Source organism: Mitsuokella jalaludinii, from assembly GCF_928722185.1.
Lineage (GTDB): Bacteria > Bacillota > Negativicutes > Selenomonadales > Selenomonadaceae > Mitsuokella > Mitsuokella jalaludinii.
On sequence record NZ_CAKMXA010000002.1, the window covers coordinates 1 to 112,545 of the forward strand.

The window sequence follows — 112,545 nt, forward strand, 5'->3', positions numbered from 1 at the left end:
CGTATTGCGGACCACGTAGAGGGAAAAGTAGAACAGGTTCAGGAAAAACAGGATCCATGCCTGTCCCGTCAGCCCCTTGAAGCTGTCCTTGAGGCTCATGTGCTCGTTGCTGACCGTCGGGGGAACGACTTCTTTCGTACTCGAGAACGTGAAGAAGAAGATAAGCATCGCAACGATGCCGTAGAGCGTCATCGTGACGAGATAGCCCTGCGCTTCATCGCCTGCACCAAAGAAGTCGACGAGCGGCGCGGTGATGGACATGACGATGGCCGTGCCGATCATCGCACAGATCATGCGGGTCGATACCAGAATATCGCGTTCATGGATATCCGAGGTCAGGCGCGGGACAATCGTGTTCAGCGGGATGTTCACGACCGTGTACGCGGTGCAGAGCAGGCAGTAGGTGACATAGGCCCAGATCAGCTTGCCCGTCGCATCGAAGTCGGGGATATAGAACGTCAGGAACGTGAAGACTGCAAAGGGGACGGCGCCAATCAGGAAGTACGGGCGCCCCTGCCCCCAGCGCGTGTGGGTGTGATCGACAATGATGCCCATCATGGTATCGGTCATCGCATCGATGAACTTGGTCACCAGCATCATCGTGCCAGCAGCTGCTGCGGCGATGCCGAATACATCCGTGTAGAATACCATCAGATACGATGCCATCGTACTGAACACCAGATTACAGCCAAGGTCGCCCATGCCGTATCCGATGCGAACACGCCATTTACTCATCAAGAATCCCTCCTCACCAATCTAACGCATCGATGGCGGCTTTTTCGACAGAGAGCCCGGCCCGATAATGACGCATGAAGACTTCGAACCCCTGCGTTTCCGCTTCGGTTGCCGACAGCGTCACACCGCCGAGATGCGCGAAGATGCGCTGATCCAGATACATGTCGAGCGTCTCGCCCGGCTGCCGGTCAATCCGATAAGCAGCCAGGAGCGCAATGCCCCAGGCGCCGCCTTCGCTCGCCGTATTCATGACCGTCACGGGAGCGCCACAGGCGGCCGAGAGGCAGCGCTGACCGACGCCTTTCGTCTTGAAGAACCCGCCATGGCCCATGATGCGGTCCATCTCGACGCCTTCATCGCGCAGGATGTCCAGGCCAATCTTGACGGCCCCCAATGACGTATAGAGATGTGCCCGCATGAGATTGGCGAGGGTGAAGCGGCTCTTCGTCGTCCGAAGGAAAATGGGGCGCCCTTCATTGATCATGGTGATATTCTCACCCGAGTAATAGCCGTAGGGGAGCAGGCCGCCGCAGTCCGGATCGCCTTGCATGGCATTCGTGTAGAGCTTTGTGAATAACGTATCCATGCTGGCAGGATGGCCCATGAGCGCGGCAAATTCGCCGAAGAGATGCACCCAGGCATTGAGGTCTGTCGTGCCGTTGTTGGCATGTGACATGGCGCAGGGGGCACCGGTCGGCGTCGCGACCATGTCGATCTCGCGGTGCAGCTTCTGCAGCGGATGCTCCAGGACAATCATGGCGAAGGTGCTCGTTCCGGCCGACACGTTTCCCGTGCGCGGCGCCACGGCATTAGTTGCCGTCATGCCGGTTCCCGCGTCGCCTTCCGGCGGGCAGAACGGGATGCCGGGCAGAAGATCGCCGTCCTCATCCAAAAGGAGGCAGCCGCGTTTCGTCAGGGAACCGGCATCCTCGCCAGCGACCAATACCTTCGGGAATACGTCCCGCATTTCCCATGAGAACCCATACGGCTGTAAGAGCGCCTGGAAGGACGATACCATCGATTCATCGTAATCATTCGTCGCCGGATCGATCGGGAACATCCCCGCCGCATCGCCGACGCCAATGACTTTCTGGCCTGTCAGCTGCCAGTGGATGAATCCGGCCAGCGTCGAGACGTAATCCAGGTGCTTTACGTGCGCTTCTCCATCCAGGATGCGCTGATAGAGGTGTGCGACCGTCCAGCGGAGTGGGATGTTGAACTGGAAGCGTTCCGTCAGCCGGTCCGCTGCTTCTTGCGTATTCGTATTGCGCCACGTCTGGAAGGGTGCAAGCAGTGTCCCCTGGCGGTCAAACGCCATGTATCCGTGCATCATCGCGCTGATGCCGATGGAGCCGATGGTCGTGAGCGTCACCCCATACTGATCCTTGACGGATTGCTTCAAGGCACGGTACGAGCTGCGCAGTCCCTTGTATATGGAATCGAGGGGGAAGGTCCAGATTCCATGCTCAAAGGAATTTTCCCAATCGTAGATGCCGACTGCCAGTACCGTTCCCGATAAATCAATCAGTACAGCCTTGACGCGCGTGGATCCGAATTCGATGCCCAAGGCTGTCTTTCCCTGAATCAGAGCCTCTTTCGCAGTCATGATTTTCCTCTCTTTCTATACAACGGGCCAGCAGTCTCTGCTGGCCCATCGCTATTTTGCTGGATTCGATCAGAAGCAGGTGAACGCGCCATCGACGATGACATCTGTGCCCGTCGTGAAGGTGCTCGTGTCACCGGCCAGGTAAACGCAGATGGATTCGAGTTCTTCCGGCTTGCCCATGCGTCCCATCGGAGCCATCGCATTCCACTTCTCGATCAGCGGGATCAGCGTCGGGGAGTTCATCGTGAGCTCCGTTGCCATGTAGCCCGGGCTGATGCAGTTGACGCGGACGCCCTTCTTGGCCCATTCAATCGCCAGAGACTTCGTGAGCTGGATGACGCCAGCTTTCGAGGCGTTGTAGGCACACTGTGGCTGCGGCACATTGACGATGTGCGCCGACATAGAAGCCGTGTTGATGATGGAGCCGCCGCCATGTGCGAGCATGTACTTGCCTGCGGCGATGTCCGTCAGGAAGATGCCGTTGAGGTTGATGTTGATGACCTTCAGCCACTGCTCATACGTCATTTCCTCTGCCGGAGCATTGATGCAGATGCCTGCGTTGTTGTGGCAGAAGTCGAGTCCGCCGAGCTTGGCGACGACTTCCTCGACCATAGCGTCGACCTGTTCCTTGTTGGTGCAGTCGGTCTGGATCGCGATGACCTTGCGGCCCGTCTTTTCGGCAAGCTCAGCAGCCGTCTTCTTGGCCGTCTCGATGTCGAGGTCGACGATCGCGACATCTGCGCCAGCCTCAGCGAATGCCGTAGCTGTGCACTTGCCGATGCCGCGAGCTGCGCCCGTGACGAAACCTTTTTTGCCAGTCAGTGCCATTTTTTCAAGGATACCCATGATAAGACTTCCTTTCTGTTTATCTATTTTGTAAAATCATTTTTCAAATCTGTTTATATAATAATCGCATGCCGTCCGATTGTCAAGAGGAAAATCGAAAAAAACATAAAAAACACGGGGCAAATCCCTGTCGATCTGGCAGGTACCCCGTGATATGGCGTTCTTTTTCGCTGTGTGCTATAATGATGACAGCATTTTTAAAAGTCATTTTGTAAAAAGAGAGGATCATGATGAAGAAGAGCATCACACCATCTGAAATCCGCCAGACGAACCGCCAGCGGATTTATCAATACATCTATCAAAAGGAAAGCGTCGCACAGCAGGATATCGCCTATGACCTGCATCTGAGCCGTCCGACCATCACGACGAATCTCAATGCCCTGAAGGAGGAAGGGCTCATCCGCGAAGCGGGGCAGATCGAGAGCGAAGTCGTCGGGCGCAAGCCTAGTGCCTACGCTATCCAGCCGCAGTATCGCGTCAGCATCGGCGTGGAGCTCCTGAGTCACCTGATCAAGATCATCGCCATCGACCTCTACGGCCGGAAGATTGACCGCACGGTCTTTGCCATCGACTTCCAGCCGACGGATGCTTACTTTAAGGCGGTCTGTGCCCGCATCCTGCAATTCAAGGACGACTGCCAGTTCTGCGACGAGCAAGTCCTCGGCGTCGGCTTTGCCATGCAAGGCCTGATTTCGTCGGACGGCCAGCGCGTCATCTACGGGAAGATCCTCGACTGCACAGGGCTGCATGTCTCTGCCGTTCAGCAATACCTGCCGTATCCCTGCCGCTTTGCCCACGATGCCGACAGCGCTGCGATTGCAGAGCTGTGGGCCGCACCCGGACTGGACGATGCCTTCTACCTCTCGCTGAGCCGCCACCTCGCTGCTGCGCTGATCCTGGACCGCAAGATCATCACAGGCCGTCACGGCCACAGCGTCACGATTGAGCACATTCAGATGGATCCAGATGGCGCGCGCTGCTACTGCGGCAAGCGAGGCTGTCTCGAGACGCTCTGCTCGCTGCGCACACTCCAATGGGACCTGGAAGATCTCGATGCATTCTTCGAGAAGGTGCGCGCTGCGGACCGGCGGGCACAGGAAATCTGGATTACGTACCTCAAGAACCTGGCGCGGGCCATCAACATGCTTCACCTCATCTACGATAAGACCTTCATCCTCGGCGGCTATCTCGCGCCCTACCTGCAGCAGGCCGACATCGACTACCTCTATCAGGAGATTGCCGAGCAGACGCCGTTCTCTGAGGCGCACGATTTCCTGGAGGTCAGCCGCATGCCGAAGCACAACATCACCATCGGCGCAGCACTGCCTTACGTGCAGGCGTTCCTCGAGAAAATCTGATATGCGCAAGGCGCAGCAAAAAAGACCGCTGCAAAAGCTTGGAGGCTTTTGCAGCGGTCTTCTGTATGAGCAGGGGCCGTCGCTCAGTAGACGATGACAGGCGTGTTCTTTTCGACATTCTCATAGATCTTGGCGGCGTTGGCTGGCGGCAGGTTGATGCAGCCGTGGGAGCCGTTCGAGCGGTAGATCTGGCCGCCGAAGCTCGAGCGCCATGGGGCGTCGTGCAGGCCGACGTTGCGGTTGAACGGCATCCAGTACTTGACTTTCGAGTCGTAGCCCTCGCCGCTCAGCGTCGCGTTGCGTGTCTTGTAGGTCAGGCCGTAGATACCTCTCGGTGTCGCATGGCCGCGGGTCGGATTGCCCGAGACGAAGTAGCTCTCGAGGATGCACTTGCCGTCCTTGTAGAGCCAGAGGTACTGATCCGTCAGGCTGACCTCGACGTAGCTCGTGCCCCAGTCGTTCTTGGCGTGCACGGCGGCTGTCTGCGCGTAGATTGGCTCGCAGGTCGCGCTCTCTTTTGCGGCGAGCAGCTGCAGGAGATGCGCTGTCTCGGCCTCCTGGTCGATGCGCCATCCGTAGTCGCCCTGCGCGATCTGGATGTCGTGGCCCGAGGTCGTGTGGAAGGTGCGCGTCGTGTAGGCCGTATCGTACTTCTCGGCAAGCGACTTGACGAAGGCCTTTGCCTGTTGCTCATCAAAGGCGACGCTGCCGTCCTCATTCTCCCTGAGCCACGAGAGGATACGGTCGCTGTCGAGGACTTCGCTTGCATCCCCAATCTGATACGTGATTGTGACGCTTGCATAGTCCTTCTGGGCCTGCTCCATCGGTGTCAGCGGCACCGGCTTGACATTCTTGGCCGCCAGCCCACCGATTGGCGAGCCGCTGACGCAGCCCAGCGCGCCCATGACGAGTATGGCAATCAGGCAAAATGCTCCGAGGAGCATGTAACATTGTTTGGCACTCCATCAGAATGTGTGGGGAACTAACTCTTCCCATCCCTTATGACCATTGAAAAAGCATACATTTTCCTGTACGATATTTTCGGCTAAAAAACACATCGTACGGGGGAAATGTATGCTCACCAAAAAGATACTCAAATCAATCCTAAATGTCAAGCATACCGCTATAGATGACATGAAAATTTTGCCAGATGGAACAATTGTCATCAAGGCACATCCTACCAAAGACGAACAATGCCGTTGCGGCATATGTGGCAGAAAATCTGTCCACTATGACAATGGCCGCGGTGGCACCCGTTCTTGGCGGGCTTGCGACTGGAATACCCACAAAGTCTATATTGTAGCAGATATACATCGTGTCATGTGCCCCAAACATGGGGTCGTTACGGCATCTGTTCCTTGGGCAAGGCATAAGTCCCGTTTTACAAAGGAATTTGAGGAGCTGGCCACTTGGCTCTCCTTGTCCTGCACGAAAACCGCTGTTGCCTCTTTGCTCAGGATTTCTTGGAATACCATCGGCTCTATCATTAGCAGGATGCGGGCTGAACTTGATGCAAATCCAGCCGCACACTTCGTGGGACTTGTCCGCATAGGCGTTGACGAAACCAGCTACAAGAAGGGACACAAGTACATAACGGTGGTCATCAATCATGACACAGGTAAGGTTATCTGGGCTCATGAAGGACATGGCAAGACCATTTTCACCAAGTTCTTCAAGCTGCTGAGCAAAGAACAACTGGCCAATATACAGCTTGTATCTGGTGATGGTGCCAAATGGATTCAGGCATGCATCAACGATTTTTGTCCGGTAGCCAAGCGATGCATTGACCCGTTCCACGTTGTACAGTGGGCTACTGAAGCCCTTGACGAGGTGCGTCGTTTAGCATGGCGTGATGCCTTGAGGAATCCAGCAGATAAGACTCCGAAGAAACGCGGTCGTCCCAAGAAAGATACCACAGCCAAAGACTTGAAAGGCTCTCGGTTTGCTCTGGGAAAGGCTCCGGAGCATCTCACCAAGAAACAGCAAGCTCAGCTTGAATTCATTGCCAAGGCTGACAAGCGGCTGTATCGTGCCTATCTGCTAAAAGAGAAACTCCGTCTTGTTTTCCAGTGCGAGAATGTCGCTATCGCCAAGAAAGAACTGGACGGATGGATTAAATGGGCTCAGCACTGTCGCATCAATGTGTTTGTCGAGCTCCAACGGAAAATACGCCGTCACTACGATGCCATACTGGCAACAATGGAGCATCATCTGTCCAACGCCGTACTGGAGGCGACCAATCGGAAAATCAAGCTATCCGTTTACATGGCCTACGGATTTCGTAATATAGACAACATGATTGATATGATTATGCTCCGCTGCTCCGACATTGATGTAAGGTTACCATGGGATTATGAAGCTACTTAGCAGGCTGGGAATTTCTCCACACAAACTGATGATGCCTCCATTGTTTTCGTTCCATATACACTCCATCCCTTTTCAGCAGGTCGCCAGGTGTGGCCCGCTTCGTTAAATCTTCATGAAAATCAGTTCTTCCAACAATGTACCACATTCTGCAGAGAAACGCAAAATCATTCCCATGTATCCCGTTTTCACCCCAATGAAATTTCAGGCAAATTATATGACAGCATTTAGATGCGTACAAGATTATGCTATAATCGTGGTAAACAGTTTGTTTTTAATACCTTTTGGGAGATTTCTCATGATTTACCATTATGAATTTGCACTGGCTTCTTTTATCGTTCTCATCCTGCTCTGCATCCTGTCCCTGCGGCGCGTTTACCTCCCCATCCGGCGGAACTTCTTCTTCCGCGCGCTCCTGGGGGCAGAGGGCCTGACGCTTGCCTTTGACATCGTGTCGAGCGAGATGGACGCTCATCACCTGCTCTTCTCGAGCGGGCTCCTGTATGCGGTCAACGCCGCCTTTTTCCTCGGCTTTATCTGGCGTTCCTTTCTCGATTTCTCGTACATCGAGGCACTCGTGCACGAGCGGGGGCGCTTTACCAGGTTCCCGCGCTGGCTTGTCGAGCTTCCCGCCATCCTGACCTCGATCCTGATCCTGAGTTCACCGCTGACGGGGCTCGTCTTCTCCATCGATGCGCAGGGCTACCACAGCGGCCTTCTCTACCGCATCATCTACGCCAACGCCTACTTCTACCTGCTGCTCATGATGCTCCTCTCGTACATCGGCCTGCGCCGCTTCTCCTGGAATCCGGTCGAGAAGGCCTCGCTCATCGGGGCCTGGGCCGTGCTTGTGATCGGCTATATCGTGCGCATGTACGCCGCGCCGTATCTCGTCATGAACTCCTTCTACATGCTGGCCATCCTCATCCAGTACTTCGCCTTCCAGAATCCCGACATCTTCATCGACCGCAAGACAGGCGCCCTGAACTATGCGACGGCCACGCCCTATCTGCGGGAGATCAACCAGAGGGGTGATTTCTTTGCTGTGGCCATCGGCCTCAACGACTATACCGAGGGCAATGCCCTCTACGGGGAGCGGCAGATGGCAAAGGGCTTGCGCGCCATCGTCCATTACCTCAAGGCGGCCTTTCCGGACTGCCAGGTCATCTACGCGGCTGCCGGGCGCTTCCTCCTGATCACGACGAAGAAGCACGACTTTTCCAGGATCCATGACGAGATTGAAGCGCGCATGCAGGCGCCTTGGATCGACACGCATGCCCACCTCTATCTGACGGCCAGCTATGCCATGTTCAGCGGCCATCTGCAGCAGGAAGAAGTCGAGCAGTTCTTCGACTACACAGCCATGGCCCTGCAGCGCGCCGAGCAGCAGCACGATGTCGTCATCATGGAGCAGTCGCTCTTCCAGCAGGCCCGCCTTAAGATAAAAATCCGTCAGGCCGTCGACCGCGCCATTGAGAACCATGCGGTACAGATTTACCTGCAGCCGCTCTACGGCACGCAGGAGCGGCGTATCATCGGCGCTGAGGTGCTCGCGCGCATCCATGACGAGGAACTCGGCCTCATAAGGCCAGACCTCTTCATCACAGCAGCAGAGCGCAGTGGCACCATCACCCAGATCGGCGAGCAGGTCTTCGAGAAAACCTGCCTGTTCCTGAACGAGCACCCGCTTCAGGAACTCGGCCTGAAGCGGCTCAATGTCAACCTCTCGCCGATCCAATGCCGCGATATTCACATGGCCGAACGCATCTGCCGCATCGCACAGCATCACCACATCCCCCTCCGCTCCTTCTGCTTCGAGATCACAGAGTCGGCCCTCTCATACGAAGCGCGCCTGCATCAGAATATCGATATGCTCATGGCGCAGGGCGCCACGATCTCGCTCGATGACTTCGGGACTGGCTACTCCAACCTCATGCGCGTCCTGAAGTTCCCCTTTGAGGATGTCAAGCTCGACATGACCTTCGTCCGCGCCTACTTCGATCACACCAACAAACTGCTGCCCGCCATCATCGACGGCTTCCAGTCCTTCGGTGTCCAGATCACCGCCGAAGGCGTCGAGAACAAGCAGATGGCCGACACCCTCACCAGCCTTGGCTGCCGTATCCTCCAGGGCTTCTACTTCGCAAAGCCCCTACCCCTCGACGACTTCCTCCACTACCTCAAGACGACCACACCCAAAGTCAGCTCCACCATCGACTGATACACAGCAGCACGACCGTCAGCAGTCCGACCGTCCGACCGTCGACATTCATCCCAGAGTCCAGCACTGGCAAAAAGTCCAGTGCTGGACTTTTTCATAGAGTGACGCATTTTAACCCCAACCGTGCCAAACACCGACGTATTTTACCCCAGCGGCCGCCTAAAGATAGAAATCCTCTGCCCATGATGTCTACATTTCCCCAAAATTGCCTCAGATAGCCCGATAACAGGAAAAGGAGACGGATTTTAACCCGATTCGATTGCCGTGGAATCAATGGTGGTTAAGATACGTCCCCTTCTGGAAATTTGTCGAACAGTATAAATTTGTCATTTTGATGAGTGTGTTTCATCTTGGCAATAGAGAGCAATAAAGCGAGCAACAGACATGCCGTGGGTTTCAAGCAAGCGTTTTGCTGTGATGTTGAGATGGCGTTCCTCGAGTGCCTTTTTCACGACGCTGACCATGGCACGTTCCATCTCATCGGACAGATCGAATGGTATTTCTTCAACGTCGAGGGAAATCGAATCCCCGAACATCTTGATGGCATCAAGCTCCCAGGCAGCGTTTTCCTGCTTAGCCTGGAATTCGTGTTCAATTGCCGCTTGCATGTCCTTATCCTGCTGTAGATAGTTCTCGGCAATAGCCTTGTAGAGAAAAGCAGGTACATTCTTGACCTTGCGTGTTTTTGTCAGTTCGATGGCATAATCCATGCGGCGCAGGAACTCTTCGTTGCTGCCGCACAACGTCGTCAGTCTGTTGACCATCTTTTCCGAAAGTCCATGACGGTCTTTCTTTGGTGGCAGTGCTTCCAGCGTGACTTGTTCCTCGGCTGTACGATTGAGCAAGAGATGGCGGCAGTCCATAGAAAAGGTGAATCCCGTCACTTTTCGTCCGGTCTTCGTCCGCACGTACGTCACATGATACTGTGTCTTTTCATTGATTTCACGAATGGGATTATCCAGCACATATTTACAGAATGGACCAATCTGTTTGTACTGCGAAGGCTTTATGTCAAAGAAGAAGCGCAGCTTATCCAATTCGATGTGGCGTGTGATGACTTTCCCCTGCATCGTGCCACGGTATTGCAACATGAGTTCCAGTAGGCGCATCGCATAGGCCGAAGATAAGTTAAAGATCTGCTTCATGTTGATTTTCGTATAGCCATCACCGCTCTCGTAGATATCGAGCAGGAAGGGTCGCATATCCTCGTTGAACTTGATGTACAAACCATCCTTCGGCGTGTATTTAATGCGAACAAAAACGGAGAACTTGACAAAACCACCATCGTGGTCGCGCACTGTGACGATTTTCTGCAGCATCTCATCACAGACATGTTCCAGCCGCTTCAGGTATTCACCGTGCCCAAAGATACTCTTAACCTCCGCAGGCGTCAGATGGAACTCTTCAAAGTCCTTGTCATAGTACTTGTCGCTACCAGAGATATGTGGATTGACATTTTCTACAGCCAGCAGGAACAGCCGCATCTCCAAAGCATTCAAGGGCTTCCTAGCCTCGATTAAGGGATTTGACTGATAGATGGCACATTTCTCATTCACTTCTGATGTCCCCATAAATGTGTCCTCGCTTTCGCTAGGTTTTAGAGTAGAGATTGTGACCTGTTTTTCCTTCCGTAGGTCACAATCCCTACTTTTTGGCTCATTATACCAAATAAGTATTAGGCGTTCAATAGGTAATTTTATCAAATCACCTCAAAATAGGTCACAATCCCTAATACTTCCGGTCACATTTCCTAATACTTTGTACTCTATTAGGTCACAATCCCTAATAGTTAGGTCACAATCCCTAATCGAAAATGCTCCAAAACCGCGCCATTACTGGGCTGAAATCGCGGAAAGCATATAAAAGCATTTATGCTGAAAGCAAGCATAGCAAGGAGAAGTTATCCACAAGCAGTTCCCAAGCAGTTCCATAGTACAATCTTTGCCTGCATGCCTTTCCCAAAATGTACAAAGCCCCTCCGACCGACTGGCGGGGACTCCATTCGGGGGAAGGGCTTGATCTTTTAGGGGATCCTTGCAAAGAGTGGGGATTACGCGCGGACGACGGAGATGCGCTGCTGGATGTGCTTGCCGCTCTCAATCTCGTCGACCATGGCGATGGCGTAGTCGGCGTAGGAGATGATCGACTCGTTCCTGCTGTTGAGCGTGAATTGTTCACCGGCGAGGAGATACTTGCCCGTGCGCTCGCCGTCGGCCTGGAAGTCGGCGGCCGGGCTGATGAACGTCCACTTGACGTCATTGCGCTCCCGGAGCTTTGCCAGTTCCTCGCCCTGTGCCCGCGCAACAGGCAGGAATTCTGCAGGGAAATCCGGGCTATCGCTTAATACCGCGGTGTGCTCCTGGTTTACGTAAAGGCTGCCTGCGCCGCCGACAACGAGGAGACGCGTATCCGTCCCAGAGAGAAGGTCGCAGAGGTACTGCGACGTCTTGACGTGCATCGGCTGCTGCTCAGCCGTCCGTGCGCCAAAGCCGTCGACGACCACATCGAATCCAGCGAGGTCCTCTTTCGTAAGCTCGAGGATATCCTTCTTGTGGTAAATCTTTGCCTGCGTGTCATTCTCGTCATGGCGGCCGAAGGCGACGACTTCATGACCGCGGCTCACTGCCTCCGCGATGACTTTTCTTGCGACACGACCATTTGCTGCTACAACTGCAATTTTCATGATAAACGCTCCTTTTCGTATACGGGCTAGTGCCCTCAATCGCTATTGTTGTAATTGCTGTAATTTCATCTTGTGATCTATACGATACCATGTTTTTAGTTTAATGTCAACGTTTTTATTACAACAAAAGGTATTTTTTGGCAACAACGGGATACGCCCGGTCGGCTCGTCCACGACAAGTCGGCGGGAGCGTCTGTTGTTGCCGGGTTGCTTATTTATTGGCCTCGTGGATCGTGAAAGTGCCGCGATGGAAGATGGATGCACGGTTACCGCGCTCGCCTTCTTTGTTCCAGGTCATGTAGGCAAAGACCTTGTGGGTCTTGAAGTTGATGACCTGGGAGATGACGATGCCCTTCTGCTCAATCCAGTTGATCTGATAGATATCCTTGCCGACTTCGGCCACTTCATATTCTTCGTTATCCGAAGGAGCGAGCGAGAGGCCGGTCGTCGGCGTCCATCTCAGCACGCCGACTTCCGGATAGTCGATGTTGAACTTGAAGCCGCTGTCATAGCTCACAGCGATGGTCTTGCCCTGGACGTGCTTGAAAAAGGCCTCTTTCTCCTTCTCAGCCGTCGCAGCCGTGGCAATCTTGCTCTTTTCTGCCGCAGCCTGTGCAGCTGCAACCTGCTCCGCTGTCGGCACGACGCTCTTGGCGTTCGTGTCCGCTGCCGAGCAAATGCTGGCAAAAGAAAGTGCGGCAAGCATGGTGACAAGTACTTTTTTCATTTTCATAATCGGTTCCTCCCTATCAAAGTCATGTATTACATACTTATATGCTAAGTTATTTGCAGGCGTTCTGCAAGTACGATTTTTTTCTTGCGTCAGTATGAAATGCTTGCGTATTGGTGTAATGGCGGAAAAATAGCAAACGCCCCGACTGACTGGTGGGGGATCCAGTCAGTCGGGGCGTTTCTGCACTTTTTAGGAAAAGGATTGATTGGGAATTGGGGATTTTTGCAACCACGGGGAATCAGCTGCGCAATGTGTCTATCTTACTTCTTCAGGACAAAGGCGCTCTTCGGCTGGCCGCAGAGCGGGCAGACATAGGAATCGTCCTCGTCGTTGATGTCACCGACATACTCGTAGCCGCAGACCGGGCAGACGTAGATTTTCTTGCCAGCCGTGTCTTCTTTCTTCGGCTGATACTTGTCGAGCATGGCCTGCAGGCGTACACCGTGGCCACCTTCCTGGCGAGCGAAGATTTCCATCTGGTCAGCAGCTTCATCGAAGCCAGCGGCGCGGACTTTGTCGGCGATCGTCTTGACCTGTGCCTCGCCGTTCTCCTCAGCTTTCTGCACGGCGCGCACGAGGCCCCAGAAGTCGGACGGGTATTTGCCGTTGAGTACGGCGTAGAAGCCGGCGTGGACGGCTTCTTCGTTGGCTGCAGCGACAAAGCCCTCTGCTACATCTTTAAGACCCTGCTCACGTGCGAGCTGTGCCAGCGCGTAGTACATCATGACGCCATTGGCCTCTGCCTGCATCAGGCGCTTCATCATGTCCTCGAATTCTGTACCTTTTGTGATTCCGTTCAAGCTCATGTTTGTCCTCCTAAAATCCTTGCACATGTCAGTTGTTCATCATATGGCTTTATTATATTGTATAAAATCAATTTTGTCAAATATAAAATAGCATCCCCTCTCCTAAAAGACAAAAATCAATCGAATAGCCTGATGAAATAATACATGCCATTACAGAAATCCAAAAATAATAATAGAAAATGCTTGACTTTGTTACACGCTTTTGCTACAATATAGTCAAGCAAAAGGAAGAAAGCCATAGAGAGATTGACAAGGCTCGAATCGATAGGATGACTTCTTACCGGATGCTTGAAACGAAGCTCGAAAGACGGGTAAGTGATTTCTCCGAAGGAGGGGAGTCCGATGGGCCACTGAAGGTGCCATGCGGTGAACAGTAACATGGACAAACAAACAGAAAGCAAATAGCCGTTCAGTCGAAACAGATTGAACGGCTTTTGCTTTGCTTTTTGTCCTGTATCTCGTATTTGTGATGGCGCAGCGAATGGTGTCATTGCAGGTTTTGTCAAAGGGAGGACTACTCATGGTGTCAATCGAGGAAACTATTTTTACCCGGAAGCGATGGGTGCTGAAGAAGATGCTCGCTTTTGGATTCCAACAAGTCGGGGATGACTATGTGCTTGAGCGGCGCTTTTTGAATGGAGACTTCGAGGCCATCCTGACGGTGACGGAGAAGGGAATGGTCACAGGCCGTGTGATTGATGCGATTTCCCATGAGGAGTACTACCAGCTGCGCCAGAAGAATGCTACGGGCGCATATGTCAACACCGTCCGCGCAGCCTATGAGGAACTTCTGGAGGCGGTTGCGGCGGCCTGCTGCCAAGATGTGCTGTTCGCGTCCGACCAGGCTAACCGACTGACGCAGAGCATCCTTGAGCGCTTTCAGGTTGCGCCGGATTTCCCATGGGAGAAAGAAACGCACTATCAGTCCTACGGAACCTTTCGTCATGCTTCCAATCGGAAATGGTTTGCCCTGATCATGCACGTCAAACGCGCCGTGCTCGATAAGGACGATAATCCCGATCCCGTCGATATCATCAACTTGAAGATACAGCCGGAGCAGGGGGAAGCCCTCCGCCAGCTGCCAAGTGTCTATCCGGCCTATCACATGAACCACAAGACCTGGATCTCCGTCGTGCTGGATGACACGCATCCCGATGCGGCCATCATGAAGTGGATCGATGAGAGCTACCGGCTCACTAAATGAATGCAGACACAAAAATCCCGGCGCATGAGCAGTACGCCGGGATTTTTGCTGTGTATTATATTGTATTCTACCACAGCGGGTCAAGTCTGGTGACTCAGTCGCTGATCAGGCGGAAGATGAGATGCTTCCGTCTGAGACGTTCACAGTCGGACTGTCGCAGGCGTCTAATGCCGTCCAATCAACGCGTCACCAGCTTGCGGAACGCCTCTTCCGACATGCCTGCCCGCTTCGCCGCCTCTTTCACCGTGAGAAGGCCGTCATGCACGAGTTCCACCAATGTAACCCAACGTCCTTCGGCTCGGCCTTCGGCGCGTCCTTCCTCACGGCCTTTCTCTTCACGGCGGCGCAATTCCATGAAAAACGTCATATACTCCACCTTCATTTTTGTTCTCTTTCGCTGCTTCTACATATGCATCAGCATCCATCAATGCATGGCCAGCTTGCGGAACGCCTCTTCCGTCATGCCTGCCCGCTTCGCCGCTTCTTTCATCGTGAGGAGGCCATCATGCACGAGTCCCATCAATGCCTCTGCCTTACCCTTTATCGCCCCTTCGGCAAGCCCTTCAGCGCGTCCCTCGGCACGTCCTTCGGCACGTCCTTCGGCACGTCCTTCAGCGCGTCCTTCCTCACGGCCTTTTTCTTCACGGCGGCGCAATTCCATGAAAAACGTCATATACTCCACCTTCATTTCTTTGTTCTCTTTCGCTGCTTCTACCGCATCAGCGATACTCTCGGTAAATTTTCCCTGCGGGGATTTGCCCTCGATGTAGTCGAGGAATGCGGCGAGGTCATGGTTGATGCCCTCGCGGCTGCCCTTGCTGTTCAAGAAGATCTTGGCTGTCTCATCGCCCATCAGGAATGCAGGCTCTTCCTGGCACGTCTCACGGAACGTGTAGAGGCTTCGCCCTCGGTCGAATGGGTCGAACGTGCAGATGAAGATGATGTACGTCCGGCGCAGCTTCGTGTAGAGCTCACCTTTGTTCAGCACGTCCATGTCCATCATCGCCTGATAGTAGCGCGTGTGCTTCGGCAGTTCGTCCGGAGTCGCGTAGTCTGTCGTCTGCATCTCGATGTCATAGAGCGTGCCCTGCTCATCTTCGACGTAGACATCGAGCCGTACACTCTTGCTGTCGCGGCGCACGTGGATATCCTTCTCTGTCTCCGGGAAGGTGATCTTGCGGATCTTGATGTTCAAGATATTCTCGATCAACCGCTTGCAGAGCCGCTTTTTGCGCATGACCTTCTGGAAGATGAAATTGTCCGCGATGGTCAGATCCTCCCAGGCCTTCAGCGCATCTGTTCGATTCGTCTTGTCCATTGGCATGCCCCCTCTTGAATCGTTTTTCTCACTTATTATTATAAGCCAATGCCCAATCCGGTGACAAGTAAAAGCCACATAGACACAAAGATACCGGCGCATGAGCAGTACGCCGGTATCTTTGCTGTGTATTATATCTTAGGAGAGCTTTGCGCCTCATATCGAGGTGCTAACGAAAGCCTATAGATAATATAGCATAACTGAGAATTGATATCAATAACATAGATGAAAATTCTTCTCAACACCAAAGGAAGCCCCGGTTCTGCTCAACCGGGGCTTCCTTTCGTTTTCATCGCTAGCAATGAAAGCTCTCCTGGATTGTATTCTACCACAGCGGGTCAAGTTTGTCTTGTGACTCAGTCGCTGTTCAGGCGGAAATGTGATGTTTTCGCCTGCAAAGTTCACCGTTGGACTGTCGCAGGCGCCGGATGCAGCCCAATCAGTGCGTCACCAGCTTGCGGAACGCCTCTTCCGACATGCCTGCCCGCTTCGCCGCCTCTTTCACCGTGAGGAGACCGTCATGCACGAGCTCCACCAATGTAGCCCAACGGCCTTCTGCTTTTCCCTCTTTAAGGCCTTCTTCACGGCCTTTTTCTTCACGGCGGCGCAATTCCATGTAGAACGTCATGTACTCCACCTTCATTTTTTATTCTCTTTCGCTGCTTTTACATATGCATCAGCATCCCTCAATGCATGGCCAGCTTGCGGAAAGCCTCTTCCGTCATGCCTGCCCGCTTCGCCGCTTCTTTCATTGTGAGGAGACCGTCATGCACGAGTCCCATCAACGCCTCTGCCTTACCCTTTATCGCCCCTTCGGCAAGCCCTTCAGCACGCCCCTCGGCTCGGCCTTCAGCTCGTCCCTCGGCTCGTCCTTCAGCTTGTCCCTCGGCGCGTCCTTCTTCACGGCCTTTTTCTTCACGGCGGCGCAATTCCATGTAGAACGTCATGTACTCCACCTTCATTTTTTATTCTCTTTCGCTGCTTTTACATATGCATCAGCATCCCTCAATGCATGGCCAGCTTGCGGAAAGCCTCTTCCGTCATGCCTGCCCGCTTCGCCGCTTCTTTCATCGTGAGGAGGCCATCATGCACGAGTCCCATCAATGCCTCTGCCTTACCTTTTATCGTGCCTTTTGCTTCCCCTTCGGCAAGCCCTTCAGCACGTCCCTCAGCTCGACCTTCGGCTCGTCCTTCCGCACGTCCTTCGGCTCGTCCTTCAGCTCGTCCCTCGGCGCGTCCTTCTTCACGGCCTTTTTCTTCACGGCGGCGCAATTCCATGAAAAACGTCATATACTCCACCTTCATTTTTGTTCTCTTTCGCTGCTTTTACATATGCATCAGCATCCCTCAATGCATGGCCAGCTTGCGGAATGCCTCTTCCGACATGCCTGCCCGCTTCGCCGCCTCTTTCACCGTGAGGAGACCGTCATGCACGAGTTCCACCAGCGTAGTCCAGCGGCCCTCTGCCTTGCCTTTTATCGTGCCTTTTGCTTCCCCTTCGGCAAGCCCTTCAGCGCGTCCTTCAGCGCGTCCCTCGGCACGTCCTTCGGCACGTCCTTCGGCACGTCCTTCGGCTCGGCCTTCAGCGCGTCCTTCCTCACGGCCTTTTTCTTCACGGCGGCGCAATTCCATGAAAAACGTCATATACTCCACCTTCATTTCTTTGTTCTCTTTCGCTGCTTCTACCGCATCAGCGATACTCTCGGTAAATTTTCCCTGCGGGGATTTGCCCTCGATGTAGTCGAGGAATGCGGCGAGGTCATGGTTGATGCCCTCGCGGCTGCCCTTGCTGTTCAAGAAGATCTTGGCTGTCTCATCGCCCATCAGGAATGCAGGCTCTTCCTGGCACGTCTCACGGAACGTGTAGAGGCTTCGTCCTCGGTCGAATGGGTCGAACGTGCAGATGAAGATGATGTACGTCCGGCGCAGCTTCGTGTAGAGCTCACCCTTGTTCAGCACGTCCATGTCCATCATCGCCTGATAGTAGCGCGTGCGCTTCGGCAGTTCGTCCGGGGTCGCGTAATCTGTCGTCTGCATTTCAATGTCGTAGAGCGTGCCCTGCTCATCTTCGACGTAGACATCGAGCCGTACACTCTTGCTGTCGCGGCGCACGTGGATATCCTTCTCTGTCTCCGGGAATGTGATCTTGCGGATCTTGATGTTCAGGATATTCTCAATCAGTCGCTTGCAGAGCCGCTTCTTGCGCATGACCTTCTGGAAGATGAAATTGTCCGCGATGGTCAGATCCTCCCAGGCCTTCAGCGCATCCGTTCGATTCGTCTTGTCCATTGGCATGCCCCCTCTTGAATTGTTTTTCTCACTTATTATTATAAGCCAATGCCCAATCCGGTGACAAGTAAAAGCCACATAGACACAAAGATACCGGCGCATGAGCAGTACGCCGGTATCTTTGCTGTGTATTATATCTTAGGAGAGCTTTGCGCCTCATATCGAGGTGCTAACGAAAGCCTATAGATAATATAGCATAACTGATAATGAATATCAAGAGCATATGCGAAAATTTTTCTCAACACCAAAAGAAGCCCCGGTTCTGCTCAACCGGGGCTTCCTTTCGTTTTCATCGCTAGCAATGAAAGCTCTCCTGGATTGTATTCTACCACAGCGGGTCAAATCTGTCTTGTGACTCAGTCGCGATTTGGGACAGTCCGACGGATCAAGATGTGTCCGACTACTACAGCTGTTCCACAAATGATGCTATAATAAATCTAAGACATTACGAATGGTTTGGTGGTGATCATATGGAAACGGACAAGTCTCTCTTGTCGGAGGAGGATATCAAGCATCGCTACATCACGCCGGCGCTGGAGCGGGTCTGGAATCCGTCGGACATCCGCATGGAGCTGCCGATCACGGCGGGGCGGGTCAATATCCGGGGGAATCTGGAGGTGCGCGAGCGGCCGAAGTTTGCCGACTATGTACTCTACACGCAGTCGGGCCATCCGCTGGCGATCGTCGAGGCGAAAGACAACAAGCACACTGTCTCTTACGGCCTGCAGCAGGCCAAGGCGTATGCCGAGATGATGGACGTCAAATTCGCCTACAGTTCGAACGGCGACGCTTTTACAGAGTTCGACTATCTGACGGGTGTCGAGCGCGAGCTGCCGCTCGACGCGTTCCCGAGTCCGGCGGAGCTCATCGCGCTCCTCAAGGAAGAGGGCCATCTGACGGATGCGCAGGTCAAGGTCCTCGAGCAGCCCTTCTATGTGTCGGAGGACACGTTTGCGCCGCGCTACTATCAGCAAGTCGCCGTCGACCGTACGCTCGATGCGATTGCCCGCGGGAAGACCCGCCTGTTGCTCGTCATGGCGACGGGCACGGGCAAGACGTACACGGCCTTCCAGATCATCTACCGGCTGCGCAAGGCGGGCCTCGGGAAGAAGATCCTCTACCTGGCTGACCGCAACATCCTCGTCGACCAGTCCATCCAGCAGGATTTCCGGCCGCTCGCCAGCGTCATCCACAAGGTCAACTACGCGGCCGACGACCGCACGACGATCACATCGTACGAGGTCTACTTCTCGCTCTACCAGCAGCTCTTCGGCGAGAACGACGAGGAGCGCTTCCGCTAACTTTTCCGGCCTGACTTCTTCGACCTCATCGTCGTCGACGAGTGTCACCGCGGCTCGGCCAAGGCCGACAGTCGGTGGCGCAAGATCCTCGACTACTTCAACGCGGCTGTCCAGATCGGCATGACGGCCACGCCGAAAGAGACGGCCTACGTCTCGAACATCGATTACTTCGGTGATCCCGTCTACACCTACAGTCTGCGGCAGGGCATCGACGACGGCTTCCTCGCGCCGTTCCGCGTCATCAACGTGCAGACGAACATCGGCAATGGCTGGTGTCCGTGCAAGGGCCAGCTCGACTTCTTCGGCAAGGAAATCGAGGACCGCATCTACAATAACACCGACTACGACTACAATATCGTCCTCGAAGACCGCATCCGCGAAGTCGCTGCGCGCATCACCTACTACCTGCGCCACACCGACCGCATGGCCAAGACCATCGTCTTCTGCGCCGACGAGGCCGCCGCCGAGCGCATGCGCCATGCCCTGGCCCAGCAGAACAACGACATGATGCAGAAGTATCCGAACTACGTCGTGCGCATCACGGGCAGCGACCCCTACGGCAAGAGCCAGCTCGACTACTTCATCTCCGTCGCCTCGCCGACGCCCGTCATCGCAACGACGTCGCAGCTGCTCTCGACCGGTGTCGACTGCAAGATGGTGCGGCTCATCGCGCTCGACGAGAACATCACCTCGATGACGATGTTCAAGCAGATCATCGGCCGCGGCACGCGCCTGCGCTACGATGAGGGCAAGCGCAGCTTCGTCATCATGGACTTCCGCGGCGTCACGCGACTCTTCGCCGACCCCGACTGGGACGGCCCCATCATCGAGGACCCGGGCTTTGAGTCGGGCGAGGGAGGAGACGGCAAGCCGACTGGCGACGGCCCCGGCGGTGGCGGTGGTGGCGGCGACCCTGCGCCCAAGCCCTTTGTGCGCGCCGACGGCTGCAAGGTCTACACCGTGCAGGAGACGATTGCCGTCTACGACGCAGGCGGCAAGCTCCTGAAGCAGGAGAACATCATCGACTACACCAAGGAGAACATCCTCGGCCAGTTCGGCGACCTCCATGCCTTCATCCACGAGTGGAACGCCGCCGAGAAGAAGCAGGCCATCGCCGATGTGCTCGCGAAGCGCGGCGTCGACCTCGACAAGCTCAAGCAGGCGATGAAGATGGACGACGTCGACGACTTCGACTTCATCTGCCACGTCGCCTACGACCAGAAGCCCCTGACGCGCCGCGAGCGCGCCGAGGGCGTCAAGCGCCGCGACTTCTTGAGCCGCTACAGCGGTGCAGCGCGCGAGGTCCTCGAGACACTGCTCGAGAGCTACAAGGACCTCGGCATCAAGAACATCGAGAAGGCGGACGTGCTGCGCATGAAAGACTTCCAGAAATTCGGCACCCCGGGGCGCATCGGCAAGCTCTTCAACGGCAAGAAAGGCTATGAAGAAGCCGTGCGCGCCCTCGAACAAGAACTATACAAGGCAGGTTAACACAACATGGCAACAAATCTAGGCGGACTCGTCAAAAGGCTTCAGGACATCATGCGCAACGACCCCGGCATCAACGGCGACGCCCAGCGCATCGAGCAGATTATCTGGGCGCTCTTCCTCAAGGTCTACGACGCCAAGGAAGAGGACTGGGAAATGGATGAAGATGACTACCAATCCATCATCCCCGAGCCCTACCGCTGGCGGAACTGGGCCCACGACGACGGCAGCGGCACGGCCCGCACGGGCGAAGAGCTCTTGGACTTCGTCACGGAGCTCTTCAGCACACTCAAGAATCTCCCGATTACCCCTGACATGCCCAAGAAGAAGCGCATTGTCAAGACGATGTTCGAGGAGACGAACCAGTACATGAAGGACGGCGTGCTGCTGCGCCAGGTCATCAACGTCATCGACGCCATCGACCTCGAGAGCTACGACGATATGCACGCCCTCGGCGACATCTACGAGACGATCCTCAAGGAACTCCAGTCGGCAGGCCGCGCCGGTGAATTCTACACGCCGCGCGCCGTCACCGACTTCATGGCCGACCGCATCGAGCCGCATCTCGGCGAGCAGATGGCCGATTTCGCCTGCGGCACCGGCGGCTTCCTCGTCAGCTGGCTGCGCGAGCTCGAGAAGCAGATCAGGACGCCGGACGACCAGGCACTCTGGAACGACTCCGTCTACGGTATCGAGAAGAAGCAGTTCCCTTACATGCTCGCCATCACGAACCTCTTGCTGCACGGCATCGACAACCCCAACATCGACCACGGCAACAGCCTGCTCCACGACGTCCTCGACTACACGGAGTGCGACAAATTCGACAAAATCCTCATGAATCCGCCGTACGGCGGCAGCGAGAAGAAAGACGTCATGAGCCACTTCCCCGACGACCTCGCAGACAGCGAGACGGCCGACCTCTTCATGAGCGTTATCCTCTACCGCCTCAAAGCGAATGGCCGCGCGGCTGTCGTCCTGCCCGACGGCTTCCTCTTCGGCACCGACAATACGAAAGTCAACATCAAGAAGAAGCTCATGGCCGAGTGCGACCTGCACACTATCATAAGACTGCCCGGCAGCGTCTTCGCGCCCTACACGAGCATCACGACGAACATCCTCTTCTTCGACCGCACCCACCCGACCGAGAAGACATGGTTCTATCGCCTCGACATGCCCGAGGGCTACAAGCACTTCAGCAAGACAAAGCCCATGCGCCTCGAGCACTTCGACCCCGTCAAAGCCTGGTGGGACGACCGTCAGGAAATCCTCGAGGGCGACTTTCCCAAGGCCAAGTGCTACACCGCCGACGAGATCGCCGCAGGCGGCTACAACCTCGACCTCTGCGGTTTCCCGCACGAAGAAGAAGAGATCCTCGAGCCCATGGAGCTCATCCAGAAGTATCAGGAACAGCGCAAATCCCTCAACGACGATATCGACAAAATCCTCGCCCGCATCACCGCCAAACTGGAGGAAAACGCATGAACGCACAAGACCTAAAAAGCAGCATCCTCCAGCGCGCCATCGAAGGCAAACTCGTGCCACAGCTCAAGGAAGAGGGCACGGCGAAAGAGCTCTTGGCCGAAATCCGCTCCGAAAAAGCACGGCTCATCAAAGAAAAGAAAATCAAGAAGAGCAAGCCACTGCCAGAGATAACGGACGCGGAAAAGCCATTTGATATCCCCGATAGCTGGGAGTGGGTGAGGCTGAAGGATTTAGGCCAATTCAGCAGTGGAAAAACACCATCGAAACAAGTTCCGTCCAATTGGGAAAATGGAATAGTCAATTGGTTCACCTCGAAAGATATCAAGTCGGACTATCTTAGCAAGTCGCAGATATTGATTTCAGAAGAAGCTGCTAAGGGGTTACAGCTATATCCAGTAGGAACACTATTGATGGTTGTACGAAGTGGCATACTGAAGCGACTATTCCCGGTATCATTGCTCAAGGCTCCGGGAACAATCAACCAGGACATAAAAGCCTTTCAGATTTATGATGAAAGACTCTCAATGTATCTTTTTTTGTGTCTGAAAGGTTTGTCGCCGTATATTTTAAAGCAGTTTCGCAAACAAGTTACGACAGTCGACAGCTTACGCTTTGAAGATTTTTCAATCATGCCGATCCCCATGCCGCCATTAGCTGAATCACAGCGCATCCTTGACAGGGTAGCGGAACTCCAGCCCGATATCGACGCCTACGACAAAGCCCAGACCAAGCTCCGCACCATCGAGCAGCGCTTCCCCGACGCCATGAAAAAGAGCCTGCTCCAGTACGCCATCGAAGGCAAACTCGTGCCGCAGCGCAAGGAAGAAGGCACGGCCAAAGACCTACTCGTCAAGATTCGCGCCGAGAAAGCGCAGCTCATCAAAGAAAAGAAAATCAAGAAAACCAAGCCACTGCCCGCCATCACCGACGACGAAAAGCCCTTCGATATCCCCGACAGCTGGGAGTGGGCTAGATTTGGTGATATCAGCATTAACATGGATAGTGAACGCATACCATTGTCTGTAACGCAACGAAGAAAATTAGATAAAATCTATGACTATTACGGAGCCTCTGGCATCATAGATAAAGTTGATCAATATCTTTTTGACAGACCATTGATGCTTATTGGTGAAGATGGAGCAAATTTGTTAGCTAGGACAAAGCCAATTGCTTTTATTGCTCGTGGTAAATATTGGGTCAATAATCATGCGCATGTGATTGACTTTCCAAATGGAATCGATATGAAATACATGACATTTTACATGAATGCAATTAATTTAGCTGCTTATGTTACAGGAACAGCTCAACCTAAAATGAATCAGGCAAGAATGAATAGTATCCTTATTGCTATCCCTCCACTTGCCGAGCAGCACCGCATCGTCGCCAAGCTCGAAGAACTCCTGCCGCTCTGCCAACATCTCACTGCTAATCCATGACTGTCTTCGTATCTGCAACAATCATAATAGTAAGTACCCAAACAAAAAGCGCTATCGGAAAGGATATAACGATAGCACTTTTCAGTGGTGAATTTTTAATTTGGTTGCCTAGGATCTATTGCACTTAGATTGTAAATCTATCGTGCAAATCAAAAACTGTGAATATGTTGATTACTTTTTATTGATGTGATGCTTATTGCAATTTGATTGGAGAAACATCACCTAAACTATCAATCGGAAGCAATACTAGATTACTGATGTCAGTATCTTTTGCGATATCGAAAGCGAAGATAACACCCTTGACGCTTGTTCCCGGACTAACCTGAGATAAATACCAAGGAGAATTAAATGATTTGTTTGCCATGCGAATTCCAAGCATTGCTTGATCATTTGGTCTATATTCTTTACCATTACTGATATCAATCACTTTAAAGAAATATTGTACTTCTCCTGCTCCTGGCTGGCGCGGTTCAGTTCCATTATTCGTTTCATCTAATGTAACAATCAAAAACTGACCGTTAGCTTGAATATTTCCAGCAGAATTTTGTGTCTTTACAGATGTCACGCGATAGGTCCAATCAGCATAATTGGCATCTTCATTCAAGCCAATGAAATCAGCTTTCATGGGGATTCCAGCTACAAAATTTCCTTCATACTCTTTTAAGTTACCGTGTTGCGATAATGTTGCTTTTCCTTGTCCATTCAACCTATCATTTTTGTATGTACCTTCGTTATAAATCTTCGTATTTGTCCAAGTAGTCTTTCCTTTTCCTTCGAAATGACCATTTTTGAATTCACCCTCATAAATCCATTCATGTCCCTGGGAGTTCTTGGTGACGAACTTTCCTTTTCCGTTTGGTTCATTTTGTTCATTTACTTCACCAGTATAACTGCCAGTGCGATCTCCGTACGATAACTGTAGGGTCATTTGTTGATTTGTGACTTTTTTGGGGCCGCCACAACCAGCGATTACAGCAATCAAGCATACAGAAAGCAAGAGTGATACAACTTTTGCTATATAGTGGTGTGAATTCATAGATAATCATTCCTTTCCCTTATTATAAAAATCATAGGAAACTTCTCTAAATCTACGAATTCGATAAAGATTTGAAAAATCCTTCTTGTTTTGTATCAATATATATAATTTTATGCACTTAATCGTATTGATTCTATCATTCCGCTACTGGAATCAATTCCTTTAAACATGTCAATGAACGCAAAGCCCCCATCCGGTCATCACTCCAGATGGGGGCTTGCTTGGTGCCATATTAGACACTCTTTTGGCATTTTCAGTATACGTCATTCTGTCAGAGGCGGCAAGAGGAAAACCTCATCCTCCTCACAGGCTCGGCAACTTCTCCAGAGGAGTAGACTCAAAGGCCGAAGGCGTAGCCGGTCAGGGCCATGGAGCCGAGGTTGCGGACGTTGTTGAAGATATAGGGCGTCTCGCCTTTGGAGGCGCCGAGGATGTAGAGGAGGGGGAGGAAGTGGTCGAGGGTCGGGACGGCGTAGTCGGCGTCGGGGTGGCGGTGGTAGTCGATGACGGCTTCGTCATCGCGCTGCTCGATGGCTGCTTTTATGGCTTCATCGAAGCGGTCGGCGGCGGGATTTCCGTGCTCGTTCTCCCATTCGACGCGGCGCAGGTTGTGGACGACGTTGCCGCTGCCCATGATGAGGTAGCCCTTCTCGCGCAGGCTGGCGAGCTTTTGGCCGAGCTTGTAGGCGGCGTGCTCGGTGATGTCGCCGTTGACGGAGAGCTGGACGACGGGGATGTCGGCCTTGGGGAAGATGTGGACGAGGATGCTCCAGGCGCCGTGGTCGATGCCCCAGCTGTCGTCGATTTCGACGTCTGCGCCGAGCAGGTCCGTGACGTCGCGCGTGAGGTCTGCGCAGCCGGTCGGCTCGTACTTGAGTTCGTAGAGCTCCGGCGGGAAGCCGTACATGTCGTAGACCTGGCGCGGCTTTGCGGCGCTCTGCACGAGGGTGCCGTGGGTGTACCAGTGCGCGGAGATCATCAAGATAGCCTTGGGCTTGCCGAATTCCTCGAGGATGCGCTTTCCGAGGCGGTTGTAGGTGTCGGTCAATTCATTGTGGTCGAGTGCGATCATCGGGCTGCCGTGTCCGACGAAAACAGCGGGCATCTTTTTCATGGGGATTCCTCTTTTCTCGTTGTATTTCCTATAAAGGTATCGTTTCTGTACTAACTCCCTTGTCTATATTATAGAAATCGTGTAGAATGTTGACAAGAAGGCCGCTGACAGTCAAAATAAAGTTGTAAAAAAGTATAAATAGCCTTGCTTAAAAAACAATTTATTGGTAAAATAGTATTGAGGTGATACCATTGAAGTACTATACAATCAATAAATTTGCTAAAATCATCGGGGTCACCCCACAAACTCTTAGAAACTGGGATAGAAGCGGCCGGCTTCATCCTCATCATACTTCGACGAATGGCTACCGCTACTATTCAGAAGAGCAATTGTGTGCTGTGACAGGGATTCAGTTCGCGCCCAGAAAAGTCATCGGATATTGCAGGGTATCAAGCCGCAAGCAAAAGGATGATCTTGAACGACAAGTAGAGAATTTGAGAACCTACCTGTACGCGCAAGGAAATCCATTTGAAATCATCACAGATATAGGCTCTGGAATCAATTATACGAAGGAGGGGCTGCAAGAGCTGATTCGCAGGATAGAAGTCAATCAAGTCGAGAAAGTTGTTGTCCTTTATAAGGACAGGCTCTTACGCTTTGGCTTTGAGCTTCTTGAAACAATTGCCACAATCCATGGATGTAAAATCGAGATTGTTGATACGACTCGGGAAAGTGAACAGCAGGAACTGGTGGAAGATTTGGTGCAAATCATCACAGTATTCAGTTGCAAACTTCAAGGAAAACGAGCGCATCAGGCAAAGAAGATGATTCAAGAGTTGGCAGGAGATGATTCAGATGATAAAGTCAATCCGAGTACAGCTGTTGCCGAATAACAAACAGAAGACTAAGCTATTTCAATTTGCTGGTGCTGCAAGATATGCTTATAATTGGGCACTGAACAAGCAGATGGATCATTTCTTTGAGGGACACAAAATCCAGACGGACAGCGCGCTTCGTAAAGAGTTCACGGTTCTGCGCCATGCAGAGGAAAACAAGTGGTTGCAGGATGTATCGAACAACGTCACGAAGCAGGCCATCAAAGACTTGTGCATTGCCTACAAGAACTTCTTCCGCAAGCAGAAGCAGCCTGGCTACATCAAGTACACTTCAAAGAAAATTGCGCATTGTAACCGCATTGGCAAGAGTTTAACCGTCTATGACATGAACGGTCATCCCAAGTTCAGGAGTAAGAAGAACGGAGACTTCCGTTTCTATCAGGACAATGTCAAGATCCAGTTCACAGAGACACATGTCAAACTAGAAAGCCTTGCAGGAAGCAGGCGGAAGAACCGTCAGCGGCTTAACTGGATTCGACTTGCCGAAAGGAATAGGATTCCTGTCCTGGCGAAATACACGAATCCACGGATTGCGTTCGATGGGGAGCGCTGGTGGCTGTCGGTAGGGATACAGACCGCTCGGAAATTGAAACCTTTGCGCGGGCTGTCTTTTGCTTATAGGAAACGTCGATATACTCGCTCAGAAGGGATTGGCATTGATTTAGGCATTAAGGACTTGGCGGTACTCTCTGACGCCACTAAGGTCAGGAATATCAACAAGACCCGTGCAATAAGAAGACTCAAGAAGAAAAGACGCAGGTTGCAGCGTCAGGTATCTCGAAAATACCAAATGAATAAGAAAGGAGATCGTTACTGCAAAACGAGCAACCTTATAAAAAGTGAAAAACAGCTTTTACGGATCAATCACAGACTGGCAAATATTCGTCAGAACCATGTGCATCAGAGTACGACGGCAATCATAAAGCGAAAACCAAGCTTTGTATGTCTCGAAGACTTGAATATCCGTGGCATGATGAAGAATCGATATTTATCCGAGAAGATCCAGGAACAGAGTCTTTATGAATTCCGCAGACAGATTGAATACAAGGCACATTGGGCCAAGATATCTGTTATCATAGCAGATAGATGGTATCCGAGTTCCAAAACTTGTGTCATCTGTGGCCATGTAAAGAAAGACTTGAACCTGTCGGAGAGGATGTACGTTTGTCCTGTATGTGGCAATGTAATCGATCGTGACTTCCAAGCAGCACTGAATCTCAAATGTTATGGGGACGTAGAGCAAATGACATCTGCAAGCTGATAGAAAGAAGTCCATGTAGATAAGTACCGATTCGTTAGTCGGGAACAGACTTACTTCCTTGCGAGAGCAAGGAGTGTCATGTCAAAGCCTCCGAAGCATTATATCAAACGTAAGTAGCTTGTCCTTCGGGAGGGCAAAAACGGATGCGATGAACGAGGAACGAAACATAAAAGTCAGTTTTTCATCAACAGGATGTGGCTTTTTATAAGTTTTCAGTAACGGTAATTTTGCTTGACTAGGTATCAAGTACTTGCGTATTGGAGGAATATCATGGCGAAAGACTTATTTGGCATCTGCCCGTTCGTGACGTCGCAGAAGATCCTGCAGGGGAAGTGGGCGATTCTCGTGCTGCATGAGCTGAGTCAGGGCACGCGTCGCTTCAACGAGCTCGAGCGCGAGCTGGGCATCACACATGCGACACTGTCGTCGCAGCTCAAGTCGCTCGAGCGCGAGGGCATCGTGAGTCGCACGGTCTATGCGGAGGTGCCGCCGCGCGTGGAGTACAGCCTGACGGAGATCGGGAGGAAGTTCGAGTCGGTGCTCGCGAGCATTGAGGCGTGGGGCTACGACTACATCGACTTCCTGCACGCCAACCGTCCGACGGCCAGCTGATGGTCTTGTGTCCGACTGCTGACCGTCGATGGCCGGAGTGGCGCCTGTCGACGGATGGGGCGCACAGCAGTCGGCCTGTCGACTGTTGGCGCAATCACAATAAATAAAAGAGAGACCCGATTCGCCGGGGGATGGCGAGTCGGGCCTCTTTGTCTCTGGGGATGGAGTCGGGCGCCGCGAGGGGGAGTCGCTGCGCCCGACCGGGAGATGTATGGGAATGTCTCTTATTAGCGATTATTAGCGATTATCCTGCGGCATCTCTTCAAGCGTCAGGCTGGCCTTGCGCTCCTGGTTGCCGCGCTGGACGGTCAATTCAATCTTGTCGCCGACGCTGTGCTCGGCAATCTTGGCGCGCAGGTCGGAGACGCCCTTGATCTCATCGCCATCGATGGCGGTGATGACATCACCCTTATGCAGGCCAGCCTTGCTGGCCGGGCCGCCGGGGACGACCTGGAAGAGGTAGACGCCTTTCTTGAGGTTCAGCTGGTAGCCGTAGCGCGCGGCGCTCTGCTGGTCAAAGATGGAGACGCCGAGGTACGGGCGCGGCACGTAGCCTTTCTCCATGATGGCGGAGATGACATTCTGCACGGCGTTCGACGGGATGGCGAGGCCGATGCCCTCGACGCCGTTGGCGACAATCTTGGCACTGTTGATGCCGATGACCTTGCCGTCCATGTTGACGAGCGCGCCGCCGGAGTTGCCCGGGTTGATGGCGGCGTCGGTCTGCACGAGCTTGATGCGCGCGTCACCGTCGCCGAGCGTGCGGTTGAGGGCGCTGACAACGCCGCTCGTCACGCTGCCCTGGAACTCAAGGCCCATCGGGTTGCCGATGGCAATGACGGACTCGCCGACGACCGTCGCGTCGGAGTCGCCGAAGTCGGCTGTCGGCAGGTTGCCGTCATCGACCTGTACGACGGCGAGGTCCGTGAGCGCATCAGCACCGACGAGCTTGCCCGGCAGGCTGCGGCCGTCAGAGAGGGAGACGATGAGCTCGCTCGCGCCGTCGACGACGTGGTTGTTCGTCACGATGTAGCTCTTGCCGCCGTCGTTCTTGAAGATGACGCCGGAGCCGACGCCCTGGCTCTCGACTGGGTTGTTGAAGAAGTCGCGCGCGACGGCCTTGTTGGTGATGCCGACGACGGACGGTCCGACGGTTGCGGCGGCGCGGACGGTCGGCGTGTTGCGCGCGTCGGAGAGGTTGTCGAGGTTGGCCTGCTGCGTCTGCTGGGCGTTGCTCGACGAGCTCTTGGCCGGAGTCGTCGAAGAGCCGAGCGAGCAGCCCGCGAATGTCGCCGCCGACAGCGCGACGGCCAGGGCGATGGCGAGTTTCTTGGATTTATTGGCATTCAGTTTCTGAAAGAACGATTTCATGATATTCCCTCCAATCAATCGGACAATCAGTCAATCGGACGAGTCGAAGGATTGGCGATGGCGATCGTTGCTAGTTGAGCCTTACGGCATCTCTTTGTTTATCTTGAGCATACGACGTCCAAAAGGAAATCAGCTGAAAAGAGGCAACTTTTTTCTCAGAATCCGATGCGTCCGACTGCCAGAAGGTCCGACATGCGCCTTTAGATGCGAGTCGCCCGTCCCAAAAGTCCAGTACTGGACTTTTCCGGATGGGCGACTGTATCACTGCTGTTCGGCGTACTCGGGGAAGGCAATGGAATTCTCTTTGAAGATGTGGATGAAGATGTCATCGAAGAGGGCTTCCATTGTTGCGTAGGTGTGGCGGAACGTCGGGCAGGCGTCCTCAGGCGGCGTGAAGTTGTTTGTGAGTTGCTGGATTTCCTTGATGACGTCGCCTGCGCCCGTGTGCTCGTCCTCGAGCTGCTGGACGAGGTCGAGCGTCTCTTTGTCCGGGTGCGGATGCTGGCGCATCAATGGGAAGACGAGCTGCTCTTCCTTGGCGAAGTGCTCTTCGAGCTCGGCCTTGAGGCCCGCGTAGAGGTGGTGGAGGCGCGTGAGCATCTCGCCGTGATGCGGGTAGTGGACGATGAGGATCTTGTTGAGAAGATCCTCCGTCTCGGCCATGAGGCGGCGGTCCGTGACATGGTGCGTCGCCTCGAGGTCATCGAGCATCTCCGTGACCTTGAGGTCCTTGAACGACTCGATGTCCGCGTGCACATCCTTCGCCGCCGTCGGACGGGCCGCGACTTCGTTGAGCTCCGCGAGGAACTTCTCGACGTCCATGCCTTTCTCGCGGATGGCAATCGAGATGGCCTCGTGACCGCCGCAGCAGTAGTCGAGATGCAGGCCGTTGAGGAACCCAATCGTGTTCGGATGCGCCTTGACAACATCCGCGAGTGTCATATCCTTCGTGATCATACTATCGCTTCCTTTGCTATTTGTGCTATTCGTGTCGTTACAGGGGTTGTCCAACCCGTTGTTCTTGGTTCTTCGTTCTTGGAACATCTTCAGTATACGAGAGGATGAGCGTTCCTTCTGTAACATCTGCTACAGAAAGAATCTCTTGAGAGAAATTTAGCGGTGTACCATCATGATAGAAAGAAAAGATGGATGCATCATAATGTATTTCGATGATTTTCAACTCAAATAAAATAATTGCTATACAATGTTTATACAATGTAGTATAATAAAGGTAAAAGAAGGTGATAAATATGGCTACGAATGCAACGATGACCATCCGTATTGATGCCGACTTGAAGCGCCAGGCGGAAGCCATCTGTGAGGAGATGGGCCTTACGATGTCGGCGGCTGTTACTATCTTTACGAAACGCTTGGTTAAAGATCGCGCCATCCCGTTCCGCGTCACTGCGGGAGATCCATTTTATAGCGAGACAAACCAGCGTCATCTTTGTGCAGCTGCAGAGCGCATGGATGCTGGGAAATTTGTTGTTCATGATCCGACTGAGGCTGAGAGTAGCAAATGATAGTATGTTGGGACGAGGAAGCATGGGATGAGTCTATCGAATCTTGGATGGCCGCATAGAAATCATCCAGTGCAGGAACCATTATCAAGACTGAAAAATAGGCACGTGCTACAGAAAAAGCTGTAGCACGTGCCTATTTTGTGTTATGGATTTTGATTTGTCAGCCCAGATAGCCCATCTCAATCTCGTCGACTCGGTTATTCTCAATCTCGAAGACGAGGCCGATGCTCTTGTCTTCGTCGCAGTAGTAGATGTACTTGTCCCCGCGGATTTTGTCGGGCTCGCCGTAGGCGGCCTTCACGGCGTCAAGGGTGGAGCCGACTTCGATGCCTGCGGCGGTCTTGATGCCATTGTGGCGGGAGATCTCGATGTGGCGTGCGTAGCCGTCTACGAACTTCAATTCAAAGGAATCGCCGTACTCGTATTCCGTGACCTCGCCGTTCCAGAGCGTATGGTGCTTTGTCTCCACCTCTGTCGGCGTGCCGTACACCTGCCGGACATAGTCCGCCGAAGCTCCGTATTCAATCCCACCGGCAACGAGTGCCGACGACGGGACAGCCGCCGCGCAGATTGAGGTGCTCATCGTCAGGACAGCACCTGCAGCCAGTGAAGGAATCCATTTTTTCATCATGATCATCTCCCTTTTTATGCATTTGGATAGAACAAATTTTTGTTTATTATACAGAATCTGTATGAAAACTGCATGGAATAGACGCTGCTCTCATGCCGGGAAGGCTGCTTCAAAGGCTGTCACGATCTCCTGCAATGGCGTGTCGAGGCGCTGCATGGCAGCTTCGCGCAAATCCTTGGGGATGCCGTAGTGGGCCTCGGCGAGGCTGCCAGCGATGGCGGCGATGGTATCGCTGTCGCCGCCGATCGAGATGGCATTGCGGATGGCGTCCTCGAAGTCCGTCGAGGAGAAGAAAGCGACGAGCGCCTGCGGGACGGAGCCCTGGCACGAGGAGCTGAACTCGTACGTCGGCCGGATCTCGTCGAGCGTGAAGTCCAGCGGGTAGTAGCGATCCTGTGCGAGCTCGTGCAGCTCCTTCATCGCCATGCCTTGGCGGGCATGGTAAATCAGGACGGCTACCACCTCGGCACCCTTGATGCCCTCCGGGTGGTTGTGCGTCACCGCCGTGACCGCGAACGAGAGAGCCTTGGCCTCATCTTCTGTGCGTGCCGCGAAGCCAGCCGGACTCACGCGCATGGCCGAGCCATTGCCAAAGCTGTTGTAGGGCGCCGGATGCTCGCTCTGCAGCCAAGCCCGGAAGCCGCGACCGTAGCCCGCCTTCGGGTACTTGCGCCCGAGCTCCTGCATCGCCGCCACCGCCTGCTCCGCGAGATTCTCATACCCCGGCCGCGCCATGAGGATCGCCTCCGCCACCGCGAGCGTCATGATGCTGTCATCCGTCGGACGGCACTTCGGATGGAATAACGTGAAATCCTTGTGGCGGTAATTGTGCCACTCAAACCGCGAACCGACAATGTCCCCGATGATTGCTCCCATCATATGAATCACCAATCCTTTCTATGTCTTGCTGTCTTGCTGTTTGGTTCATCCTATCGCGTTTCTAAAATAAAATTTCGTCATATATGTTCCATAATCCTTTTTTGATGATGTGCATTCTGATTTTGTAACAGTAGTAACAGAAATGGCAGCGGCAAATCCGTATACTGATAACTGTAATAGGCAAAACAAGCAGGAATCTCGGGAAGATGGATGAAAGATACAAGGAACAGAAGTCACCCGAGCAAAAGAAAGGAATGTGATCACCATGGCTGACAAGAATGCATTTGTCCTGCAGGATGACTGCAGCTACTGCGGCGCACAGGAGAAGGAAGAACAGAAGGAACTCTTATACGAGTGCAGCAATTGCGGTACGCTCTACTGCGACAGCTGCGGTGAGGACAAAGGTTGCCCGAACTGCGGAGCTCCGTTCAGCGATTCGCATCCGATTGAGCCATTGGGTGCCAGCAGCTGGAACCCGAATCAGGGCTGACTAGATACGCAGTTGGACGTGTGAGATACTCTTGGGGCAACCACACCTGTCGGTCACACCAAGCACGACGGTAGCTACTTTGACACTCCCCATGCCTGAAGGCAGGGGATTCCTGGTTCGACAACCACTGCGCCGCCTCCGAAGAATTGGCGTCTTACACGATTTCCCCAAGCGTGAATTCCCGTGTGCCCCACGGTACACTTTATTCCAGTTTATGCCACTGTGGATTTATCTTCCAAAGCCTTGCACAGGATGTTCTTTGCAGCATTCACATCTCTGTCGTGATGCGTTCCACACTTCGGGCAATCCCATTCGCGAACACTCAAATCCTTTGTCAGTGGGTTCTGATAGCCACAAGCAGAGCATGTCTGACTCGACGGGTAGAACGTATCGACCTTGAGCAGTTCGCCACCGTGCAGTTCCGTCTTGTATGTGAGCTGGCGGAAGAACTCGCTCCAACTTGCATCGGAAACGGATTTCGCGAGTTTGTGATTTCGCAGCATTCCCTTGACATTCAGGTGTTCCACGGCAACCGTTTGGTTTTCACGGGCAAGCTGTGTGGACAACTTATGCAGGAAGTCCCTGCGGATGTTTGCGATGCGTTCATGCACACGAGCAACACGAACACGCGCCTTGTCTCGGTTCATGGACTTCGGCAACTTGCGGGAAAAGCGGCGCTGCTCTCGGCAGAGCTTGCGTTGGAGCTTCTTCAGCGGGCGTGGGGATTGCGTCACGTTGCCGTCGCTGTCCGAGCAGAATGCCCTTAACCCTACGTCGATACCGATCTGCTTACCACCGTTCGGCCGGAGTAAGGATTCTTTTTCCGTTTCAACGCAAAGGGAAATGAAGTATTTCCCTGACGCCGCACGGCGGACCGTGGCATTCAGAATCCTGCCCACGAACTCCCGACTCTGCTTGATTTTCACAAAGCCGACCTTCGGCAGCTTGATCCGATTGCCTTCGATACGGATGCCGCCGCTCTGGTTGCGCGTCCGGTAAGACTGGCTGTGGCTGCGCTTTGATTTGAAGCGTGGGTATCTTGCCCGCTTTGCAAAGAAATTCTCATAGGCATGGTCAAGATCACGCAGGGCTTCCTGCAACGCCATACTGTCAACCTCAGAAAGCCACGCGGTTTCCTCACGTTTCTTCAGGTCGGTGAGCAGCCTACTCGTCTTGACGTAGGTCAGCGGATTGCGGTTCACCTTCCATTCGTCGCGCCTGACAGCCAGGAAGTGGTTGAACACGAAGCGGACACAACCAAGTGTACGGTGGATGAGGATTTCCTGCGTCTTACTCGGATAGATGCGGAACTTATAGCCGAGCGTGTACGTTTCCATGCACTCACTTCCTTTGCGATGTTTTCTGGCTCTCGATATACTGCCTGACAATCTCAAGCGGCGCACCGCCAACTGTCGAGCAGAAATACGAATTTGTCCAAAGTGTTGGCAGTTTTGTTGTCAGCCAATGAAATTCTTGCCGAAGTATCCTTGATGTTTTGCCCTTGATTGTCTTTACCGCTTTGTGGATACCAAATTGTGGGTCAACCTCAAGCAGCAGGTGCACATGGTCTGGCATGATTTCCATTTCGATGACGTCAAAGTTATTTTCGTCAGCAATGGAATGTATGAGCTCCTTCAATCTCACGTCCACGCCATTCACGAGCACTTTTCGACGATATTTGGGGCAGAATACGATGTGATACTTACAGGAATACACGATATTGTGGTTTGAATGATATACTCTGTCCATACTTGTATTATACTACATATATCTAACTAATACAATACTTGAAGTAACTGTCCGCCTTCAATTACTTACGTAAATTCGGCGGACGCGCCTTATATCCCCAGCCCTGAAGGGACGGGGTTTTACGGTACATTTTGATAAGGATAGTTGCATAAAACAGCAAAAAATTCGACGGGTGAATTTCCTTCATTACAGTAAAGGAAATTCACCCGTCGAATTTTTACTATCTGCTCTACCGAAAACATCAGCCTTAATCTCATGAATCAAGGCTGATGTTTTATTCGATGTGATTAAGCTTTCTCCGGTTCTTTCATGAGCTTACTTGCCAGGCAGACAAGGATTGTGAAGCCGATGATGCCGACGAGCAGGGCCGTTTCGCCAAGTGCGCCGATATTGCCGAGGATGATGCCCGGGATGAGGTAATCGGTATCCGCGAAGGTCGAGCTTGCGAGGCTCAGGTTGCCGAGGACCGGCAGGATGAACAGCGGGAGCCAGCTGATGAGCAGGCTGTTGACAGCAGCGCCGATGATTGCACCGCGACGTCCGCCTTTTGCATTGCCGTAGATGGCAGCGGCAGCGCCGCAGAAGAAGTGACCGACAACGCCTGGGATGATGACGACTGTGCCGAGGGCAACCATGCCGAACATCGAGAGTGTGCCTACGATGAAGCTGACAAAGAAGCCGAGCAGAACGGCATTCGGTGCGTACGGGAAAATGATCGGTACATCCAAAGCAGGCTTGGAGTTCGGCACGAGTTTCATGGCGATGCCCTGGAAGGCCGGGACGATTTCTGCCAAGATCATGCGGACACCCTGCAGAACAACGGCGAAACCTGCAGCGAAGGTACCGGCCTGCACGATTGCATAGATGATGTAGTTCGTTCCTTTGCTAAGGTTTTCCTCTACGAATTGCTGGCCCGTCATCAGAGCGAGGATGACGTAGACGATTGCCATGACGATCGTGATGGAGACCGTCGAATCACGCAGGAACGACATGCTCTTCGGGACGTTGATGTCTTCTGTGCTGTGCTCTTTATTGCCGAACCACTTGCCGCACCAGCCAGCCAATGCATAGCCGATGTTGCCCGTATGGCCCATGGCAACGGTATCGCCACCGGTAATCACACGCATGAACGGCTGGCAGAGAGCCGGTGTGACGGTGAGCAGCGTGCCTTCGAACAGGCCGCCGAGCAGGATCGTGAAAAGACCATTGCCGAAACCGGCAGAGACGAGAATGACAGCCGTCAGGCATGAAACATAGAGCATGGCCTGGCCAGTCAGGAAGATGTACTTGAACTTCGTAAAGCGCGCCAATGCGATGTTGACCAGCATGCCGACAAACATGATCATCGCTGTCACAGAGCCGTAGTCAACCAGGGCAATGGCAACAACTGCTTCATTGCTCGGTACAACGCCCTGTACACCGAGTGAGAACTGGAACATCTTTGCAAATGGATCCAGCGAATTGACAAGGATGCCAGCACCGCCAGTCAGAATCAGGAAACCTGCAAAGGTCTTGATGCCTCCCTGAATGACCTGGGTGGTTTTCTTATGCTGTAAGATAAGTCCCAGGACAGCCAGCAAACCGACGAGCAAAGCTGGTGTCTGGACGATACTGACGAAAAGATTCTGTATCATAACCGAAATCCCCCTTTCGATTGAGTCCCCTTAGTTATGTGCTTAGTTATGTGCTTAGTTATGTGCAATGTTATTGTCATCGAGAATCTTGTTGACGGCATCCTTGATCTCATTCTGATCAATCAAGCTGTTGAGCAGGACAACGCGATCCTGCGGCAAGCCGGATACGGCATCTCCAAGCGTCTTTTCGACGAAGAAGTAATCAGCCATGTCGGCTGTTGTGCTGCCGACATCTGCGTGCTCGACTGCGATTTCCTCTATCACGCCTTCAGAATTGAGCAGATTCTGGATGTTCATCTGGACCATAAAGCTGCTGCCGAGACCGGACTGACAAATGCATAAGAATTTCATAGTGATTCCTCCTAAAACGTAAATGATATAGAATAGATGATTTCTTTATTCAGCAAGAACACTGGCGAGCAGTTCTTCTTGCGAGGTTGCTGCCAAAATGCGTTGTACATGATCGGCATCCATCAGCAAGGTCGCTAGCTTCTGGATCAGCTCGATGTGGCTTCGATCATCTGGCGTCGCCAGGAAAATCCAGAGGCGCGCTTTGTGAGCCGGGTCATCTAGCAACGCTGCCGGCTGCTTGCTGAGCAGCAGCGCCATAACAGCTTTCTTGGTGGAAGGCAACGGCCTTGCATGCGCTAGCACGATGTTCGGCCCGATGTTCATGTATGGCCCTTTTTCCTCGCACGTTGTGATGATTTCATCGATGTACTCCTGTGCAATCAAGCCATCGTTCAAGAGCGGCTGACCCGCCATCTGAATCAAGCTCTTCCAAGATACATGCTCCTGATTGATGTACTGAACATATTGTTCATTGAATACTTCCATCATGCAGTCCCTCCTTTCACTGAGGCTTGTTCCTTATTACAATGCCTATTTTAGACATAATTACCAATCCAAACAAGTGCAATAAAGATTTGACAAAAGTGCAATAACTGAACTATCCTGATACTATCAATACACCGGAGGTCACGTCATGTTATCCTTTTGTTCATTCAAGAACGGCGATAAGCTGTTGGCACTGCTACAGCAAAATAATCACGCCATATCCATTGAAGGTCTTCAGGAGGCAATGCAGCTGTCCAGGCGCAGCATCCTCTATTTGATCAAGAAGGTCAATCGCGCCCTTTCCGAGCAGGGGTTGCCCATCATCCAGAATAAGAAGGGACAGGGATATTATCTGGAAGAGCAGGGAAAGCATGCTTTGCGCAGCTATGAGCAAGAGCCCATCGTCTACAATGTCCTGACGCGTCCGCGTAAGATGCGCATCCCATTGAAAGACCTTCATTTAGAAGACCGGAACAGACTGTTGGACTACATGCTGATCACCGAGCCGGGAATCTCGCTCCAGGACTTCATGGACATTTTCCAAGTCGCGCGGAACACCGTCCTGCAGGAGATACGTCATCTGGAATCCTACAATCAAAAAGCTCCCTTCCAAGTCCGCGTCACACCGCGCGGACGCATCATGGAAGGGAGTGAACTGGCAAAAAGGCGATGGGTTATCGAAAACTTCGCCGCCATTTTGGACTTACTTGAACGATACTATACTTTGAGCTATTCAACCGATATTCCGGCTCTGCTGCAATCCTATGAGGATCTCGTGGGCAGCCGCCTGACCGACGATGCACACCATTTCATGATGTACTTCCTCACCTGGTATGATCAACGGCTCATCAACGGAGACAGAGTATCCTTTGCGCAGATCGAATGGTCCGAAGAAGAAATCCGGATTCGTGACTGGGCCAAAGAATTTCTCGCACGCCACAACGTAAGTGACAGGAGTGAGTGCCTCTATCTATGCCGTATTATGCGCCAGCAGGCAGTGATCTCCGTTTCTCAGAAAGATGCGCTCTATGATAGCCTGCATATCTTTGCCGAGCATCTGGTCAATCGCTTTGCTTCTCTGTCCGGGTTGGACATCACGCAGGATCGAAAGGGCCTGGTGGACCGATTGACGGTCCATCTCATCTCTGCATATCATCGGTTGCAGAACGGAATCCGCTACCAAAATCCGATGCTGTCAAAAATCAAACAAGACTATCAAAGTCTGTTCTATCTGACCAAAGCAGCAGTCAAATCACAGGAGTACCTCTGGCATGCAGATTTCTCGGATGACGAGATTGCCCTGATTGCTACCTATTTTGGCGGTGCAGTGGTTTCGCAGACAGAAGCAAAAGAACAGCGCCAGATTCTGGTCGTCTGTTCCAGTGGCATCGGTACATCACAGTTCTTACTGTTGCAACTCCGCAATCACTATCCACAAGTCCATTTCACCGGACCGCTCAGCACGGCGGAATGTCTGCAGTTCCCACTCGATGACGTCAGCCTTGTGATCACGACAACATCACGACAGTACTTTCAAGATATCACTTGCCCGGTGCTGTCGATATCGCCATTGCCGACGGCACAGGAATGGGAGGAGCTCCACAATCGACTGATCGAGTTGAACTTTCCCGTCAATACGGAGCTCCGCGAGAACGTGCGTGAAATCATCGATATCATATCCGACTATGCAAAGATTGAAGACATGAACGGCCTGCTGAAAGGACTCAACGACTACTTCTACAGGAAAAGCCATCGAATGAAAGTCAGCAGTAAACAGAGTCAATCGACATCTCTGCTGAAATACGTGAACTACTGCAGCGGCGAGTTTCCTACCCCCTCGCTAAAGACAAAACCAGCCTGGCAAGAAGCCATCCAGTACGCATGCGAGCCACTCCTGCATAGCCACTTCATTGTCCAGGGCTACATTGACCGCATCATCGCGCTGCTGTCCCGCTACGGCGATTACATGGTCCTCGGCAAAGGCGTCTTGCTCGCGCATGCCAAGACAAAAGACGGCGTCCTTGCTAGCTCTGCTGCACTTACCTTATTCCAGAATCCCATCACGATGCAGAGTGGCAAGGAAATCCGCTGCATCATCTGTTTAGCTCCACAGAATCAGCACGATCATCTGGATTTCTTGGCGCTGCTGCTCCAGAAATTGAACGATGCAGAGTGGTGCAAGACCCTGTTCACACGGAGTAGCCAGAACGAATTGGAGTCCTTCATCTGGCAAAGCATGGACAATATTTGAAAGGATATGATCGCCAACGGCAGGTTCAGGGGACGCAGGTCGCCGACAATTTTTTCGATGCCTGCGAAGCCAGGCTGTGTCTGGTCTCAGAGGGCATTTCAGGTGCTGGATAACGTCTCCTTCCAGCATATATCCTGTCTTATAAAAAATTCACCGGATGAATTTCCTTTAACGAAATGAAGGATATTCACCCGGTGAATTTTTCTTTATTTTTCATAGGCTTCAGGCTTCCTCACACAGATGTGTGGGGAATTCGCCATAAGATGCAAAAATGCCAGCGACATGGCATACTATTCTCGGCGGTCGATGGTCGGTTCCCCGTTCAAGGGGAGGTGATGCCCATGACGACTTACGAGAAAGCAGCCCTTGCGCTGGCTTTTTTGCAGTTGCTCGCGGCGCTCCTAGCATTGCTGAAATAGCAATTAACTGACTTTTTGCGAAATCGGAACGTCCCAAGTTTTTAACGAACGGCGGATCCGACGGGCAAACATCGGCCGCTCTTTCTGTCTCGATTGTACCACATCTTCTTCGTTTTGACCAGTGCCGCCAAAATTTCACTTGATGAGGTAATCACCGTACTTGCGCTGCAGGGCTTTCATCTTGGCCTTTGGCACGCAGAGGACGACGACTTCGCTGTCGTCTGGCCGGTCGACTTCGGCCTGGATGGTGTAGGTACGGTCCTGCACGTCTATGGATTGGATGTGTCCCAGCTCCTTTTTCGGAGCGGTTGAGATGTCCAGCAGCTCTTCAAAGCGCGGGATGATCTTGTCATACGGGGTCTTGGCGGGAATCTTGAGGATCAGGTCATCCGTCAGGAAGTCGCGGCGTTCCCAGAGGTCTTTCTGGATGGCCGGCGGCCAGCTTGCGATGCGGCTGGCCGTCTTCAGGCGGATCCGTCCCTCATCGAAGTAGGCATAGAACTCCGGGATCAGGCTGAACACCTTGTTCCAGTAGAACACGGAGCTGCGCTGGATGTTCATCTGCTCGGCCACGCGGTCCAGGACGGCCGCAACCTTGTTCTTCTTGAGCATCTCCACTTTAGTGTGGACGGCATACGCCTTGTCGCGCGACGAAAGCTCGGCGCGCTGCACGTAGTTCGTATCCGACGCGATCTCGCGGGCCTGGTCATCCGTCAGCTCCCCGTAGCCGTAGACCTTTGCCTCGATGGACGCGTACTTCTCGTCGCCTGTGAGCTCATAGAGGACGCCGTAAATCTCGTTGCGCGTGTTGCCTGCGAGGATCTGGTACATGTTGCCGGCCTCGTCGATGCTGCGGACGACGATCGGCTGCTGCAGGCCCGTGCGGTAGATGCTGTCCGCCATCAGGACTTTTTTCTCCTGCGAGACCTGGGAGAAGGGGTTCCATGCCGCTGGCGTCGCCATGAGCTTCGTGCGCGGGATCCGCATGAAACGGCCTGTGGTGCCGGCGATTTCCGTCAGGACATCCTCCACATCACGCTTTGTGCGCAGCGTTCCTTCTGTGTCCTCTGCACGTGCTGGCGAGCCATCTGCCCCCAGCTGGGCTGCTGGCGCTTGCGGGGCACGCATCTGCTCGGCAATCGCCTCCTTGAGCTTCGGGTCCGCAAATCGGTCGCTGACGCCAATCGTCCCCTTGATATCTTCAGGGCGCGCATCGGATTTGGCAAAGTTAATCGTTCTGTTTCTCATCATTGTCAATTCGCTCCACCATTTCATCTAAAAGTTTCACATAGGCCTTCGATGCCTTGCAGGCCGGCTTGCGGTACGTGACCGGATAGCCCTCATTCTCCGCATTGACGACATCCTGGTTGCGCGGAATCTTCGTCTGGAACAGGTCCTTATCCCAGTTGCCCTTGACCATCGGCAGCAGCGTGTGGAAGGACGTCGTGCGGTCCTGGACCTTTGTGAAGAAGACACCGAGCAGTTTGAGCGCCGGATTGAGCTCACGGCTCTTGGCCATGAACTGGTAAATCGTGTTGGCGCCGACGATCGAGTCCCAGCTGGCTTCTACCGGGATGATCACGTAGTCACTGCCGATGAAGATGGAGGACACTTCATTGTTGACGGCCGGGCGCGCATCGATGAGGATGTAGTCGTACTTGTCGAGTGAGCGGATCTCCGCGAGCAGCTTGCGGAACATCGTCGCACTCGCGATGCTGTCCGTCGTCAGCAGCGTGTAGACTCCATCGAGACGAATGTCCGAGTAGATGATGTCGATGCGCGGGAACTCATCGAGATGGTTGATGAAGTAGCCGAGCGGCTGATGCTCCGTGCCGCGGAAGCGGTCCTCAATCAGCGAGCCGAGGTAATTCGGGATGGCCTGCTCCGGGCTGTCTGCACTGTAGCCAAAGCGTCCCGAGAGATTGCCCTGCGGGTCCGCATCGATGACGAGCACGTGCTTGCCGCGCTTCGACAGGAGGTCAGCAAATGCCGCCGTCGAGGTCGTCTTGCCCACGCCCCCCTTGTTGTTGGCGATGCAGATGGCAATGCCCTTGTGCTTCGCCGCTCCCTCCATGGAAGCCTCTTCCTTCTGATAGAGCGTATCGACGGCGCGGTCCAGGACACGCGTCTGCGGAATGCCCTTGCGCTTCGACAGCGTGCGCAGCTTCTCCGCATTGTCCTTTGACAAGGTCGTGTTGATGACCTTGCGATTGATCAGGTCTGCCAAGCTTCTTCATCCTTTCCGTAGTGACTTGTACTTGTAGAAGTTTCTGGATATAGTTTAGCATAAAGCCATCTACATAGCAACAAGAATGTAGAAGTTATAGAATCTGGAGAGCTGCCCCGAGCGCCTACACGGTTATCCTCGGTCCGGCCTGCGCAAACGGAGCCAAGCTCGCCCCAAGGGGCAGGTATAGATGCAATGAATGACGCAGGGGCAGCAATCCCTCCCTCTGACGTCTTGGCAGCCTTGGCCGTGCGCGCAGAGGCCACCGGTTCACTGGCAGCCATCTGCGCCGGAACGCGGTCCAGCAGTCTGTCCATCCACTCGTGGAAGTACTTGGCCGCCGTCTTGCGCGTGATGGAGAGCTTGCGCGCGAGTTCTGAGATTGTTGCCGTCGGCGTTTCTTTGAGGCAGGCCCAGACGCGCCTGCGGCTCGCCGCGGTGCGGTCTGCTGCGACCTTGGCCAGGTGTTCTTTGCGCGTGCGGCCATTGCGCTTCGTCTTGCGGTCAAACGACCAGCCCAGCCAGTCCTCAAGCGTTGCAGCGCGGACCGTCCTCGCCTTCTCGGGATCACAGACCTCGAGCGCATGTTTTGCTTCGCGCTGGGGGAGACCGAGCACAGCAGCGAGATGCATGACATCCTCAGAGATTGCCTCAAGCGCCATGCCGCACTTGTAGCCGACACAGGTGAGCGCGAAGAGCGCGGTGTAGCGGTGGCCCTCCTGCGTCCGCTCAGCAATCTTCTCGACGAGATAGGCATAGAAGCCCCGCTTTGCATGGGGTGCAACAGCCGGACGAACGGACTTTGTTACAGGATGAATCGCTTTCTGAGGACGTGCCCAGGTCACGCCTACGGACTGCGCGAGTGCTGCAATCGTCATGTGCGCCCCGACGCAGTAGGCGCGGCAAATCTGTCCGAGCTTCGTCAGGCTGCCGACGATGCGGTACGCATGCGAGATGCCCGTCGTGAGATCCGCGTCAAAGCGATGCTGGCGGAACACCTTCAAGAGTCCGTGGTGGATGCGCTTCAGCAGTTTCTTGGCCCAGTCGTATGTCTGGACCGGCTCCTGCAGCACGTAGACGAGATGCACGCCGTTGCCCGAATTGACGAGATACGTCGGGCGATGCCCAAAGAAATCCGCATCACAGAGGCGGCGCAGCTGCTTCGCCGCGACGTGATCCAGGTCGATGTAGAGACAGGAAGTCGACTGCAGCAGGGCCTCCAGGGCATACGAGTGGTAGTAGGCCGCCGGGTAGACGTAGGCATCCCGGCGAGCACCTGCATCCAGCAGCATGTCCATCACATCATCATAGCGGCGCATACGTTGCCCCTTCTTGGCCTGCGCGTGCATGGCGCAGAGCTGGAAATCCGGCTCGTCTTCAATGTGGCCGAGAATCTCGTCGTAAAAACGGCATGGCGAGACAGACGCATACCGCGCCTGCAGATATTCCGTCTTCCGCTTCGCATCCTGCCACGGGTTGCCTGCCGTTCGTCCCATCGTCCCACTCCTGTCCGGATCTTCATCTTCGCCATACAAAAAGGCCTGCCCTTATCGGACAGACCTTGATTTTTATCGATAAAATCCTGTAGGAGCCCCGCCACGTCTTGCGTCTCGATAGACCGCGCCATGGTAGGGGAGCCTGGCCCCTTCGCTCGTGCAGATGCACCGGGACCAGCGTCTCGTGACATCTTCTTTCTTGCAGCTCTTGTGTTCTGGTTCTATCTTTGCTACAATGATAGGAGACATCTACAGTTATTTTATCGGAAGTCCTGATTCCGATAAGAGAGTCACATCGCGATTGGTAGTCATGATGTGAGCTGTGATATAAAGGGGCTCTCCTGTGTTGGTAGCAGAGGGGAGCTCCTTTCTTATATCACATCGTTGTATTTGCTCCTTCCATGATAGCATAGCCCATTCGTGAACGCAACCTAGAAAAAGGAACCCGTCCCTTCAAGAAAAATTCACCCGGTGAATTTCCTTTGCCTCAGTAAAGAAAATCGTTTTTTATTGATCCATCTTGACTGAAGTTGACAAAATCTTTCCAAGATGGTATACTGCAAAAAGTAGAAAACCTTTTTGCGGGTCAAAAAGGCCGCAGGTTTTCCGATTTTTTACCGAACACCGCCAGCCCTTGTGTAGCAAGGCTTTCAGCCTCTCAACTCGGCACTATACCGAACAGAGCGCGTGGCGCGGACAGCCGAAAATCCGAAAAATCGCCGAGGTTTTCCATTTTACTCATCTGGGGCCAGTAACCCCAAGGGCTCAGGGGCACAGTATTGTAGCCCTCCAAATACCGTCATCGGTATTTTCATCATCATTTTGAGACAAATAAAACCCTTCTTGCTATGCGGCTTCATTGTGAAGCTTTATAGCAAGAAGGGTTTTCTGCCGTTGTCCGATATGTCATTGCAGGATTCATTACGGCCTGCGCGGTGAGCGCCGCGAGATGCTGTATGAGAGATACGAAAAACGCCATGAACGCATGGCGCATAGCGGACTCGAGATAGGAAAAGAAGAATTTGCTGACCTCATTTTGGCGGATTGAATGCAATAGAGCAGATTAATCATAGGTATTGATTAATCTGCTCTAATACGTTCTGGAGGTCTTTCTTGATATCACTCTCCCAGAAGCGCAGGACGAGCCAGCCCTGTTCGGTCAGCGCGTCATTGACCTCTTTGGCTTTCTCGACGTTGCGTGTCAGATGGCGGATCCAGTATTCGCGGTTGTGCTTGACCTGCTCGCCCGGATGCTCTTCATGGCCGCGTGCATGCCAGAAGTCGCCATCGACGAAGATGGCAATTTTCTGCCGTGTCAGTGCGATGTCAGGCGTCCCTGGCAGGCGACGGTAGTTCTTGCGGTAGCGGAGCCCCTTATGCCAGAGGGCTTTGCGCAGACGGACTTCCGGCTTTGTATCCTTGCCACGGATCTTTGACATGATGTGGCTGCGCTGTGCTTCTGTTAGCGGCTTCTTCGTCCGACTGACCGTGCCGGTCCTTTTATCTGTCGTCTGTGCCATACTCATCGCCTCAATCCATCTGTGAGATTCTATGGCTATGGAGCACCATGGCCAAGGGTTGATCTTCTGGTCGTTCTATGATATAATGGTAACACTATTCCGGCCGACAGGCCAGTACGTACCCATTGAAGGGGTGAACGAGCAAGGGAGATTGAAACGATGGACAAGACTGTTTGTGAACTGTTCGCCGGTGTCGGCGGATTCCGCGTCGGGCTCGAGCGAGCTTCAAAGGACTGGGACACGGTATGGGCGAACCAGTGGGAGCCTAGCCGCGCCCGACAGGATGCCTTTGACTGCTATTGTGCGCACTTCGGCAAGGAGGATACACATGTCAATGTGGATATCGGGCTGATTGACAAGGCGACCATCCCAGATCACACGCTTCTTGTCGGTGGTTTCCCCTGCCAAGACTATTCCGTCGCTGCGACGGGGGCCAAGGGCATCGAGGGCAAGAAGGGCGTTCTCTGGTGGCAGATCTACGATACGCTCAAAGCCAAGCAGCCGCCGTTCGTCCTGCTTGAGAATGTCGATCGCTTGCTGAAGTCGCCGGCCAAACAGCGTGGTCGTGACTTCGGTATCATCCTCGCTTCGTTCTGGGACCTCGGCTACAGCGTGGAGTGGCGCGTCGTCAATGCCGCCGACTATGGATTCGTGCAGCGTCGCCGCCGCACGTTCATCTTCGCGTATCGCAACGATACGGTATACGGCCAGCAGATGGCTGGTCATGATTCGCTCGCGATGCTCAACACGGATGGCTTCTTTGCTCGTACTTTCCCGCTGAAACCGAACGTGATTGCATCCAAGAAGGACCTCGAGACGCATGACCTGCTTGAGATCACGCAGAACTTTGCTTTCCCGTTCGAGACGGCAGGCTATATGTCAGACGGCCACATCGCGACGGTCAAAGCAGAGCCGGACTACCATGGTCCGTACAAGCTCCTGCGCGATATCATGGATCACGATGTCCCCGAGAAGTATTATCTTGGGGATGACATCGAGAAGTGGAAGTATCTGAAAGGGGCCAAGAAGATTGAGCGGACCTCGAAGACAGGTCATAAGTACACTTTCTCGGAAGGGCCAATCGCCTTCCCAGATCCGGTTGACCGTCCGGCCCGTACGATGCTGACCAGCGAGGGGACGACGAATCGCAGCACCCATGTCGTAAAGGACCTGGATACTGGGCGCCTACGTCTCCTGACGCCGAACGAGGCCAATAAGATCCAAGGCTTCCCGGAACATTGGACTGACACTGGCATGAGCGACCGCTTCCAGTACTTCTGCATGGGTAACGCCCTCGTCACCGGCTGCATCGAGCGCATGGGGAAGACTCTCGGCCAGATCATTGACCGTGAGGACTGACAAAGATATAGACGCATACAGTAAACCGCGGAGAACCATGATAGGGGTCATGGTTCTCCGCGGTTTTTGATAGTCAGAGGCGCATAGTGATTCGTCAGTGGATGATATCTCTGAGCTGCTGGAGGATATAGCTGTTGTTCAGCCAGAAGCACTGTTTCGTGAAAATGGTCGTATCTGGCCAAGTGCCGCGACCTGTCCCGGTATCGCGCACGGTGAGATGTGTACCCTCTGGCAGGGGATAGGTATCCTCTCGTGTCTGGCCGTGCGGCCTGACATGGGCGATGGGACTGTCAGATGCATTCGGCAGGTTATTGCTGAGCCGTCCGCGATTATCTGGTGTAAGGACGAGTCGTCCTTCTTTTATGATATCGTGTGTTTCTTGCCAGACTTTTCGCACGCCATATTCTAAGTCCTTGTACGGCATATTCCAGAACTTGCACCCAGACAGGTGATATTCGCCATCTGCATCTTCTCGGAACACGACGAAGAAGAAGCGCGTATCACGCAAGTAATTGCCGAAGGTGCTGTCATCCCATGTTTCTTCTGCAAGCTCTTGGAAGCGGAAGGCAGGGAACGACATGCACTCTTTCATCTTCCCATTCTTCTGGATGCGGATGGTCTTCACGACGATACCAGCCTTCTCGAATTCCTCGCAATGATTCCCTCTGACACCAAGGATGCGGAACACAATCTGTGCGTAGATGCTCTTCGAGGGGTGGGGTAGATTGAAGCGTTTCCGCAGTGCGCTCTCACTCATGCCGCGATAGGCATCGATGCGCGACTCAACAAAGTTCTCGAAGTCATCGACCTTGCCGTACTTGACGATTGGCTCGTATGTCTGCCTGCCAGGCATGATGTAGTGCAGCAGTACATAGGTCATATAGCTATTCTTGAACGAGAATGCACGCGGTTTGGCTGGCTCATCACTGAACGGCTGCTGACGTCGTAGCTTGGAATTTGAGCCCTTTGTGCATGCACCGAGATATAGGGTATCACCTTCTGAGAGCTCGTGAGCCTTGCCCGCCTTTATCTTGGCGACAATCTTCTGATAGTCGTTCTGTATGATTTTTAGATCCTCTGCTGAAGGTGTGAAGAGCTGTACGAAATCGACCGTGCTGTCCATATCGCTGATGCCTTTCACATGCAGGTACCAGACTAGCAGCATGAGCTGTGCCTTCTCCCATAGGTGGCTGTGCTCGAAGTCTCGTTCCTTGACGATTTTCATGTAGTTGATCATCGTGAGGACGAGGCGCTCCTTGGCGCGGAAGCCCTTCTTATTCTTGACATACGGTGTGACCTTCAGTTCAACACCAGCTTCGGGGAAGTCTGCTTCGGCATCACTGTTGGCCCTGTAGCCGAACCAGCATTCCTCGACGAGGTTGCCGATGCCGCCTTTGTAGTTCTTGTCTTCATGCTTGGTCACATAGGCAGCCGTATCTTCCTGCGCTGTGCGGATGATTCCTGATTGGATTGACTGTTCGTAGATGGAGCGGAACGTCTGGCCAATCATCTTTTTTCCATACGATTCGATGCTTAACGGATCTGTATGGTCATATGATGGTGTAGATTTCATAGCAGCCTCCACTTATTCTTTTCCGGCCTTTTGCAATAGCATAGAGTATGCGGTCTACGATGAGGATTGGCACCTATGGAACGTTTTTCTATACGACGTGCTTCAGATACCATATCATTCACTCCTCCATGTGCATGTTATCAATATCTATTATAACATGTGGGCTACCTGGAGATAAGGTATATTAAGCGGAACTGAGAAGACGCCCTTAGGTAAATAAAAAATTCACCTGGTGAATTTCCTTTATCATAGTAAAGGATTTTGGCATGGCGTGTGTTTCATACAACAAGAACAGGCCGGGGAATATCCCTGGCCTGTTCTTGTCGCGTATGGAGGAAATCATTGGTCATAAGCGGTGATACGTAGGACAGCTGTGCTTTTGAACGGATAGGTTTGCAAGACAATTCGGCGATTGGCAGCAGCACAGCAGACATCTGAAGAATGGCTGCTGACGAGGCGTTTATCGTATCGATTCCATGAAGGTATCACTATTCCTGAAGTACATGATGGACCGGGACATGTCAAAATTTTAGTCTAGCTGAGAAGGAACTTTTTTTATTTTTATAGAATTTAAAAATCAACACATTTTATAGAAGAATGCTACTGACAAAGCAACTAGATGATGATTTTGATAAGGGTTAACATTGCTGTGCTTTTCTGAATTAAGATTTTTTCATGAATCACCTAAGGAAGGGATTATGAATGGAGCCATTGCTGAAGACATATTACAAGTGCTATCTCAGTGAGGTGCGTCAGTTGAAGCCATCTACGGTAAATCACTATTGTGATGCGCTCAACAACATCACTCGTCACTTACAAGAGATGAAGATGATAACGGGCTCGATTTATGATGTCTCGGATTTGCATCGATTGAAGGAACTGCAGGAGGTACTATTTGAGGATGCCGCTTTCATCGCTCAAAATAAGAAGGGAAATCAGATGTATAGCGCGGGTCTCAATCATTATGTGAAGTTTGCGGAAGGAACGAACCTGATGGCCTTTCGTCATGATATTGGCAAACTGGATATGCCGATGCCTGTCCGTACAGAAGAGCCGAGGCACTACGAGGCCAAACATTGGGCGCGGTCTGATATCCTGAGGGAACAGACCTTGGCGGTTGCTGACTATCACTGCGAGATGGATGGCAGGCATCAGACCTTTGTGGCAGAGCGCACACATAAGCCGTACATGGAGTCACATCATACCATCCCGATTCATTTGCAGAGCCGTTTTTCCTATAGCCTGGATGTTTACGCCAATCTCATCTGCCTTTGCCCTGTATGTCACCGAAAGATTCATTACGGCTTGCGCGATGAGCGCCGTGAGATGCTGTACGAAATCTACGAGAAGCGCCGTGAACGGCTGGCGCACAGCGGACTTGTGATGGGAAAGGAAGAATTTGCGGACTTGATTTTGACGGATTGAGTGAATCGCTTTTATGAAAAGGGCCTGAGCCTATAAGCATGACTTATAGGCTCAGGCCCTTTTTATGTTTCTTCGATTTACTTGTCGGTACGGTCATCGTCATCTTCGATTTTCAGCCAGGAGGTGCCGGGAATATCCTCGCCTTCCCAGTTCTGGACATACCAGTCGTGGTTGGGGTCGTAGTATTCGATGTCGTCGCCGGGCTGGAAGTACTGGTCGGCGTGATGCATGAGGTCTTCCATGCTTTCTTCGGATTCGGGATCATCGTCGATTGGCGTGGGAGGTGTGCTGCTGATCTTAGATGGTGGGATGTAGCTCTTGCGGATCCTGCTTCCCCGGCCTTTCGGGTCCTGTCCTGATTCTCTTCACCAATGCCCGGAGACACTCAGGTTCCATCCGGTGGATGTGACCAGTAACGGTTGCGTCCTCTAAAATACCCATTCAGCTAAGCTCCTCTTGGTGCTCTGCTGCTTGTTCTTCAGGATGTGTTTCCGGTTGGTCAGGAGGACGAGATAGAGTTCGTCGGGATCATATCCGTCGATGAGGCCGGTCTTCTTCATGATCTCCTCGAACTGGGACAGGCGGTATACCTTCCGCTGCTTCTCTTCTGTCAGCTGGTGGAGTGTCTCCGAGGAATTCTTCCAGCGCCGCTTCGCGGTAAGCAGCTTTTCTTTGAGGTCGTCGATTTCCCGACGGAGTTTCTCCATCGCGTCGAGTCTCTTCTGCATCCGGTCCATTCCCTGTCCCTCCTGTCTCCTTTTTCTTCAGCGTCATTATAGCATGATCTCCTGTCCGGTGGAAGGGCCCTGAAAAGTGACTTTTTACCGGTTGCAACGGTCAGACACGGGCCGTCCGGTCTGCTATAATGGAGTCAGGAGAACTGTTTTTGAGCCGGAGCCGCGGGGCCGGCCACCCATGCGGAGCACCCCGAGGGGGCTGCTCCGGGGCTGGTGATGTGCACTTCCCCATTTCTCATCGAGAAACGGCGGGAAAACCGAGTAACGACGCCGCTTCGCGGGCGCAAAAAACTTGCCGGAGCAGCTGCTCCTGAACCTGCCGTTGGCTGAAGGGGATACGGGGGAAATGGGAGCACGTGACGTGAAGAAAGTACCTCACATACGAGAAAAGGAGATGTAACCATGAGTATACCAGAAAGAACGAAGATACAGATCAGGGAAGACACTGAGAATCCTGCTTCTGTCCCTCAGGAGATGGAACTCCTGGACAAAATATATCCGACGGGCTGCGCGTCAGTGGGAACGCCTTACCCGTCACGGCCGGCATCGCGAGGGGGATCACAAAAGATTCTTTGGTAAATTGCAAGTTGAATTTGAACACTCATAATCAAGAAACACACTCAATAGCATAAACTTCATCGAGGAATGCATCAAATAGTTCTGACGGTGTATGGTAGCCCAAAACACGACGTGGGCGCTGGTTCAGTGTATCTGCCGTGTTCAGGACATCCTCATCAGAGAACCGCTCCATGGACATGCCTTTTGGGATGAAATCCCTCAGTAGGCCATTGTGGCGTTCATTCTGAGCCCGTTCCCACGAACTGTACGGATGCGTAAAGTACACCTTGGTGCCAAGATGCTCGAACTGCGACAGAGTCTCAAACTCAGGACCGTTATCGGCCGTCATCGTCTTAAAAATCTGGCTGAAGCGTTCTGTGCCATACAGCTCCTGCAACTGTGCAAGAGCGGCTTCAACGCCGGCACAGGTACGTCCAGGAATGCGGATGGCGATGTAGTTGCGTGTAACCTTTTCAACAGCGGTAAACACTACTGCCTCACGGCCTGCGCGCTGACCAACGACTGTATCCACTTCCCAGTGGCCAATCTCCGTGCCATCATTGACGATGGCAGGACGTTCCTCAATGGAGCGCCCCTTCATACGCTTGTTTTTACGTACCCATTTGCGGTGGTCAGTTGTAAAATGAACTTGAACAGTTAATCAAAAAATAAAAATCCATAGTGAAGCTTCATGTTAAAATGGTTTTGGAGAAATCATCAACAAAGGAGCAATCACTATGGATCACATCCATTCTAACACAATTGAGGACGTACGTACACCCGGTCGCCATCTTTCTTTAGAAGAACGTGGCATGATTCAGGCTCTGCATCGTCAGGGGCATTCCCTTCGCGACATCGCTGCCGCGGTAGGATGTGCTCATACGACTGTTTTCTATGAGCTTCGGCGTGGAACGCCGGAGCGAAAAAGCAAGCACGGTCGCGCCCCTCAGTATATGGCAAAACGCGGTCAGCAGTCTTACGCAAAGAATCGCAAAAACTCCAGGAAACCTTGTAAAATCGACCATGACGACTGCGAGCCATTCATCCAATGGATGGTAGAACGAGTCCGTCTGGAACGCTGGTCACTGGATGCTTGTGTTGGCTATGCCAGGCTGAATAAGCTGTTTACGCCGGAACAGATTCCCTGTACCAAGACGCTCTACAACATGCTTTGGTCTAACAAGCTTCCACTGTCGCTCTTCGAAGTGCCGCGGGCCTTGAGACACAAGCGCCACCGCAAATGGGTGGTAAATTGCAAGTTGAATTTGAACACTCATAATCAAGAAACACACTCAATAGCATAAACTTCATCGAGGAATGCATCAAATAGTTCTGACGGTGTATGGTAGCCCAAAACACGACGTGGGCGCTGGTTCAGTGTATCTGCCGTGTTCAGGACATCCTCATCAGAGAACCGCTCCATGGACATGCCTTTTGGGATGAAATCCCTCAGTAGGCCATTGTGGCGTTCATTCTGAGCCCGTTCCCACGAACTGTACGGATGCGTAAAGTACACCTTGGTGCCAAGATGCTCGAACTGCGACAGAGTCTCAAACTCAGGACCGTTATCGGCCGTCATCGTCTTAAAAATCTGGCTGAAGCGTTCTGTGCCATACAGCTCCTGCAACTGTGCAAGAGCGGCTTCAACGCCGGCACAGGTACGTCCAGGAATGCGGATGGCGATGTAGTTGCGTGTAACCTTTTCAACAGCGGTAAACACTACTGCCTCACGGCCTGCGCGCTGACCAACGACTGTATCCACTTCCCAGTGGCCAATCTCCGTGCCATCATTGACGATGGCAGGACGTTCCTCAATGGAGCGCCCCTTCATACGCTTGTTTTTACGTACCCATTTGCGGTGGCGCTTGTGTCTCAAGGCCCGCGGCACTTCGAAGAGCGACAGTGGAAGCTTGTTAGACCAAAGCATGTTGTAGAGCGTCTTGGTACAGGGAATCTGTTCCGGCGTAAACAGCTTATTCAGCCTGGCATAGCCAACACAAGCATCCAGTGACCAGCGTTCCAGACGGACTCGTTCTACCATCCATTGGATGAATGGCTCGCAGTCGTCATGGTCGATTTTACAAGGTTTCCTGGAGTTTTTGCGATTCTTTGCGTAAGACTGCTGACCGCGTTTTGCCATATACTGAGGGGCGCGACCGTGCTTGCTTTTTCGCTCCGGCGTTCCACGCCGAAGCTCATAGAAAACAGTCGTATGAGCACATCCTACCGCGGCAGCGATGTCGCGAAGGGAATGCCCCTGACGATGCAGAGCCTGAATCATGCCACGTTCTTCTAAAGAAAGATGGCGACCGGGTGTACGTACGTCCTCAATTGTGTTAGAATGGATGTGATCCATAGTGATTGCTCCTTTGTTGATGATTTCTCCAAAACCATTTTAACATGAAGCTTCACTATGGATTTTTATTTTTTGATTAACTGTTCAAGTTCATTTTACAACTGACCCAAAAGATTCTTTTGCTGTAATTATGGGATTTACGTGTATTGACGTTTCCAGGATGAGAGTCGACAGCAAGATGCTCCAGTACCTCTGCATGGTCATGCACACGGCGAGCTGGAAGAGCACGGAGCGCAACTCGATTCCTCAGTGCGAAGGGATCATGATGGGCGCAGACGAGGCGCAGTTCTGAAAGCGGCGAAGATGATTCGGCGCACCCTCGACGAGTACGGGGAATCCATCTCATCGGTCTCGCACGTCCAGCACATCAACCGCAAGGTTGCCTTACGGAAGAAAGGCGGTCGCATTGATACGGCGCACCGGCTCTCATCCCCTCGCCATCCACGACAAGATTGAATCGATGCCCGGCGGGATGACAGTAGAGAATTTGCGCCGGAGATGCGAGAAGCGTGGGCCGAACTCGCGAACGAGATCCTCGAGAATCAGGGGGATATCGAGGACGTCACCCTCGTCCCCTGCAAGAGTATCGAGCAGGAGGATAGACCTCGATGTAGAACTATTACAATATCGTTTTGAACCTGATTGAAACTGAATTTTTGAATATGGTCGGAGGACGGAATAGGATGGAGATTCATAATACAGCAGCGTGGTATTTTGCTATCATAAACGCAGTAGCCATTATTGCCTATGGCTGGGACAAGCTATGCGCCATTCGCAAGTGGTGGCGTGTGCCGGAGCTGACGCTGCTCGGCATAGCGGCCATTGGCGGCAGCATAGGAGCGCTGGTGGCGATGAAGCTGTTCCACCACAAGACGCTGCATCTCAAATTCAAATACGGCGTGCCGCTGATACTGGCACTGCAGGTGGCAGGGCTCGTCTATCTGCATATGCCAAGATGATGATGGAGACGCGAGGGGAGGTGCGGGACGCGCATGGACAAGACATGCTTCATCGCGATTGACCTGAAGTCGTTTTACGCATCGGTGGAATGTGTGGAGCGGGGCCTGGATCCGTTGACGACCAATCTGGTGGTGGCCGATGAGAGCCGCACGGAAAAGACGATCTGCCTCGCTGCCACACCGGCGATCAAGGCGTATGGCGTGCCGGGCCGTGCACGGCTTTTTGAAGTCGTACAGAAAATCAAGGCCGCCAACAACAAGCGCCGCTTTTTGGCGCCGGGAAGAAAACTCATCGGCAAATCGCATGATGCGGCGGAATTGGCAGGAAACCCGAATCTTGCCATCGATTACATCGTGGCACCGCCGCGCATGGCGTTTTACATGGACTACAGCGCGCGCATCTACAAGGTGTATCTGCGCTACATCGCGCCGCAGGACATACACACGTATTCCATCGATGAAGTCTTCATCAACACGGCTCCGTACCTCGACACCTACAAGGCGACAGCACATGACCTGGCCATGAAGCTGGTGCGCGAGGTACTGGCAGAAACCGGCATCACGGCCACTGCTGGCATCGGCACGAATCTCTATCTGGCCAAGATTGCCATGGACATTGTCGCCAAGCACATACCGCCAGACCGGGACGGTGTGCGGATTGCGGCGCTCGACGAGATGCGCTACCGGCAGAAGCTGTGGGCGTATACCCCGATAACAGACTTCTGGCGCGTGGGCAAGGGCTATGCCGAAAAGCTTGCCAACATGGGCCTTTATTCCATGGGCGATATCGCTCGCCGTTCCTTGGATGCACAGGGAGAGAAAGAGCTCTACAAGGTCTTTGGCGTCAATGCCGAGCTCTTGATCGACCACGCCTGGGGCTATGAGCCCTGCACGATGGAAGCCATTAAAGCGTATCGTCCTGCCTCCACGAGCATCAGCAGCGGCCAGGTGCTTCACTGCCCCTACACGAATGAGCAGGCAAGGCTCATCGTCTGGGAAATGGCCGACCAGATGATACTGGACCTCGTCGCCAAGAAACTCCTGACGAACCAGATCGTGCTGGACGTGGGCTATGACATCGAAAATATCGCCAAGGGCTACACAGGCCCCGTACACGTCGACCATTATGGCAGAAGAGTGCCAAAACCAGCTCACGACACCGTCAGCCTGAAAAAACATACCTCTTCGACAAAAGAACTGCTCCATGAAACGCTTGCCCTCTACGACCGCATCGTAAGCTCCGCCTTGCTCATCCGGCGCATCACTGTTACCATGGGACGACTCGTCGATGAAAACAGCCAGTCCACGCAAACGGAAAGCGTCGTCGAATTTGACCTCTTCAGCAACATGGAAGAAGGCGTCAAGCGGGAAGAAGCAGCACGTCAGGCAGAGGCAAAGGAAAAATCCCTGCAGCACGCCATGATTGCTATCAAGAACAAGTTCGGTAAGAACGCCATCCTGAAAGCCGCCAATCTCAAAGAAGAAGCCCGCGCCATCGACCGCAACAGCGAAATTGGAGGTCATAAGGCATGAGTAAAGTAGAGCGAAAGATAGAACAGTACAGCGACATCATCAACCTGCCGCGACCAGAACCAAGATGCCACCCACGCATGCCCATAGAAAAACGAGCCGCACAGTTCGCCCCCTTCGCAGCCCTGACCGGCTACGAAGACGTGGTCAAAGAGACGATACGGAAGCATGAAGATGAGATTGAGACCTGCTAAAAACGAAAGGAGAGATTTCTATGAGCATGAAAAAATTGGCTGCCAGTGTAGCCATGGCAATGTCCCTGGCGGTAGGGATGTCCATACTTCCTTCGGATGGAGCCGGTACGGTGAACCTTGCAGAAGCGCGGTCGGACTACTATGTAGGCTATGACGACTACATGGACGCCGATATGTACATTGACACCGATTCGGTCAAGTCATGGGGCACGAACGGTTACGGTAGATCTTCTGGAGCAACTGTTCATTGGACCAATGGGAAATCAACTAAGTATTATGCTTGCTATAATCCTTCTACTGGCGATTATTATTTCTCGAACGGTGCAGGAGGACTCCATTTGGTAACCGATGGAATCTTATATCGATTTGCCGTCCTTTGTGATCAATTTACTTATTAATTTACCTTAGACTAAATCAATAAAGTCATCTATTTTCCAGATTGCAAAGGAACTGAGAAAACAACAGGCATCTAATAGATACAACGGCCCCAAGGAAGTCCGAAAGGGATTTCTTCGGGGCCGTTGTTGCATATTTAACGTTTATTTTTATGTTTGATCTGGTCCATGTCGCGGTAGAACCCGTGGATGGCATCATCGACGATCTCTTGATATTCAGGAGTGGTGAAGTTCTCGTAGTTGTGGCGTCCGACGAAGATGCGCTCGAGTTTGGCACGGTAGAGCATGACGTAGCGGTGATTTTCGCCACCGCGCTTGATGGCCGTGTCGCAGTCGGCAATGGCCTTGCGCGTGGAGCCGCGGAAGCCCTTGGCGATGGCGCGAACGTAGTAAGACGGCCAGTAGCGCTTGTCGAATCGCAGGGCCTGGTCAGCAAGGGCCTCTGCACCGTAATAATCCTCTTGGCGCAGTGCCTGCAGAGCACTGATGGTGTAGTACAGTGGGTCCTTTGGTGCGATTTCCATTGCTTTATCGATGTCGCGTTGGAAAAGGTCGGAGCCTGTGCAGAGGTCTAAGAGTGCCATGCGGCCGTAGATATCAGCGGGCACGACGCCTGCACGCTGGTCGACAAAGTCAGCGAACTCCTTACGGATGACCGCGGCGTACTGGACGTTCTGTTGGAATTTCTGAAGCTCCTGCTCAGCAATCATTGAGGCGTACGGATCATCGCCCGACTGCTGCATCTTGCGGTTCAGTGCCGCTTGGGTCTTCGCCTTCTCGGCATCAAGCTGACTTTGCAGGTCCTCAATTCTATCGCGTTCATCGAGGCGCTTCTGGAAATTCTGGAAGTCGTCATCATCGACCGTCGCCCGGATGACGGCATGGATGACAAGCGTGTTGTTGGTGTAGTCCTGCGTGAACGTGCAGTTTTTGACCTGCATCGTCTGCATGCTGATGACTTCCACCTGATCATCCGTCAGCTTGAGGTTCTTCGTCTTAGAATAGGAACGCACATATACGCCTGCCTGTTCCGCGGCTGCACGCAGAGCCGCCTTTTTGGCGTTCTCCTTCGCTGTGGCGATGGTGTCGTTCTCACCCATCTGATAGACGCCCGTCGCCTCAATCGTCTGTGTTCTGGCCTCAGCAAACGGCATGCTGCAGAGCAAGGCCGCGGCAAGTGTGGCAGTGGCTATTCGTCTTGCTATCTTCAAAAAGGTCCCTTCTTTCTTGTATTTTGGTCATTATGCTTAATTTTAGCACAGCTCCAGCAAGGGGCGTTAGGTCTGAAGCGCAACTTCACAGTTTTTCGACACGAAAGGTTGCTCTTTTCCTCTACAAGAAAGCATGTCGATACCGTTCAGGGCGATAGCTGCCTGTCCTGCTGGCGCTACGTTCTTTCTGAAAGCGAGAGTATCTATAGAAATGTGACGCCCTACATATTGTCAGATTAAAAATAAAAATTATAATAATTTGTCGGATTTGTTCGGATCACGTCGATAGTTTTGTATTATTTATACATAATTTATTTTTATTGGTACTACGGTACTGCGCAAAAGGAGTGTATGTCATGAAGATGAAAAAGAAAGCTTCTATCCTGGCGGCTTCGTTAGCCGTGATGATGCTCGGTGTCCAGTCTGTCTATGCGGCGCCAGCTAAACCGGACGTCAAGATTCTCGCAACAGGCGGTACGATTGCCGGCAGTGCTGCGTCGGACACGCAGACCACGGGCTACAAGGCCGGTGCACTCGGCATCGATGTGCTCATCAACGCTGTACCAGAAATCAAGAACTATGCAGATGTCTCTGGCGAACAGATCTGCAGCATTGACAGCAAAGACATGTCGGATGATGTCTGGCTCAAACTCTCAAAGCGCATCAACGAGCTCACTGCACAGAAAGATGTGGCTGGTGTTGTCGTGACGCATGGCACGGATACGATGGAAGAGACAGCTTACTTCCTGAATCTCACGGTAAAGAGCGATAAGCCTGTCGTACTGACAGGCGCTATGCGTCCGGCGACCGCCATCAGTGCGGACGGCCCGATGAATCTCTTGAACGCGGTCCGCATTGCGGCTGACAAGGATGCAGCAGGCCATGGTGTCATGGTCGCTCTCAACGACGAAATCGACGGCGCACGTGATGTCACGAAGACAAATACCACGTCAGTGAGCACGTTCAAATCGCCGACTGGCCCGCTCGGCTACGTCTATGATGGCACCCCGACGTTCTGCAACACGCCAATCCGCCTGCACACGATCAAGAGCGAGTTCGATGTCAGCAAACTGACCGCACTGCCGAAGGTCTATGTCATCTACAGCACGGCTGGTGCCGATGGAGCCCTTGTCGATGCGGCTGTCGCTGCAGGCGCACAGGGCATCGTCTACGCGGGCACGGGCAATGGCTCGGTCCACAAGGCAGATGAAGCAGCACTCGCCAAGGCTACCCAAAAGGGAATCGTCGTCGTCCACAGTTCTCGTGTTGGTACGGGAGCCGTCGTACCGGCTGAACAATCTTACATCGATGAGCACTTCATCGACGGTGATTCACTGAACCCGCAGAAGGCACGTGTCCTGCTTCAGCTGGCGCTGACCAAGACACATGATCCTCAGGCCATCCAGGCAATGTTCCACAAATATTGATCGACGCTTTTCTCCAGCCATGCATGACGTACATCATGCATGGCTTTTTGTATATAGAAAACCCCTGGTTAGACCAGGGGCTCGATAAAGCTTTAGCGATGAGTCTTTAAAGGATTTAATAAACCTCCCTTGAAGTATGAAGTTGCGGTCCGTCAACTGCAACCAATACGACAAAGGAGGTATATCGTAATGAAAGATCACGATGTACATAGTTTATCACATACAAAATGGGAGTGTAAATATCATATTGTATTTGCCCCTAAATACAGAAGAAAGGTCTTTTATGGTCAGAAGCGGTACGAGATTGGTCAAATCTTAAGGGAACTGTGTCGGTGGAAACAGGTGAACTTGTTAGAAGCCGAGGCCTGTCCTGACCACATCCATATTTTAGTTGAGGTACCGCCAAAGATTAGCGTGTCTAATTTTATGGGCTTTTTGAAGGGGAAGAGCAGTTTGATGATTTACGAGAAATGGGGGAATATGAAGTACAAATATAGAAATCGAAGCTTTTGGTGTCGAGGGTACTATGTAAGTACGGTAGGCAAGAACGAAAAGAAAATAACGGAATACATTCAGAACCAGCTGAAGGAAGATTACATGTCGGAACAGTTGGTACTGGATATGACAGACCCGTTTACGGGTAGCCGGAAATAGTAAGCGTATGACGGACCGACAAGCGCTTTTAAGCGCAGCTGGTAAGCAGAGGCCTTATAAGGCCGTAAATATAAAACCCCCGGCTATGCCGGGGGATATTTATTTCTATATACAACAACGCTGGCAGCTGCTGCCGCCGCAGGAGTCGATGTCATCTCGGTCGGCGCGCTCACGTATAGCGTGAAAGCACTCGATATCAGCATGGATATCGGTAGGATCAAATAAAAATAAACAAGCAGGGCCCCTCAAAACGAGAGGTCCTGCTTGTCTATGTCTTTAAGGTTTCGTAACGTAGCCAATGGAATTCCAAAGGCATAAGAGAATTCCTGCTAAGATAATATGTCAACTACCCGCGACTGAAGTCGCGAGCTTGAGGGAATCTTTCGATACCTCAATTTGCTTAGATAGGCCAGGCTTACTGCATTCGCAGTCTTGCGAGGTACAGCAGAGGTCCGGTAATTACCAAAGCCATTAGCGTCCGCAAGTTGCCAAACGGACGGATGCTGTTACATCAATGCATGGATGCGAGCTTTGCTTTGGCTCGCGCTAGGATGTTCTTGGCCGCATTCACGTCGCGAATGTGGTGTATCCCACATTTCGGGCAGATCCACTCGCGGTCCTTGAGCGTCAGTTTCTCTTTGCCGCTCATGATATGGCCACAAGCGTGGCAGGTTTGCGTCGTATTCCGCGGGTCGACGGTGACGAAGTTCTTGCCGTACAGTGTTGCCTTATAAGTCAGCATACTAAGGAACATCCGCCAGCCATTGTCTTGGATGCTCATAGCCAGGGCATGGTTCTTCAGCAAGTTCCGGCTCCGCAGTTCTTCTGCTGCGACCAGATCATGGTTCTTGATCAGTGTCGCGGAAGTGCGGTGCAGGAAATCTCTGCGGCGCTGCATGACTTGTGCCGTGAGCCTGGCGACGAGCAAGCGCTGTTTCTCGACGTTCTTTGCCTCACGGAGCGGGCGATGCTCTTTCTTGGCACGGACAATCCGACGGCTCAGCTTGCGCTGTGCGTTGGCCAGCCGTCGTTTCTGCCTGCGGTAATAACGAGGATTGGCCACAATCTCGCCATTCGAGTCGGCATAGAAGTTCTCGACGTTCAGGTCGATGCCAATCTCTGCCTTTGTTTTCGGGCTGGTTTTCACGAACGATTCATCGGAGCCGAGTTGGAATGACGCAAAGTAGCGGTGCAGGCTGTCTTTCGTGATGGTAATCGTGCCGATGCGGACTTCCTTCATGGCAAAAAGTCGATCCAGTATTTTACGCGAGCCTTGGAAGCGGATGCGTTTGAGCTTGGGCAGCATCAGATGATGCTTGTCGAGGAAGCGGGCGTTACTGGTAAACAGAGAAATCTCCGTACCCTTGCTGTAATGCGGATTCGTCTGATACGACTCGACGGACGTTTTCTTGTGGAAGTTCGGCACACCAGCATGATGGGCGGCACGGAACTGCTTCCAAGCACGCTGGTAGTTCTGCCGTGCATTAGCAATGGACTGCGCATCGATATCGGGATGCCGGAGCCATGGATAACGGTCTTTCAATGCTGTTACCGTGCGGATTCGCTCGCGCAGTGCCTCGATGCGCTTCTCGATGAAGTCGATGTAGATGCTCCGTTTGCCAAATCGTGCGATCTCCTTGTTCACAGCGACATGTTCATTGTAGACGCAGCGTGCCGCATCCGCATTGCGTCGAATCATCTCTTTCTGTTGCTGGCTGGGGTAGATGCGGACTTTCAGGCCGTAATGATAGGCATAATCCGCCATCTTCTTATGTTCCATTTTATTCGCCTCCTTCCTACTTCTATTATACAACATATGAGATTGCCTAACAAGCAATATATCGCTATAATAAATGGAAAGGAGTGTGATACACATGAAACGAAAAGAGCGCATCCCAGATGCAATCTATGAGCGTGGATATGTCTACAATTTCCACTTCCATCTGATCTGGGTGACGAAGTATCGGAACCCAGCCTTCACGACACCGGAGCTCGTGCAGGAAATGAAGGATATCTTGCTGCGCATCGCGCAGCTGAACGATGTGACCGTCGAAGAGCTGGAAGTTATGCCAGAGCATGTGCACATGCTCATCAGCTTCAAGCCAAAGTATACGCCGACAAACATCGTCAAGGCACTCAAAGGCGGCAGTGCCAGACTGTTCCTCAAAAAACATCCCGAGATCAAGCATGATAAATTCTGGGGCGGTCATATCTGGTCACGCAGCTACTATATGAGCACACTTGGCAACATGAGCAAGGAAGTAGTCGCAAAATACATCCAGAATCAGTATTCCAAGTGACTACCGTTGCGGCCATTCCTCTCCTGACTGAAGTGAGAAGATTCCTGGCCGCATTTTAATTGAAAAAGTCCAGCGCTAGGCTTTTTGCTGCTTCACTCGACAATCGTAATGTAGATTTTCGTAGCCTTTTCCCAGCTTCCGTAGTTTGGGACGACGGTGAAGACGGCTTCCCCCGGGGCGTTGGCAGTGATGAGCATCTCCGTATTGGATCCCTTGAAGCCTTTCTTGCCGACACCTTTGACGCTGACGCAGTTAGTTGGCGAGACAATGCCCATTCCATCGCGTTTGCCATTCGTCATCAGACGCAAATCGCCAGCATCGCCGCTGTCATCGCCAGCCATCAGATGGAGCTGCTGTCCGACGTGCAACTGGACATTGCTCTTGGAGAGCTGCAATACGGAAGTCTTGCCACCAGTATAGAGGACCTGAATGGTGTTATTGTTTGCCGTCTTGTCGGATTGCGCAGTCTTTGCCGGACTGTCGGGAATCCGGACACTGATGTAGGCGACGAGGTTCGTGTCGGGATTGATGGCGAAGCGCAGGATACCGGTCTTGCCATTGATGGTGGAAAAAGTATATTCATAGAGAGTTTTCCCATCATACGCCAGTGTGCTGGTGGGATTGCCATAGGCACTCACGACCTCATCGAGTGTTGAGCCTTGGTGGATACCGCGCTTTGTCTTGACTTCGTCGTTCTCGGAGACGAGCGATGTCAGCTTGTTGTCGACAGAGCCGACCTTGAGCCCCTCGTAGAAATAATACATGTGGTTCCCGTCCTGCTTTGAGGAACTCTCCTGCCCTAGGCGGTTATGCATCTCATCGAGCGTGATACCGAGGTCAAGCCCACCAAGCGAAAGATCACTGCTCATCTCCGGCTGCTTTTTCTCCGCAACGACATCAGCCGACTGTTCTGCCGCAGGTGCAGCATCTTCCTTAGTTGTGAACTGCTTGCCTACGAAGAACCCTGCTGCACCAATAAGCACGAGTGCTGCAATGCCCAGTGTGATATAGCGTTTCTTCGAGTGCTTCGGCCCATGTGGCTGACCCGCATCTCTCCCTGATGCTGCCATCTTTAACGGCATGCCATCGGTGTTTTGCTGTATCGTTGCCACATCATCCTTCTTTTCCGGCTCTAACGGCGTCCCGCAGTTCATGCAGAACTTCGATGTCTCATCTTGCTTCGCCCCACAATTCGGGCAGTATCTAGCCATTTGATCACCCCATCTTGTTTGATTCGTAGTTTTTTATTATCATTCGTCAGCCACTTTCCATAACCCTTTTTTGATGATTCGTCTAATTCCGGTATCATCCGCTTCAGTCGAAGGCTCGGTATCCTGTTTGTACATGGAAATCAGATTTCGTGACAATAGTGACAGAAATGGCCACGGCAAATCCGTATACTGATAACTGTAACGAGAAAACAAAGCCGGAGTCTCGGGATAACAGATGAAAGATACAAGGAACAGAAGTCACCCGAGCAAACGAAAGGAACGTGATCACCATGGCTGATAAGAATGCATTTGTCCTGCAGGATGACTGCAGCTACTGCGGCGCACAGGAGAAGGAAGAACAGAAGGAACTCTTATATGAGTGCAGCAATTGCGGTACGCTCTACTGCGACAGCTGCGGTGAAGACAAGGGCTGCCCGAACTGCGGCGCTCCGTTCAGTGACTCGCATCCGATTGAGCCACTGGGCGCTAGCAGCTGGAACCCGAATCAGGGCTGATTGGATGCGAGGTGGCATCTTTTCTTCTGCCACTCCAGCTCGTGGAAGACCACGCCGCTTTCCTTCAGCCACATATACACGGTAGGCCGTGAAGCATGGCAGATGCGCATGAGCTCGGAGACGGAGCGGATCTCGCGGTTCTGGTATTTCTTGACAAGTTCGTCCCAGTCGACGGGCTTTTTCTTTTTCTGCCGGCCCTTGTAGACCCCCTTGGCCTTGGCAACGGCGATACCTTCGGCCTGGCGCTGCAACATGATCTTGCGCTCAAAGGTGGCGATGGCGGCGAATACGGTCATCGCGAGTTCACCGGCAGGCGTAGAGGTATCAAAATTTTCTTTGAGCGAGATGACCTGCACGCCCTTCTCGCGGAGGTCCTGGATGATGCTCAGCAGGTCCTTCGTGCTGCGAGCCAAGCGCGAAAATTCGGACACATAGATGGTGTCACCTTCACGCGCAAAATCGATCATGGCTCTCAATTGCGGTCGCTCCGTATTTTTACCGGATAACTTATCTTTATAGATACGTTCTACATTTGCCTTCTCTTTGAGTTCGATGATCTGTCGTTCTTCATGTTGCTCGACAGTAGAGACTCTGACATAGCCTATTTTCATGAATATTCCCTCTATACTATAAAAGTATCTCTTAACATTCTCTGATATATTGTTTATTATAGCATATTTTACAATTTGATTCGCGTTGTAAACGAATTTTGTATTTATAAAAATAGAGCACGCTTTAATTTGACAGTATAATAAAAACAGAAATAATTTCTTAATATTTTAAATAATCGAATTAGATATTCTTATTATATAACTCAATCTATAGCTAAATCAATACCATGAATATTTCGTCAAATTTATTATGTGAATATTCCGTTTTTAATGCGAAAAAACATTCCTAGATGTGCTGCACTTCATCCAAAGTGACAAAATACGGATGGTTCTGGAAAGAGAGCGAAAAAGCGTCTCATGTTGCTAAGTGCAACAGAGACGCTCCTATATGATGATTCACTTGAGTCGAGAATGACGCATCGACCTGTCGGCTCTTCCCCAGCGAGCTCCGTCTATCACCTGTACGGAGCGATCTGGCAATGCCATCAGGTTCTGCACAAGGTGGTCGTACATGCTCTCTCGGACCTGGATGCAATGTGTAATGAAATCATTGACCGGCTCCCGTTTCAAGCGACATGGTGTTGCAAATGCATAATAAAGAGGTACCTCCTGGAATCTCAGTATGCGGCCAATCGATTCGCTTGAACAACGGCACCCCGGATGAAATCTTTATATTACAATAAGGGCTGATTCCGCGCAATATCGCCGCGTGAGTCCAAAATCTCTGACCAGTTTCTCCTGAGCTGGATGCCACCGCGTCCAGATTTAAGGGTGATCTCGCCCTCTTTCACAAGATCCTGGCAGATATGGCGAATCTGGCTTTCGGGGACATCCAGATTCCGCGCCAGAGAGCGTCGCCCTAAATGCTTGCCTATGCGCGCAGCGATGGCCAGTTCCTGCAAGACAGCCTTCTTCAGATTTTCTCCAGCCGTTTCTCCTCCCTGCCGATTCCGCATGGATGCGATAGTGGCAGTAAAGCTCGATGGAAGGTCATCCGGTCGCGGTCGTCCGTCGCAGACATTGGCCAGGTATTCAACAACGTTCTGCAATTCGCGGATATTGCCGGGCCAGCTGTATTGATGGAATACCGGCAGGATTTCTTTTATCCAATCGCGCATCTCAGAAGCGCCCATGTCCAGGAAGAAGGATTTGAGAAAGGCAGCTACCAGCACAGGGATGTCTTCTTTCCGTTCGGCAAGTGGTGGTAGTGTCAACGGTAGCACGTTCAGGCGATAGTAAAGGTCTTCACGGAATCTCCCTTGGCGTATGAGGACCTTGAGGTCCTGGTTCGTCGCTGCAATGATGCGTACGTCAATATGGATTGGTACAGTGCTGCCTACGCGACGGATCTCGCGTTCCTGCAGGACACGTAGCAATTTCACCTGAAAGGAAAGCGACGCATCGCCAATCTCATCGAGAAAGATTGTCCCATGATTGGCCTGCTCAAACAGGCCAATCGCCCCATGGCGCGATGCGCCAGTGAAGGCGCCTTCGACGTAGCCGAAGAGCTCTGAATCGAGCAGCGTCTCAGTTATGGCTGCGAAATTGACTGCTACGAAGGGTCCATCTGCACGCTCAGACGCGTTGTGGATGCTCTGAGCCATGAGTTCCTTGCCTGTGCCACTCTGCGCCTGGATAAGTACGGTAGAATCTGAATCAGCAAAGCGCTTAGCAATGTGGATTGCAGACTGCAACGCGGGTGCGCTTCCTATGATATCATCAAAGTGGTAGACTGCCTGCAGGTTGACATCGGACGTCTTCTGGCTTCTAGATGCTTCCAACCGGCAGAGCTCCTGCTCCAGTTGTGCAGCCCGGTTCTTATAGCGCTGGTTCTTGTCGATAAGCTGGATGATATCACGGACATATTGCGCCGATAGGAAATCGGCATAGTACGTCAGGAGCCCGATGCGCGATAACATCTCTACCAATGAAGTGATATCCAAGAGCCTTGTCTTGATGTCGACTATCTTTTCGATGCTAGGCGGTACAAAGCGAGATTCGCCTGGCGTCACCGCTACCTTCGCCATTTTCGGATCATCCATACCAGGAGCATATGCATAGTAGTTGAGATGATCGATGCCAAGCGTCTGCAACAAGGATATGGTGTCGTTGGCACTCTGGATACAGTCATTGACGAGCAGGACGTTTGTGCCGGCCGGTAGCTCGAATAGCTTATCGACCTCATGGTAGTTGATGGAACGCCGAGAAATCATATAGGGCAGGCCATCTGACAGATGCGTATGGGTCTTCTGATAGGCAAGGCGGCTCGTAAAAATGGCAAAATCCGCCTTGATCCGTTGGGGCAGATTGCCCTCTGCATAATAGTTGCTGATGTTGATACGATTGCCCAGCAATCTGTGCAGCTGGTCACGACAGAAGTAAGAGGTCTTCTCTCCGAGAGCAATCAACGCGATGTGCTTCATGCCTGACTTCCTCCTCAATAAAGGGGTTATTCCCATAAAATTTAATCCCATTTCTCTTATTATACCATTTTATAGCATAAAAATGTATACATACTGGTTCAGGATAACAGATGTGTATCTCAAAAAAAGACAAACGTTGCTTATTCAGCCTGTTTTTGCATGGCAATACATGTTTTCCCATGGAATTGTCCATCGAGCAATAAACTTGGCACGTATCTTGCATCATAAAATAGGTGTGGCCATATCTTAGGAAGTGTATCAATTGAATCATATCAACAAGGAGAGATTCTTATGGGAGACAATAAAACGCCCAAGAACGAAACGCCAAAGATCAAGGTAGGCTGGGTAGGCTATGCTGCCTTTTTCTTTGCCATCATCATCTTCTCTGGTATCTTCTCATCTTCGGATACCTGGCTCAAGGTATTTGACTTCAACGTATTGAACGGTAAATTCGGCACGATTCCGCCGGGGGCCGAAAAAGCACTGGATTTCCGCGGTGCTGGTGGCACGGGTGCCCGCGATGGCTTCCTGTTTGCCATCGAGCTCATACCAGCGGTCATCTTGGCGCTTGGCATCGTCAATGTCATAGACGGTCTTGGCGGCCTGCGTGCAGCCCAGAAGCTCATGACACCAATCCTGAAACCGTTGCTCGGCATACCGGGCATCACGGCACTTGCCAGCATCGCCAACATGCAGAGCACAGATGCCGCAGCCGGCATGGTCAAGGAGCTATATGACCAAGGCGAGATAACCGATAATGAACGATCCATCCTCATTGCCTATCAGACGAGTGCCTCGGCTTTCATCACGAATTACTTTTCATCTGGCGCAGCCGTCTTCAGTTTTATGCTTGCACCGATTATCGTTCCGATTATCGTCATGTTTGTCTTCAAGATCATCGGCGGCAATTTGATGCGCCTTTACCTGAAAATGTTCTACCGGAAAGATACGACTGGAGGGAATGCAAATGGCAACGCCTGAAACTGCGAAAAAGAATATCCTTGACCTCTTTATTGATGGCGCACGCAATGGTTTCAAGATTGGTACGACGAGCTTGCTTCCAAACGTCATCATGGCCTTCGTCATCATCCGCATCCTTGATGTCACAGGTCTCCTTCACATCATCGGTGTGGTCTGTGCCCCCATCATGGCGCTCTGGGGATTGCCTGGTGAAGCGGCAACTGTTCTCGTCACTGCAATCATGAGCATGGGCGGCGGCATCGGTGTTGCGATGAGCCTCTTCACGAGCAACATCCTGGATCCCGCACAGCTCACGATTCTCGTTCCTGCCATCTACCTGATTGGCAACCCGGTACAGAACGTCGGCCGTTGTTTGGGTATCTCCGGCGTCAATACCAAGCATTATGTTGCAATCATCAGCATCTGCTTCATCAATGCACTGCTCTCAATCTGGGCAATGCGCCTCATCCTGCTGTTCCTCTGAGATCAGCTCTTCTTCACATCGATGACATATCCAAAGTATATCCATCAAGTAATATATTAGGAAAGGATGATGACTTTATGTCGAACCAGCCATTTTTCACGATACTGCGCAATGCTCATCTCTATGCACCTGAAGATCAGGGAATCCAGGATCTTCTGATTGCCGGAGAAAAGATTGCCGGCATCGGCAAAGGTATTGAACCGCCGAAAGGCATCGAATGCCGTGAAATTGATCTCAAAGGCGCACGCGTGCTTCCAGGCTTTATCGACGGTCATGTCCACATGATTGGCGGCGGCGGTGAAGGCGGGTATCATACGCGCACACCGGAACTCCTGCTCTCTAAAGTGACGACATCTGGTGTCACGACAGTCTGCGGTCTGCTCGGAACGGATGGCACAACACGTCATGTCGAGAGCCTACTCGCCAAAGCGCGCGGACTGGAATATGAAGGTCTTTCTACCTACATCTACACGGGTGCTTATGAACTTCCCACACCGACCATTACAGGCAGCGTCCGCAAAGATATTGTCATGATTGATAAGATTATCGGAGCTGGCGAGATTGCCATGAGCGATCATCGTTCAGGCCAACCAACAGCTCAGGATTACCGTCGTCTCGCTGCTGAGACGCGTGTTGGCGGCATGATCAGCGGCAAAGCTGGTATCATCAACATGCACATGGGCGACGGACGCAATGGCTTGAAATATCTGTTCGAGATTACAGAAGACGGCGAGATTCCCAAGACACAGTTCCTGCCGACGCACGTCAATCGCAATAAGCGCCTATTTGCCGAGAGCATTGAATGGGCAAAGCAAGGCGGCTACATGGACATCACCTCAGGAATCGACCCGAGTCACCCCGGCTCCGAAAATGCTGTAAAACCGAGCAAGGCCGCCAAAGCAGCCCTCGATGCCGGCGTTCCGCTTTCTCACATCACCATGAGTTCCGACGGCAATGGCAGTATGCCAGTATTTGACGATGCCGGCAATCCGATTGGCGTCGGCGTTGGTGACCAGCATTCCATGTTTACGGAATTCCGCGATATGGTCGAAGAAGAAGACATTGCCATCGACCAGGCCATCCAGATTCTCAGCACTAACGTAGCCAAGGCGCTCCATATCCATCCGAAAAAGGGCATCCTGGCTCCACAGAGCGATGCAGACTTCATCGTCATCACCGATAACTTCGAGCTCCAGCACGTCTGGGCAAGAGGCCAGCATATGGTCGAGGACGGCCAGGCCATCGTCAAAGGAACCTTTGAAGCATAATCTCTATTCGATGCAGGCTTCTTCATACACCTGCATCATCAAAAATTCACCGGGTGAATATCCTACATCACAGCAAAGGAAATTCACCCGGTGAATTTTTTCTTTATGGAAATTTCTGGTCAATGCTTTTTTATGAGTTTTTCGTGAGGCATCTTATATTATCGGCCGTAGTTCTCTCATGTTCGCCTTTTTGCCCGATATGAATGCCGTCTTCATAGATTCCTTCACTCAAATTGCACATATTACTCAACTCCTTTGCTTCATTTATGTTGAAGCGCACCATCTACTGCAGGTTCTGCCAGGCGGCTTTCAGGCGCTCGATGATGGCTTCGCGCATCTCTGCGGGGGCGAGGACGGTAGCGGCGGCGCCGAGGGAGAGGATTTGCTGCAGGATCTCGCGGCGGTCGAAGTCGTAGTAGTAGAGCTGCATGGTGTAGGTGTCGGTATCCTCGTCGTAGCTGGCCTCTTTGTCGTAGCTCGCAAACATCATGAAGCTGCGCTCGACAGCGTTGTTCTGGCGTTCGATGCGCAGGGTCACGCTCTGGCGGCGGTCCGCGAGAAACTGATGGAAGGCTTCCTCTGTACTTGCGGGGATTGGCGCGTCAAGGCACTGGACCGACGCGAGTCTCGCAACGCGCATCTTGATGGCGCGTGCCTCGTCGGGCTGCCAGATGATGAGATAATAACAGTTGGCCGCCGCGTCGTACTCGAGGCGGCAGGGTGAGCAGATTCCCTCGTGGATCTGGCCGCTGCTGTCGCGGTTGGCATAGGCGAGCTGGTGCTTCTCGCGCAGGGCCTGCCAGATGGTGGCGAGTCGCCCCTGCAGGGCCGTGCGGTCATCGCCCTGCTCCTGCACCGTCTGCCAGATTGTTTTGCGCGGCCACTCGGGGACGGCTGCGAGCGTTTGGCGCAGCTTCTCGCGCAGATCGTCGGGCAGCAGGAAGGCGGCGCCTGGATCCTCGAGCATTGCGCGGAGCCAGACGAGCTCCGCCGTCGTCGCTCGCGCGGCAATGCCATTGTCGAGAAAGAGACAGGCAGATCCGTCGGGCTGGAAGAGAAAGAGCGTATCGATGAGCGCATTGGCCCGCTCAAGTCCTCCCCAGTCGAGATTCGGCAGCTGCTGCAGGATGTCCGCGCGCGTCATGCGCGTCCCTGCCGCAATCGCGTTGATGATGCGGCAGAGCGCCAAGAAGAGCTCCGAGTGGACTTCATGGAAGAGCGGGGCGTATGCCATAATGTTTCAATGCCTCCTCAATGTCAATCTTCATGCGTTCGGCGAGGTGTGCGGGGCCGTCTTTCTCAACGCGCACGATGGGGTAGAAAGTCCTGAGCCACGGCATGAGCTTGAGGTCGTCGACCGTCTCAAGCGCGACGTGCAGTGTGCCGAGGCCGTCGTCGTGAATGGTGGCCTTTGGCTCGTGCTCCCGGATGCGGTAGATGAGACGGTCGCGCCCGCGCTCGTCATCATAGCGAAAGGCGAGCTGCAGGGTGTGGCGCTCCGGGAGCGTGACGTCCGGCTGATTCTTGATGGTGCGAGCAGGCTGGACCTCCTGCATGAAGTCGATGCGGTACGACTGCGCAATCGTGAAGCGCTTCGAGACGGTGCAGCGCTTGCGGATGGCGAGCAGATACTGGCGGCCCGACTCGAAGTCCGTGATGAGCCGCAACGGAATGGCTAAGACGCCCTTGCCGCGGTAGCGGAAGCGCACGGCGCGGCGCTCCGCGATGCAGCAGGCGAGCGCGTAGAGCACATCATCGTCGAGGATGCGCGTGATCGTCATGTGCTTAAACTGGCACGGCACCTCGACGCAGGGTGCGGCTGGATAACGGGCACGCAGGCTCTGCTCGAGGAAGTAGCCGGGCATGCCGATCAGCGAGACATTGCGGTAAAAGGCGATGGCTGGGAGCAGGGCGCTGGCCTCGTCTTCGCGCAGGCCCCCGAGGATGTCGGGCGCGAGCCGGTAGCTGTAGCGGCCGCTCTCCTCGCGGCGCTCCAAGAGCCCCTGATCCGTCAGGTCGCAGAGGTAACGGTGCAGCGTGCTGCGGCTGATGTCCTCGACCCGCTTCGGGAAGGGCCGGTCCGTCGGGACGAGCTCATACTGCAGGAGTGTCTTCTCGTCGAGAAAGCCACGGCCATCATCAGCAGCACTACAGGCACCTGCAGAAGCATTGGCGCCATTCGTGTCGGCTGCGTCCGCCAAGCGGGCTTCCCTGCCGGAGCGGGCAGCCTTGCCCGAGAAAACCTGCAGCAGGCAAAGGAGCGCAAAGGCCGACGAGCTCTTCAGCGACTTGATGGCGTACGTGCGCGCAAGGTCGTTGAACGAACTGTGATACGAATCGCCCTTGAGGCTGTGGATCTCGCGGTGGCCCTGCCGCACCGCCTGAAGACGGTCCTCCGGCAGAAAGGATCGCACCCGCGCCCAGTTGTCCTCATAACTCCGCGCACTCTGTCCCAATTGCCGCGCGAGGTATTGTTTGTGATAGCAGCCATACGAGATGTACCGCAGGAACATCCGCAGCTTGTCGTAATCCGCGATGTACTTGTTCCAACCGCGTCGCTTCCTGCCTGCCATACCATCATCCCCTTTCAATAGCCTGCCAGTTGTAATCATTCCTTCCTATTCTAACATAGGTCAAGCAGCAACCGTTAGCCCCGCCGCGAAAGTTCACATGTTTTTTGACACGAAAGCCATCTGCATTTCTTCTACAATGAACATGTCAACGGAAAAGAAGCACGAAGAAAAGAAGGAAAGGGGACCTGCCTCATGGAACGTATGATGGAGCACAATATTTTTGACCGCGTCTTCGATAAGACATATGGTCCGGCCGTTATGCCGTACGGCCGTCTCAGCGATGCGGAAACCATCCGCGTGCGCGAGGCAGTGCAGTCGCTGCGTCAGAGCTATCAGCCGCAGTACGCGAATGAGGCCTGTGTAAGCCGCTACCATACCGAGGAAAACCGCAAGGCGTACATGCTCGCTTACTACCCGTACTACGTCGAGCCAGCCTGCCGCGTCGTCCGCGACTATGTCATCCCGGCCCTGCAGGAACGCCAGTCGTTCTACCCGGTCCTCAACCTGGCTTTCTTTGCCGGGGGACCGTGCCCCGAAATGTACGGCACACTCAAAGCCCTGCGCGGCGCACAGCTCCACGACAGGACGGCCATCACCATCCTCGACTGGGAATGCGGCTGGAAGAGCGAGCAGCGGATCAGCTGGCAGCTCTGCAAGGAAGATGGCCTGATTCACCGCGGCGATGAAGGGACACTCATCTACCGCTGCGACAACCTAGTGCCATGCGAGCAGTGCATGCACGGCAGGAGCTGCCGCAAGCGCATCCAGGAGCAGGCCGATGTCTACTTTCTGCAGAACTATCTGAGCCATGTTGGGCCGACGGAGCAGGAGACTTTCCTCAGCAAGATGCGCGCCACGGTGGAACAGGCCAAGCCCGGCGCTGTCTTTGTCATCATCGACCTGAAGTATGCGGGCAGCAAGGCCATCATGCGCGAGCTCGCAGCTCGCGTGCAGGCGGAGTGGGATGTACCTGCCGAGGTCATCGGCACGAATCTCTTTACAGGCGGCGCGCCAGCCTGGAGCCGCTGCCCCTACGAGATGCCTGCGGAGGTCCAGGCCAAGATTTTCCGCGGTGACAGCGGTTTCATGCCTAAGAAGTGGACGCGGTACTACTACCTCGTCCTGCAGAAACATTGAGAAAAGAGGAATCATCCATGATCATCAGTGCCAGCCGCCGGACCGATATTCCGGCTTTCTATACACCGTGGTTCATGAACCGCGTCCGCGCGGGCTTCGTCGACGCAATCAACCCATTTAACCGCAAACAGGTCAGCCGCATCTCGCTACGGCCGGAGGACGTCGACTGCATCGTCTTCTGGACCAAGAACGCCGCGCCGATGCTGCCGCATCTCGCAGAGCTCAGCGCGATGTACCCGTTCTACTTCCAGTTCACCATCACGCCGTACGGCCACGACGTCGAGCTGGGCCTGCCCGACAAGCGCGAAGTCATCCGCACCTTCCAGCAGATGTCAAAGCAGCTCGGCAAAACGCGCATGGTCTGGCGTTACGACCCCATCCTGCTCAACGACCACTACACCATCGAGCGTCACCTGCACGACTTTGCCGTCATGCTCAAAATGCTCGCACCGTACACCGACCGCTGCGTCATCAGCTTCCTCGACCTCTACCACAAGACCGAGCGCAACACGAAGCCACTCGCACTGCACCCGCTCGGTATCCCTGAGATGAACGCATTGGCCGAGGGCTTTGCTCGGCTCGCCAAGGGCTCCGGCGTCACCCTGCAGTCATGCTCCGAGGCGATCGACCTCGCCGCCTACGGCATCGAACACGGGGCCTGCATCGACAAGGAACGCATCGAGCGCGTCATCGGCGCGCCCATCGACGTCAAGAAAGACCCGACTCAGCGCGACGTCTGCCACTGCATGAAGAGCGTCGACATCGGCCAGTACGACACCTGCCTGCACCGCTGCCGCTACTGCTATGCCAACACCAACGGGCGCATGGCCGAAGCCAGCTTCGCCGACCACCACAGCGACGCCACCATCCTCTCCGGCACCCTGCGCGGCGACGAGACCATCACCGCGCGCAAAGTCACGCATCTGAAAATCCAGCCGACAGCCGAGAGCCAGATGGATTCCTTGTTTTGATCGACGTTAAAAATTCGACGGGTGAATTTCCTTCATCATAGTAAAGGAAATTCACCCGTCGAATTTTTCTAGTCACTCTATTGACCCCACCCCGGATCCCGTTCGTTCACAATATCGTCATGGCCAATGTCCTCTTCGCAGCTGCCTATCTGGGCATCGACTCCTGCCCCATCGAAGGCTTTACGAAGGATAAGGTTGAGTCCATTTTATCGGATACCTACCATCTCTATAACTCCGAACATTTCGGTGTTGCCTGCATGACCGCGCTCGGCTACCGCGGTGAAGCTCCGCATCGCGACAAACGCCGTCGCCCCCTCGAAGAATCTGTCCTCTGGAAATAAGTAGCTTCTAGCATCTTCTACTATAAAGGCTGCTACACACAGCAGCAAAAAATCGACGGGTGAATTTTCTCCATCATAGTGAAGGAAATTCATCCGTCAATTTTTTGCTATCTGCTCTACCGAAAAAATCAGCCTCGGTCTCGTTGACCAAGGCTGACGATTTTCCTGTCCTAGGAGTCCACCGCAGAGTTTATCTTTCATCTGAAGACTGTTTACAGCTTGTTTGTTGGGGTGGGGTCGATGATCATCCCATTTCCATCTGGAGAGGGGCCCACGTAGCCTGGAACGTTAGAATAGTAGCGTCCTGATCCGGTACCATTATAGTTTCCCTCATCAATCTTAATTGGATGAGCATTTCCCTTATCCTTCGTGTAATAATTACTTGGATTACTATTGTACATCTCTTTCAATTCACCGTAAGTCTGACCACCATTAGCATCTGCCGAATAATAAGTGAACACCGTGTGACCATGGGTAGTGACCCTGACAAACCAGGCATCTCCCGGTTTGGTCTTGATATTCAGCTTCTTGGCCAATTCTTGTCCTTTTTCGCTGTCTGAGGTAATTTCCAAAGTTTTGCTCGGTTTCCCCTGCAGCTCATCAGCCAATCCGTCATACCGCCCCTGCCTGAGCCGTTCAATGATGTCCTTTGCTGTAGTGGCCGCCGCAAGAGGCGGCTTCGACGCCTCTTCAATCAGGGTGTTGACATTGCTGAAAACAGAGCGGATGGAGTCAGCCAAGTTCCCGTTGGCAAAGAGCACACCTCCAATGCCCACAACGAAGGCCAGTATCAACGCATATTCAACAATACCCTGTCCTTTTTGTCTCCCCATCTGTTTTCATCTCCAATTCCATTTCCTTTATTTTATCATATTATGCAGTTTGCAGAGCCTTAATTTTTACCTTTACCGCATAAAGATTACGATTTTGATTTTGTGAACGGCAGGGGGCTGCCGCACTGGCCGCAAAAGCGGGCACCGGGATCGGCAGGGGCTCCGCACTGCGGGCAGAAGGATGTGGGCTGCTGGGCTGAGGCCTCTTGTTCCTGTCCTTGCGGATGGCGAAGCAGGACGATCTCATTGAGGAGGTCGCAGAACGTCGGGTCTTCATCCGACTCCCCTTTGAAGCGGGCCAGCACGGTGCCAAAGGCAGTTGCTATGAGTTCCTGATCGTCGTATTCCACAGGGCCTACTTGGTCCAGAGAGACGTGGAGGCCCATGGAGCAGATGAGCTGGCCGTCCTCGGTGATCAGGAAGCCTTCCTCGCCCTTGCCCCAGAAGAGGGAATGGGTGGAATCGCAGAGCAGCACGACCTGGGCTCTCTGGACGCCTGCCCGTGCGCCGTAGGACTTCATGGCATTGTCCAACGGATTGGACAGCTTTTCCCCCCAATAATAGTAGGCGGCGTTGGCCATCTTGTCTTTCACGACGTCCCGCAAGCAGTCCACTCGTACATCCAGGGGCACGAGTGCCTTGCGGCTGTTCCACTCGTCGCTGACGGCATCTGCATCCTCCGCATTCTGTGCGGCCTTCCGATAGAGCTGCCAAGCCTCCGTGAAGTCGAATGTCTCGCTTCGCGGGTCGACGCAGAGCCGGGCTGCTCGGAGCAGTGCATCCTGGCTGCCGAAATCCAGGGCCGCTTGATAGTAGGCCAATGCCTCTGCATCCTGCCCCTTGGCCTCCATTTCCTTGCCGAGCTGGAGGCCAAGTGCCTTGATTTTCTCCGCAGCTCCCGGATAGTCCTCCGCCAAGGCGCGTTGGTAATCGTGCCAGGCCTGCTGCCAGTCTGTCCTAGCCTGCGGTCCCGTTTCTGCCTTGGCCTTTTCTTCCAGCGCTTGGCCCCAGGCAAAGGCCAGCGCTCCGAGGGCCTGCCCTGCTTCTTCACAGCCATAGGCCTTGGCTTTCTCGTACCAGTCCATGGCCTTGGCCTCGTCTTTTTCCATGCCCTTGCCCTGCTCGGCCATCTGGCCCAGATAGAGGCAGGCCGTGCCGTCGCCTTCTGCGACCAACGTCTCGTACCAGGCCAAGGCCTCGTCGTACTTTCCCGCATCTACTAGCGCCTGCGCGTCCTTGGCGGCCAATCTCCGGTAAGCAGCACACTGTTCATTCTGTTTCTTCTTCAGATATTGGTACAGCACCCAGGCCGCTTCCTTCTTGCCCAGCACAGCGGCTTCCACGGAAGACCACTGCGCTTCTTCCTGCTGGCCGTCTTTCGCCTGCAGGATTCCTGCCTGCCAGGCCGCTTCGGCACTGCCCATCTCTGCGGCAAGCAGAAAGGCAGATAAGGCGCGCGCTTTGTCTTTGGCGCCTAGCAAAGCCTCTGCCTCTTGGAGCTTCTTCTCGCGGAGCTCTTTAGACCATGCCGCTGCGTTACCTCTAAACTGCACCAGATGGAAGTGGACGCCATGACCAATCCAGTCGGTATCTCCTGGATGGTCGAGAGTCAGCTCTACCTCGCGGTCCATCCCCCAAAAGCTCACATCGTTGGCATCTGCCGGGATCCAGTACGTGCCAGCCGTCAGGGCGATGTACATAGGAGCCGGCCCCTCCTTGCGGAACATCTGAGGCAAGTCGCGGAGCTCGATCAGCAGAGCCATCAGCATGGCTGGCCCTGCCACCACATAAAAAGGACGGGAAAGGAAGTTCGGCATCCAGTCAGGGAAATGGAAATCCTGTCCGACTTTCTTGTCAAGCTCATACGTCTGCCAGACCGACTTGGCCAGTTCGAGCTCCTCACCTTCGGACGCTGCGATATGGAACACATCCCTTGCGGCAGATGGCTCCAGCTCCAACAGCGCCTCATAGACCGACTGCGTCTCACCGGTTATCTCCAGGCAGCTGCAAAGACCTCTGAGCACCTCTTCTTTTTCAAGCTTGCCGCTGGCGTACCGTTCCAGCAGGTTCTTCCGCCGACTGTCTGCCTTGCTCGTCTCAAACGACACCTTCGGCACGCGGCCTTCTTCCGCCAACAGTTGATAGACCTCGTTGAACAGGTCGAACCGGCAGACCGAATTGATGAAATCGCGGGCCATGGCCGGATAATTCCGCTTGGCACTCCTGTCCTGGATGAAGCGCTCGAGACGGTCGGAATAGGAATTGCCTGTAATGCTGCGCCCGAGTGCGCTCAGGGCATCTTGCGCCGTGTTCATCATCGACGCCTTGATGGTGCCTGTGATGGCCCCCGTGATGCCGAAGCCGCCGCCACGCCAGCTCGCCTTGTCGGCCTGCCTCTCCACCGCCAAGTCCTTTTCATAGTCCTCAATGGCCGCCTTGTCTGCCAGCATGGCCTTGACAAGGTCCGTCGACATGGCGAAATCGTCAAGCCTGTCCCAGAGGTCCTTCTTCGTCACATAGTCGATGCCGCGGTCGATCAGGAGCTCCACGGCCTTCTCGAAAAGCGGGTCGCAGACGGTCATGCAGTACGCGAGCACCTGGGCTGAGAACTCCACGGGATTCTCCACCACATGTTCCTTCAGGTGCTTGCGTATCTCATATCGGGCGAGCAGCGCAATCCGAGTCCCCTCCCGGTTGAACGGCGCCCAGAGCTGGTTGTAGATGGCTGTGGCCCGCGGCAGCTCCACTTCGTATTTTCCGAGAAGCGTGAAATGGCTGCCGGGGATATCTGTGAGCGGTTCATCCTGCGGCCCTGCCACAGGTGCCTGTCCTTCGTCAGCATCAGCCCCATCGTCCAGCCCTTCCGGGACCTTGGCTCCACAGTTGAAACAGAATCTAGCGTGATCCGGCAGCTTCGTGCCGCAGTTCATGCAAAACATCTTCTACACCCCCAAGTGAATCAGATGGTCATTGGTCTAAGTACTAGATACTAGGTATAGATTCTGCTTCCACCGCTAGTTTTCCTGCAATGTCAATCACTGCAGGTGAGTCAGCTTGTGCAAAAGTCAGCACTGGACTTTTTGATCAGGAAGATGGCGAATCGAAAAGGAAATCTATCTGCGTGAACGGTCAGCAGGACTTTGCCGCACTTCGTCGAATTAAATTTAGATAAAGGGAAACAAGAACGGGGGAACTTTGGTGAAACACCGCTACACTTTCTATTGGATCCTATGGGGCCTCGGCGAGCTCTCAGGGCTGGGGCAGTGGCTGCTCTTGCGCTGGGCACTGCCCGTCCCGGAGCACGGGCTGCTCCTGATTTTTTTGCTGCTGCCGTTTATCTATCTCATACCGAACATCCTCGGGAATCACCTGCCGCTGCGCGTGACGCGGCTGTTGGCGAGAATTGGCGGCTACTGGTTCATCTACGGCTACTACATGACGCTCCTGTTGCTGCCTGCCTTTATCGTCTGGCTCGTCTGCCTTGCACAGCCATTCGGCTTTGGTCTTGACTGGTGGCATACCGTCTTTGCCGTCTATTACGGCCAGGCCTCCCTGCTGGGACTGGCGGCCTTGCTCGCAGTCGGCAGCTGGCGCGCACGCCATCCGGTGGTGCGCCGCATCGAGATGGAGACCGAAAAGCCCATCGAGCGGGCGTTCTCGGTGGCATTTGCCAGTGATATCCACCTCGGGGCCGTCCTGGGCCGTTCGTTTGCGGCAGAGCTGCGCCGCGACATGATGAATCTGCAGCCCGACCTCATCCTTTTCGGCGGCGATATCATCGACGGCAACCTCGGCTATGTGCTGCGCGACAAGAGCTTCAAGGGATTTGCGGGACTAAAGGCCCCCTGGGGCGTCTATGCGGTCTTCGGCAACCACGACACGTACGGGATGAACCTCGGCAAGGAGCAGAAGCGCCTGAAACAGAACGGCGTGCGCTGCCTGCGCGGCGGCACGGTGCATCTTGTCGCCGGTGTATCGCTCGTGGGCATGGAAGACTACATGATCGCCCCGCACGCCCAGTTCCCGCAGGCAGAGCCCGACGCCTTCACGATTGCGATGGAGCACGAGCCGCTGCGCATCGAGCAGGCCGCCTCGCGCGGCATGGACCTCTACTTCGCAGGTCACACGCATGCCGGACAGTTCTGGCCCAACCGGTTCGTGACCAGGCGCATCTTCGCCCTCAATTACGGCGCAAAGCGCTTCGGCCACCTGCTCGCCATCGTCTCGAGCGGCTACGGCGCCTGGGGCCAGCTCTTCCGCCTCGGCCCAGCGCCGGAGATCGTGCTGGTGAACGTCAAGCCAACCCGCAAGGTCTGACGACCTGACGCGCTTTGACACGCCTCACGGCGAAAGCCGGGAGATTCTTAGTTCAACCAATCATGTGATATCTAGGAGGAATGTTCATGAAAATCATGGCAATCAACGGAAGCCCGCGCCGTGCGGAGAATACGGCGCGACTGCTGCACAAGGCATTGGCAGGAGCCGCTTCGCTTGGAGCGGAGACGGAGTATATCGACCTCTACCCGCTGAAGTACAAAGGATGTCTGAGCTGTTTCTACTGCAAGCGCAAGGACAAGGAGCACGGTGTCTGCATCGTCAAGGACGATCTCACAGCGGTGCTGGAGCGCGCCAAGCAGGCAGATGCCCTGCTGTTCGGATCCCCGATCTACTTCATGAATCTGACATCGGGCATGCAGGCGTTCCTCGAGCGCTTCTTCTTCTCGCAGTACATCTACAGCAGGGAAATCCCTTCGGTGCTCGGGAAGACCATCCCCTCTGCGTTCCTCTACACGATGAATGCGACGGAAGAACAGGCAGACGCATTCCACCTGAAGGACAGCCTGGCCGCTTACGAATGGTCAGCAGCCGGTATCCTCGGCGCAAAGCCCTACTTGTTCTACGATTTCAACACACTGCAATTCAAGGATTACAGCAAGTACGAGTCCTCGATTTTCTCCGAAGAAGAGAAGCGCGACTACCATGAGAAGCACAGTGCTGAAGTGGCAGAAAAAGCATATGAATTGGGCAAGCAATTAATCCTGGACGCGCAGAACGATTGAGAAGATGACACGAAAAAAAGCGCTCATGCGAGCGCTTTTTTTCGTGCATTTTTCCGACGGAACCCCTTACTCTACGATATGGCGGTAGACGTAGGCCGCGATGACGGCCTGCAGCAGGACAAGTACGGCGAGCAGCGTGAAGGCAGCGTAGAGGCTCGTCTGGTGGGCGATAAAGCCAATGGCGGCAGGCCCCATGAGGATGCCGAGGTAGCCGAGCGTACTGACAGCTGGCACAGCGAGGCTGATGGGCATGACGTGCTGTTTGCCGAGCAGCGAGAAGAAGACGGGCACGACATTGGCGCAGCCGACGCCGATGAAGAAGAAGCCGAGGTAGAGCAGGACGACGGTCGGCGCAAAGATGATGAACAGGAAGCCCGCGACGGCGAGCAGGCTGCCGCCGATGACGACGCGCTCCTGGCCGAGCTTCTGCACCGTCCAGTCGCCGAGCAGGCGCATGGTCAGCATGGCTGCCGAAAAAACGGTAAAGCCCGTGCCCGCCAGAGCCATGTCAAAGTGGCGGACGGTCGTGAGGAAGACACCGCCCCAGTCCATGATGGCGCCCTCGACGAGAAAGGCGATGCAGGCGATGATGCCGACGAACGTCACGATGCCCTTCGGCAGGGCGAGTAGCTTACCGCCAGCATCGCCGCCGTACGGCAGCAGATGGCGCGAGGCCGCGAGCGTCACGAGCACCATGACGGCGGCCGCAATCCCCGTCGAGGCGAGAGGCGTCAGTGAGAACGTGCCGACCCAGATGCCGAAAAGGCCCGCGCCAGCAAAGCCACCGACACTCCAGAGCGCGTGCATGCCGCTCATGAGGCGTCGCCCCGCCGCTTTCTCAACGATGACCGCCTGGATGTTGACGACGACGTCTATGCAGCCCATCGTCGCACCGAAGATCAGCAATAGCGGTATGGCCAGCTGGAAGGAAGACACCGTGCAGAGCGCGAGCAGCAGCGCGCCATAGACGAGCCCCGCAGCGGTCAGCACCCTGCGGCAGCCGAGCCGCACCGCCGCCGCGCCCGAGAGCGGCATCGTCAACAGAGAGCCAATGCCGATGCATAAGAGCAGCATGCCGAGCACATCCTCCGCAATGCCGAGCCGTGCCTTTAAAAGCGGCACCAGAGGCGCCCACGAGGCCGCACCGAACCCCCCGACAAAAAAGATAGCCCGCGTCGCATGCTGTTCCGCCAGGCCAGGTTTTTCATATTCTTGTATCACGCAATCCTCTCCCTTTCTGTAAACACAGGAAACACGCCCATTGTAGCATAGACCGCCACATTTTGCCATTGCCTTTCGCACAGGGACAAATCGATCCATAAAAAACGAAAAAACGTCCGGCATCAGACGTTTCACGGTACCGGACGTTTTGTATGGCGATTTGGCTCGGACGAGATGTCAATCACTTGCTCAAGAGCAGCTTGCAGACGGCGCAGCCCATGAGCTTGAGGGAGTAACCGAGAGCGCGTTCATCGAAATCGAAATGGGAGTCGTGATGACCGGCAGCGAGGTCGGCGCCGACCATCATGTAGGCTGCCTGGCCGCCGTGAGACTGGACGCGCTCCATGAAGTAGGAGAAATCCTCGCTGGCGCCGAACGGGCACGCACCGACGACTTCATTGAAGATGCCAAGGCTCTTCGCCTCTTCTTCCAGGAAAGCGGCAAGCTCTGGCGAGTTGCTGCCGCCGGCTGCGCCGCCGACTTTCTCGATGTCGACCTTGACGTCGTACATCATGGCCGCGGCCTTGATGATGCGCTGGGCTTCCGTCTCCATGAAGGCATTGATCTCGCTCGTCGCGCCGCGCGTCTCAAGGCAGAGCAGTGCCTTGTCGCCGATGACATTGCGGCCACTACCCGCATCGAGACGGCCGACATTGATGCGCGAAGCCCCTGCCGAATGGCGCGAGATGGCATGCAGGTTGAGCGTGGCACAGGCAGCGGCCAGCAGTGCGTTCTTGCCCTGCTCCGGCGCAGCGCCGGCATGAGCCGGAACGCCCTGGAAGCGGGCATCGTACTTGCTCGTCGCCAGGAAGCCCGTGACGTTGCAGGCAACAGTTCCCGTCTTGCGCATCTTGAAGCCGAAGTGCGCGCCGAGCATGTAGTCGACATCATCGACAATGCCGCTCTCGACCATGGCATGCGCACCGCGCACGCCCTCTTCTGCCGGCTGGAAGCAGAGCTTGATGGTGCCGCGCAACTGGTCTTTGAGGCTGGCCAGCAGTTTGGCCAGCGCGAGGCCGACCGTCGTGTGGCCGTCGTGGCCGCAGGCATGCATGGCCCCTACATGACAGGAAGCGAAGCCCTCTTTATTGGCGCGGTGCGATTCTTCTCCCGTCTCCGTCACATCGTTGGAATCCATGTCGAAGCGAACCGCGACAACAGGACCGTTCTCCGAGAACTTCATGACCCCGAGCACGCCCGTGCGGCCACCGTCCATTTTCTTAACCCAGTCGGGATCAGCGCCTTCTGCGATGGCGCGCTGCTGCTCCTTGGCGAGTTTCTCAGCCGATGGCACGCCCATCATAGCATCCTGACGAATGGTATCAGCCCCCGTCTTGACCGTGTAGCCGAGCTCCGCAAGCGTCTTGGCTACCTTGGCCGCCGTGCGGAACTCCGTCCAGCCCGGCTCCGGATGGGCGTGCAGATCACGGCGGCAGGCTACCATGTTCTCCTGCATATCATCGGCGAATTTCAAGATTGTCTCTTTGAGATCCATCATAATTCCTCCTATACGTTATCCTTAAGATAAGAAAAAGGTGCCGCAGAGCAGCACCTCCTATTCATCAGAAGAGCAGGATCAGCATGCCGACCGTCAGTGCGCAGAGCATCGGGATGGCATTGCGTTTCGTGATCTCCATCGGGTTGACACCAGCGATACCAGCGCAGATGATGGTCGCGCCAGCGATTGGCGACATCGTGCGCCCCAGCGTGCCGCCGAGCGTCGCCATGCTGCCCATCTGGACCTGCGACATGCCGAAGTCCGGTGCATACGGCGTGATGGCTTCATTGAAGGCAAACGTAGCCGCATCGCCAGAACCAGTCAAAAGGCCGAGCAGGAACGGGCCAAAAGCCGCACAGATCTTGACGATGGCCGGATTGTTGAGCATCGCATCGATGAACCACTTGACAAGGCCAATCGACGTGAGGCCTGCGACGAAGACGCCTGCCGAAATGATGATGCCGATGATGCTGCCATACGCCTTGCCCATGCCCTCAAAGAAAGCATCGCAGAGCGCTTTCGGCTTGGTGCGCGTAACAACGAGCGTCAGGAGTGCACCGATGATCATAGCCTGTGGTACGCCCATCTTGAAGATTGGCACAATCTTCGTCGAGCCGAGCAACAGGATGACAATCGGGACAACCGGCATCAGCGCGTAGAGATAATTGACCTTGAAGTTCGCATCGACCTGCAGGTGCTCGGGGACATGCCCTTTATCTTCCTTAAGCACATGCGCGATGATCGTGATGCAGATGGTCGCTACGAGCAGAGAAGCGAGGTTTGCTTTGTAGTGAAAGCCAATGACATCCATGACATCGACTCCAGCAATCTTCGCAACAAAGGGGTTGTGCGCAAGGCCAGGGTTCAGCATGCTGCCGTACGTTCCGCATTTGACGGCGGCAGCCGCAAGAGCAGGACCGACACCAGCCGCCATGAGTAGCGGGATGAAGATGGCACCAGCCGCAGCCGCCGTGCCAGCGGCACTCGGCAGTGCGATGTTGACGAGATACGTGCAGATGACGACGCCCGGTATCAAGAAGAAACGGACGCGCGAAATCACAGAGGCCATTGCATTGATCAGATGCTTATCGCATTCCGTGAAGCGCACAGCCAGTGCAAAGCCCATGACCGAGCAGACCGCCTGAATCAAGCCGCTGTTCGTCATGCTCTTCGCAAAGGCATCGAGTGCAGCCATCGGCACACCGCCGATGGCTGCCATGAGAATGCCGGAGCCAATCAGCGTGATGCGCGCATCCGCGCCCTTGACGAGCGCGTAGACGACACCGCAGACGATGATAGCACCAACAATCAGCATGAGTGTTACCATGCAGGATTCCACCTTTCTTGCAATAAATAAAAGTAATTATATCATTTAGTACATCATTATAAAGTTGCGGTATAATAATGTCAACAAACGCGAAATGAAAATCGCTAAGTATACAATAGAAATGGATGAGACGAGAGGAAGGATTTCACATGATTTCAAGCAAACGATTGCAGCGGCAGCTTGCGGCATTGGAGAAGATTACTGCGCCGGGGCGGGGGATCAACCGGCTGGCGTTCACGGATGCGGACTGGCAGGGGCGCTCGTATTTGATGGGGCTGATGCGTGAGGCAGGCATGGAGCTGCGCGAGGATGCGTTTGGCAATGTCATCGGCCATGTGCAGGGCGCGGACGAGAGCCTGCCTGCTGTCATGTTCGGCTCGCATGGTGACAGTGTGCCGGAAGGCGGCAATTTCGACGGCATCGTCGGCATCCTGGCGGCAATCGAGACGGTCCGCTCGATGCGCGAGGACGGCTTCATGCCGAAGCGGCCGCTCGAAGTCGTCTTGTTCCTCTGCGAGGAGTCGAGCCGCTTCTCGGCGGCGACGCTCGGCAGCCGGGCCATGCGCGGGGAGCTCTCGCAGGAAGACCTCGTGCGGCTGCACGACAAGGAAGGCCACACGCTCTACGAGGTGCTCAAGGGACGCGGCCTCGCCCCCGACCATATCGAATCGGCCCGCTACACGAAGCCCTTGCGCGCCTTCCTCGAGCTCCACATCGAACAGGGCAAGGTCCTCGAACACGAAGGACTGCCCATCGGCCTTGTCACGGGCATCGCAGCGCCGACGCGCTTCTACGTCCATATCCACGGCAGTGCCGACCACAGCGGCGCGACGCCGATGAACCTGCGGCACGACGGTCTCTGCGCGGCAGCGGAAGTCGTACTGGCTGTAGAGCGCGAAGCCTCGTCGTACACGGAATCCCCTGTCGTCGGCACGGTCGGCGTCCTCGAGGTCACGCCGGGCGCGATGAACGTCATCCCAGGCGAAGTCCGGCTCGGCGTCGACCTCCGCAGCACCTCAGGCAAGGCCAAGGACGCCGTCGAGCAGGCCGTCCGGCAGGACATCGCCTACATCGCCGAAAAGCGTCAGCTGGCGTATGACATCGAGCCTGTCAGCAAAGAAGAGCCTGCGCGCATGGACGCGGCGCTCGTCGGACTGCTCGAGGACACAGCCAAAGAGCTCGCCTTTCCCTATCGCCGGATGATGAGCGGCGCCGGTCATGACAGCATGCACTGGGCCGACTACGCACCGACGGCCATGATCTTCATCCCGTGCCGCGCAGGCATCAGCCACAATCCCGCAGAACATGCTGAGCTCGCGGACATCGTGCGCGGCACGGAGCTGCTCTCCGCCACCGTGCGCAAGCTCGCCAGCGAGTAAGTCGGACCGTCCGACTCTTCGACTAGCCGACTGTCCGACCACACGAAGCAGATCATACGCAAGATACTACAACCATTCCCGACTGCCTGATGCTGCTCGTCACAAATCCAATCTCAAGGGATTGGATTTACGTCAGAAAGATAATCTGATACAATAGAATTGTACAGAGAATACATCTGAGCAGCGTTCCCCCTGCGGAGCGCTCCATCCATGCATCATAAATCCGAATCACTATTGCATCAGAAAGGACAGCCCCATGACTGAAATAAACGAAAAAGAAGACCTCCTGCTGCTCGACAAGCAGCTCTGCTTCCCGCTCTACGCCTGCGCGCGCAAGATTGTTGCGGCCTACCACCCCTTCCTCAAGAAGATTGGCCTGACCTACACCCAGTACGTCACGATGATGGTCATCTGGGAAAAGAAAGAGATCTCCGTCCACGACCTCGGCGAGCGCCTCTACCTCGACTCCGGCACCCTGACGCCCGTGCTCAAGAAGCTCGAATCCTTCGGCTACATCGAGCGCCACCGCAGCACCGAAGACGAGCGCGTCGTCATCGCCATCCTGACCGAGAAGGGACAGGCCCTCAAAGAACAGGCCCGCCAGGTCCCCGAGCAGATGAGCTGCCACCTCACCGACCAGGGCGTAACCTTCACCCCGGACGAAGTCACTGCACTGAAAGGAGAGCTCTACAAGATCCTCAACGGACTCAAATAACCGGCCGAAAAGAACCCCCGCCGAGCACGGTGCCATCCGCACCGCTCGACGGGGGTTCTTTTCTTCCAGTTGACAGTCTTGCCCGCTGGGCAGGTCTTTTTTCAATGGACAAAGTTTCGCATTTTACCAGCAGGGATATCTCATTTGAAAACGAAATGGTATAATGGATACAAGAAATCACGGCGCGTGCTCTGTCGTGTCAGGGCGCGTGAAAGGGAGTTTTTGCATGGACGAGGAGCCAATCAAGAAAAGACTGCACCGGTACTACGACCTGATTGCTGGCGGTGTCTGCCTGATCCGGCAGACGGCGGAAGAGCAGATTCTCTTTGTCAACGAGGAGATGCTGCGGATCTACCAGTGCGCAACGGAGGACGAGTTCTTCCAGCTGACAAAGGGGCGCTTTGCGGGGCTGATGGAGGCGGAGGACTACGTCCCGCTTGAAGCGCGCACGAACAGCCGACACGGCGATTTAGATGAGGGATATACCTTCCTGACATTCCGCTGTTACACAAAGACGGGCAGCTACCGTCACCTCGAAGGGACGTTCCACAAGGTGAACATCCCGGAGCTCGGCAAGGTCTGGATGATGAGCCTCGTCAACAAGGAGCGCAACCTGGCCGTCAGTAATCTCGACCCCGTCACGGGCCTCCTGAACATGCACGCCTTCTACCAGCGCGTGCAGCAGAAGGTAGACGCCCTGCGCAAGGCCATGAAGCCCGGCAACCTCGAGGTGCGCTACTGCCCGGTCTACCTGAACCTGACGAATTTCAAGGTCTACAACGAGATGCACGGCATCTACGAGGGCGACCGCATGCTGCGCAAGATCGGGCAGCTCTTAAAGGGAGCCTTCCCCGCCTCATACATCACGCGCCTCTCAGGCGACAACTTCGCGCTCTTCGTGCCGCGCGACAACCTCGAGGCCAAGCTCAAGGAAGTCTGCCAGGCCGTCAACAACGAAGTCCGCATGCCCAACATCGCGATGAAAGCTGGCATCGGGTCGATTGAAACGGCAGTCAGCGTACACCGCCGTCCCATCACGACGTACTTCGACCAGGCGAAGCTCGCCTCCGACAGCATCAAGAAGGATGCGACGCGCTCAGTTGCCTTCTACAACGAGTCCATGCGCCAGAGCATCGCCGACCGCATTTTCATCCTCGACAACCTCGACCGGGCCATCCGCGAGGGCCATATTAAGGTCTACTACCAGCCCGTCATGCGCGCCATGACCGGCAAACTATGTGGCTGTGAGGCCCTGGCACGCTGGATTGACCCCCAGAAAGGACTCCTGCCGCCAGACAGCTTCATCCCCGTGCTCGAGGAATCGCGCCTGATCTCGCGCCTCGACTGCTACGTCATCGAGGAAGTCGCCAAACTCCTGCGCTACCAGATCGACAACCACTTCCCGATGATTCCGGTCTCGGTGAATCTCTCGCGCTACGATTTCCTGCTGATGGACCCGCTCGCCTTCGTCGAGCGCATCGTCGAACAATACCACATCCCGCGCTATTACCTGCGCATCGAAGTCACAGAGTCTGCGCTCGTCAAGAACCGTCACCTGCTCATCGAGAAGCTGCACCAGTTTCACCAGTCGGGCTATCAGGTCTGGCTCGACGACTTCGGCAGTGCCTACTCCTCGCTCAACGTCCTGCAGAATTACGAGTTCGACGAGCTCAAGATCGACCAGGGACTCCTGCGCTACTTCAACGAGGACAGCCGCAAGATCATCCGCTCCATCGTGCTGATGGCCAAAGAGATGGGTATCCACGTGCTGGCAGAGGGTGCTGAGACAAAAGAACACATTGACTTCCTGCGCGCCATCGGCTGTGAGAAGATTCAGGGCTATTACTACAGCCGTCCGATGCCCTACGAGCTCCTGCGTGAGCAATTCCAGGAGGCAGGCTGGCAGGTCGAGACCCTGCCAGAGGAGCAGGCCCTCGATGCAGCAGGGCTCGTCAACCTCATCACCGATGCCCCGGTCGCCATCTTCCAGTACCGCGAGGACCGCGCTGTCATCCTCAGCGAGAATGAGGCTTACCAGAATGTCCTCACCACGACCGGCACAAGCAGCCTTCAGGAATTCAATGCGAACATGCAGCAGCAAAGCTATCCGATGCGCGAGAAGTTCATGGCGTTCCTCGCGGCCGCGGTGCACAGCAGCGGCGAGCGGCGCATGACCTTCGTCGAGAACGGCCAGTACCTGCGCCTGAGTGCCGAGAAACTCGCCGCTACACCAGATTTCACGCTCGTGCTCGCACGTCTCGCAAACATCACCTACGACCAGGACCTCACGTCATTCCAGCAGTACGAGACCGTCTTCCGCAATCTCATGCTCGTCTACGACGAGATCTACTTCCTGGATCGGAAAAAGAAAGCGCTCCACATCATCGAGAGCATGAATACCTTCTGGCAGACCGGTGATGTCATCACGGACTTCAAAGGCAAGAGAGATGCCTATGCCCGCCAATTCATCTACGCCGACGACCGCACGCGCTTCCACCAGTTCCTCGACCCGGAGGCAATCTGCCGTCAGGCCGAGCGGTCCGGCCGCTCCGAAGCCATCGAGATGTTCCGCGTGCGGAAGCCGAATGGGCGCTTCGTCTGGATGATCTTCGACGCCATCGTCATCTACAAGAGCGCCACCAAGGACATCCTGATCTGCGTGCGCGAGAATATCTGGGAACGCCAGGAGAACCTGCACGCCCTGCTGCCACAGTTCCTGTCCGACCTGAATCCGGACAGGCTCCCCTCGTCTCCCGCAGACGAAGATGCCGCACTCTGGCGCGCCGTCTGGAATTTCTCGCCCGACCCCGTATACTGGAAAGATAGCGCACTGCGCTACCGCGGCGTCACGCCTTCCTTCCTCGAGTACGTCGGCATGAAAGACGCCAGCGAAATCCTCGGCAAGACGGATGCGGAGCTCGGCTGGTGCCTGCAGGATGAGGACGAGGAGCAGGCGGAACTCGCTGTCCTGCAGGAAGGAAAGACCTGCAAGGATTACGCTACGACCATCCTCGTGCATGGCATCCCGAAGCGCATCCTGATGACCTCCTTCCCCATCTACCAGCGCGGCAAGATCACAGGCGTCTTCGGCTACTTCCGCACGGCAGATGACAAGGAGGATCAGCGCCAGCTCGAGCTGCTCGGCATCCGCGACCATGTGACGGGACTCCTCGGCTACCGCGGCATGATCATGGCGGGCATGGAGATAGAAGAGGACCGCATCCACCGCCAAGAGGATTACCTGGCCCTCATCCTGCAGGTCCCCGAGATCAAGACGCTCGCCCACCAATACAGCCTCGAGGTCCAGCAGGAGATCCTCAAGACCATCCGGGACGGCATCCTCAAGCTCGGGCCGATTTCCAGCATCGCCTCCTACATCGGTAGCGGCGTCTTTATCTGCTTCGGCAAGACACGCTTCCTCGACGGCCTGACCGAAAAAATCGAACAGCTGAAGGCGCACCTCGAGGGCCTCACCTCAATCGCCGGGGTCAGCTGCACCTTGACGCTCAACTACTCCACCATCCGCGGTTCAGAAGCCCATGGCTTCAACACGCTCCTCTATCAGCTCGCTAAGCGCCTCAACGATGTCACCAGCCAGCGCTGGCACTTCGAGCGGCCGCACGGCGAGATCATCGAGCTGAACGTCAGCCAGCTCGACAGCCTAGACGATGGCATCGCGCTTACCGACATCGCCACCTACGACTTCCTCTTTCTCAATCACGCCATGCTGCGCATGATGCACCTGCCGGATACACCCGATGCCTACAAGGGCAAGAAATGCTATGAGCTGCTGGCCGGGCGCGCAGCCCCCTGTGCCGACTGTGCCAACAGCATCCTGGCGCGGGATGCCTTCCGCACCTGCCGCCACGCCATGCGCTTCACGAGCGGGTCCGTCCTGCAGCGCGACACCCTCGTGCCGTGGAAGGGCAGGACCGCGCGCCTCTCCATCACCACCGACCTGCAGCACGGCCAGATGGGGAATGAGCAGGAGCGCAATAGCCTGCTGCGCCGCGAAGAAGTCATCAACGACATCATCTCCCTGGGCATCCAGGAGTCCGACCCCGAAGAGGGCATCCACAAGATCATGGCCAAAGTCGGCGAGATCCTGCAGGCCGAACGCGTCCTGATCTTCGAGGAGGGCGCAAACGACACCGTCAGCGCGACATACGAATGGCGCCGCGACACAACAGGGTCCGTCATGAAAGACGCACAGGACATCCCGCGCGCGCGGCTCCAGCCGCTCTACGACCACTTCGCCCACAGCCGCATGCTGATCCTCAACGACACCGACGCCTTCGTGCAGCTCCACCCGGGCTTCCAGCCCGTTCTGCGCGGCATCGCGAGCCTCGTCTCCGGCCACCTCATGCAGTCGGGCCGCTCCATCGGCTTCACTGAAGTCATCAATCCGGCCTCCGAAACCTTTGCCTCGGCCACCTTCCTGCTGAGCTCCCTGACGAGCGTCATCGCCATCATGCTGCGCAACCGTGACATGATACGCCGCCTCGAGAGCTACAGCTACCGCGACCAGCTCACCGGCGTCGGCAATCGCCGCGCCCTCCTCTCCTACATCCGCACCATTCCTGACGGCACCTCGCTCGCCTTCATCTTCGGGGACATCAACGGCCTCAAGAAAGAGAACGACACAAAGGGCCATGAAGCAGGCGACCGCCTCATCCAGCGCTCCGCTGACGTCCTCGCCGAAACCGCAGACCGCGAGCACGTCTTCCGCATGGGAGGCGACGAATTCCTGCTGATCGCCGAGAACAAGACCGCGCAGGAAGCCGACGCGCTCCTCCAACAGCTCCAGGCCATCTACGCCGAGCGCCACCTCAGCGTCGCCCTCGGCTGCGCCGTCAAGAAAAGCCCCATCACCAACATCGACGCCGTCCTCTCCGAGACAGACGCCCTCATGTACGAGAACAAGCGCCGCATGCACGAGCAGGCCGGTCAACTATAAAAACGCGTAAAAAATGCCAGCAACAAGGTAGACTCGAATCCCCATGTTGCTGGCATTTCTGCTATTATTATATCATACCTTTCACAATGATCATTTTTTCAGATACTGGTCGAAAAAATCCGTGATGATCTTGAGCACGGGTTCCTGGACCCAGTATTTGCCGCCGTGTGCGGCGCCGGTGACGAGGTAGCGCTCACTCGGGATGCCGCTTTTCTGCAGGGCCTGGTAGAGCAGGTCGGTCTGACTCGGGGAGACGACAGTGTCGGCCGTGCCGTGCATCAGGAGCATCGGGGCGCTCGTCTTGCTGATGTAGTGGATGGGGTTGGCCGCCTCGGCTGCCTGCTTGTCGGCGAGGATGCCTCCGTCACGGCCGCCGAAGACAGGCGAGCCGTTGACCCAGAGGGCTTCCGTCGCGCCAGCAGAGCGGTGCTTTGCCTGGACTTCTTCGGAGAAGTCGGCGCCAACTTGCGTGAGGTCGGAGAGCCCGTAGAGGTCTACAGCAGCCTTGACATCACTCGTGACCTGGAGGTTCTCGCCCTTGTCGAATGTCTTCGTGCCGCTCGTCGTACCTGCCATAGCCGTCAGGTAGCCGCCTGCACTGCCGCCGACAATGCCGACGCGCGCCGGATCGATGCCGAAGCGGTCGGCATTCGCCTTGAGGTAGCGAATGGCCGCCTTGACATCCTCGAGCGGCTCCGGGAATTTCGCCGTCGGCGCGACGCGGTAGTTGATGCTGCCGACGACATAGCCGTTCTCCGCCAGGTGCATGCGGAGCTGGATGCCATTGTCCTTGTTGGCGTTGATGAAGCCGCCTCCCGTAACAAAGAGGATGGCGGGCTTCTTCTCCTTCGTCTTCGGCTGCAGGATGTCCATCTGCATCGGCACATTCGCATAGCCGCGGCTCGGCACCTGCTCATAGACGACGTTCGAGATCAGTCCGACTTCCGTCTTGTCCGCCTTGACATCGAGGACCTTGCTCGCCACATGGCCCGGCATGTCCTTCGTCGCCGAATCCACATGCACCTGCGGCTGCGCTGGTGCCGCCATGGCCGACTGCCCCATCATCATGATGCCGCCAGCCATCACCGTCGTCATCGCCATCTTGACCATCTTCTTGTATGATGCTTTCATTGCAATCCTCCTGATTTAATACTACGATATAGTACTAGTATAACACACATTACACCAGTATGGCCATCATGTCTGTCGCTTATGATTGTATTGCAAAATTAAATTTGACAAAATAAAAGAGAGCATGTATAATGAAGCTATAGAGATGAGACATACCCGCAGCAGGCCGAGCGCTTCTGCGGCGTGCATAGAACCAGAATACCCGAACAGAAAGGAAGATCATCATGAGCATCTACGATTTCACCGTCAAGACGAGCCAGGGCAAGGAAAAGTCGCTGGCAGACTACAAGGGCAAAGTCCTGCTGATCGTCAACACGGCCAGCAAGTGCGGCTTCACGCCGCAGTTCGATGACCTGCAGAAACTCTACCTCGCCTACAAGGACAAGGGCTTCGAGATCCTCGGCTTCCCGTGCAACCAGTTCGCCGCACAGGATCCGGGCAGCAACGAAGAGATTCAGCAGTTCTGCCGCTACAACTACGGCGTGACGTTCCAGATCTTCGAGAAGGGCGATGTCCGCGGTGAGACGGCCCAGCCGCTCTTCCAGTACCTCACGAAGGAGAAAGGCTTCGAGGGATTCGACAAGGAGCATCCGAACGCCGCAGTGCTCGAGGATGTTCTCAAGAAGAACTTCCCGGAGTACCTCGAAGGCGACGGCATCAAGTGGAACTTCACGAAGTTCCTCATCGACCGCGACGGCACGGTCGTCAAGCGCTTCGAGCCGACGAAAGTCCCGTCGGCCATCGCCGCAGATATCGAGAAACTGCTCTGACCGCCTGCGACAGTCCGACTGTGAACGTCTCAGGCGGAAGCATCTCATCTTCCGCCTGAGTAGCGACTGAGTCACCAGACTTGACCCGCTGAGGTAGAATACAATCGATATAATACACAGCAAAGATACCGGCGTACTGCTCATACGCCGGTATCTTTGTATCTATGCGGCTTTTGCTTGTCATCGGATTGGGCAATCAGCGGAGCATTCAGCAGGCAAATCCTAGCAGTGCGTTTGTGGGGCCTGCTGCTGACTTCCGCAGCGTCTCGCTCAAGCCTGATGATGGCAGCCGTGCCCATGCCCATGACCGTGCCCTTCGCCGTGATGCTCGCAGCGGACGGCGGGGTCGTAGGCGAGGCGGTCTGCCAGGAAGTCGGCTGCTGCCTTGTCAGCCTCGCCCTGCACGCCGCCGTAGAAGCGGATGCCTGCTGCCTTCAGAGCGTTCTGTGCGCCCGCGCCGATGCCGCCGCAAATCAGGACATCGACATGCGCTTGCTGCAAGAGCGTGACGAGTGCGCCGTGGCCTTCGCCGTTGTTCTCCAGCACATGCGTCGATTCGATGGCGCCATCTGCCACTTCGTAGATCTTGAACTGCTCGCTACGGCCAAAGTGCTGGAAGACCTGACCGTTATCATAAGGGATTGCCAATCGCATAAGAATCCTTCCTTTCGTTGCGCTGAGATCTGGCGGCACATCCATCGATGCGCCCCCTGCGGTATGGGGCTGCGGCAGGTAGCGGGATTGACCACAGCCATGGCCTTGCTGCGGGCAGAGCTCGAAGTTCCCGCCTGCGATTTGCAGTGGGCGTCCTTCGACAAGAGCCCCTGCCAGGCGGCGCCGTGCCCTCGTGTAGATGCCTTGCACCGTCGTGCGGGCCACCCCCATCTGCACAGCACATTCTTCCTGCGTCATGCCCAAGTAATCCATGAGGCGGATGCACTCATAGTCTTCGATCTCCATCCGCACGGGTGCCTTGGCCTCATCCGGCTGCGGCGCAAAGCGCGCATACAAGGGCATGGCGCAGACGCGCCGCGCCTTTGTCACTCTCCCCATACGTTTCACCTCAATCCGCCTTCCATATTCTTGACATATGTCATCTACTGTCAGTATAGCGAATTTGCTGACATATGTCAACATAAAATGAGGGCACAGGGATGTGTCGGAGGACTCCGACAAACTGACAGTCGGATAGTCGGGCAGGCGGACGGTCAGTTTGATAGTCGGACCTTCCGCGCCAAAAAGTCCAGCGCTGGACTTTTTCACCACAGAAGTGACGAATTCTCATAACAGTACGTTCTTTTTCAGGGGCTTTGTGTTACAATGAGGATACGAGTTACAACTGGCAAGGGAAAGTAAGGAATACGGTATGATTACACACACGAGACGAACGCATCTGGGACGGCAGGAATTCCTGCAGGCAGCGGCTGAGCACCTGCAGCAGGAGTGGCGTGAGGGGCACCACATCAAGTCCTGCCCGGTCTTCTTCAACATCACGAATTTTCATCTCTACAATGCCGCGCATGGCTTCCGGCGGGGGGATCTCTGCCTGCAACACATCGAGAACATCCTGCAGGAGGTGTTCCCCTGTCAGCTGGTCGTGCACCTCGGATCAGATACCTTCGCCGTTCTCGCAGATACGGCAGATGTACAGGTGCGTATTGACACGGCCTGCCAGCGCGTGCTGGCCTTCATCGGGAACCCCAACATTGCGCTGAAGGCAGGCATCCGCTTCCTCACGGGACTGCCCTCAACGAAGGACCTCAATGTCGCCTTTGACAGCGAGGCCAAGATCGCCTGCGACACGATCAAGAAGGATGCTTCGCGCCACTGGGCCGTCTACACAGAAGAACTCGGCCTGCGCCACCAGATGCAGAACTACGTGCGCGAGCACCTGGACCAGGCCATGGCCAAGGGTTACATCCGCGTCTACCTGCAGCCCGTCGTCCGCACGCTGACGGGCGAGCTCGTCAGCGCGGAGGCACTCGCACGCTGGGAGTCGCCGCAGTACGGCACGATCGCGCCGGGCATCTTCATCCCCGTGCTCGAGGAGGCGCATCTCATCCACAAGCTCGACGCCTACATCCTCCACACCGTTGCCAAGATGGCGCGCGAAAAGCTCGATGCGAACCTCCCTGTTCTCCCCATCTCGGTCAATCTCTCACGCCTTGACTTCCTGCTCCAGGACCCGTTCGCCGTCGCCGAGACGATCCGCGAAGAATACCGCCTGCCGCTCGGCCTCATCCAGATCGAGGTCACGGAAAACGCGCTGGTCGACAGAATGGACTCGGTACTGAACGGGATCCAGAAGTTCCAGAAAAAAGGCTATCCCGTGCTGCTCGACGACTTCGGCAGCGGCTATTCCTCTCTCAATGTCCTGAAGGACTACGACTTCGATACGATAAAGTTTGATATGAAGTTCCTGCATCCCTTCACCGCGAAAAGCCGCAAGATCCTCAAGTACCTCGTCAGTATGGCCAAGGACCTCTCCGTCCACACGCTGGCTGAAGGCGCGGAGACAAAGGATCAGTGCGATTTCCTGCGGGAAATCGGCTGCGAGAAGATACAGGGCTACTATTATGGCAAACCGGTTCCATGCGAGGACTTCCAACAATACTGCTTGGATAACGACCTGCACCTGGAGATCCGCGACGATACCGAACTCCTCAACAAGGCCGGGCTCGTCGACATGAACCAGACGGCCCCGGTCGCCATTCTCTACGACGACAATGAGCAGATGACCATGCTGCAGGCCAATGCACTCTACCTCGACGCCCTGCACAGCATCGGCACGCCGAGCGTCGAGCGCGTCAACATCAACTTCCGCTCGAAGAACTTCCCGATGAACGAGAAGTTCCGCCGCTTCCTCGAGCGCGGCAAGGCGACGGGCCAGTGGGAGTCGATGATGTATGTCGACAACGGCCAATACATGCGCGTCAAGATCAAGGAGCTTGCCGCACGCGGCACCCATTCAGTCCACCAGCTGCACCTCTCCAACATCAGTGCCGACAAGGCCTTCGACGACACCCACTCCCACCGCTTCGACACAATCGTGCGCAATGTGCTGCAGACCTATGATGCCATCTGGTACATCAACCTCGACCAGGACGTCATTGAAATCATTGAGCCACTGACAGAGACGCGCGTCGGCATGCAGTTCCACGATACAGCGGCAACCATGCAGCGCTTCGCCAGCCGCTACGTCCATCCGGCCGACCGCGAGCGTTTCCTCGCCTTCGCGGCTCCCGCTGCCCTGTACGAGCGTGCCTCGACCAGCCCGAAGTCCTTTATCACAGCGCCCTTCCGCATCCTGATGTCGGACGGCCACTATGTCTGGATCTTCTTCACGAGCATGGCACTCTTCAAATCGACCTCGCGCGAGATGCTCATCTGCTTCAACAGGAATTTCATAGAGCAAATCCCCGACCGCACGGTCATCATCCGCCAGATGCTCGAGAGCTACGGCATCGCCAAAGACTTCTTCGCCGCCGGACAGGACCCCCTGTACCAGGGAGCCTTTGCGACCATGCTCGAGGACATGGATGTCGAATTCTTCTGGAAGGACCGCCAGCACCGTTTCTGTGGGGCCAGCCGCGCCTTCCTCAAGGCCCGCGGCGTCCGTGATATCGCCGAGATCCGCGGCCGGACCGACAAAGAGCTCGGCTGGCAGCTGCTCGCCGAGCAGGCCTACGAGACAGAAGAGACCGTCATGCGCACTGGCACCCCTCTACTGGGCGTGCGCGAGCAGATTGATATTGGACACCGCCTCCAGGAAATCCGCGCGGCAAAATTTCCCATCCGTCAGGACGGCCAGGTCATCGGCATCTTCATCAAGCTGAGCACCCTCGTGGATGCACCGGCGCGCCGGGAGCAGGACGCCGCACTCGGCCTCATCGACGAGGAAACACACCTGCTGAGCTACTGCGGCATGCTGCGCGATGCTCTGCTGTACGCCGACGAGTACCGCCTGCACGGCAACGACTACACGGCCACGCTGCTCGACGTGCCCGAGTTCGATGGCATCGGCATGAAGTACGGCAAGGATTTCCGGCGCCACCTGCTGCAGAAGATTGTCGCACTACTGCACAAGGACCTGCCTGCCGCCTGCAGCATCGCCCGCGTCGGCAGCTGCTGTTTCATCATCTTGTCCAAGAATGCACAGGACAACGGCCTGCAGGAAGCCGCACTCAGGATTACACAGGAAGTCCATGCGATCCGCGAGGTCGACGGCCATCCCTGCACGCTCTACATGCACTACGCCAAGGCGCACGGCGCCGAGGTGCGCAGCCTCGACAGCCTCATGCGCCTGCTGATCCAGCGCCTGCAGCGCGCCGAAGAAAAGCGCTACGGGCTGACCCCCTACAGCAACGACAACCTCCTATTCTCACGGGATCTCTTCGATACGCTGCCCTTCGGCGTGATTATCTCCGACCCCGCGACACACGAGCTCCTCTACCTGAACCAGGCCCAGCGCAGAGAGCTCGGCCTGACCTACGATGAGCCGCTTGCCGGGAAGACCTGCTACCGCCTCCTGATGGGAGCGAACGCCCCGTGCGATAACTGCAACGAGAGCAAGCTCCGGCACAACGTCTGCCAGGTCCACATCTACCACAACGATACCATGAACGCCAATCTCCTGCTCTGCCACACGCTCGTCCCGTGGAACGGCAAGTCCTGCCATTTCTGCATGGCCATCAACCTCGACAAATACCAGCAGCGCCATGCCGCGCACGACAAGGTCCTCTATCAGGAGCTCTCCATAAACGACATCATCCGCGCAGGCATGTACGAGATCGACCCGGAGAGCGGCATCCGCAAGATGATGAACCGCCTCGGGCACCTGCTCTCAGCCGATCATCTCCTCATCGCCGAAGAAACGGCGACGATGCTGCGCTGCTCCCACTTCTGGGATGCACAGGATGCCCTGCCACTCTCGCGCGAGATCCAGCCCTTCCCGCGCGAGGAGATTCATTCGCTCTACGAGCACTTCCTTAAAGAGCCCGTCTTCACCATCGACGACGTCGAAGCCTTCTGCCGCGACAACGGCTACGCGCCGCGCCTGCCGAACCTCCAGCGCCTGATCTTCGTGCGCCTGCGCCTCGACGACCGCGCCTACGGCTACCTCGAGGTCATCAATCCCGCGCCCGAACAGATGGAAAAAGCGCTCCCGCTCTTGCAGGCACTCGCGCGCTTCTTCTCCATCCTGCTGCGCAACCGCAACCTGATCCGGCACATCGACCGCCTGGGCAAGATTGACCCGCTGACAGCCATCATGAACCGCCGCGGCCTGCTCGACTATCTTCAAAATCTGCCCGACAACCGCCAGTATGCCTTCTTCTTCGGAGATCTCAACGGCCTCAAGGAGACGAATGACCGCCTTGGGCACGAAGCCGGTGACACGCTCATCAAGGCCGCTGCCAGCCTCCTGGAATCCGCCTGCCCCACAGACGCCGTCTTCCGCATGGGAGGCGACGAATTCCTCATGGTAGAAGAAATCCAAGACAGTGCGCAGGCCGGTGCCATCTGCGCCCAGCTCCACGACCGCTTCCGCACCGCAGGCATCAGCATCGCCCTCGGCTACGCCCTCGCCACCACCCCCATCGACAACATCGACACCATCCTGGCCACGGCCGACCGCCACATGTACCAGGAAAAGATCCAGCACCACCAGACACGCCACCAGCACATCGATATCGATAATTGAAAAAAAGTTTCTTTTACCGTATAATTTAGCATATCAAGACGCGGTCCGGACAAGGACGGGACTTTTGCATGGCAGAGGAGGAGATGAGAGCATGAGACGCAATATCATCACTACGGCTGTCTTTTTGATTGGGATTACGATATACCTGGCGCTGCTGGGGCACATCGTGCAGAATCAGTCTGTCATGCAGCGGGAGGAATGCGCACAGGCAGCCAAGATCTACGCGGATGAGCTCGAGAAGGACTTTGGCACGAGCCTTTCGGTAACGGAGACGCTGGCCTACATGATTGCCGATACAGGAGAGCGGCCGCAGCATTTTGAAGAGCTGGCCAAGGAGATGCTCGCGACGCGCCCCTATGTGGCCAGCATCCAGCTGGCGCCGCAGGGCCGCGTGACGGATATCTACCCGGAAGATGCGGCGGGCCTGGGGAAGGTCGACCTCTTCTCGCTGGAAGACCGGCTGGGAAGCCTCGTCTACAGCCGTGACACGGGGATTGCGACCATGCAGGGGCCCTTCCAGGTGACGGACGACTACACGGCCATTGCGATGCGCCAGCCGGTCTACCGAGAGAACGCAGCGGGACAGCAGGAGTTCTGGGGCTTTACGATTGCCGTCCTCAAAGTGCCGGACGTCTTTGAAGCGACGGTGAAGTCGCTCGAGGCGACACACCATGCTTACCGCATCTCCAAGACCTCTCCAGGGCAGGATACGTACCAGGTCATCCTGGCCTCGGATGACCTCCCGGAGCCGACAGAGGCGCAGGTCTTCACGTACGGCGGGTGCAAGTGGAAGCTGGAGGTCGCCCCCGCCTGGGGCTGGCGGATGCCGCCGCCTCTCGCGATCACCCTGTCAATCGGCCTGATTCTCGTATTTCTGGTGACCTTCCTGACGCATGCCCTGCTTCACTTGCAGGACGGCCGCCGTTACCTGCGCCAGCTAGCCGATACCGATGCGCTGACGGGGCTCAACAACCGCCAGGGCTTCGATACGGCTGTCGATGCGTATCTGGACAAGGTCTCCAAGATCGGGGCCGTCGGCGTCATGATCGATATCGATGATTTCAAGCGCATCAACGATCTCTACAGCCACAATACCGGAGATGAAGCACTGCGCAGTCTGGCCAATGATCTGCGCGAGGCATTCCCTGCGCCCGCCATCGTCGGGCGCAACGGCGGCGATGAGTTCTGCATCTTCCTGCCGGACTGCACGGCATCGGAAGCCAATGTCCTGCTGCAACGGTTCAGCGCGCGCGACCTGACGTTCACATTCGGCGACCAGCAGCATGCCTACACCATCTCGATCGGCTACGCCGCCTATCCGTCGCAGGGGATCTCACGCACCGACCTCTTCCGCTGCGCCGATGCGGCGCTCTACGCCGTGAAACTTCACGGAAAGCACGGGGTCCGACTGTATGCACCGAGCGTCGCCAAGGAGGACCGCAGCCAGCTGGCATTCGGCCTCAAGGACATTATCATGCACTTCCCGGGCGCAATCCTCATCTACAAGGCCACGGGCAAGGAGGAAATCCTCTTTGCCAACAACGAGCTCATCCGGCTGTTCGACTGCCGGACACTCGAGGAATTCCAGCAGTTCACCGGCGGCACCTTCCGCGGCATCGTCCATCCGGAGGAATACGAGGCCGTCGAGCAGAGCATCTGGGAGCAAGTCCAGCAGCCGAACAGCGACGGCAACGACGCCGTTCGCTACCGCATCATCACGAAGAGCGGCCAGGTCAAGTGCATCCTCGACAAGGGCCGCCTCGTCGAGACGGACGTCTACGGCAAGGTCTTTTATGTGCTCATGATCGATGAGAGCAACTGGTGACAATACAAAAAATAACCCTGTCCCATTCTCGGGGCAGGGTTATTTTGGTGCGGGCAAGTGTCAGCTCCGCTCCGTCCGGTGGCACCAGAGAGCGTCGGCGAGCAGCAGGACAGCGACGACATAGAACATATGGCGCAGTCCGAAGATGGCGACGAGATGGCCGCCAAAGAAGGCGCCGGAAAACATGCCGATGAATTGGAAGGACTGATTGAAGCCGTAGATGCGACCCATGCAGGCGGCCGGAGCGAGCTGTCGGATGAGGTTGTTGATGGAGGGCATGAGGCCTGCGACGGCGATGCCGTGCACGAAGCGCAGCAGGGCGAGCTGCCACGGTGCGGTCACGAGGCCCTGCGGGATGGCGGCAAGGCCTGCGAGCAGCAGGCAGGCTGGCAGGACGCGGTTCGACCCAATACGGTCGGAGAGGTGCCCGAGGCGCGAGGCGAACAGCATGCTCGCAAAGCCTGCACTCGAGAACACAGCACCTGAAACGACGGCAAGGTGCTCGGTCGTCGGAGCCAGTTCCTTGACATAGACCGTCAGGATCGGCTGGACGCAGGTCAGCGAGAACTGCATGATGAGCGTCGTCAGGAAGAGTCCGACGATGGCCCTGCGGTGCGGAAGCTTGGCAAACATCTCGCGCAGTCCGACTGTCGCCTTCTGGACAGCCGGACGGTGCGTCTCCCGGACGCGCGTCAGGGCGAGGCAGCCGAGCAGGCACAGCGTGCCGATGCAGAGGAAACTCGCGCGGATGCCTGTGAACTCCGCAAGGAAACCGCCGAGCAGAGGCCCCAGCAGGGCGCCTGTGACCTGTGACGAGAAGAACAGGCCCATGGCCCAGCCCGAGTGCTCCTTCGGCGTCTCCTGGGCGAGCAGCGGCACGACAGCCGCCTGGAAGCCCGACAGGCATCCCTGCAGGAGGCGCAGCGCCACGAGATGCCAGACCGACTGCGCAAACGACATTCCTATCATGATGAGGCCGAGCCAGCACGACGCGCGCAGGATCATCGGCTTGCGCCCATAGCGGTCCGCCAGGCGCCCCCATATCGGCGAGAAAATCGCGAGGCTGACGAAGTTGCAGCCGTAGACAATACCCGACCAGCGCGCGACCTCTCCCGCCCCTGTTACGCCGAGTTCCTCAATGTAGAGCGGCAGGATCGGCGCCATCTGACTCATCCCCACCGCTACGACGAATGACGCCACACAGCAGATGTAGAGATTCCGCCGCCATACCTGTAAATCCGAATCCATACCTTCACCATACCTTCCCGTTTCCTTCACGACCATTCGGTACACCTTTCGGCACCCGCATTTCTTTCATAGGTTTATTCATGCTGCTCTTACAGGCACCAGTTCCCTAGGGCACAACCACATTTTCTTCATAGGTTCATGCATGCCGCTTTCCAATACGCCTAAGGGCTCAGGCCCGGGACCGCATTTCTTTCACAAGTTCATTTTCCCCGCCATCCAGCGTTCTCAGGGGCTTTGAATAGCACCCGCATTTCTTTCATAAGTTTAGAATCACTCCCTCGAAGAACCTTTTGTGGATAATTTTGTGGATATCCTGTGTATAACTACTGTTTGCCTGTGCACAAATCGACCATTCGGTACACCTTTTCTCGACCGTTCGGTACACCTTTCCTAAAATCCTCGACCATTTGGTACACCTTTCGATTGTCATTTTTGATGTTTCATCAAAGGAAAAAGTGAGGATTTACAAGGGGTTGCTGATTTGTCAGAATAGTCTTTTGCACTTGCTTTTTCCGGCAACGACCGAACGGTACACCTTTCATTGCTGTATTTTGGTCCAAGAATCCAGCAATACCAAGGGGTTGCGGGCATTTTTGCATTTCGACCGTTTGGTACACCTTTCGACCAAACGGTACACCTTTCCGGACTTCTTCCATCTGGCATCTTCGCAAGAATCTAGGTTTTATGCGGTCTGGCGGCTTCGACCAAACGGTACACCTTTGGCACTACTATACTATACTAATATACTATAATACTGTATATAGGCAGATTGCAAAGGGAGAAAGTTGCCGCTTCACCTTCTTTTTCTCATCTAGTCCATGTATAATATTCCTAGCATGGGAACATTAAGCGCAAACGAGAGGAGAACGACACATGTCGGCACAAGAAGAGATGGATTTGGTACATCGCTCGGTATTCCTAATCCCGAAAGATACCGGCCCGATGACAATCGCACAGGAATTCGCCACGGCAAAGTACGCTCTGAGCAAGAACCAGCTCAAGGCATGGTATCTCTTCATCGCTTCCATGGATGAACACCATGTACCGGAGCAGGGCACGATGTACACCTTCGATGCCGTCCGATTTGCGGACAAGCTCAACATCAACGCAACCAAGGCACGCGGCATGATTGTCGCGGAAATCTTCACCAAGCTCTCTCAGAACTATATAGACCTTCGGTCGAGAGAAGATGGCAGCGGTGAACAAGATATCTACCACGCCAATTTCATCTCAGAGCTCTCCTACAACCGCAAAACGCACATCCTCGAAGTCAGCATCCCGCCGCGCCTCAACCAGTATCTCTTCAACCTCCGCGAAGGAACGTACATCTCGATGGACATCGAAGACATCTTAGCCCTAGATACCATCGTATCGATGCGCCTCTTTATCTATCTGCGCAATCTCGGTCGTCTGAACATCCATGAAATCTCGGTAGACCGCTTGCGCAGGGAAATTGCACTCTATCCAGAATCCTCTTACAAGGAGTTCAAACGCAGAGTAATCACGCTCTCTATCGAGGAAATTCGATGCCATACAAAGTACAAGGACTTCTTCATCGATGACGACGGTGGCCCAGGACGCAAGGCCACAACCATCGTCTTCGGCTTTACCAAGACGCCGATTGGAGACACGTACTTCCCAAATCTCGCGCCTGCACTCGTCAAACAGCTGCGGGAAAAGTTCAGTGAGCGCATTCTTGTCCTCTTCAGCATGGCCTGTGACGAGGGCTTTGAGCCCAGCTACATCAAGGACAGCTTTGACGGAATCTCAGAAGCCTGCATCGTCAGCAACTTCCACCTCGTCTTTGATCGTATCACCAAAGATGCGCGCATGGGCAAGAAGAAGGGGCCGGATACTTACGGACGTTACTTCATCACCGCAGTCAAGCAGGACTGGGCTGGAGCCTCGCACCAGGGGAAAACAGCCCTAAAGAAGGGCATGGCTCGCATCGAGAATAAGCAGCTCGAGGAGCGTATGCGTGAGGCTAAGGAACAAGAGGACAACCAGGACCGCGCGGATTATTATCTGAAACATGCCAAGGAGTACGTCGCCGCTATGACACTGTCCGATCTCCTCGCCTTCATGAAGCGCCATGCTTCCCAGCTCGACTACCTCGCAGGCCGCAGGGGCTTCAACCGCGAACATGCCTGCTCGCGCAAGAAGACGTATCGTGAATACCGCCTGCTGACACAGGTCGTACTCGGAAAGATGATGGCAGGCGAGATCCCGGTATCAGTGAACAGCAGCTCGCTTTTTGAATGAATGCCATCGTACTTTCGATACTGCAAACAAAAGCTAGATACGAGCACAAAACAAAACCAGCCTCACCGCTCATCACCGTGGAGGCTGGTTTTTTATCGATCCGAATCTGACATAGAGCGCATGGTTACAGCTGAAAACAACATCTTCTCTTTTCGGGCGTGTACTTGTATAATAGACGTAGAAAGAATAATTCGTGTAATCGTCTACAGGAATGGGACTCTTGCTGGTGGAGTCTCCATCCACGACCAACGGGATGCAGCTGCGCACAGCTCAAAACGTCTAGAATTGGACGTTTTCCTTGAACGACGAATCCCGCGAGCAAGAACAAAATGATTTTTCGTGAGAGGAACGCATAATGAAACAGGAAATGAAAAACCTGGGCGACTTCCCAGGAGTGGTAGAGAACCTGTCGTGTTGTTTCTACATCACGCAGGCGGAGGAGCCGTATGAGCTGCTCTATGCCAATGAGGAAATGCTGCGGCTGTTTGACTGCCGCGACTTTGATGAGCTTTACCGACATGTCGATGGCGATGCCTTCCATGTCATCGCGATGGATGACCGTGCGCGCGTGAAGCAGGAAATTGTGCATGAACTGGCCGAGAGAAATGACCGCTTCGACCATGCCCGCGGCCATCTCTTCACGCGCACGAGCCGCATCCGCTATGCGGACGTCTCGGGGCGCATCGTCGAGACGCAGGCGCATGGCAAGGTCTGTTATTGCACGCTGCAAGAAATCGATATCCCGCTGCCGGGCGTCACGGTGGACCGCGACATCCGCGATTATGTCATCAGCCACCTCGATGAGGCCATCGAGAATCACTGGATCCAGGTCTACTACCAGCCGGTCATCCGCACGCTGACCGGGGAACTCTGCGGCATGGAGGCCCTGGCCCGCTGGGTCGACCCGCAGATCGGCTTCCTCTCACCGGCGTCCTTCATCCCGGTCTTGGAACAGGTGCGCCTGATCCACCAGCTCGACGCCTATGTGCTCGAGGAGGTCTGCCACATGCTGCGCCAGCGGCTCAACCACGACCTGCCGATCACACCGGTCTCGTTCAATCTCTCACGCTACGATTTCGATATGGTCGATGTCTTTCACCTTGTAGAAAAGACGCGCGCCGCGTACCAGATTCCGCGTGATGCCCTGCATGTCGAGATCACGGAGAGCGCGCTCGCCGAGAATGACGACGCCGTCCACCGGGCTGTCGACCGCCTGCGGGACGAGGGCTATGAGATCTGGCTCGACGATTTCGGCAGCGGCTACTCTTCGCTGAACATCCTCAAGGACTACACGGTCGACCTCATCAAGCTCGACATGGGCTTTTTGCGCAGCTTCACGGAGAAGTCGCGCGACATCATCCGCTCGGTCATCGACATGGCCAAGGAACTCGGCATCAAGACACTTGCCGAGGGCGTCGAGACGCAGGAGCATGCTGAGTTCCTCGCTTCGATTGGCTGCGGGCGACAGCAGGGCTACTACTACGGCAAGCCGCAGCCGCTCGTGGGAACGCTCGCGCATATCGAGGCAGAGGGGCGGGAGATCGAGCTGCGCAAGTGGTGCCACTATTACGATGTCGCAAGCATGGCCATCCGCGAGACGAACCAGGCGAGTTCACTCTTCGACCTGCATGAGGACGGATATCTCCACTACCTCTACACCAACCGGGTTTACCGGGAACAGCTCCATGCACTCGGCTATCGCTGCCGGGATGTCGAGGGATTTCTCAATCATAAGGCACGTCCCGAGATCTCTGCCACGTTCCGGCACTATGTCAGCCGCTCGCTCCAGTCCGGCTCACCGGAGTCGTTCTGTTACATTGACGGCGGGGACTACATCCGCATCCGCCTGCGCGTCATCTGCGAGATGAACCATCATCTCCTCATCCACACGGGATTCGAGAACATCTCCCGGAGCGATGCGGGCGAGCAGCTCGTCAAGCTCGACAACAACCTGCGCTATCTCTACACGATGTTCGAGAACATCTCTCTCGTCGATTTCCAGCGTGATACGATTGAGCCGATATACGTCCACGATGCGCCTACGCGTGAGACGGTCCACGGCATCCGCAGGTATCTGCAGTCGTTCGCCCAGGAATATGTCTACGAACCCGACCGGCAGGGCTATCTGGATTTCTGCAATCCGGACACCGCCGTCGCGCGCATCCAGAAGAGCCGCTACAGCCGCATCGCACATTGTTGCCGCGTGCGCGATCCGCACGGCAATTACCACTGGCGGGAGTGCGTGGCTGTCCTGCTCCAGAAAGGCCTGACGGAAAGAAGCGGTCATACCCCACTCATGCTGACGGCCGAAAAGACCATCGAAGAGCAAGTCCTCCTGACGGAGTCCCGCACACCAGAGCAGAGCACGCTCGACACCCTGCTCTGGCAGAGTCTCATGCATCACACGCGGTTCTGCTACTTCTGGAAAGACAAGGACCTCCGCTTCCTCGGCGCGACAAAGGCATTCCTGAAGTTCTACGGCTTCAACTCCGAGGCCGATATCCTCGGCAAGACGGACGAGGAGATGAACTGGCATCTCGACAACGACACCTACCGCCTCGACGAGATCGCGCTCCTGCAAACGGGCAAGCCTGTCGAGAATGTGAAGGGAACGTGCATCATCCGGGGCGTCCTGCGCCACATCACCTGCTACAAGTGGCCCCTCTACCGCGAGGGCGAGATCATCGGCCTCTTGGGCGTCTTTTTCGAGGCGGAGGATCTCTCTAGCAAGATCAACCAGAGCCTCGTCTCTCCCTATGAGGATCCTGTCACAGGGCTGCACAACCGCCAGGGCTTTCTCGGCGATCTGATCAGCTACCAGGAAGCGTATGCGGTCGACCAGCAGCCCTACGCGCTGATCCTCCTAGAGAGCTGCTTCGACGAGCAGATCCAGAAGACGTATGGCCCTTCCTTCCTGCGCGCGCTCATCCGCCAGGAGGCGGACATCCTGCGCACACATGCGGGAAAGGATACCGTCATCTCGCGCCTCCGGCACACGACTTTCGCCATCCTGCGCCGCGAGACAAGCTCTGAGGACTGCACCGCCTCCGAGGCCATCGCGCGCGACCTCCAGCAGCGCCTGCAGTCCATCCACCAGCTTGACGGCAATCCTGTCACCATCACCTTCCGCTACAGCATCGTCCACGCGACCGATCCTGCCATCCACAAGACCGCCGACGGCAATGTCAGCTACATCTACCGCCTCGCCAGCGAGCGGCTGCGCCACAAGGCATGACCGTCCCGGCAACAAGATGATTTCTGCCTGCTCCATGCGCTGGCAGGAATCATTTTTTGTGATGAGAATGCCGCATTTTCTGATTCATCTGGGTGGCGAAAAGAGGAGGGCTTATCTTGGTTCTCTAAGAGAGAGTTGCTATAATAGACGTCATAATAGACAATGACATTGTCTGGTGAATCACCTATGTTCAGCAAGAGGAATGCATGATGGATTATGAACGGAAAGATCTGAGCGGATTCCCCGGCATTGCGGAGAATCTGCCTTGTTGTTTTTTCATCGCACGAGCAGAAAAGCCGTATGAGCTGCTTTACGCCAATGATGAGATGATGCGGGTGTATGACTGCCGCAGCTACGAAGAGCTCTACCGCCATATCGAAGGAAAAGCGCCGAACTTCATTGCGCTGGACGACCGCGCTCGCGTCGAGCAGGAGGTCAGCCATGCGCTCCTGGAGCGACACGGCCGCTTCTCGCACATCCAGGGGCATCTCTTCACGCGCACGAGCCGCATCCGCTATGCGGATTTCGCGGGGCATCTCGTCCATACGCAGGCGTATGGCAATGTGCTCTACTGCACGTTGCAGGAGATCGACGTCCCGCAGCCAGGGCAGGTCATCGACCGCGATATCCGCGACTATATTGTCGGCCATCTCCAAGAGGCCATCGACAACCACTGGATCCAGGTCTACTATCAGCCGGTCATCCGCACATTGACGGGCGAGCTCTGCGGCATGGAGGCCCTGGCTCGCTGGGTCGATCCGCAGATTGGCTTTCTCTCCCCGGCGTCCTTCATCCCGGTCCTGGAACAGGTGCGCCTGATCCACCAGCTCGACGCCTATGTGCTCGAGGAGGTCTGCCGCATGCTGCGCCAGCGCTTCAACCACGATCTGCCGGTCACACCCGTCTCATTCAATCTGTCGCGTTATGACTTCAGCGCCGTCGACATCTTCTCTCTCGTCGAAAAGACGCGCATCAAATATCAGATTCCGCGCGACTACCTGCATGTCGAGATCACGGAGAGCGCGCTCGCCGAGAATGACGACGCCGTCCACCAGGCCGTCGACCGCCTGCGGAACGAGGGCTATGAGATCTGGCTCGACGATTTTGGCAGCGGCTATTCCTCGCTGAACATCCTTAAAGACTACACGGTCGACCTCATCAAGCTCGACATGGGCTTCTTGCGCAGCTTCACGGAGAAGTCGCGCGACATCATCTGCTCGGTCATCGACATGGCCAAGGAGCTCGGCATCAAGACGCTTGCCGAAGGCGTCGAGACACAGGAGCATGCCGAATTCCTTGCCTCGATCGGCTGCGGCCGCCAGCAGGGCTATCTCTACGGCAAACCGCAGCCGCTAGTCGGCACGCTGGCCCACATAGAGGCCGACGCCCGCCGCACTGAACCGCGCAAGTGGTGCCACTATTATGATACGGCCAGCATGGCCATCCGGCAGACCGACCGGACGAGTGCGCTCTTTGACCTGCACAAGGACGGGTATCTCCATTTCCTTTACGTCAACAAGCCCTACCGGCAGCAGCTCCACGCACTGGGCTATTCCTGCCAGGATGTCGAAGATATGTTCAACCGTCCGACTTTGCCCACACGTTTCGGGAGTTCATCGACCAGTCACGCCAGAGCGGCAGGCCCGAATCGTTCTGCTACGTCGAGAACGGGGACTACGTCAACATCCGCCTGCGCATCGTCTGTGAGATGAACCAGCATGTGCTCATCCACTCCGAGCTGGAGAACATCTCGAAGAGCGCCGCGAATCTGCAGCGGGGCAAGCTCGACGACAACCTGCGCTATCTCTACACCATGTTCGAGTACATCAACCTCGTGGATCTCAAGCACCATAAGGTCGAACCCCTCTACGTTCACGATTCTCTGTTCCAATTGGAACAGGCTGCGCAGACAGGCGATTTCCACGAAATCTTGCAGAGTGTCAGCCGTGCGTACATCTACGAAGAGGACCAGGAGGGCTATCTGGCCTTCTTCAATCCCGATACGATCGTAGAGCGCATCCAGAAGAGCCCCTACGGGCGACTGGAGCACTGCTTCCGCATGCGTGACAAACAGGGCAATTATGTCTGGCAGGAATGCGTCGTCATCCTGCTCAACAACGGGAGGGAAGAAGAGGCGCCGCTCCTGCTGACGGCGACCAAGAGCATCCACGCGCCGATCGCCCCTTCCGGCAGCCATGAGGCGCATCATCCTTCTCTTGACGCCTTGCTCTGGCAGAGCTTCGTGCACCATACGAAGTTCTGTTATTTCTGGAAGGACCGCGAGCGCCGCTTCCTCGGCGCGACGGATGCCTTTTTGAAGTTCTACGGCTTTCGCACGGATCAGGAGATCCTCGGCAAGACGGATGAGGATATGAACTGGCATCTCGACAACAATTCGTACCGCCTCGATGAGCTCGAGGTCATCCAGAAGGGCCGTGTCATCGAGAACGTCGCGGGCGACTGCATCATTCACGGCGTCCTGCGCCACATCACCTGCTACAAGTGGCCGCTCTACCGGGATGGCGTGATCATCGGCCTCATGGGTATCTTCTTTGAGGCCGATGACATGTACCGCAAACTCCACCAGAACCTCCCCTCGCCCTACGAAGACCCGATCACAGGCCTGCACAACCGCCAGGGCTTCCTCGGCGACCTGCTCCAGTATCAGGAGGCGTATGCCATCGATAATCAGCCCTATACCCTCATCCTCCTGGAGAGCCGCTTCGATGAGCGGATCCAGCGGTCATACGGCTCGCCTCTGCTGCGCGCGCTCATCCGCAAAGAGGCATCCATCCTGCGCGACCTCGTCGGGAAGGACTCCGTCATCGCGCGCGTCCAGCACGCGATGTTTGCCATCCTGCGCCGCGAGAACAGCCAGAAGGATGCCATGGATTCGGAACTTCTCGCGCACACCATACAGAGCCACCTGCAGGCCATCCACCAGATTGACGGCAATCCTGTCACCGTCAACTTCCAGTACAGCATCGTCCACGCTGCCGACCTTGCCCACCACAAGACCACAGGCAGGAATGCCAGCTACATCTACCGCCTGGCACTGGAGCGCTTGCGTCACGGCCAATAAAAAATCGAGGAACAATGTGTTCCTCGATTTTTTTGTTTGCGGGTGTTCGAAGTAGTCCAGCCCTGCTTTCTGCAATCGTTATCTGAAAGAGAGCGGTCGTCCTTCATTCTGGCAGCATTGGATATACGCAAGAATCGTATTCGCGGCCGTTTCCAGGGAAATATTGCTCGTGTTGATCATCATGTCGTAGTTCGTCGGCTCGCCCCAGCGCTGCCCGGTGTAGAACTCATAATACTGCTTGCGGCGGTTCTCTTCGTGATTCAGCTCCTTCAGGCTCATGCCGTGGTATTTCGTTTTTCCGCGTGCGATGCGGAAATCATCGTCGGCATAGATGAAGAAGGAGAACACGTCCGGCCGGTTGCGCAGGATGTAATCGGCGCAGCGGCCGAGAAAGATGGCACTCTCCGGACGGTCTGCCACATTGAGGATGACTTTCGCCTGTTCCACATACATGCGGTTGTTCTCCACCATCCGCTCAAAGCCTTCGTACTTATCGAGATTGCCTTGGGCTTCTTCCGGCGTGTGGTATGAGCGCGCGATTGCCTCTTCGATATCCACACCGTTGTGCAGATTCTCTGCAGCCATCTCGACGATCTTGCTGTTGAAATGGTGGCAGTGCAGCTTCTTGGTCAGGATCTCGGCGATTTCTCGTCCACCGCTGCCAAATTGCCTGGAAATCGTAATCAGTGTCTTTGCCATAGCAAATCCTCCTCTTCTCACTGCTTGGCTTTGGGATCATACTGCGGGATGGCCTGCACGATGTCGGGCATCTCGTGCTGTCCTGCCAGGATCTGGCGGCGCAGATCGAGTTCTGCCGTCATATCGGTGCGGATATTGTCCAGCTTGTAGAAGTAGATAAGGGCCGCGATGATGGCGCAGAGCAGGATCGGGATCCAGATGAAGCAGTCTTCGATGGCGGAAAGTGCTGAGGCAGTCTGTACGGCGTTCGGGACGTATCCACCCATGTTCAGGAACAGGCCGACGACAAAGCTCGTCAGGCCCATGCCGCCTTTGACGAAGAAGCCCTGGAAGGCTGCAATCAGGCCCGCAACGCTGCGGTTCTTCTTGTACTCCGAGTAATCGATGACATCCGGCTGCATCGCGAAGGTGACGCCGAAGATGCCGTAGATGCCGAGGCCCGTGATGACGAGACCGGCCAGTAGGCAGAAGATCGAGGACTGGCCGAAGTAGATCAGTAAGTCGCCTGCTACATAGAGCGCGACACTGAAGAACATCAGGCTGCGTTTCTTGAAATGTTTCTCAAGTGTCGGCAAGGCCAGGAGCATAGGAAGACCTGACAGGATTCCGAGCAGACCGACAAGCGCCAGTAAGTCCGAGCGGTCCAGGTTGTACTTGAAGTAATAGATGACCGT

94 protein-coding genes and 3 pseudogenes are annotated in these 112,545 nt (G+C 54.8%); 44 read left to right on the forward strand and 53 right to left on the reverse strand.

Annotation, left to right across the window (positions count from 1 at the left end):
* The 3 genes from QDI87_RS11215 to QDI87_RS11225 form a co-directional block, all read right to left on the reverse strand.
* Nucleotides 1-735: glycoside-pentoside-hexuronide (GPH):cation symporter (locus QDI87_RS11215; protein WP_278743407.1), on the reverse strand; the 735-nt coding region annotated here is incomplete at its 3' end.
* A gap of 13 nt (nucleotides 736-748) precedes the next feature.
* The gene (locus QDI87_RS11220; protein WP_036377488.1) at nucleotides 749-2,341 is read right to left on the reverse strand and encodes a xylulokinase; all 1,593 of its coding nucleotides are present in this window, start codon (nucleotides 2,339-2,341) and stop codon (nucleotides 749-751) included.
* Nucleotides 2,342-2,410: 69 nt separating this feature from the next.
* Nucleotides 2,411-3,187: an SDR family oxidoreductase gene (locus QDI87_RS11225; RefSeq protein ID WP_036377485.1), complete on the reverse strand. Its 777-nt coding sequence runs from the start codon at nucleotides 3,185-3,187 to the stop codon at nucleotides 2,411-2,413.
* A gap of 227 nt (nucleotides 3,188-3,414) precedes the next feature.
* Here QDI87_RS11225 and QDI87_RS11230 point away from each other — a divergent pair, with 227 nt between their 5' ends.
* A complete protein-coding gene (locus QDI87_RS11230; RefSeq protein ID WP_278743409.1) occupies nucleotides 3,415-4,545 on the forward strand; it encodes an ROK family transcriptional regulator in 1,131 nt (376 codons plus the stop codon).
* 83 nt (nucleotides 4,546-4,628) lie between these two features.
* On the opposite strand, the gene QDI87_RS11235 is transcribed toward QDI87_RS11230, so the two are convergent.
* Entirely contained in the window at nucleotides 4,629-5,489 is an 861-nt protein-coding gene (locus QDI87_RS11235; protein ID WP_036377482.1) for a L,D-transpeptidase family protein, read from the reverse strand.
* 130 nt (nucleotides 5,490-5,619) lie between these two features.
* Between QDI87_RS11235 and QDI87_RS11240 the strand changes: the two genes are divergently transcribed.
* Together QDI87_RS11240 and QDI87_RS11245 are read left to right on the forward strand one after the other, a co-directional pair.
* Nucleotides 5,620-6,912 (forward strand): ISL3 family transposase, encoded by a 1,293-nt coding sequence (locus QDI87_RS11240; RefSeq protein WP_072003553.1) that lies wholly within the window; start codon nucleotides 5,620-5,622, stop codon nucleotides 6,910-6,912.
* 295 nt (nucleotides 6,913-7,207) lie between these two features.
* Entirely contained in the window at nucleotides 7,208-9,130 is a 1,923-nt protein-coding gene (locus QDI87_RS11245) for an EAL domain-containing protein (RefSeq protein ID WP_036377479.1), read from the forward strand.
* Nucleotides 9,131-9,456: 326 nt separating this feature from the next.
* Here QDI87_RS11245 and QDI87_RS11250 read toward each other — a convergent pair whose 3' ends face one another.
* The 5 genes from QDI87_RS11250 to QDI87_RS11270 all read right to left on the reverse strand — a co-directional run bounded on the left by QDI87_RS11250 (nucleotide 9,457) and on the right by QDI87_RS11270 (nucleotide 13,858).
* Nucleotides 9,457-10,701 (reverse strand): replication initiation protein, encoded by a 1,245-nt coding sequence (locus QDI87_RS11250; RefSeq protein WP_072003587.1) that lies wholly within the window; start codon nucleotides 10,699-10,701, stop codon nucleotides 9,457-9,459.
* 479 nt (nucleotides 10,702-11,180) lie between these two features.
* Complete coding sequence (locus tag QDI87_RS11255) at nucleotides 11,181-11,813, reverse strand: NAD(P)-dependent oxidoreductase (protein WP_036377473.1); 633 nt, start codon at nucleotides 11,811-11,813, stop codon at nucleotides 11,181-11,183.
* Between the two features lie 211 nt (nucleotides 11,814-12,024).
* Nucleotides 12,025-12,546 (reverse strand): MoaF-related domain-containing protein, encoded by a 522-nt coding sequence (locus tag QDI87_RS11260; protein WP_051652239.1) that lies wholly within the window; start codon nucleotides 12,544-12,546, stop codon nucleotides 12,025-12,027.
* A 260-nt stretch (nucleotides 12,547-12,806) separates the two neighbouring features.
* Nucleotides 12,807-13,352 carry a ferritin family protein gene (locus QDI87_RS11265; RefSeq protein WP_036377470.1) on the reverse strand — a complete coding sequence of 182 codons (546 nt, stop codon included), beginning with the start codon at nucleotides 13,350-13,352 and terminating at the stop codon, nucleotides 12,807-12,809.
* Between the two features lie 116 nt (nucleotides 13,353-13,468).
* Complete coding sequence (locus tag QDI87_RS11270) at nucleotides 13,469-13,858, reverse strand: hypothetical protein (protein ID WP_155948100.1); 390 nt, start codon at nucleotides 13,856-13,858, stop codon at nucleotides 13,469-13,471.
* Between the two features lie 56 nt (nucleotides 13,859-13,914).
* On the opposite strand from QDI87_RS11270, the gene QDI87_RS11275 reads away from it, so the two are divergent.
* A complete protein-coding gene (locus QDI87_RS11275) occupies nucleotides 13,915-14,556 on the forward strand; it encodes an MmcQ/YjbR family DNA-binding protein (protein ID WP_248617168.1) in 642 nt (213 codons plus the stop codon).
* 178 nt (nucleotides 14,557-14,734) lie between these two features.
* On the opposite strand, the gene QDI87_RS11280 is transcribed toward QDI87_RS11275, so the two are convergent.
* The 6 genes from QDI87_RS11280 to QDI87_RS11305 all read right to left on the reverse strand — a co-directional run bounded on the left by QDI87_RS11280 (nucleotide 14,735) and on the right by QDI87_RS11305 (nucleotide 18,163).
* Nucleotides 14,735-14,938, reverse strand: a complete 204-nt coding sequence (locus tag QDI87_RS11280) for a hypothetical protein (protein WP_051652238.1) — start codon at nucleotides 14,936-14,938, stop codon at nucleotides 14,735-14,737.
* Between the two features lie 42 nt (nucleotides 14,939-14,980).
* On the reverse strand, nucleotides 14,981-15,874 hold the full coding sequence (locus QDI87_RS11285; protein WP_278743415.1) for an Rpn family recombination-promoting nuclease/putative transposase: 894 nt from the start codon (nucleotides 15,872-15,874) through the stop codon (nucleotides 14,981-14,983).
* Between the two features lie 439 nt (nucleotides 15,875-16,313).
* Nucleotides 16,314-16,517: a hypothetical protein gene (locus QDI87_RS11290; protein WP_255241119.1), complete on the reverse strand. Its 204-nt coding sequence runs from the start codon at nucleotides 16,515-16,517 to the stop codon at nucleotides 16,314-16,316.
* Between the two features lie 43 nt (nucleotides 16,518-16,560).
* Nucleotides 16,561-16,836, reverse strand: a complete 276-nt coding sequence (locus tag QDI87_RS11295) for a hypothetical protein (RefSeq protein WP_255241120.1) — start codon at nucleotides 16,834-16,836, stop codon at nucleotides 16,561-16,563.
* Between the two features lie 43 nt (nucleotides 16,837-16,879).
* On the reverse strand, nucleotides 16,880-17,179 hold the full coding sequence (locus tag QDI87_RS11300; RefSeq protein ID WP_255241121.1) for a hypothetical protein: 300 nt from the start codon (nucleotides 17,177-17,179) through the stop codon (nucleotides 16,880-16,882).
* 42 nt (nucleotides 17,180-17,221) lie between these two features.
* A complete protein-coding gene (locus QDI87_RS11305; protein WP_278743418.1) occupies nucleotides 17,222-18,163 on the reverse strand; it encodes an Rpn family recombination-promoting nuclease/putative transposase in 942 nt (313 codons plus the stop codon).
* Nucleotides 18,164-18,633: 470 nt separating this feature from the next.
* On the opposite strand from QDI87_RS11305, the pseudogene hsdR reads away from it, so the two are divergent.
* The 3 genes and pseudogenes from hsdR to QDI87_RS11325 all read left to right on the forward strand — a co-directional run bounded on the left by hsdR (nucleotide 18,634) and on the right by QDI87_RS11325 (nucleotide 23,870).
* A pseudogene (hsdR, locus tag QDI87_RS11715) lies at nucleotides 18,634-20,955 on the forward strand (EcoAI/FtnUII family type I restriction enzme subunit R).
* Between the two features lie 6 nt (nucleotides 20,956-20,961).
* The gene (locus tag QDI87_RS11320; protein ID WP_036378858.1) at nucleotides 20,962-22,434 is read left to right on the forward strand and encodes an HsdM family class I SAM-dependent methyltransferase; all 1,473 of its coding nucleotides are present in this window, start codon (nucleotides 20,962-20,964) and stop codon (nucleotides 22,432-22,434) included.
* A complete protein-coding gene (locus QDI87_RS11325) occupies nucleotides 22,431-23,870 on the forward strand; it encodes a restriction endonuclease subunit S (protein WP_051652324.1) in 1,440 nt (479 codons plus the stop codon). Before QDI87_RS11320 ends, QDI87_RS11325 begins: the two co-directional genes overlap by 4 nt.
* A 193-nt stretch (nucleotides 23,871-24,063) precedes the next feature.
* On the opposite strand, the gene QDI87_RS11330 is transcribed toward QDI87_RS11325, so the two are convergent.
* Nucleotides 24,064-24,906: a hypothetical protein gene (locus QDI87_RS11330; RefSeq protein WP_255241110.1), complete on the reverse strand. Its 843-nt coding sequence runs from the start codon at nucleotides 24,904-24,906 to the stop codon at nucleotides 24,064-24,066.
* Nucleotides 24,907-25,243: 337 nt separating this feature from the next.
* Nucleotides 25,244-26,020 (reverse strand): 4,5-DOPA dioxygenase extradiol, encoded by a 777-nt coding sequence (gene ygiD / locus QDI87_RS11335; RefSeq protein ID WP_036378922.1) that lies wholly within the window; start codon nucleotides 26,018-26,020, stop codon nucleotides 25,244-25,246.
* Nucleotides 26,021-26,211: 191 nt separating this feature from the next.
* On the opposite strand from ygiD, the gene QDI87_RS11340 reads away from it, so the two are divergent.
* From QDI87_RS11340 to QDI87_RS11350, 3 genes are all read left to right on the forward strand, one after another.
* Entirely contained in the window at nucleotides 26,212-26,853 is a 642-nt protein-coding gene (locus QDI87_RS11340; RefSeq protein WP_036378921.1) for an IS607 family transposase, read from the forward strand.
* The gene (locus QDI87_RS11345) at nucleotides 26,816-28,117 is read left to right on the forward strand and encodes an RNA-guided endonuclease InsQ/TnpB family protein (RefSeq protein WP_036378919.1); all 1,302 of its coding nucleotides are present in this window, start codon (nucleotides 26,816-26,818) and stop codon (nucleotides 28,115-28,117) included. The genes QDI87_RS11340 and QDI87_RS11345 overlap by 38 nt, the downstream gene beginning before the upstream one ends.
* Before the next feature lie 270 nt (nucleotides 28,118-28,387).
* A complete protein-coding gene (locus tag QDI87_RS11350) occupies nucleotides 28,388-28,729 on the forward strand; it encodes a winged helix-turn-helix transcriptional regulator (RefSeq protein WP_055162828.1) in 342 nt (113 codons plus the stop codon).
* A gap of 237 nt (nucleotides 28,730-28,966) precedes the next feature.
* On the opposite strand, the gene QDI87_RS11355 is transcribed toward QDI87_RS11350, so the two are convergent.
* A complete protein-coding gene (locus tag QDI87_RS11355; protein WP_278743424.1) occupies nucleotides 28,967-30,100 on the reverse strand; it encodes a S1C family serine protease in 1,134 nt (377 codons plus the stop codon).
* 261 nt (nucleotides 30,101-30,361) lie between these two features.
* Entirely contained in the window at nucleotides 30,362-31,057 is a 696-nt protein-coding gene (locus QDI87_RS11360; RefSeq protein ID WP_055162832.1) for a DUF542 domain-containing protein, read from the reverse strand.
* A 293-nt stretch (nucleotides 31,058-31,350) separates the two neighbouring features.
* On the opposite strand from QDI87_RS11360, the gene QDI87_RS11365 reads away from it, so the two are divergent.
* On the forward strand, nucleotides 31,351-31,623 hold the full coding sequence (locus tag QDI87_RS11365; protein ID WP_278743426.1) for a type II toxin-antitoxin system RelB/DinJ family antitoxin: 273 nt from the start codon (nucleotides 31,351-31,353) through the stop codon (nucleotides 31,621-31,623).
* A gap of 160 nt (nucleotides 31,624-31,783) precedes the next feature.
* On the opposite strand, the gene QDI87_RS11370 is transcribed toward QDI87_RS11365, so the two are convergent.
* On the reverse strand, nucleotides 31,784-32,260 hold the full coding sequence (locus QDI87_RS11370; RefSeq protein WP_278743428.1) for a hypothetical protein: 477 nt from the start codon (nucleotides 32,258-32,260) through the stop codon (nucleotides 31,784-31,786).
* Between the two features lie 84 nt (nucleotides 32,261-32,344).
* Entirely contained in the window at nucleotides 32,345-33,133 is a 789-nt protein-coding gene (locus QDI87_RS11375; protein ID WP_278743430.1) for an ADP-ribosylglycohydrolase family protein, read from the reverse strand.
* A gap of 265 nt (nucleotides 33,134-33,398) precedes the next feature.
* Here QDI87_RS11375 and QDI87_RS11380 point away from each other — a divergent pair, with 265 nt between their 5' ends.
* Nucleotides 33,399-33,623 (forward strand): hypothetical protein, encoded by a 225-nt coding sequence (locus tag QDI87_RS11380; protein ID WP_036378827.1) that lies wholly within the window; start codon nucleotides 33,399-33,401, stop codon nucleotides 33,621-33,623.
* 212 nt (nucleotides 33,624-33,835) lie between these two features.
* On the opposite strand, the gene tnpB is transcribed toward QDI87_RS11380, so the two are convergent.
* The 5 genes from tnpB to QDI87_RS11405 form a co-directional block, all read right to left on the reverse strand.
* Nucleotides 33,836-34,960 (reverse strand): IS200/IS605 family element RNA-guided endonuclease TnpB, encoded by a 1,125-nt coding sequence (gene tnpB, locus QDI87_RS11385; protein WP_055162838.1) that lies wholly within the window; start codon nucleotides 34,958-34,960, stop codon nucleotides 33,836-33,838.
* 4 nt (nucleotides 34,961-34,964) lie between these two features.
* On the reverse strand, nucleotides 34,965-35,372 hold the full coding sequence (tnpA, locus tag QDI87_RS11390) for an IS200/IS605 family transposase (RefSeq protein ID WP_036378830.1): 408 nt from the start codon (nucleotides 35,370-35,372) through the stop codon (nucleotides 34,965-34,967).
* Nucleotides 35,373-35,659: 287 nt separating this feature from the next.
* A complete protein-coding gene (locus QDI87_RS11395) occupies nucleotides 35,660-37,006 on the reverse strand; it encodes a PTS ascorbate transporter subunit IIC (RefSeq protein WP_278743433.1) in 1,347 nt (448 codons plus the stop codon).
* 54 nt (nucleotides 37,007-37,060) lie between these two features.
* Nucleotides 37,061-37,357: a PTS sugar transporter subunit IIB gene (locus QDI87_RS11400; RefSeq protein ID WP_278743436.1), complete on the reverse strand. Its 297-nt coding sequence runs from the start codon at nucleotides 37,355-37,357 to the stop codon at nucleotides 37,061-37,063.
* A 45-nt stretch (nucleotides 37,358-37,402) separates the two neighbouring features.
* Entirely contained in the window at nucleotides 37,403-37,846 is a 444-nt protein-coding gene (locus QDI87_RS11405) for a PTS sugar transporter subunit IIA (RefSeq protein ID WP_278743438.1), read from the reverse strand.
* 145 nt (nucleotides 37,847-37,991) lie between these two features.
* On the opposite strand from QDI87_RS11405, the gene QDI87_RS11410 reads away from it, so the two are divergent.
* Nucleotides 37,992-40,094, forward strand: a complete 2,103-nt coding sequence (locus QDI87_RS11410; RefSeq protein WP_278743440.1) for a BglG family transcription antiterminator — start codon at nucleotides 37,992-37,994, stop codon at nucleotides 40,092-40,094.
* 554 nt (nucleotides 40,095-40,648) lie between these two features.
* Here the strand turns inward: QDI87_RS11410 and QDI87_RS11415 are convergent.
* From QDI87_RS11415 to QDI87_RS11430, 4 genes are all read right to left on the reverse strand, one after another.
* Complete coding sequence (locus QDI87_RS11415; RefSeq protein WP_278743442.1) at nucleotides 40,649-41,764, reverse strand: ParB/RepB/Spo0J family partition protein; 1,116 nt, start codon at nucleotides 41,762-41,764, stop codon at nucleotides 40,649-40,651.
* Nucleotides 41,742-42,740: an AAA family ATPase gene (locus tag QDI87_RS11420; protein ID WP_036378598.1), complete on the reverse strand. Its 999-nt coding sequence runs from the start codon at nucleotides 42,738-42,740 to the stop codon at nucleotides 41,742-41,744. The genes QDI87_RS11415 and QDI87_RS11420 overlap by 23 nt, the downstream gene beginning before the upstream one ends.
* On the reverse strand, nucleotides 42,728-44,236 hold the full coding sequence (locus tag QDI87_RS11425) for a hypothetical protein (RefSeq protein WP_278743444.1): 1,509 nt from the start codon (nucleotides 44,234-44,236) through the stop codon (nucleotides 42,728-42,730). The genes QDI87_RS11420 and QDI87_RS11425 overlap by 13 nt, the downstream gene beginning before the upstream one ends.
* Before the next feature lie 1,067 nt (nucleotides 44,237-45,303).
* Complete coding sequence (locus QDI87_RS11430; protein ID WP_278743446.1) at nucleotides 45,304-45,756, reverse strand: very short patch repair endonuclease; 453 nt, start codon at nucleotides 45,754-45,756, stop codon at nucleotides 45,304-45,306.
* Between the two features lie 159 nt (nucleotides 45,757-45,915).
* Between QDI87_RS11430 and dcm the strand changes: the two genes are divergently transcribed.
* Nucleotides 45,916-47,115: a DNA (cytosine-5-)-methyltransferase gene (gene dcm / locus QDI87_RS11435; RefSeq protein WP_278743448.1), complete on the forward strand. Its 1,200-nt coding sequence runs from the start codon at nucleotides 45,916-45,918 to the stop codon at nucleotides 47,113-47,115.
* Between the two features lie 94 nt (nucleotides 47,116-47,209).
* Here dcm and QDI87_RS11440 read toward each other — a convergent pair whose 3' ends face one another.
* On the reverse strand, nucleotides 47,210-48,688 hold the full coding sequence (locus QDI87_RS11440; RefSeq protein WP_278743450.1) for a Sau3AI family type II restriction endonuclease: 1,479 nt from the start codon (nucleotides 48,686-48,688) through the stop codon (nucleotides 47,210-47,212).
* Nucleotides 48,689-49,390: 702 nt separating this feature from the next.
* Between QDI87_RS11440 and QDI87_RS11445 the strand changes: the two genes are divergently transcribed.
* Nucleotides 49,391-50,113, forward strand: a complete 723-nt coding sequence (locus QDI87_RS11445; protein WP_278743452.1) for an HNH endonuclease — start codon at nucleotides 49,391-49,393, stop codon at nucleotides 50,111-50,113.
* A 77-nt stretch (nucleotides 50,114-50,190) separates the two neighbouring features.
* On the opposite strand, the gene QDI87_RS11450 is transcribed toward QDI87_RS11445, so the two are convergent.
* The 3 genes and pseudogenes from QDI87_RS11450 to QDI87_RS11460 all read right to left on the reverse strand — a co-directional run.
* Nucleotides 50,191-50,355 (reverse strand): hypothetical protein, encoded by a 165-nt coding sequence (locus QDI87_RS11450; RefSeq protein WP_278743454.1) that lies wholly within the window; start codon nucleotides 50,353-50,355, stop codon nucleotides 50,191-50,193.
* A gap of 186 nt (nucleotides 50,356-50,541) precedes the next feature.
* Nucleotides 50,542-50,850, reverse strand: a complete 309-nt coding sequence (locus tag QDI87_RS11455; RefSeq protein ID WP_278743456.1) for a hypothetical protein — start codon at nucleotides 50,848-50,850, stop codon at nucleotides 50,542-50,544.
* Between the two features lie 607 nt (nucleotides 50,851-51,457).
* Nucleotides 51,458-52,036 (reverse strand): annotated as a pseudogene (locus QDI87_RS11460) (IS30 family transposase); the annotation flags it as partial.
* A gap of 109 nt (nucleotides 52,037-52,145) precedes the next feature.
* Here QDI87_RS11460 and QDI87_RS11465 point away from each other — a divergent pair.
* Nucleotides 52,146-52,712 carry a helix-turn-helix domain-containing protein gene (locus tag QDI87_RS11465; protein ID WP_278742702.1) on the forward strand — a complete coding sequence of 189 codons (567 nt, stop codon included), beginning with the start codon at nucleotides 52,146-52,148 and terminating at the stop codon, nucleotides 52,710-52,712.
* On the opposite strand, the gene QDI87_RS11470 is transcribed toward QDI87_RS11465, so the two are convergent.
* Nucleotides 52,688-53,764, reverse strand: coding sequence for an IS30 family transposase (locus QDI87_RS11470; RefSeq protein WP_255241125.1), 1,077 nt, complete (start codon nucleotides 53,762-53,764; stop codon nucleotides 52,688-52,690). The genes QDI87_RS11465 and QDI87_RS11470 overlap by 25 nt on opposite strands.
* 160 nt (nucleotides 53,765-53,924) lie before the next feature.
* Here QDI87_RS11470 and QDI87_RS11475 point away from each other — a divergent pair, with 160 nt between their 5' ends.
* The 5 genes from QDI87_RS11475 (at nucleotide 53,925) to QDI87_RS11495 (ending at nucleotide 56,845) form a co-directional block, all read left to right on the forward strand.
* Complete coding sequence (locus tag QDI87_RS11475) at nucleotides 53,925-54,056, forward strand: hypothetical protein (protein ID WP_255241070.1); 132 nt, start codon at nucleotides 53,925-53,927, stop codon at nucleotides 54,054-54,056.
* 391 nt (nucleotides 54,057-54,447) lie between these two features.
* On the forward strand, nucleotides 54,448-54,723 hold the full coding sequence (locus tag QDI87_RS11480) for a DUF1294 domain-containing protein (protein WP_278743458.1): 276 nt from the start codon (nucleotides 54,448-54,450) through the stop codon (nucleotides 54,721-54,723).
* A 33-nt stretch (nucleotides 54,724-54,756) separates the two neighbouring features.
* Nucleotides 54,757-56,256, forward strand: coding sequence for a DNA methylase (locus tag QDI87_RS11485; RefSeq protein WP_055162863.1), 1,500 nt, complete (start codon nucleotides 54,757-54,759; stop codon nucleotides 56,254-56,256).
* Nucleotides 56,253-56,447 (forward strand): hypothetical protein, encoded by a 195-nt coding sequence (locus QDI87_RS11490; protein WP_278743461.1) that lies wholly within the window; start codon nucleotides 56,253-56,255, stop codon nucleotides 56,445-56,447. Before QDI87_RS11485 ends, QDI87_RS11490 begins: the two co-directional genes overlap by 4 nt.
* A gap of 20 nt (nucleotides 56,448-56,467) precedes the next feature.
* Nucleotides 56,468-56,845: a hypothetical protein gene (locus QDI87_RS11495; RefSeq protein ID WP_278743463.1), complete on the forward strand. Its 378-nt coding sequence runs from the start codon at nucleotides 56,468-56,470 to the stop codon at nucleotides 56,843-56,845.
* Between the two features lie 134 nt (nucleotides 56,846-56,979).
* On the opposite strand, the gene QDI87_RS11500 is transcribed toward QDI87_RS11495, so the two are convergent.
* The gene (locus QDI87_RS11500; RefSeq protein ID WP_155948169.1) at nucleotides 56,980-58,053 is read right to left on the reverse strand and encodes a hypothetical protein; all 1,074 of its coding nucleotides are present in this window, start codon (nucleotides 58,051-58,053) and stop codon (nucleotides 56,980-56,982) included.
* A 362-nt stretch (nucleotides 58,054-58,415) separates the two neighbouring features.
* Here QDI87_RS11500 and QDI87_RS11505 point away from each other — a divergent pair, with 362 nt between their 5' ends.
* The 3 genes from QDI87_RS11505 to QDI87_RS11515 all read left to right on the forward strand — a co-directional run bounded on the left by QDI87_RS11505 (nucleotide 58,416) and on the right by QDI87_RS11515 (nucleotide 60,359).
* Nucleotides 58,416-59,480 carry a type II asparaginase gene (locus QDI87_RS11505; RefSeq protein WP_278743494.1) on the forward strand — a complete coding sequence of 355 codons (1,065 nt, stop codon included), beginning with the start codon at nucleotides 58,416-58,418 and terminating at the stop codon, nucleotides 59,478-59,480.
* 189 nt (nucleotides 59,481-59,669) lie between these two features.
* A complete protein-coding gene (gene tnpA, locus QDI87_RS11510; protein WP_055161056.1) occupies nucleotides 59,670-60,134 on the forward strand; it encodes an IS200/IS605 family transposase in 465 nt (154 codons plus the stop codon).
* 120 nt (nucleotides 60,135-60,254) lie between these two features.
* Nucleotides 60,255-60,359, forward strand: coding sequence for a hypothetical protein (locus tag QDI87_RS11515; protein WP_278743495.1), 105 nt, complete (start codon nucleotides 60,255-60,257; stop codon nucleotides 60,357-60,359).
* 286 nt (nucleotides 60,360-60,645) lie between these two features.
* Here QDI87_RS11515 and QDI87_RS11520 read toward each other — a convergent pair whose 3' ends face one another.
* Nucleotides 60,646-61,914: an RNA-guided endonuclease InsQ/TnpB family protein gene (locus QDI87_RS11520; RefSeq protein ID WP_278743465.1), complete on the reverse strand. Its 1,269-nt coding sequence runs from the start codon at nucleotides 61,912-61,914 to the stop codon at nucleotides 60,646-60,648.
* 94 nt (nucleotides 61,915-62,008) lie between these two features.
* On the opposite strand from QDI87_RS11520, the gene tnpA (QDI87_RS11525) reads away from it, so the two are divergent.
* The gene (gene tnpA, locus QDI87_RS11525; RefSeq protein ID WP_005839258.1) at nucleotides 62,009-62,434 is read left to right on the forward strand and encodes an IS200/IS605-like element ISMmu1 family transposase; all 426 of its coding nucleotides are present in this window, start codon (nucleotides 62,009-62,011) and stop codon (nucleotides 62,432-62,434) included.
* 92 nt (nucleotides 62,435-62,526) lie between these two features.
* Here the strand turns inward: tnpA (QDI87_RS11525) and QDI87_RS11530 are convergent, their stop codons facing one another.
* The gene (locus tag QDI87_RS11530) at nucleotides 62,527-63,504 is read right to left on the reverse strand and encodes a hypothetical protein (protein ID WP_278743467.1); all 978 of its coding nucleotides are present in this window, start codon (nucleotides 63,502-63,504) and stop codon (nucleotides 62,527-62,529) included.
* 69 nt (nucleotides 63,505-63,573) lie between these two features.
* Nucleotides 63,574-63,645, reverse strand: a pseudogene (locus QDI87_RS11795) (zinc-ribbon domain-containing protein); the annotation flags it as partial.
* Between the two features lie 290 nt (nucleotides 63,646-63,935).
* On the opposite strand from QDI87_RS11795, the gene QDI87_RS11535 reads away from it, so the two are divergent.
* The gene (locus QDI87_RS11535; RefSeq protein WP_036378827.1) at nucleotides 63,936-64,160 is read left to right on the forward strand and encodes a hypothetical protein; all 225 of its coding nucleotides are present in this window, start codon (nucleotides 63,936-63,938) and stop codon (nucleotides 64,158-64,160) included.
* Here the strand turns inward: QDI87_RS11535 and QDI87_RS11540 are convergent.
* Both QDI87_RS11540 and QDI87_RS11545 read right to left on the reverse strand, forming a co-directional pair.
* On the reverse strand, nucleotides 64,151-64,771 hold the full coding sequence (locus QDI87_RS11540; protein ID WP_278743469.1) for a recombinase family protein: 621 nt from the start codon (nucleotides 64,769-64,771) through the stop codon (nucleotides 64,151-64,153). The two genes, QDI87_RS11535 and QDI87_RS11540, sit on opposite strands and share 10 nt — an antisense overlap.
* Before the next feature lie 674 nt (nucleotides 64,772-65,445).
* The gene (locus tag QDI87_RS11545) at nucleotides 65,446-67,194 is read right to left on the reverse strand and encodes a sigma-54 interaction domain-containing protein (protein WP_051652244.1); all 1,749 of its coding nucleotides are present in this window, start codon (nucleotides 67,192-67,194) and stop codon (nucleotides 65,446-65,448) included.
* Between the two features lie 291 nt (nucleotides 67,195-67,485).
* Here QDI87_RS11545 and QDI87_RS11550 point away from each other — a divergent pair, with 291 nt between their 5' ends.
* From QDI87_RS11550 to iadA, 3 genes are all read left to right on the forward strand, one after another.
* Nucleotides 67,486-68,175, forward strand: coding sequence for a nucleoside recognition domain-containing protein (locus QDI87_RS11550; RefSeq protein WP_278743472.1), 690 nt, complete (start codon nucleotides 67,486-67,488; stop codon nucleotides 68,173-68,175).
* On the forward strand, nucleotides 68,162-68,638 hold the full coding sequence (locus tag QDI87_RS11555) for a YjiG family protein (RefSeq protein WP_055162118.1): 477 nt from the start codon (nucleotides 68,162-68,164) through the stop codon (nucleotides 68,636-68,638). Before QDI87_RS11550 ends, QDI87_RS11555 begins: the two co-directional genes overlap by 14 nt.
* Nucleotides 68,639-68,715: 77 nt before the next feature.
* Nucleotides 68,716-69,906 (forward strand): beta-aspartyl-peptidase, encoded by a 1,191-nt coding sequence (gene iadA / locus QDI87_RS11560; protein WP_278743474.1) that lies wholly within the window; start codon nucleotides 68,716-68,718, stop codon nucleotides 69,904-69,906.
* 283 nt (nucleotides 69,907-70,189) lie between these two features.
* On the opposite strand, the gene QDI87_RS11565 is transcribed toward iadA, so the two are convergent.
* Together QDI87_RS11565 and QDI87_RS11570 are read right to left on the reverse strand one after the other, a co-directional pair.
* Complete coding sequence (locus QDI87_RS11565) at nucleotides 70,190-71,140, reverse strand: WYL domain-containing protein (protein ID WP_278743476.1); 951 nt, start codon at nucleotides 71,138-71,140, stop codon at nucleotides 70,190-70,192.
* Complete coding sequence (locus QDI87_RS11570) at nucleotides 71,115-72,479, reverse strand: helix-turn-helix transcriptional regulator (protein ID WP_036377542.1); 1,365 nt, start codon at nucleotides 72,477-72,479, stop codon at nucleotides 71,115-71,117. Before QDI87_RS11570 ends, QDI87_RS11565 begins: the two co-directional genes overlap by 26 nt.
* A gap of 192 nt (nucleotides 72,480-72,671) precedes the next feature.
* Here QDI87_RS11570 and QDI87_RS11575 point away from each other — a divergent pair, with 192 nt between their 5' ends.
* From QDI87_RS11575 to QDI87_RS11585, 3 genes are all read left to right on the forward strand, one after another.
* Nucleotides 72,672-73,616 carry a hypothetical protein gene (locus QDI87_RS11575; RefSeq protein WP_155948103.1) on the forward strand — a complete coding sequence of 315 codons (945 nt, stop codon included), beginning with the start codon at nucleotides 72,672-72,674 and terminating at the stop codon, nucleotides 73,614-73,616.
* A gap of 17 nt (nucleotides 73,617-73,633) precedes the next feature.
* A complete protein-coding gene (locus QDI87_RS11580; RefSeq protein WP_278743477.1) occupies nucleotides 73,634-74,587 on the forward strand; it encodes a DUF1848 domain-containing protein in 954 nt (317 codons plus the stop codon).
* 119 nt (nucleotides 74,588-74,706) lie between these two features.
* Nucleotides 74,707-74,928, forward strand: a complete 222-nt coding sequence (locus QDI87_RS11585) for a hypothetical protein (protein ID WP_255240919.1) — start codon at nucleotides 74,707-74,709, stop codon at nucleotides 74,926-74,928.
* A gap of 212 nt (nucleotides 74,929-75,140) precedes the next feature.
* On the opposite strand, the gene QDI87_RS11590 is transcribed toward QDI87_RS11585, so the two are convergent.
* Together QDI87_RS11590 and QDI87_RS11595 are read right to left on the reverse strand one after the other, a co-directional pair.
* Nucleotides 75,141-75,761, reverse strand: a complete 621-nt coding sequence (locus QDI87_RS11590; RefSeq protein WP_278743479.1) for a Flp family type IVb pilin — start codon at nucleotides 75,759-75,761, stop codon at nucleotides 75,141-75,143.
* 86 nt (nucleotides 75,762-75,847) lie between these two features.
* A complete protein-coding gene (locus QDI87_RS11595) occupies nucleotides 75,848-78,700 on the reverse strand; it encodes a zinc-ribbon domain-containing protein (protein WP_278743480.1) in 2,853 nt (950 codons plus the stop codon).
* A gap of 259 nt (nucleotides 78,701-78,959) precedes the next feature.
* Between QDI87_RS11595 and QDI87_RS11600 the strand changes: the two genes are divergently transcribed.
* Both QDI87_RS11600 and QDI87_RS11605 read left to right on the forward strand, forming a co-directional pair.
* Complete coding sequence (locus tag QDI87_RS11600; RefSeq protein WP_278743481.1) at nucleotides 78,960-80,078, forward strand: metallophosphoesterase; 1,119 nt, start codon at nucleotides 78,960-78,962, stop codon at nucleotides 80,076-80,078.
* Between the two features lie 86 nt (nucleotides 80,079-80,164).
* Complete coding sequence (locus QDI87_RS11605; RefSeq protein WP_278743483.1) at nucleotides 80,165-80,821, forward strand: flavodoxin family protein; 657 nt, start codon at nucleotides 80,165-80,167, stop codon at nucleotides 80,819-80,821.
* Between the two features lie 66 nt (nucleotides 80,822-80,887).
* Here the strand turns inward: QDI87_RS11605 and QDI87_RS11610 are convergent, their stop codons facing one another.
* The 3 genes from QDI87_RS11610 to dcuC form a co-directional block, all read right to left on the reverse strand.
* Nucleotides 80,888-82,039: an MFS transporter gene (locus QDI87_RS11610; RefSeq protein WP_278743496.1), complete on the reverse strand. Its 1,152-nt coding sequence runs from the start codon at nucleotides 82,037-82,039 to the stop codon at nucleotides 80,888-80,890.
* A 184-nt stretch (nucleotides 82,040-82,223) separates the two neighbouring features.
* Nucleotides 82,224-83,537 (reverse strand): amidohydrolase, encoded by a 1,314-nt coding sequence (locus tag QDI87_RS11615; protein ID WP_278743497.1) that lies wholly within the window; start codon nucleotides 83,535-83,537, stop codon nucleotides 82,224-82,226.
* 67 nt (nucleotides 83,538-83,604) lie between these two features.
* Nucleotides 83,605-84,867: a C4-dicarboxylate transporter DcuC gene (dcuC, locus tag QDI87_RS11620; RefSeq protein WP_036377513.1), complete on the reverse strand. Its 1,263-nt coding sequence runs from the start codon at nucleotides 84,865-84,867 to the stop codon at nucleotides 83,605-83,607.
* Between the two features lie 149 nt (nucleotides 84,868-85,016).
* Between dcuC and QDI87_RS11625 the strand changes: the two genes are divergently transcribed.
* The 3 genes from QDI87_RS11625 (at nucleotide 85,017) to QDI87_RS11635 (ending at nucleotide 91,918) form a co-directional block, all read left to right on the forward strand.
* Entirely contained in the window at nucleotides 85,017-86,246 is a 1,230-nt protein-coding gene (locus QDI87_RS11625) for a M20 family metallo-hydrolase (protein WP_036377510.1), read from the forward strand.
* Between the two features lie 256 nt (nucleotides 86,247-86,502).
* Nucleotides 86,503-86,961: a MarR family winged helix-turn-helix transcriptional regulator gene (locus QDI87_RS11630; protein ID WP_036377507.1), complete on the forward strand. Its 459-nt coding sequence runs from the start codon at nucleotides 86,503-86,505 to the stop codon at nucleotides 86,959-86,961.
* Nucleotides 86,962-87,187: 226 nt separating this feature from the next.
* Nucleotides 87,188-91,918 (forward strand): EAL domain-containing protein, encoded by a 4,731-nt coding sequence (locus QDI87_RS11635; protein WP_051652243.1) that lies wholly within the window; start codon nucleotides 87,188-87,190, stop codon nucleotides 91,916-91,918.
* 90 nt (nucleotides 91,919-92,008) lie between these two features.
* On the opposite strand, the gene QDI87_RS11640 is transcribed toward QDI87_RS11635, so the two are convergent.
* Nucleotides 92,009-93,049, reverse strand: coding sequence for an alpha/beta hydrolase (locus QDI87_RS11640; RefSeq protein WP_081828457.1), 1,041 nt, complete (start codon nucleotides 93,047-93,049; stop codon nucleotides 92,009-92,011).
* Nucleotides 93,050-93,273: 224 nt separating this feature from the next.
* Here QDI87_RS11640 and QDI87_RS11645 point away from each other — a divergent pair, with 224 nt between their 5' ends.
* Complete coding sequence (locus QDI87_RS11645; RefSeq protein WP_036377504.1) at nucleotides 93,274-93,819, forward strand: glutathione peroxidase; 546 nt, start codon at nucleotides 93,274-93,276, stop codon at nucleotides 93,817-93,819.
* A gap of 270 nt (nucleotides 93,820-94,089) precedes the next feature.
* On the opposite strand, the gene QDI87_RS11650 is transcribed toward QDI87_RS11645, so the two are convergent.
* On the reverse strand, nucleotides 94,090-94,872 hold the full coding sequence (locus QDI87_RS11650) for a NifB/NifX family molybdenum-iron cluster-binding protein (RefSeq protein WP_036377501.1): 783 nt from the start codon (nucleotides 94,870-94,872) through the stop codon (nucleotides 94,090-94,092).
* A 313-nt stretch (nucleotides 94,873-95,185) separates the two neighbouring features.
* Between QDI87_RS11650 and QDI87_RS11655 the strand changes: the two genes are divergently transcribed.
* The gene (locus QDI87_RS11655) at nucleotides 95,186-99,520 is read left to right on the forward strand and encodes an EAL domain-containing protein (RefSeq protein ID WP_278743487.1); all 4,335 of its coding nucleotides are present in this window, start codon (nucleotides 95,186-95,188) and stop codon (nucleotides 99,518-99,520) included.
* Nucleotides 99,521-99,611: 91 nt separating this feature from the next.
* Nucleotides 99,612-101,345: a sensor domain-containing diguanylate cyclase gene (locus tag QDI87_RS11660; protein WP_051652241.1), complete on the forward strand. Its 1,734-nt coding sequence runs from the start codon at nucleotides 99,612-99,614 to the stop codon at nucleotides 101,343-101,345.
* Nucleotides 101,346-101,405: 60 nt separating this feature from the next.
* Here QDI87_RS11660 and QDI87_RS11665 read toward each other — a convergent pair whose 3' ends face one another.
* Nucleotides 101,406-102,593 carry an MFS transporter gene (locus QDI87_RS11665; protein ID WP_036377499.1) on the reverse strand — a complete coding sequence of 396 codons (1,188 nt, stop codon included), beginning with the start codon at nucleotides 102,591-102,593 and terminating at the stop codon, nucleotides 101,406-101,408.
* Nucleotides 102,594-103,466: 873 nt separating this feature from the next.
* Between QDI87_RS11665 and QDI87_RS11670 the strand changes: the two genes are divergently transcribed.
* The 4 genes from QDI87_RS11670 (at nucleotide 103,467) to QDI87_RS11685 (ending at nucleotide 111,172) form a co-directional block, all read left to right on the forward strand.
* Entirely contained in the window at nucleotides 103,467-104,855 is a 1,389-nt protein-coding gene (locus QDI87_RS11670) for a replication initiation protein (protein WP_278743488.1), read from the forward strand.
* A gap of 355 nt (nucleotides 104,856-105,210) precedes the next feature.
* A complete protein-coding gene (locus tag QDI87_RS11675; RefSeq protein WP_036377493.1) occupies nucleotides 105,211-108,090 on the forward strand; it encodes an EAL domain-containing protein in 2,880 nt (959 codons plus the stop codon).
* Nucleotides 108,091-108,296: 206 nt separating this feature from the next.
* Nucleotides 108,297-109,802 carry an EAL domain-containing protein gene (locus tag QDI87_RS11680; RefSeq protein WP_255240938.1) on the forward strand — a complete coding sequence of 502 codons (1,506 nt, stop codon included), beginning with the start codon at nucleotides 108,297-108,299 and terminating at the stop codon, nucleotides 109,800-109,802.
* Nucleotides 109,803-109,810: 8 nt separating this feature from the next.
* Complete coding sequence (locus QDI87_RS11685; protein WP_216597387.1) at nucleotides 109,811-111,172, forward strand: diguanylate cyclase domain-containing protein; 1,362 nt, start codon at nucleotides 109,811-109,813, stop codon at nucleotides 111,170-111,172.
* A 78-nt stretch (nucleotides 111,173-111,250) separates the two neighbouring features.
* Here the strand turns inward: QDI87_RS11685 and QDI87_RS11690 are convergent, their stop codons facing one another.
* The gene (locus QDI87_RS11690) at nucleotides 111,251-111,871 is read right to left on the reverse strand and encodes an AAA family ATPase (RefSeq protein ID WP_036377491.1); all 621 of its coding nucleotides are present in this window, start codon (nucleotides 111,869-111,871) and stop codon (nucleotides 111,251-111,253) included.
* A 17-nt stretch (nucleotides 111,872-111,888) separates the two neighbouring features.
* Nucleotides 111,889-112,545, reverse strand: a 657-nt coding sequence (locus QDI87_RS11695) for an MFS transporter (RefSeq protein WP_278743491.1), incomplete at its 5' end; no start/stop codon positions are given.

Excerpts from the sequence above, each read along its gene's own strand:
- QDI87_RS11220 (WP_036377488.1), bottom strand. The coding sequence starts at position 2,341 with ATGACTGCGAAAGAGGCTCTGATTCAGGGAAAGACAGCCTTGGGCATC.
- QDI87_RS11225 (WP_036377485.1), bottom strand. The coding sequence starts at position 3,187 with ATGGGTATCCTTGAAAAAATGGCACTGACTGGCAAAAAAGGTTTCGTC.
- QDI87_RS11230 (WP_278743409.1), top strand. The coding sequence starts at position 3,415 with ATGATGAAGAAGAGCATCACACCATCTGAAATCCGCCAGACGAACCGC.
- QDI87_RS11235 (WP_036377482.1), bottom strand. The coding sequence starts at position 5,489 with ATGCTCCTCGGAGCATTTTGCCTGATTGCCATACTCGTCATGGGCGCG.
- QDI87_RS11240 (WP_072003553.1), top strand. The coding sequence starts at position 5,620 with ATGCTCACCAAAAAGATACTCAAATCAATCCTAAATGTCAAGCATACC.
- QDI87_RS11245 (WP_036377479.1), top strand. The coding sequence starts at position 7,208 with ATGATTTACCATTATGAATTTGCACTGGCTTCTTTTATCGTTCTCATC.
- QDI87_RS11250 (WP_072003587.1), bottom strand. The coding sequence starts at position 10,701 with ATGGGGACATCAGAAGTGAATGAGAAATGTGCCATCTATCAGTCAAAT.
- QDI87_RS11255 (WP_036377473.1), bottom strand. The coding sequence starts at position 11,813 with ATGAAAATTGCAGTTGTAGCAGCAAATGGTCGTGTCGCAAGAAAAGTC.
- QDI87_RS11260 (WP_051652239.1), bottom strand. The coding sequence starts at position 12,546 with ATGAAAATGAAAAAAGTACTTGTCACCATGCTTGCCGCACTTTCTTTT.
- QDI87_RS11265 (WP_036377470.1), bottom strand. The coding sequence starts at position 13,352 with ATGAGCTTGAACGGAATCACAAAAGGTACAGAATTCGAGGACATGATG.
- QDI87_RS11280 (WP_051652238.1), bottom strand. The coding sequence starts at position 14,938 with ATGAAGGTGGAGTATATGACGTTTTTCATGGAATTGCGCCGCCGTGAA.
- QDI87_RS11285 (WP_278743415.1), bottom strand. The coding sequence starts at position 15,874 with ATGGACAAGACGAATCGAACAGATGCGCTGAAGGCCTGGGAGGATCTG.
- QDI87_RS11290 (WP_255241119.1), bottom strand. The coding sequence starts at position 16,517 with ATGAAGGTGGAGTACATGACGTTCTACATGGAATTGCGCCGCCGTGAA.
- QDI87_RS11295 (WP_255241120.1), bottom strand. The coding sequence starts at position 16,836 with ATGAAGGTGGAGTACATGACGTTCTACATGGAATTGCGCCGCCGTGAA.
- QDI87_RS11300 (WP_255241121.1), bottom strand. The coding sequence starts at position 17,179 with ATGAAGGTGGAGTATATGACGTTTTTCATGGAATTGCGCCGCCGTGAA.
- QDI87_RS11305 (WP_278743418.1), bottom strand. The coding sequence starts at position 18,163 with ATGGACAAGACGAATCGAACGGATGCGCTGAAGGCCTGGGAGGATCTG.
- QDI87_RS11320 (WP_036378858.1), top strand. The coding sequence starts at position 20,962 with ATGGCAACAAATCTAGGCGGACTCGTCAAAAGGCTTCAGGACATCATG.
- QDI87_RS11325 (WP_051652324.1), top strand. The coding sequence starts at position 22,431 with ATGAACGCACAAGACCTAAAAAGCAGCATCCTCCAGCGCGCCATCGAA.
- QDI87_RS11330 (WP_255241110.1), bottom strand. The coding sequence starts at position 24,906 with ATGAATTCACACCACTATATAGCAAAAGTTGTATCACTCTTGCTTTCT.
- ygiD (WP_036378922.1), bottom strand. The coding sequence starts at position 26,020 with ATGAAAAAGATGCCCGCTGTTTTCGTCGGACACGGCAGCCCGATGATC.
- QDI87_RS11345 (WP_036378919.1), top strand. The coding sequence starts at position 26,816 with ATGATAAAGTCAATCCGAGTACAGCTGTTGCCGAATAACAAACAGAAG.
- QDI87_RS11350 (WP_055162828.1), top strand. The coding sequence starts at position 28,388 with ATGGCGAAAGACTTATTTGGCATCTGCCCGTTCGTGACGTCGCAGAAG.
- QDI87_RS11355 (WP_278743424.1), bottom strand. The coding sequence starts at position 30,100 with ATGAAATCGTTCTTTCAGAAACTGAATGCCAATAAATCCAAGAAACTC.
- QDI87_RS11360 (WP_055162832.1), bottom strand. The coding sequence starts at position 31,057 with ATGATCACGAAGGATATGACACTCGCGGATGTTGTCAAGGCGCATCCG.
- QDI87_RS11365 (WP_278743426.1), top strand. The coding sequence starts at position 31,351 with ATGGCTACGAATGCAACGATGACCATCCGTATTGATGCCGACTTGAAG.
- QDI87_RS11370 (WP_278743428.1), bottom strand. The coding sequence starts at position 32,260 with ATGATCATGATGAAAAAATGGATTCCTTCACTGGCTGCAGGTGCTGTC.
- QDI87_RS11375 (WP_278743430.1), bottom strand. The coding sequence starts at position 33,133 with ATGATGGGAGCAATCATCGGGGACATTGTCGGTTCGCGGTTTGAGTGG.
- QDI87_RS11380 (WP_036378827.1), top strand. The coding sequence starts at position 33,399 with ATGGCTGACAAGAATGCATTTGTCCTGCAGGATGACTGCAGCTACTGC.
- tnpB (WP_055162838.1), bottom strand. The coding sequence starts at position 34,960 with ATGGAAACGTACACGCTCGGCTATAAGTTCCGCATCTATCCGAGTAAG.
- tnpA (WP_036378830.1), bottom strand. The coding sequence starts at position 35,372 with ATGGACAGAGTATATCATTCAAACCACAATATCGTGTATTCCTGTAAG.
- QDI87_RS11395 (WP_278743433.1), bottom strand. The coding sequence starts at position 37,006 with ATGATACAGAATCTTTTCGTCAGTATCGTCCAGACACCAGCTTTGCTC.
- QDI87_RS11400 (WP_278743436.1), bottom strand. The coding sequence starts at position 37,357 with ATGAAATTCTTATGCATTTGTCAGTCCGGTCTCGGCAGCAGCTTTATG.
- QDI87_RS11405 (WP_278743438.1), bottom strand. The coding sequence starts at position 37,846 with ATGATGGAAGTATTCAATGAACAATATGTTCAGTACATCAATCAGGAG.
- QDI87_RS11410 (WP_278743440.1), top strand. The coding sequence starts at position 37,992 with ATGTTATCCTTTTGTTCATTCAAGAACGGCGATAAGCTGTTGGCACTG.
- QDI87_RS11415 (WP_278743442.1), bottom strand. The coding sequence starts at position 41,764 with ATGATGAGAAACAGAACGATTAACTTTGCCAAATCCGATGCGCGCCCT.
- QDI87_RS11425 (WP_278743444.1), bottom strand. The coding sequence starts at position 44,236 with ATGGGACGAACGGCAGGCAACCCGTGGCAGGATGCGAAGCGGAAGACG.
- QDI87_RS11430 (WP_278743446.1), bottom strand. The coding sequence starts at position 45,756 with ATGGCACAGACGACAGATAAAAGGACCGGCACGGTCAGTCGGACGAAG.
- dcm (WP_278743448.1), top strand. The coding sequence starts at position 45,916 with ATGGACAAGACTGTTTGTGAACTGTTCGCCGGTGTCGGCGGATTCCGC.
- QDI87_RS11440 (WP_278743450.1), bottom strand. The coding sequence starts at position 48,688 with ATGAAATCTACACCATCATATGACCATACAGATCCGTTAAGCATCGAA.
- QDI87_RS11445 (WP_278743452.1), top strand. The coding sequence starts at position 49,391 with ATGGAGCCATTGCTGAAGACATATTACAAGTGCTATCTCAGTGAGGTG.
- QDI87_RS11450 (WP_278743454.1), bottom strand. The coding sequence starts at position 50,355 with ATGGAAGACCTCATGCATCACGCCGACCAGTACTTCCAGCCCGGCGAC.
- QDI87_RS11455 (WP_278743456.1), bottom strand. The coding sequence starts at position 50,850 with ATGGACCGGATGCAGAAGAGACTCGACGCGATGGAGAAACTCCGTCGG.
- QDI87_RS11465 (WP_278742702.1), top strand. The coding sequence starts at position 52,146 with ATGGATCACATCCATTCTAACACAATTGAGGACGTACGTACACCCGGT.
- QDI87_RS11470 (WP_255241125.1), bottom strand. The coding sequence starts at position 53,764 with ATGGATCACATCCATTCTAACACAATTGAGGACGTACGTACACCCGGT.
- QDI87_RS11475 (WP_255241070.1), top strand. The coding sequence starts at position 53,925 with ATGAGAGTCGACAGCAAGATGCTCCAGTACCTCTGCATGGTCATGCAC.
- QDI87_RS11480 (WP_278743458.1), top strand. The coding sequence starts at position 54,448 with ATGGAGATTCATAATACAGCAGCGTGGTATTTTGCTATCATAAACGCA.
- QDI87_RS11485 (WP_055162863.1), top strand. The coding sequence starts at position 54,757 with ATGGACAAGACATGCTTCATCGCGATTGACCTGAAGTCGTTTTACGCA.
- QDI87_RS11490 (WP_278743461.1), top strand. The coding sequence starts at position 56,253 with ATGAGTAAAGTAGAGCGAAAGATAGAACAGTACAGCGACATCATCAAC.
- QDI87_RS11495 (WP_278743463.1), top strand. The coding sequence starts at position 56,468 with ATGAGCATGAAAAAATTGGCTGCCAGTGTAGCCATGGCAATGTCCCTG.
- QDI87_RS11505 (WP_278743494.1), top strand. The coding sequence starts at position 58,416 with ATGAAAAAGAAAGCTTCTATCCTGGCGGCTTCGTTAGCCGTGATGATG.
- tnpA (WP_055161056.1), top strand. The coding sequence starts at position 59,670 with ATGAAAGATCACGATGTACATAGTTTATCACATACAAAATGGGAGTGT.
- QDI87_RS11520 (WP_278743465.1), bottom strand. The coding sequence starts at position 61,914 with ATGGAACATAAGAAGATGGCGGATTATGCCTATCATTACGGCCTGAAA.
- tnpA (WP_005839258.1), top strand. The coding sequence starts at position 62,009 with ATGAAACGAAAAGAGCGCATCCCAGATGCAATCTATGAGCGTGGATAT.
- QDI87_RS11530 (WP_278743467.1), bottom strand. The coding sequence starts at position 63,504 with ATGGCAGCATCAGGGAGAGATGCGGGTCAGCCACATGGGCCGAAGCAC.
- QDI87_RS11535 (WP_036378827.1), top strand. The coding sequence starts at position 63,936 with ATGGCTGATAAGAATGCATTTGTCCTGCAGGATGACTGCAGCTACTGC.
- QDI87_RS11540 (WP_278743469.1), bottom strand. The coding sequence starts at position 64,771 with ATGAAAATAGGCTATGTCAGAGTCTCTACTGTCGAGCAACATGAAGAA.
- QDI87_RS11545 (WP_051652244.1), bottom strand. The coding sequence starts at position 67,194 with ATGAAGCACATCGCGTTGATTGCTCTCGGAGAGAAGACCTCTTACTTC.
- QDI87_RS11550 (WP_278743472.1), top strand. The coding sequence starts at position 67,486 with ATGGGAGACAATAAAACGCCCAAGAACGAAACGCCAAAGATCAAGGTA.
- QDI87_RS11555 (WP_055162118.1), top strand. The coding sequence starts at position 68,162 with ATGGCAACGCCTGAAACTGCGAAAAAGAATATCCTTGACCTCTTTATT.
- iadA (WP_278743474.1), top strand. The coding sequence starts at position 68,716 with ATGTCGAACCAGCCATTTTTCACGATACTGCGCAATGCTCATCTCTAT.
- QDI87_RS11565 (WP_278743476.1), bottom strand. The coding sequence starts at position 71,140 with ATGGCATACGCCCCGCTCTTCCATGAAGTCCACTCGGAGCTCTTCTTG.
- QDI87_RS11570 (WP_036377542.1), bottom strand. The coding sequence starts at position 72,479 with ATGGCAGGCAGGAAGCGACGCGGTTGGAACAAGTACATCGCGGATTAC.
- QDI87_RS11575 (WP_155948103.1), top strand. The coding sequence starts at position 72,672 with ATGGAACGTATGATGGAGCACAATATTTTTGACCGCGTCTTCGATAAG.
- QDI87_RS11580 (WP_278743477.1), top strand. The coding sequence starts at position 73,634 with ATGATCATCAGTGCCAGCCGCCGGACCGATATTCCGGCTTTCTATACA.
- QDI87_RS11585 (WP_255240919.1), top strand. The coding sequence starts at position 74,707 with ATGGCCAATGTCCTCTTCGCAGCTGCCTATCTGGGCATCGACTCCTGC.
- QDI87_RS11590 (WP_278743479.1), bottom strand. The coding sequence starts at position 75,761 with ATGGGGAGACAAAAAGGACAGGGTATTGTTGAATATGCGTTGATACTG.
- QDI87_RS11595 (WP_278743480.1), bottom strand. The coding sequence starts at position 78,700 with ATGTTTTGCATGAACTGCGGCACGAAGCTGCCGGATCACGCTAGATTC.
- QDI87_RS11605 (WP_278743483.1), top strand. The coding sequence starts at position 80,165 with ATGAAAATCATGGCAATCAACGGAAGCCCGCGCCGTGCGGAGAATACG.
- QDI87_RS11615 (WP_278743497.1), bottom strand. The coding sequence starts at position 83,537 with ATGGATCTCAAAGAGACAATCTTGAAATTCGCCGATGATATGCAGGAG.
- dcuC (WP_036377513.1), bottom strand. The coding sequence starts at position 84,867 with ATGGTAACACTCATGCTGATTGTTGGTGCTATCATCGTCTGCGGTGTC.
- QDI87_RS11625 (WP_036377510.1), top strand. The coding sequence starts at position 85,017 with ATGATTTCAAGCAAACGATTGCAGCGGCAGCTTGCGGCATTGGAGAAG.
- QDI87_RS11630 (WP_036377507.1), top strand. The coding sequence starts at position 86,503 with ATGACTGAAATAAACGAAAAAGAAGACCTCCTGCTGCTCGACAAGCAG.
- QDI87_RS11635 (WP_051652243.1), top strand. The coding sequence starts at position 87,188 with ATGGACGAGGAGCCAATCAAGAAAAGACTGCACCGGTACTACGACCTG.
- QDI87_RS11640 (WP_081828457.1), bottom strand. The coding sequence starts at position 93,049 with ATGAAAGCATCATACAAGAAGATGGTCAAGATGGCGATGACGACGGTG.
- QDI87_RS11645 (WP_036377504.1), top strand. The coding sequence starts at position 93,274 with ATGAGCATCTACGATTTCACCGTCAAGACGAGCCAGGGCAAGGAAAAG.
- QDI87_RS11650 (WP_036377501.1), bottom strand. The coding sequence starts at position 94,872 with ATGGGGAGAGTGACAAAGGCGCGGCGCGTCTGCGCCATGCCCTTGTAT.
- QDI87_RS11655 (WP_278743487.1), top strand. The coding sequence starts at position 95,186 with ATGATTACACACACGAGACGAACGCATCTGGGACGGCAGGAATTCCTG.
- QDI87_RS11660 (WP_051652241.1), top strand. The coding sequence starts at position 99,612 with ATGAGACGCAATATCATCACTACGGCTGTCTTTTTGATTGGGATTACG.
- QDI87_RS11665 (WP_036377499.1), bottom strand. The coding sequence starts at position 102,593 with ATGGATTCGGATTTACAGGTATGGCGGCGGAATCTCTACATCTGCTGT.
- QDI87_RS11670 (WP_278743488.1), top strand. The coding sequence starts at position 103,467 with ATGTCGGCACAAGAAGAGATGGATTTGGTACATCGCTCGGTATTCCTA.
- QDI87_RS11675 (WP_036377493.1), top strand. The coding sequence starts at position 105,211 with ATGAAACAGGAAATGAAAAACCTGGGCGACTTCCCAGGAGTGGTAGAG.
- QDI87_RS11680 (WP_255240938.1), top strand. The coding sequence starts at position 108,297 with ATGATGGATTATGAACGGAAAGATCTGAGCGGATTCCCCGGCATTGCG.
- QDI87_RS11690 (WP_036377491.1), bottom strand. The coding sequence starts at position 111,871 with ATGGCAAAGACACTGATTACGATTTCCAGGCAATTTGGCAGCGGTGGA.